This window comes from Allosphingosinicella deserti (assembly GCF_003012735.1).
Taxonomy (GTDB): domain Bacteria; phylum Pseudomonadota; class Alphaproteobacteria; order Sphingomonadales; family Sphingomonadaceae; genus Allosphingosinicella; species Allosphingosinicella deserti.
Genome location: NZ_PXYI01000003.1, coordinates 628193 through 743535 on the forward strand (window position 1 = coordinate 628193; position 115343 = coordinate 743535).

Here is a 115343-nt window from a genome sequence, read left to right on the forward strand (position 1 = left end):
TGGTGTCGGCCCTACCAGCGCGGACCAGGGGAGGAAATATGCGGCAGGTCTTCGAACGGCAGACGATCAAGCGATGGCGATCGATCCCGCTCGCGCTCGCCACGATCGGCGTGCCCGCAGCGGCGCAAGAGGCCGACCCCACCGCCTTCGCCGGTGCCGCGGAGGTGCAGGCGCAGATCGCCGACATGGAGAAGGCGATGAAGCCGGACCAGGGCTTTTCGTGGCGCCCGCTCGTCCGCAACGGCGAAACCGTGGCTGCACTCGAAATCTGGAAGAAGGCGGGCCGTCCCGCTGTCCACCCCACCGAAGCCGAATATGCGATCGTCATCGCAGGGCAGGGAACTCTGGTTTCCGGCGGGACCCTCGTCGATGCAAAGGTGTCCAGACCGGGCCTGACCGAGGGCAGCCGTATCGAAGGCGGCACCACGCGTGGGCTCAAGCCGGGCGACGTCATGCTGATCCCGGCCGGAACGCCGCACTGGTTCGGGATTACGGACGACAGGCTGGTGCTGCTCGGCACGAAGGTCCCGGTGGCGGCCGGCGCTCCGAGATAGAGCTATGAGAGGAGCAATCGTCGTTGAAGCGGGTGTCCGAGCACACTCATCGCAGCAGGTTGGTGCGGGCCAGGTCCACGATCTCGTCGCCGCGGCCGTTCATCACCGCCTTCAGCACATAGAGGCTGAAGCCCTTGAGCTGCTCGGCCGTCACCTTCGGCGGCATCGCCAATTCCTGGCGGGCGACGACCACGTCGAGTAGTGCCGGGCCGGGGCTGGCGAGAATGTTCGCGACTGCCGCCGGCAGCTCTGCCGGCTTCTCCACCCGCACGCCGTGGATCCCGACGGCACGGGCCATGGCGGCGAAATCCGGGTTGCGCAGGGACACACCGGTTTCCAGCAAGCCGGCCGCTTTCATCTCCATTTCGACGAAGCCCAAAGTGCCGTTGTTGAACACGATCACCTTCACCGGCAGATCGTGCTGAACGAGCGTCAGGAAGTCGCCCATCAGCATGGCGAAGCCACCGTCGCCGGACAGTGAGACGACCTGGCGCCCCGCATTCGCTGCCTGCAACCCGATCGCCTGGGTCATCGCGTTCGCCATCGAGCCGTGCACCCACGATCCGATCAGCCGCCGCCGGCCGTTCATCCGCAGATAGCGTGCCGCCCAGATCGTCGGTGTGCCGACGTCGGCGGTGAACAGGCAGTCCTGCGCGGCTGCCTCGTCGATCAACCTGGCAAGATATTGCGGGTGGATGGGGCCCTCGGTGGGCCGGTCGACGGCGAGCGAGTCGAGATCCGCCCGCGCCTTTCGGTAGTGCGCGAGGCTGTCGTCGAGGTGTGCGCGATCGGTTTTCCGGTCGAGCCGCGGCAACAGCTCGCGAAGGCTGTCGCCGACATCGCCGACCAGACCGAGATCGAGCGGGCAGCGGCGGCCGAGATGATCGGGCCGGATGTCGATCTGGGCGATTCGGGCGCGCTCGGGATAGAATTGGCGGTAGGGGAAATCGGTGCCGAGCATCAGCAGCATGTCGCACCTCAACATCGCGCGATAGCCCGACGAGAAGCCGATCAGCCCGGTCATGCCGACATCGAACGGGTTGTCATGCTCGACGAAGTCCTTGCCGCCGAGCGCATGGACGATGGGTGCGCCGAGCGCATCGGCGAGTTGGAGCAACTCGGCATGGGCGTCGCGGCAGCCGCGGCCGCAGAGCAGGGTGACGGAACCGGCCTCGTTCAGCATTGCCGCAAGGCGATCGAGATCGTCGTGCGCCGGAACGGTGCGGGGGCGCGCCGGGACCAGCCCGGGTGCCGGCGCAGCTTTCACCTTGGGCGCGTCCTTCAGCGCAACGTCGCCGGGGATGGTCAACACCGATACGCCGCCTTTGCCGATTGCCGCCCGGAGCGCCAGTTCCAAGGTCCGCGGCATTTGCTCGGGGCTCGAGACCATCTCGCAATAATGGCTGCAATCGGCGAACAGCCGCTCGGGCTTGGTCTCCTGGAAATAGCCGCTGCCGATCTCGGCGCTGGGTATCTGCGCGGCGATCGCCAGCACCGGGGCGCCGCTGCGGTGGCAGTCATAGAGGCCGTTGATGAGGTGCAGGTTGCCGGGGCCACACGATCCGGCGCACACCGCCAGGCGGCCGGTGACCTGCGCCTCCGCACCGGCGGCGAAAGCGGCTGCTTCCTCGTGGCGCATATGCACCCATTCGATCTTGCCGCGGCGGCGGATCGCCTCGGTGAGGCCGTTGAGGCTGTCGCCGACGATCCCGTAGACCCGCTCGACTCCGATCTCCTCGAGCATTTCGACGATCATCTCGGCAACGTTCATCCGCCTGTCTCCCGTTACAGCTGTCCCGGCCGCATGCGGCGCGAGGCCGGCGTGCGCACCGTATGATCGCTTTAGCGAAGCGATCCGGCCGTTGCGACGTCAAGCCTTCGCCTTGACGTGAGGTTCCAAGGCACACCGATGCGGCGCGTCGACTGTCGGTATGGTTTACAAATCTTTAACGGCCGGCGGACGTGAGCCGCGGAAAACCGCCATTGGCCCAGCTCTTGCTACGTTTGCGCCATGCTCAGCAAGTTCGCGCGCCTGTTCGTTATCAAGACCCGCTTCGAAGCCTTCGCGATCATCTATGCGCTCGCGGTCGGCGCCGTGACCCGCGGCTTCGTCTACCTGCAGACCTATCCGGGGATCCCGGGCTATTTGCTGTTCGCCGCCTGCACCGGCGCCGTATTCATGGCCGGCGGCAAGCTGCTCGACGCGACGCGGGGGCCCCGTCATCGGCGATCGAGCTTGCGCCGCGTAGTGCTGCGCGCGCGCACGTTCGGCTGAGCAGAGTCCTTTCTCAAGAGCTTCGCCGAAAGTTGGCGTGAAATCCCAAAATTCGGTAGCGAGATGAGGGCGGGGATTACCTCACTGGCCGCATCTTTGGCGGAAAACCGCCATTCCTGAGACTTGGCACACCCCTTGTAATCATGTCGGCAACCCGCCCCGAGCGGCCCGAAACATGATCAAGGGAGCCACGCCATGTTCGACATCGACAATCTGAAGCAGGGTGCGATCGCCGCTGCCGCCGCCATCGTCTTCACTGCCACCGCCGTCGGCGCGGCCGTCGGTCCGGCCCGGATCGCCGAGACCTCGGTGCCGAACAGCCAGGTGCAGGTTGCCGCGGTCGAGGCGCAGGGTGCCGTCCGTGGGTGAGCCGATCCATGTTCGCCGCGACGAGCTGGTCCCGATGCCGCCGCCGCGGCCCGCGCGTCCCCAGCCGCCGCAGCGGCCCGGAGCGCCTCGCCGGCCGGAGCCGCTCAGCCTCTCGTTCAAGGATATGCCGATGAGCATCTTCACCCGCACCCGTGACATCGTCGCCGCCAATTTCGGCGATCTGCTCGACAAGGCGGAAGACCCGGCGAAGATGATCCGGATGATCATCATGGAGATGGAAGAAACCCTGGTCGAAGTCCGTTCCTCCGCCGCTCGCACCATCGCCGATCAGAAAGAGATGCGCAGCCAGATCGCACGGCTGGAGAAGCTGCAGGACAGCTGGACCGAGAAGGCCGAGCTTGCGCTGTCCAAGGGTCGCGAGGATCTCGCCAAGGGCGCGCTGCAGGAGAAGCGCAAGACCGCCGACCTCGCCGAGAGCCTGGCCCAAGAAATCGAGATGCTCGACGACGGGCTGCGGGCCTCCGAGACCGACATCGCCAAGCTGCAGCAGAAGCTCCGGGATGCGCGGGTTCGCCAGAACGCCATCCAGAGCCGCTTCGAGAGCGCCCAGAACCGGGCTCGGCTGCGGGAAATGTATGCCGGGCCGAAGGTCGACGAGGCCTTTTCGCGCTTCGACATGCTCGAGCGCCGCGCCGATCTCGCCGAAGGCAGGGCCGACGCGCTGGCGCTTGCCGCCCCGCAGCAAACCCTGGAAGAAGAAATCGCCGAGCTGCGCAACGCCGAGAAGGTCGATGCCGAGCTCGCCGCAATGAAGCAGCGGCTCGCCGCCGGCCGGGAAGGCTGAGCGATGGGCTCGGAGATCATCGTCATCCCGGCGATCTTCATCGGCCTGCCCTGGGTGGTCCTCCACTACATCACCCGGTGGAAGACGGCGGCGACGCTCACCACCGACGACGAGAAGCTGATCGAGGATCTCTACGATCTCGCCCGGCGCCTCGACGACCGCGTCGACACGATCGAACGGATCGTCGCCGCCGAGAACCCGAACTGGCGGTCCCTGGCCGCCGACCCCCTTCAGTCCGGCATCGAAGACCGGGCTCATGAAAGCCTCAGGAGGATCAAGTGAAAAGAACCTTCCGTCTCGACCGTCGCAACGGCAAACTCCTCGGCGTCTGCGCCGGCATCGCCAGCGCGACCGGCTGGGATCCGACGCTGATCCGCGTCGCCGCCGTCGTCGCCACCTTCTTCGCCTTCCCGTGGACCTTGATCCTCTACGGCGTTGCCGCGATGGTCGCCGAAAAGGGGCACAAGTCGCTCACCGAGCACGATCGGCCTCCGCTGCCGCGGATGTCGGCCGCCGATTACAACGAACGGATGCGCGACATCGATCGCCGGATGATCGAGGTCGACTCCTATGTCGCAAGCTCGAACCGCCGTCTCGCCGAAGAGATCGAGAGCCTGCGCTGACCTTCAATCAGGGAGAAGAGACATGTCCAGCATGATGACCCTCGCTGCCCTTGCCGGCTTTGCGCTGATCGGCCTCAGCCTGACCCTGCTCACCAGTCTCAAGGCCTGGAACGGGTGGCTCGATCTCAAAAGACTCGAGCTTAGTGGCGCGCACCGTGCGCCTGCCGTTGGCGGCATGGCCGAACTGATCGAGATGGCGGATTTGAAGGAGCGGATCCGCAAGCTCGAATCGATCGCGGCGTGCGTCGACCTTTGACTGGTAGGCGGTGAATCCTTCAATCTGCGCCGGCGGGGATTATTCCTGAGCCGGCGCTTTTCCCGGCGCGATGCGGACCCAGGCATTGCGCCGCTCGCCATACACCTCGACGCCGGGTTCCGGGAAGGCGAGGGTGGCGAAGCCTCCCGCCGGCACCGACACCATATCGGGCCGTGACTCGATCTCGTAATAGACGGTGGAGCCGCAAGTGGGGCAGAAATGCATCCGGGACCAACGCCCCTCGCTTGAAAGCGTCTCGAACACGCGGCTTTCGCCAGCGATCGCCACCTGATCCCGCGCGAATGTCGCGTTCCAGGCGAATGCGCTGCCGGTCCGCTGCTTGCAGGTGAAGCAATGGCAGACCGAGTTCCGCTTTGGCGCGCCGGTGCAGGTGGCCTTGAGCCGGCCGCAACGGCAGGCCGCGACTCGTTCCGTCACGGCGCTACCCGCAAGCGCTCCGTATGGCGCTCGGCGCCGGAAATGTGCCAGACATCGCCGAAATCGCTCTCGGTGAGTGGCGCCGGGCGCGCGCCGCCGAGCTGCTCGATGATATCGGCCACGGTGTTGCTGTGACCGATGACCAGCACCGGCCCTGGTTCGCGTCTCACCTCCGCGACGAGGCGCGGGGTATCGGCCGGATCATAGGTTTTGAGCGGCAGGCCCAAGGTCGACGCCAGGGGGATCGCCGTCTCGCGTGCCCGCCGGGTGGTGCTGACGTAGATCGACTTCGGCGGATCCTCGGCAAAGACGGTGAACAGGGCGTCGGCATGGCGGCGGCCTTCTTCCGAGAGGCCGGGGTCGGTGCCTTCCGTGCGTTCGAAATGGCGCATGACATAGACGTCGGGCGCCGCCGGCGTCGGATCCACCGCCTGGGCGGCGGCGCGATCGTAAGTGGATCCGCCCTCCGGGCCCGAGGCGCAGGCGGCGAGCTGAAGAATCGACACGATCGGAACGAGGTTTCGCAAGCGCATTCATGGTCCCCATGGCTGAGCGCAATCTCTAGCCGAGTCCGCCGCGGAAATCTCGGGCGATCGAGGGGTCGCGGCTGCGCTGGCAAGGCGCCCGATTATGGTCTAGAGGCGCGCCACGATCAAAGGCCGGCATGCCCATCCAGCGTGCCGGTAAAGGAGAGAGGATGACCAGCGATATCGAGCGCCCCAATCGGCCGGCGCTCTCCCTGCACGTGCCCGAGCCGAATGCGCGCCCCGGCGACGAGATCGATTTCAGCCACATCGTGATTCCCGCCGCCGGCAGTGTCCGCAAGCCCGACGTCTCGGCCTCTCCCGCGGAAACCCACGAGCTCGTCTATTCGCTCGTCCGGGTGCTCGACGACGATGGCAATGCGGTCGGCATGTGGGATCCACGGCTCGATCCGGACCAGCTGCGGCGCATCTACCGCGACATGGTCGTGGTGCGGATCTTCGACGATCGCATGTACCGCGCCCAGCGCCAGGGCAAGACCAGCTTCTACATGAAGTCCACCGGCGAGGAGGCGGTCGCCGTCGCGGCCGCGCACGCGCTCGATCGCGAGGACATGACCTTCCCGACCTATCGGCAGCAGGGCATCCTCGTCGCCCGCGGCTACCCGCTGCGCGACATGATGTGCCAGGTTTATTCGAACCGCGCCGATCCGCTGAAGGGGCGGCAGCTGCCGATCATGTATTCGTCGCGCGATTACGGCTTCTTCACGATCTCGGGCAATCTCGCGACCCAATATCCGCAGGCGGTGGGCTGGGCGATGGCCTCGGCGATCCGCGGGGACAGCCGTATCGCCTCGGCCTATATCGGCGACGGCTCGACTGCGGAGGGTGATTTCCACGCCGCAGTGACCTTTGCCGGCGTGTACCGGGCGCCGGTGATCCTCAACATCGTCAACAACCAGTGGGCGATCTCGTCCTTCTCCGGCATCGCCGGCGGCGATCTTACCACCTTCGCAGCGCGTGCCGTCGGCTACGGCATTGCCGGCTTGCGCGTCGACGGCAACGATCCGCTGGCGGTGTTCGCCGCCACCCGCTGGGCCGCCGATCGTGCCCGGCTCAATCTCGGGCCGACGCTGATCGAGATGTTCACCTACCGGGTCGAGGGCCATTCGACCTCCGACGATCCGTCCGCTTACCGGCCCAAGAATGCAGGCGCGGCCTGGCCGCTCGGCGATCCGATCGCACGGCTCAAGCAGCATCTTGTCGTGCTCGGCGAATGGGACGATGCGCGCGAGGCCGATTTGCTCGAAACGGTCGAAGCCGAAGTCCGCGCCGCGCAGCGGGAGGCGGAGAAGCAGGGGACGCTCGTCACTTCCTCGATCGAATTCCCGCAGGACGTGACGACGATGTTCGAGGACGTGTTCGAGCAGATGCCCTGGCACCTCAGGGAACAGCAGGCGCAGATGGTCGCCGAGCTGGAGGCAAAGCGCAAATGACCGTCATGAACATGATCCAGGCGATCAACAGCGCCCACGACGTCATGATGGCCCGCGACGATACCGTCATCGCGATGGGCGAGGATGTCGGCTTCTTCGGCGGCGTCTTCCGCGCCACCGAGCATCTCCAGAAGAAATATGGCAGTAACCGCTGTTTCGACACGCCGATCTCGGAGAACGGGATCATCGGAACCGCGATCGGCATGGCCGCTTATGGTCTCAAGCCCGTCGCCGAAATCCAGTTCGCCGACTATATCTATCCGGCCTTCGATCAACTCGTCTCCGAGGCCGCGCGGATGCGCTACCGCACCGCCGGCGAGTGGAACCTGTCGCTCACCGTGCGTTCGCCCTACGGCGGTGGCATCTTCGGCGGTCAGACCCACAGCCAGTCGCCGGAAAGCCTGTTCGCGCATGTCGCCGGGCTGAAGACGGTCATTCCGTCCAATCCCTATGATGCCAAGGGGCTGCTGATCGCTGCGATCGAGGATCCGGATCCGGTGCTCTTCTTCGAGCCGAAGCGGATCTATAACGGCCCGTTCGACGGCTTCTTCGATCGTCCGGTGACGCCTTGGGCCAAGCACCCCAAGGCCGAGGTGCCCGAAGGTCATTATACCGTTCCACTCGGCAAGGCGGCGGTGGTCCGCGAAGGCGAGGCGGTGACCGTGATCGCCTACGGCACGATGGTCCATGTCGTGCTTGCGACGATCGAGGCGGAGGGGATCGATGCCGAAGTCATCGATCTGCGCACCATCCTACCGATCGACATGGATACGATCGAGGAATCGGTGAAGAAGACAGGGCGCTGCGTCGTCGTCCATGAAGCGACCCGCACCGGCGGCTTCGGCGGCGAGCTTTCCGCGCTCGTCCAGGAACGCTGCTTCTACCATCTCGAAGCCCCCGTCGAACGCGCGACCGGCTTCGACACGCCTTATCCGCATTCGCTGGAATGGGCCTATTTTCCGGGGCCGATCCGCATCGGCACTGCGATCAAGAAAGCATTGGAGGTCTGATCGGTCATGGCGCTGTATTCGTTCAAGCTGCCCGACATCGGTGAAGGCATCGCAGAAGCCGAGATCGTGGCCTGGCACGTCAAGGTCGGCGATATGGTCAAGGAAGACCAGCAGATCGCGGACATGATGACCGACAAGGCAACGGTGGAAATGGAATCCCCGGTCGCCGGGCGCGTCGTCAAGGTGGCCGGCGAGGTCGGCGACCAGATCGCGATCGGCTCGGTTCTGGTCGTGTTCGAGACCGAGGCCGATGCGGAGCAGGGTGGGGCCGACCAGGACGGCACCGAGACGGAGGCCGGCGAGCGCACCGACACGGTTGCCCTCGGCGACGGGCTGATCACGCCGACGCAGGCGCAGGAGGCAGCGGTGCCGAGTACGGCAGAGGAGCCGACATCTTCATCAGCGCCGCGCCCGACCCCGATCGCCCCAACCGAAGTCGAGGAGCCTGTGCAACGCGCTTCATCGTCTTCCGGAGAACGCGCCTCGACGTCGCTCCGGACGAACGAGGGTGAGGGAGACACCCATAGCCGGAAGCCGCAAATCCTTGCGTCCCCCGCCGTCCGCCAGCGGGCGCGCGATCTCGGTATTGATCTTGCCGAGGTGAAGTCCACCGGCGACCGGCTCCGCCATTCCGATCTCGACGCCTATCTCCTCTACAATAATGGCGCAGTGGCGCGCAGCGGTGCGCCGCGACGGCAGGACGAGGCGGTGCGCGTCGTCGGCCTTCGCCGCAAGATCGCGGAGAATATGGCGGAGGCGAAGCGCCGCATTCCGCATTTCACCCTGGTCGAGGAATTCGACGTCACCGCGCTCGAGCAGACGCGGGCGATGATGAATGCCGATCGGGGATCGAACCCCAAGCTTACCATGCTCCCCTTCCTGATCGTCGCGATGGCGAAGACGCTTGCCGACTATCCGCAGATCAACGCCCGCTATGACGATGACGAGAATGTCGTCTATCGGTCCGGCGCGGTGAACATGGGCATGGCGACCCAGACCCCGAACGGACTGATGGTGCCGGTGATCCGCAGCGCCGAGACGATGAGCGTGTGGGAGATCGCGAGCGAGATCCTTCGCCTCGCCGACGCCGCCCGCACCGGCAAGGCCAGCCGCGACGAGCTTTCCGGCTCGACGATCACCATCTCCAGCCTGGGGCCAATGGGCGGGATCACCTCCACGCCCGTGATCAACCGTCCGGAAGTCGCGATCATCGCGGTCAACAAGCTGGAGGAGAAGCCGGTCGTGATCGACGGCGATCTCCAGATCCGCAAGCGCATGAACCTGTCGCTCTCCTGCGATCACCGCGTTGTCGACGGCTGGGACGCGGCGAGCTTCCTTCAGGACATGAAGAAACTGATCGAGAACCCGCTGAAGCTTCTCTCGCTTTAGGAGCATCAGTCCGCAGATCGCCGCCGCGTTCGCCCCTCCTGAAAGGGAGGGGAGGGCTCGCCGCCCGCGCTTCGACTGATCGAGTGGCGCTGTTCGGCCTGAACCTTCCTCGCTAGAGCCCCCCCCATGCCCGACACTGTCACCCCGCCAACTTCTACCACTCCCGACCTCGAAGCCCTCCGCCTGCTCGACGATCGGCTTCGCTGGCTCTCGGCCTGGACGATCCACAATGCCAACCACGTCCGACCCTCGCCCGACGGGCTGAAAGTCGGCGGCCACCAGGCGTCGTGCGCGTCGATCACCGCGATCATGGCGGCGCTCTATTTCCATGCGCTCGGACCCAATGACCGGGTGGCGGTGAAGCCGCATGCCGGGCCGGTGCTGCACGCCATCCATTACCTGCTCGGCAATCAGAGCCTCGAGCAGCTCGAAGCCTTCCGCGGCCTTGGCGGGGCGCAATCCTATCCGAGCCGGACCAAGGATCGGATCCCGGTCGATTTCTCGACCGGTTCGGTCGGCCTGGGCGTCGCGATCACCGCGTTCGAAAGTCTCGTCCAGGATTATATGATCGCCCACGGCATGGTGCAGCCCTCGGACACCGGCCGAATGGTCGCCTTGCTCGGCGACGCCGAGCTCGACGAAGGCAATATCTACGAGTGCCTGATCGAGGCATCGAAGCACGACATCCGCAATTGCTGGTGGATCGTCGACTATAACCGCCAGTCGCTCGACGCGACCACCGCCGACCGGATGTTCAGCCGCTTCGACGAGATCTTCGCAAGCTGCGGCTGGAGGGTGGTCACGCTGAAGCACGGCAAGCTGATGGAGGCCGCTTTCTCCGAGTCCGGCGGTGCGCAGCTGCGAGACTGGATCGATGCCTGCGGCAATGCGGATTATGCCGCGCTCACCTATCTCGGCGGCGGCGCCTGGCGAGAGCGGCTCGCCCGTGATCTCGGTGAGCCGGTGGCGCCTTTGCTCGCCGCGCGCGATGACGATGCGCTGCAGGCGCTGATGACCAATCTCGCCGGCCACGACATGGAGAGCCTGGTCGAGGCATTCGACGCCGCGAACGACGAAGTCCCGACCCTGTTCATCGCCTACACGGTCAAGGGCTACGGATTGCCGTTCGCCGGCCACAAGGACAATCATGCCGGGCTGATGAACCCCGGCCAGATCGCCGCCCTCCGCGAGCGGCTGGGCATCGCCGAAGGGTCGGAGTGGGAGCCCTGGGCCGGGCTCGGCGACAATGCCGCGGCGGCCGCCAGGGCCGCGGTCGAAGGCAGCCGCATCGTGCGCGCCAAGCGCGAGCGGGTGTGGAACGTCGCCGAGGTGCCCGCCATCCCGGTGCCCTCGGGTGACGAACAATCGACCCAGGCCGCCTTCGGCCGGATCCTGCTCGATCTGTCGCGGATCGGCGGCGCGCTCGCCGATCGGATCGTCACCACCTCACCGGACGTGACCGTCTCGACCAATCTCGGCGCCTGGGTGAACCAGCGCGGGCTGTTCCGGCGGCAGGAACTGGCCGACGTGTTCGCCGCGGCCAAGATCCCGTCGGCGCAGAAATGGAGCGGCGGCGTCGCCGGCCAGCATGTCGAGCTCGGCATTGCCGAGAACAATCTGTTCCTGATGCTCGCGGCTCTCGGGCTTGCCGGCGATCTGTTCGGCGACCGGCTGTTCCCGATTGGCACGGTCTACGATCCGTTCATCGCGCGCGGCCTCGATGCCCTCAATTACGCCTGCTACCAGGATGCCCGCTTCCTGCTCGTCGCAACTCCGTCCGGCCTGACGCTCGGGCCCGAGGGCGGCGCCCACCAGTCGATCAATCCGCCGCTTATCGCGCTCGGACAGCCTGGCTTGCGCCACTACGAACCCGCCTTCGCCGACGAGCTTTCTCTCCTGATGGAGGAAGCGTTCCGGCTGATGCAGCGCGAGGATGGCGAAAGCGTCTATCTTCGCCTCACGACGCGGACCATCCGCCAGGTCGAGCGCGCCGACGAGACTTGGAAGGCAGGCGCGATCGCCGGCGGCTATTGGCTGCGTCCGCCTGCCGACGGCGTCGAGGCGGCGCTGGTCTATTCGGGCGCGCTCGCCCCCGAAGCGCTCGCGGCCTGGGAAGCTTTGCGCGACGATGTGCCTGGACTGGGTCTGCTTGCCGTCACCTCGCCCGATCTCCTCCACCGCGGCTGGAGCGCGCGCACCGCAGGCCGCTGGCGCGGGCAGGGAGCGGCGCAGTCGCATGTCGAAACTCTGTTGGCGCCGCTCGCGCCGGGCGCGGGCCTCGTCACCTTGCTCGATGGCGCGCCGGCCGCTTTGTCCTGGCTTGGCGGCGTTCGCGGCCACCGCGTGAGCCCGCTCGGCGTCGACCGCTTCGGCCAGACCGGCACGCTCGACGATCTCTACCGCACCTACCGGCTCGACGTCGACGCGATCGTCGAGGCGGCCGCCGAACTGTTTCTGGGATAGGATCGGGATACGGAACAAAGGCCGCTTAGCCTCGCTCTTGCAGTAATTCATTTCGGCACGGAGACAGATATGATCGGCAAGATTTTCGGCGGCTATGTGGGCTCCCGCATTGGCGAGCGTTACGGCAATGAAGGCCTCAAGGGTGCGCTGCTCGGCGCCGGCGCAGCCGCGGTCGCCCGTCGCGGTGCCGGCCCGCTGGCCCTGCTCGTCGGCGGCGCCTGGATCGCCAAGAAGGTGCTCGACAAACGCCGGGGCCGCACCGCCACCGCGCGCTGACGCAAACTCAAAGTAAGTTCCCGAGCCCTCTCCGCCATCAGCGGGGAGGGCTTTCCTTTTTCGCCTCTCGCTGAACGGAGGGCAAGGAGGTGGAGCCACGGAGGCACTCGGCGGCTGCGACCTTGGAGCCGAACCGCCTCTCGTGGTGAGGCATCAGCGAGGGAGGCGCTTCGCGCACCCGCCCTGGCTTTCAGCAAGGGGAATCAGAAAGGGGATGCGCCCCTATTGCTCCCCACCGTCGTCATTTTCGTCCGTCGGCCCGGAACGTGGCGGCAAGGGGCGAACGCGAACGTTGGATGGTGGCGGGGGCACGTCCACCACAGGTGTGTCCTCCTCCGACGGCGCGTCGCCGCCATCTGTCGGAAAGCCGCCGGTGGCGGACGGATCGATGGTCACGGTCAGTCCGTTGCCGTCCACGCCGACGCCGAGATCGATGCCCAGGCCCTCGACCGGCACGCTGAAATTCCCGTCGATCATGTTGCCGTCGTCGATTTCCGGCGGCGCGGCGATCGCCGGCGCGGCGGGTCTGGCAGGCCGGCTGCCGGTCGCCTGGGCGGCGAAATCACGGAAGATCCGGGCGGGGAGGCCGCCGCCGGCGACGTTGCCGAGCGGGCTGTTGTCGTCATTGCCGACCCACACGCCGACGACGAGATCGTCGGTGAAGCCGATGAACAGAGCATCGCGATTGGCCTGGCTGGTCCCTGTCTTTCCATAGACCGGAACGTCCAGGGCGGCGGCGCGGCCGGTGCCTTGCTGGACGACCGCACCGAGCATCTCCTTCATCTCGTCGAAGCTGGAATCGCCCGAGGCGCCCGCCACGGAGCTGTCCCACATGCGCTGCCACCAGGGCTTGTCGGGGTCGTCGAGGCCGCGCGGCCGCACGGGGTAGGCACCGGCGGCGACCGCAGCATAAGCCGAGGTCATCTCGAGCAGGGTTACGCCCGACGTGCCGAGCGCCAGGCTGGGATTGGGGTCGAGCGGGCTCCTTACGCCGAGATCGCGCGCGGCGCGCACCACCTTGTCCATGCCGACGCGCTGCGCCAGCCGGACCGCGGCAACGTTGCTCGACACCGCTAGCGCGTCCTTGACGGTGAGGGTGCCGCGATAGGCATTACCGTAATTCTTAGGCTGCCATTCGCCGATTCGCAGCGGCGTGTCCTCGATCGGATCGTCGGGATCCATGCCGGCCCGCAGGGCGGCGAGATATACGAACAGTTTGAACGTCGATCCGGGCTGGCGGCGCGCCTGGGTGGCGCGGTTGAACGGACTCTTGCGATAATCCTTGCCGCCGACCATCGCGACCACGCGGCCATCCGGTCGCATCGCCACGAGCGCGACCTGCGCCTTGCCGAGCCCGGCACGGCGCACCGTTTGCAGCGCCGCTTTCTGCAGCCGCGCCTCGAGCGTCGTCTGCACCTCCTGCGCGCCATAGCCTTCTTCCTCGGCCTGGCCGCGGGCGCGCGCCGCGGGCAGCACCCAATCGGCGAAATAGGTGCCGGTCGGCACCTCGCGCTGGGCCTCGACCTTGAGCCGCGCGGGCTTGAGACTGCGGCGTTGCGCGGGCGTCAGCAGATTCTGCTCGATCATCGCCGCGATGACGAGCCGCCCGCGCTGCCGCGCCAGATTGTAATTGTGGGTGGGCGCGAGCCGCGAGGGCGCCTTGACCATTCCGGCCAGCATCGCCGCCTGGGCGACCGTTAATTTCTCCGGCGGCACGCTGAAATAATGTTCGGAGGCGGCGCGCAGGCCATAGGTGTTGTCGCCGAAGTAGACGTTCGACAAATAGCGCTCGAGAATCTCGTCCTTGGTCAGCCACGCCTCGAGCCAGAAGGCGATCAGCACTTCCTGAGCCTTGCGCCCGGCGGTCCGTTCGGAACTGAGGAACGAAATCTTGGCGAGCTGCTGCGTGATCGTGCTGCCGCCCTCCCGGACTCCGCCGGCACCGACGTTGCGCCAGGCGGCGCGGGCGATCCCCCGCACCGAGATGCCGAGATGGTCCTTGAAGCGGCGATCCTCGATCGCAATGAACGCGTTCGGCACGTGCTTGGGGAGATCGGCGATTCGCACCGGCGCGCGGATGTCGGCGCCGCGCCGGGCAATCGGCTCGCCTTCGGCCGAGAGCAAGGTCAGGCTCGGCGCCGCAATCGGCTGGAGCGACTTGGAGAGCGGCGCCGTCACCGCCAGCCACGCCACCATCAGCATGAACAAGGCGACGAGCGCGAGCACGAGATGCTTCACCCGCCACCGCCGCCACCATGCTCGTTTCGGCGGCTGCGGCGGTCCGCCCGGCGCGAAGTTCGGGCCATAGCCCATGTCATCCGCCGGCAGCTCCTGCCATCTGCCCGAAGTGTCTATGCGCATTCGCGCTCCCTAACGCATTTTGCCGGCCGGTCGAACCATGGACGACTCGGATCGGCCGCGCTTACGCGAAACCGCCAGGACGGTGCCTGAACGGATAGGCCGTGTGAGGCGCAAAACGAGCCGCCGTCCATCACGGTGCCGAGGATTGCGCTGCGCCGTTGCGGAGCCGTCCAGGCGTGACCAAGGCGGCCGTGATGCCGGCGGCATCGAGCCCCTCAGGCCAGTCCCCGCCGCCGATCAGCGTCTCGACGATCGCGGCCATCGCCGGCGCGGTCTGCAAGCCGTAACCGCCCTGTCCGACCAGCCAGAAGAAGCCTGGCGCATCCGCATCGAAACCGGCGGTCGGCACCCGATCGGCGACGAACGAGCGCAGCCCGGCCCAGCGGTGCGCGATCCGGCTGACCGACAAACTGGTATAGTGCTCGAGCTGATGCGCCGCGAGCGCGACATCATAGTCCTCCGGCCGCGCATCGCAGGGTTCGTCGTCGATCTCGTCGACTGGTGACACCAGCAATTGCCCGGCTTCCGGCAGCATGTAGAAATCGCTCGCGGCGGTGTGGACGAACGGCCAGGGGGCGACGTCGAGGCCGGCGGGCGGATCGATGACGATGATCGTGCGGCGCTTGGGCGCGAGCCCGATCGGGCGGACGCCGGCCATTTCGGCGAGGCGATCGCCCCAGGCCCCGGCGGCATTGATCAGGATCGGCGCCGACCAGCGCTCGCCGGCGTCGCTGGCGACGTGCCAGCGGCCGCCGCGATGCTCGACGGAGACGATTCTGCGTCCAATCAGGATCTCGCTGCCGGCGCTGCGCACGACACGGGCATAGCCCTGGAGCAGGGCGTCAGCGTCGAGCTTCAGGCCAGTCGGATCGAGGATGCCGCGCACGACGCCCTCGACGCCGGCGCGGATCACGGGACAGAGATCGAGGATCTGGCCTTCATCCACCCAGAGCATCGCGTCGGTGAAGCGGTCCATCTCGCGGCGCAAGGCTTCGAGCGCGGGCAACTGCTCCTCGCGCGCCAGGTAGAGGGACGGGGCCGTCCTTGCGATTTTCGTTTCGGCAAAGCCCTCTGGCTGATGCTCGTAGAAAGCGCGGCTCCAGGCAGTGAGGCCGCGCACCGCCGAATTGCCGATTCCGTAATGGCTGAATGACACGCTGCGGCCGGACGAATGATAGCCGAGCGCCTCTTCGCCTTCGATCACGGTGACTTTGGCATGGCGGGCGAGGCGGGCTGCGGCAGACAGGCCGGCAATGCCGCCGCCGATGACGAGGATCTCGCTCACGCCGGACGCGCCACCATGTCACGGATGACGGTGAGGATCAGGTCGGGATGCGTGTGATGGATCATATGGCCGGCACCTTCTATCCGGTCGATCCGCGCGTTCGGCAAGAGGGCGGCGACGCCGCTGGCCTGGCGTCCCTCGTCGATGATCTTGTCGGCGGTGCCGATCAGGACCCGGGCGGGGATGTCGATCGTGCCGATCGCGAGCGTACCGGAAGGCGATAGCGGCAGGGTCGCCGCCGCGTCCTCGCCCTCGAAGACCAGTGCCTGCGGATCGAGAATGTCCGCGAAGGGATAGCTCTCTTTCCATCCCGCAGGGACCTCCTGCGGGTGGAACATCATCTTGTGGAGCACGGGCAGCAAGGTTCGGTCCAGCTGGCTGACCTGTCCGAATCGGGAGAGGATCGGCCCGGCGAGCGGCAAGGCACGCGGCGCAAGAAGCGTCTGTTCGAGCAGCCGCGGCTCCGGAAAGGCGATCGGTGCGAGCAGAATCATCGCCGCGAGCAGTTCCGAATGCCGTTCCGCCAAAGCCAGCGTCACCATCCCCCCGAAGCTGTGACCGGCGACGATCGTCGGCCCGATGCCGAGCCGTTCGAGCCCCTCGGCGATCTGATCGGCCTGGTCGCGCGGCGTGCCCTCGAACCGCAGTCGTTGGCTGCTGCCGTGGCCCGGGCGGTCGATCGCCGTAACCCGGTGGGTGTTCGCCAGCGCCGCCGCGACCGGGCTCGTCCGCCAGTCGTGACCGGTGGTCAGCGCGCCGTGGATCAGGACGATGTCGGGGCCGGCGCCGGCCTGCGCGACGTGGAGGCTGCGGTCGCTGCCGAGATCGAGCGTCTGTTCATGCCACATGACGCCCCAATGCGCGGTGCGGCAGAGGGTTCATCCGCGCCAGATATTCTCCACATGGCGCGGCCATCGGCCCGGGACGATGAAGATCGCGTCGATGCGAAGCGTGTCGCCCGGCCGGGCATAGCGTGGCGCCAGCGCCTCCGCGGCGGCGGCGACCCGGCGCAGGCGATAGTCGTCGAGCGAGAGATCCGCGTCCGCGGCCGAGGCGCGTGCCTTGACCTCGACGAAGGCGAGCACCGTTCCGCGGCGGGCGATCAGATCGATCTCGCCCCGCGGCGTGCGGACGCGCTGGGCGAGGATCGTCCACATCTTGAGCCGGAGCCACCAGGCGGCGAGAGCCTCGGCCCTGCGGCCGCCGCGCTCCGCCTCCCGCCGACTCATTTGAGCTTCAGCGCCCGTTCGTAGGCGAGCCTTCTGGGCACGCCGAGCTGCTCGGCGACCTCGGCGGCGGCACGCGACGGAGAAAGCCGAGCCATCGCCGCGCGCAGCGCCGCGTCGATCTCCTCTTCTCCCGCCGCCGCGGGGACTCCGGGCGGTGCGACGACGATCACGATCTCTCCCTTGGGCCGCGAATCCGCATAGCGGGCGGCGAGCTCGGAGAGGGTGCCGGTCACCGTCTCCTCGAACTTCTTGCTGATCTCGCGCGCCACCGCCGCCTCGCGGTCGCCAAGGCCCGCGTGCAGCGCTTCCAGCGCCGCTGCCAGACGCGGGCCGCTCTCGTAGAGGACGAGGGTCGCACGAACGCCCGCAATTTCGGAGATCGCGGTGGCGCGGGGGCCGCCTTTCGGGGGCAGGAAGCCGAGGAACAGGAAGCGGTCGGTCGGAAGGCCGGCGAGGGTCAGCGCCGAAATGACAGCGGATGGCCCCGGTATGGTGGTGACCGCGATCCCGGCGGCGCGGGCGTCGCGGACGAGCTTGTAGCCGGGATCGGAGATGAGCGGGGTCCCCGCGTCGGAGACGAGGGCAACGGCGCCGTCGCGCATGCGGGCGAGCAGTTCCGGCCTGACCCGGTCGGCATTGTGATCGTGATAGGGGACCATCGGCCGCTTGACGCCGATATGGCCGAGCAACTTGGCTGTGACTCGGCTGTCCTCGACGGCGATGACGTCGGCGGCGGACAAAGTGGCGGCGGCGCGCGGGCTCAGATCGGAAAGATTGCCGATCGGGGTCGCAACGATATAGAGGCCGGGGGGCAGGGGCGTGTGCATGAGAATGGAGTTCATGGCAGAGCAGATATACCGGCCGCAAGCGCGGCGCTCGTTCCTGGCGCTCGGCGTCGGCCTCGCCGTGCTGTCGCTCTCCGCCTGTCAGCTCGTTCCCAAGGCCGGTCCGCAGCGCCCGCCCGAGCCGACCGGCCCTGAGACCGAGGCGCCGGAAACCGGCCCCGACCGCACCGAGGGCCTGCCGCAGGATTTGGATCGCCACCGCATCGCCGTGCTGGTGCCGCTGACCGGCGCCAACGCCGGCGTCGGCCAGTCCATCGCCAATGCCGCCAACCTCGCTTTGCTGGACAGCGGCGGCGACCGAATCCGGATCACCGTTTACGACACCGCCAAGGGCGTAGATACCGCGGCCAATGCAGCTCTGGCCGACGGCAACCGCTTGTTCCTCGGCCCGCTCTTGTCGGAAGACGTCCGTGCTGCCGCGCCGATCGCCGCCCGATCCGGTGTTCCGGTGATCGCCTTCTCCAATGATGCCAGTGTCGCCGGGGGCGGCACCTATCTGATGGGCTTCACCCCCGCTCAGTCGATCTCGCGGGTGGTCCGCTATGCGCGCACCCAGGGCGTGGAGCGCTTCGCTGCTTTGACCCCCGAAGGCGTCTACGGCCGCCGCGCCGGCCAGGCGATGATCGACGCGGTCAATCGCGGCGGTGGGCGGCTGATCGGCATGCAGAGCTTCGACCGCGGCATCCCGGGCCTTCGCAGCGCCATCGTCAAGCTCAACACGCAGGGGACCTGGGACGCGATCGTCATCGCCGACAGCGGCCGCACCGCGGTGACCGCGGCGCCGACCCTGCGCAACGGCCCCTCGTCCGGCGCGCGGATCCTCGGCACCGAACTGTGGTCGACCGAAACCGGCCTCGGCAAGACTCCGGGCCTTCGCGGCGCCTGGTATGCCGCACCGTCGGACACGATGTTCGATCAGCTCCGTACCCGTTATCGCGCCCGCTACGGCGGCAACCCGTACCGGCTCGCCAGCCTCGGCTATGACGCCGTTTTGCTCACCGTCCGCGTCGGCAAGACCTGGCGGTTCGGCCGGCCTTTCCCCGAGGGCGAACTGCGCGATCGCATCGGCTTTACCGGCATCGACGGCGCCTTCCGGTTCGGCGCCAGCGGCATCGCGGAACGCGCCCTCGAAGTCCGCGAAGTGACCGCCGCGGGGACGAAAGTGGTGTCGCCCGCGGCGCGGGAATTCGACTGAGGGATCGCCTCCGGCCGGCAGAGCTTCGCCTTTCTAACGCCCCTCCCGGGAAGGGAGGGGACGGGGGTGGGTCCGCCAAGGCACTTGGCGGCTACGGCGTCATCGACGGGCAATGGGCGATAGAAAAGAGGCGCTGCGCGCACCCACCCCGAACCCCTCCCTTCCAGGGAGGGGAATGAAGAGCGGGGGAGTGCGCTAAGCCGCGATCTCGGCGAGGATGCCGTCGAGCAGCAGCATGCCCTCCGGCTGAGCGAACAGGCGGCCGTTGCGCTGCTCGACGAGGCCCTGCCGCTCCATCCGTGCCAGCCCCGCCGCATCCAGCGCGGGCGCGATCCGCGCAAGCGGCACGCCTTCCCGCAGGCGCAGCCCCATCAGCAGGCTTTCCAGCGCGGCGTCGTCGGCGCTGAGCGGCGCTTCCTCGACGATGCCGTGACGGTTGCGCTCCAGGCCTTTCAGCCAGTTCTCGGGTTTCTTGTGGCGCTGGGTCGAGACTCCGAGGCGGCGGCCGTGCGCGCCCGGGCCGACCCCGAGATAGGGCTGGTAGCGCCAGTAAGCGAGATTGTGGCGGCTTTCTTCGCCGGGCCGTGCATGGTTCGAGACTTCGTAGGCGGGAAGGCCGGCCGCTTCGGTCAGCGCCTGGGTCAGCTCGTACAGTGATGCGGCCTCGTCCGGTTCGATCGTCGGCAATTCGCCCTTGGCGGCAAGCGCGGCGAAGCGGGTGCCCGGCTCGATGGTGAGTTGGTAGAGCGAGAGGTGCCCGGTACCGAACGACAATGCGCGCGCAAGCTCGGCCTCCCACGCGTGGGGGCTTTGGCCCGGCCGGGCGTAGATGAGGTCGAAGCTGACCCGGGAAAAGGCGGCTTGGGCGGTGGCGAGCGCGGCGAGACCTTCCTCGACTCCGTGGGCGCGGCCGAGGAAATGCAGCACCTCGTCGTCGAGCGCCTGCAGACCGAGCGACACCCGGTTGACTCCGGCTGCCGCGAGATCGGCGAACCGGGCCGCTTCCACGGACGACGGATTGGCCTCGAGCGTGATTTCGATATCGGCGGCAAAGCCCCAGTGGCGCTCGGCCGAGGCGATCAGCGCCGCGACCGTTTCCGGCGGCATCAGCGACGGCGTGCCGCCGCCGAAGAAGATGGAGCCGAGCGGCGCGCCGGAATAGGTTTCCGCCTCATAAGCGAGATCCCGCAACAGCGCCGCACGCCAGGCGGCCTGATCGACGGCCTCGCGCACATGGCTGTTGAAGTCGCAATAGGGGCATTTGGAGACGCAGAACGGCCAATGGATGTAGAGCGCCAGCGGCTCCTGTTCCTCTCCTTCAGGGGAGGAGCCAGGGGCAGGATAGGCGGATAAGCGAGGCTCTGTCGCGCTGAGGCCCCCCGCAGCCAAGTGCTCCGTCCCCAGAACGAAGCCTGAGTTCGGCCGCGTCCGCGAGGGGACGGCCTCGCTCACAGCAGGGCCGCGACCAGTTTCTTGAAGGCGTCGGCGCGGTGGCTGATCTTGTGCTTCTCGTCGGGATCCATCTCTCCGAACGTGATGTCGTAGCCGGCCGGCTGGAACATCGCGTCATAGCCGAAGCCCTTGTCGCCCCGCGGCGGCCACACGAGGATCCCGTCGACCCGGCCTTCGAACCACTCGCTCCGACCATCTGGCCACACCACGGCCAATGCGCACACGAAATGCGCATTGCGGTTGGCGTCGGGTCCGAGCGCCTCGAGCTCGTCATGGACGCGGCGCATCGCGCGATTGAAGTCTCGCTCGCCGGTGACTTCGCCCGGGCCGGCCTCCGGCGCGACCGAGGGATCGCCGCCGATCGCCCAGCGCGCCGAGAAGATGCCCGGCCGGTTGCCCAGCGCCTCGACGCAGAGGCCGCTGTCGTCGGAGAGCGCGGGCAGGCCGGACAGGTCGGCGGCCTGCCGGGCCTTGAGATCGGCATTGTCGATGAAGGTCGTGCCGATTTCCTCGGGCTCCGGCAGATCGAGCTCGGCGGCCGAGACCGGCTCGATCCCGTAAGCACCGAGCAGATCGCGGATCTCGCGCACCTTGCCCTGATTGTGGCTGGCGATGACCAGCTTGCCGGCCTCCAGCTTCCTCATCGGCCAGTCGCCCGATCCTGCGCGGCGAAGATCTCGGTGCAACCGATGCGGGCGAGGCGGAGCAGGCGGAGCAGCCCTTCCTCGTCATAGGTCTCGCCTTCGGCCGTCACCTGCGCCTCGACGATGTTGCCGGTGCCGGTAAGCACGAAATTGCCATCGGCGCCGGCGTTCGAATCCTCGACGTAATCGAGATCGAGCACGGCCTGGCCATTGTGGATGCCGCAGCTCACCGCCGCGACCCGGTCGCGGATCGGATCGACGGTGAGCTGTCCCTGCTTGAGGATCGCGTCCACCGCGATGCGCAAGGCGACCCAGGCGCCGGAGATGGCTGCGGTGCGGGTGCCGCCGTCGGCCTGGATCACGTCGCAATCGAGCGTGATCTGGCGCTCGCCCAATTTGTCGAGGTCGACCACCGCGCGAAGTGAGCGGCCGATCAGGCGCTGGATTTCCTGGGTGCGGCCGGATTGTTTGCCCGACGCTGCCTCGCGGCGGCCACGGGTGTGGGTGGCGCGCGGCAGCATTCCATATTCGGCGGTGACCCAGCCCTTGCCCTTGCCGCGCAGCCAGGGCGGCAAATTGGTTTCGACCGAGGCGGTGCAGAGCACGCGCGTGTCGCCGAAGGAGACGAGGCAGCTTCCCTCGGCGTGACGGGTGAATCCCGCCTCCATGACGATCTCGCGCATCTGGTCGGGCGCGCGTCCGGATGGGCGCATGATGTTCCTTTCTCGAATGGTCGCCGCGCCTTACCGGTGGGGAAGGGGATAATCCAGCCCGGGCGGCACGTTCGGGCGTTCAGGGACGAGGGATCTGAGTCGGTCGATCCGCTGTTGTCTGCCTCTCAACGGGAGACGATCATGCGTGCAATGCCTCTCATCGTGCTCGCCTCTGCCTTCGCGCTCGCGGGCTGCGGCGGCAATGGCGGCTCCGATGCTTCGGCCGCCGACGCCAACAGCATCTCGGAAGACCCGTTCGGCGCCACCGGCGCGCCTGGCGCCGATCTCACCGACAATGGTGTGACCGACGGCGCAAACGGGCTTGCCGACGTGAACGCAGCGGAGGCGGCCAACATTCACTAGCCACCAGCGCGAGCATCGAGGGTCCTCAGGTCCTTCCCGCAAGCGGGGAAGGACCTGGGTTACCAATAGGTGCCGTAGAGGGCGATCAGGATGACGACGACGCCGATGCTGGCGATGTTGAACGACGCGGTGGTCGCGTAGCTTACGTCCCTGGTGACGATGATGTTCTTGTCGGCGCGATGCGGCGTCAGCAGCGATACGACGACCGCCAGCGCCAGCGAGGCGAGGAAGACGAGGCCCATGCGGTCCATGAAGGGCAGGTCCGGCAGCAGGGTCTTGCCGAGGAAGGACAGGAGCACCGAGGCCACCGCAGCCGCAATCGCGCCGCCCTCTGTCGCGCGCTTCCAGAACAGGCCGAGCATGAACATCACGACGATGCCCGGCGTGAAGAAGCCCGTGAATTCCTGAATGAACTGGAACGCCTGGTCCGACTTTCCGAGCAGCGGACGGGCGACCAGGATCGCGATCACCACCGAAACGGCTGCGGCGATGCGACCGACGAGGACGAGCTCGCGCTCGCGTTCCGCCTGCGCCGGGTCCTTGGTGCTGACGGTTCCGTCGGCGACGTCGCCTTCGGGCACCGGCGCACCGGGTGCGCGCTTGAACTTAGCGTAGAGATCGAGGGTGAAGATGGTCGCGATCGAATTGATCTTCGACGCGGTCGAGGCGATGATCGCCGCCACCAGCGCCGAGAAGACCAGGCCGAGGATGCCCGCGGGAAGATAGCTCAGCATCGTCGGATAGGCCTGGTCCGGCTTTTCGAGGCCGGGCGCGAGAATCACCGCGGCGATTCCGGGCACGACGACGATCAGCGGCATCAGCAGCTTGAGGTAGGCCGCGAAGACGACGCCCTTCTGCGCCTCGGCGATATTCTTGGCCGCGAGCGCGCGCTGGATGATGTACTGGTTGAAGCCCCAGTAGCTGAGGTTGGCGATCCACATGCCGCCGATCAGCACCGAGATACCCGGCAATTCCTTGTAGTGCGGGCTTTCGGGCGAAAGGATCATGTCGAAATGCTCTGGCAGGCGCTGGAGCAGGGTGGAGAAGCCGCCGATGATACCGGCCTCGCCGCCAATCTCGTTCAGGGTGATGCCGGAGACGAGCAGGCCGCCCATCACCAGCAGCGTGACCTGGACGATGTCGGTCAGCGCGACCGCCTTGAGACCGCCCTTGAGCTGATAGAGCAAGGCGAACGCGCCGAGACCGACGATGGCGACGTCCTGGTTGACCCCGGCGACCCGGTTGACCGCGATCGAGCCGAGCCAGATGATCGAGGTCAGGTTCACGAACACGTAGAGAGCGAGCCAGAAGATCGCCATCAAGGTTCGGATGTTGCGCCCGAACCGCTGCTCGAGAAATTGCGGCATCGTATAGATGCCGTTGCGCAGGAAGATAGGCAGGAAGAACTTGCCGACGATCAGCAGGGTCAGCGCCGCCATCCATTCGTAGGAGGCAATCGCGAGGCCGATGACATAGCCCGAGCCGGACATGCCGACGATCTGCTCGGCCGAGATGTTCGCTGCGATCAGCGACGCGCCGATCGCCCACCATGGCAGCGACTTGGACGCCAGGAAGTAATCGGACGTGTCCTTCTGGTGCCCCGCTTTTTCGCGGCTGACATATTGCGCCAGGGCGAAGATGCCGATCGCGTAGGCGATCAGGACGACGATATCGATGGTGGCAAGCTGCACGTCCGGTCCTCCCGCGGCGCCCGCACGGATTGCCTCCGCGTCAGGTTTTCCCGATTGCCCGCGGGGCTGAAAGTCCGCACGGGAATCGCAATGTCGAAACTGTGTGCGGCGATGTTGCCGTCACGGCGCTCGGAATTATAGTATTAATTGGCCGTGTCCAGCCGGAGCGCGTCTTTCCTGGCGGCGGCGATGCGACGGGGAACGCGCGTGCGGGACCCGATCGCGTGTGTAGGGAGGGGAAATGGCCGCAGAGTTGCCGCGTAATCTGACGTTCGGAATGCTCGACGCGCTCGGCAAGGCGATCGTCGTCGGCCATTATGATGATGTTCGCTTCCCGACCGAAGCCGAGCTTGCCGAGGAGCATCAGGTCAGCCGCTCGGTCACTCGCGAGGCGGTGAAGATGCTGACGGCCAAGGGTCTGCTCACCGCCAAGCCGCGCAAGGGCACCTCGGTCCAGCCGGCCTCGGCCTGGAATCTGTTCGACGCGGACGTGCTGCGCTGGCTGCTCGAGCGGAAATTTTCGCTCGAACTGCTGCGCCAATTCAGCGAGCTGCGGATTGCGATCGAACCGGCCGCCGCCGCGCTTGCGGCGCGTTGGGCCCATGAAGAGGCGCTCGAGGCCTTGCGGGCGGGGTATCGCCGCATGGAAGCGGCGGAAGCCGGCGCAGACGATCCGCTCGACGCCGACATCGCCTTTCATATTGCGGTGCTGCAGGCCTCCGCCAATCCTTTTTATACTCAGTTTCGAGATGTCGTAGAAACCGCGCTGCGCACCTCGATCCACTTCACCAACCGCTTCAAGGGTCGCACCGCGAGCCTTCCGGCGCACCATGCGGTGCTCGCGGCGATCGAGGCTGGGGACGTCGAGCGTGCGCAGAGCGCGATGCGCGAGATCATCGCCGACGTGATGGTACTCGTCGACGAGGCCGAACACCGCGGCTGAGCCGGGCACCGGCGACGCTACGACAGGACTTGACGACTCATAACTCACTGGTTATCGATCCGACTCATAACCAGCGAGCTATCGGTCCATGTCCTTGTCCCACGATCTTCTCTTCAAGACGCTTGCCGACCCGACCCGGCGGGCGATCTTCGAGCGGCTGTGCCGTGGAGGGGAGCAGACGGTGGGCGCGCTGACGGCGTGCGCCGGCGTTTCGCAGCCGGCGGTCTCCAAGCATCTTGGATTGCTGCGGGAGGCGGGACTGGTGCGCGATCGCCAGCAGGGACGCCAGACTCACTACAGCGCTCAGCTAAGCGCGCTGGCGCCGCTGATCGACTGGACGAGCGAAATGACCGGCTTCTGGGAAAGCCGCTTCGACGATCTGGAAAATTTGCTGAAGAGGATGGACCAATGACCGACCCTGCTACCGAGACCCGATCCGTCGTCGTCGAGCGGGAGTTTGCTCATCCTCCGGAGAAGATATGGCGGGCGCTGACCCAACCGCATCTGATCCAGGAATGGCTGATGAAGACCGATTTCGCACCGGTCGTCGATCAGCGTTTCACCTTGAGCGGCGATTGGGGCTCGGTCGACTGCCGGGTGCTGGAAATACAGCCAGGCAGCAGCCTCGCATACACCTGGGACGCGATGGGACTCGAGAGCGTCGTCACCTGGACTTTGACGCCCACGTCCACGGGCACGCGCCTGCGGATGGAGCAGGCCGGGTTCCGTCCCGATCAGCAGCAGGCCTTCATGGGCGCGAAGTTTGGCTGGAACAAATTTTTCGGCAATCTCGAGCAGATGCTCGAGCGCGCGGAGTGATTTGGTGAGCGTCCGAGGCATCAGATCTGAAAGGAGGTTGCAATGAGTTGGAACAGGTCAGTGCGTCAGCTTCATCGCTGGCTTTCGATCGCATTCACGCTGGCGGTCATCGCCAACCTGTCGTTCCTTCCCTGGGGACAGCCGCCTGTCTGGATTGGACTGCTGGCGCTGTTCCCGCTCATCCTGCTCATGCTGAGCGGCCTTTACATGTTCCTGCTGCCCTATGCCGAGGCATGGCGACGCACGCGGCGCGCCGGCGTGGAGCGATAGACTATGGCGCGCGAGACGCATGCGCCGTCGCCGAACCCGTCCGCGGCCACGCCGGGAACCGGACCCACCCTTCTTTCCGGCGGCAATCCGCAGATCCCCAAGGGCGACGGCGACGCCCCCGTTCAGGCCTATCTGGACGCGATGCCCGGTTGGAAACAGGGTGTCGGCCGGCATCTCGATGCCCTGATCGTGGCGACCGTTCCGGACGTCCGCAAGGCGGTGAAATGGAACACGCCGCTCTACGGGGTCGACGGGAAGACCTGGTTCCTCGGCTTTCATTGTTTCACCCGCTACGTAAAGGTCACCTTCTTCCGCGGCACGTCGCTCGATCCCGTGCCGCCGGGCGCCTCCAAGACGCCGGACACGCGGTATCTCGACATCTACGAGGACGTGCCGACCGATGACGAGCTGCTGGCACGCTGGATCAGTCAGGCCGCATCGCTGCCCGGCTGGATCCCCTGAACCGCGTCTCGAACGAACTCCACGCAGCATGGAAAGGAGCCGATGATCATGACGGACACAGAGGCACAGGCCGGCCCGACCCCATCCGAGCAAATCGACGCGCGTATCCGAGAGCTTGGTGACTGGCGCGGCGAGATGCTCGCGCGGCTGCGGGGGCTGATCCACGAGGCTGATCCCGAGATCGTGGAGGAGTGGAAATGGCGCGGGGTCCCGGTGTGGAGCCACGGCGGAATCGTCTGCACCGGCGAGACCTACAAGCAGGTGGTCAAGCTCACCTTCATGAAGGGTGCTTCGATCGACGATCCTGCGAACCTGTTCAATTCCAGCCTGGACGGCAATGCGCGCCGGGCGATCGACATCCGCGAGGGCGAGGCGATCGACGAAGATGCGTACCGGGATCTGTTCCGGGCGGCCGTGGCATTGAACGTCGGTGCGCGGACGAAGACGCGCTGACCAACTTTGCAAGGCAAGGCGAAGCGGCTCGCCCACCTGCAGCGTTGATCGCAGGTACGCCCAAGACCGGTGCGATCCCGTGGTGATCGTCGATTCAGATCGCCGCTGACGGCGTTCGCCGCGCGCGCCTGTTGATCGTCCCGCCACGGTTCGCGTAGACGCTGGCCCGGGGTTCCGGGAGGGGTGGAGAAAATGAGCTTTCACACGCGCCGGTCGCTGCGCGAGGATCTGATCACACTCGGCCTTGTGGCCGGCGACGCCGTCATGGTGCATGCAGCGATGGGCCGCACCGGCCCGCTGCTCGGCGGCCCGGACACGATGATCGCAGCGCTTCTCGACGCGGTCGCGCCCTCCGGCACGATCCTGGCATACACCGATTGGGATGCCGGATACGAGGATCTGCTCGACGCTGACGGTCGGCTGCCGGAAGCATGGCGCGCCGACGTGACGCCGTTCGATCCGGCAACCTCCCGGGCCATTCGCGACAACGGCATTCTTGCCGAGTTCGTGAGGACCACGCCGGGGGCAAGGCGCAGCGGCAATCCGGGCGCGTCGGTGGCGGCGATCGGCGCCCGTGCCGACTGGTTCACTGCCGATCATCCGATCGACTACGGTTACGGCGAAGGGTCCCCGCTGGCGAAACTCATCGACGCGGACGGCAAGGTGCTGATGATCGGCGCTCCGCTCGAGACGATGACGCTCCTCCACCATGCCGAGCATCTGGCGCGCATACCGGGCAAGCGCCTGAAGCGGGTCGAAGTGCCGTTCGCAACGCCGGAAGGAGTGCGCTGGCGGTTCGTCGAGGAATTCGACACTGGCTCCCCGGTCGTCGAAGGCCTCGACGAGGAGTATTTCGCCGACATCGTCGGCGCCTTCGTTGCCTCCGGCCAGGCACGCGAAGGCACGATCGGGGATGCCCCGTCATTGCTGGTCGACGCGGGTGCAATCTGCCGCTTCGGCGTCGAATGGCTCGAGAGCCGGTTCGGGCAGCAAGCGCGCTGATCGGATTGGGTGCGCGCTCCTCCGGAGCGCCTTAGCGGAACTTGTAGGAAGCGCCGGCGAGCACTGCCCTCCTGCTGTTTCGCCTGTCGTTGATGTCCAGTGCCCGCAGGGTGCGGACGACGCTGTGCACCCGCGCGTCTTCGATCAGACCCTGCGCTGTGAGCGCGAGCGTCCATCGCGGCGAGAGCGTGTGGCGCCAGACGAAATTGACCGCTGACGTGCCCGAACGGACCCCTTGGGGAATGAGCGTTGCGCCCTGGATGTTGCCGTCGATGCGCAGCTGGTCTCGCGTCGTCGGAGTCCAGTCGAGCGACGCCTGCCCGGTGTAGGAGAGACGCGACTGCCGGCCTCCGCCGATCTCGAGCGGTGCGGAGAGCGACGCATGGAAGAGATTGCCGGTCATGCTGTATTTCAGCCGTGCGCCGATCTTGCCGGAGAAGGTCAGTTGGCCGCCGAACGATTCCGCTCGGCCGCTATTGACCTTGCTGGTGATCAGCACGCCGTCGGGCCTGACCAGGATGACGTCCGCGATCGTGTCGTCGGTGCGCCGATAATAGAGGGTCGCCGTCCCCTCCCGCGCACCCCGCTTAAAGCCATATTCGGCCTCGGCGCTGGTCACCACCTGCGGGGCGAGCAAGGGATTGCCGGCGTAGAGGTTCTGCGCGTCGATCGCGACCAGCGCTGGGTTAAGGGCGCGCGGGTCGATCCGCTGACTCGAGCGCGACAGCCGGACCACGGCCTGATCGTCGCCGATGTCGCGCACGGCCGAGAGGCTGTGGTTGAGACCCCTGAAACGGCGCGTCCCGCGAACCTCGCCCGTCGCGAGATGCGTGCCGATGCGAAGATCTTCGAAGCGCTCACCCGCCTGAAGCGTCCAGGCACCCGACCGGAGCTGGATGTTGGCATAAGCAGCGATTGTGCGCTGGACCGCCGCGAAGCGCCCCGGGGCAGGGGCCGGTGCCGGCGCGGCCGGAGCGAAGGCGCTGCGGCCGTCGTCGAAGCGGCCGCGCTCGCGTTTCCATTCGGCGCCCACCGCCAGGCGGAGGCTGGCCCCGATCGGCCTTTCGAGGTCGCCCGCGGCACGATCGATGATGGTCTCCGTGCGGGTAAGAACCCGCTCGCCTGTCGGTGCCCCGAACGGAAGGTCGTGGTAGGTCGTGAACAGGCGGTCGGAACGGAGAAACGATCTGCTGTGCTGGGCCACGAGCTTCAGGCTTCCGGTCTGCGGACCAGCGTCTCGGTTGAAATATACGGAGAGGTCGCTGGCGCCGCTGACATAGGTCCCCCCTCGAATGCGTCGATAGTCCGAAACGAGCGTCTCATCGCCGCCACGGTCGAGGTGCCGCTCGTACACCCTGTTCTTAGGACTGGCCTCCGACACGGACAGGTCGGCGCCGATGTCCGCATTCCTCCCCACGGCCAGGACAAGGGAGCCGTTCAGACTGGCCGATTGCGCATGGGTCGGTGTGTAGGTCGAGACGGTGAGGAAGCGTCCGGCTGGCCGTCCAGTCGCGTCGAACGTGCGTCGGTCGACATGGACTTCGGTGAAGCGGACGTCGTCACGCAGGCTCCCATTGAGCGTCGCCGACAGCTTGCCGGCGCCGTAGGAGGTGTTGAGGCTCAGATTTCCGCGTTCATGGTCGCCCGCGTTGACGATCGCGGAGCCGTCAATGCCCTGGCGCTGACCTTTCTTCAGTACGATGTTGACGATCGCACCGCCGTCCGCGCTGAATTTCGCGGATGGATTGGTGATCACCTCGACGCTCGCGATCGCGCTGCCGGACAGGGACTGCAGGGTCGACGCCCGGCTGTCGCCGTTCATCGCTGCCGAAGGCCGGCCGTTCACGTAGACCTGGACGTTCGAATCGCCGCGGACGCTGACGTTGCCGTCCGGCGAGACATACACGGAGGGGAGGGTGTTGAGCACGTCGGCGGCGCTGCCGGCCTGCGCCTGTGCGCTGTCGCGAACGTCGTAGGTGGTGCCCTCGATCGTCCGCTTCACCGTCAGCCTGCGGCCTTCGACAACGATCTCCTCCCCGGAAGGGTCAAGCGTCGGTGCCTTGTCCTTGGCAATCCCGGACGGTGCGTGTGGCGACTGGCTTCGTGCAGTCTCGCTCGCCGTGAGCGCGGCGAGCATCGCACAGGCAAGGACATGAGGGCGCTCGATCATCTCCCAGGAAACCTATGGAAGGCCCCCAGGCTGGGCATCGCCAAATAAACTCGGCACTCCTCCTAGATTTGCTCACGCGACCATCGGCGCGGAGGATCAGGAACCGGAGGGCGCAGCATCAGCCGGAGAACGGGGCCCCCGGGGCGTTACCCTGTCCGGCGCTCAGACCGTCACCATGTCGTAGACGACGACCTTTTCCCACAAGCCCTCGCACTTGGCGACGAACGCGAGGTGAATGGGATGATCCTGATACGCCTTCTGGTCCGCGACGCTGTCGAACAGCATCAACTCGGACACGTCGAAGCTCGAATCCACGACGTCGCGCTTCTCGGTCGACGCCGGGACTCCGATCTGGAGATCGCGGATGACCGGGATGGCGGCGAGCGTGCGCAAGCCTGCGACCAGCTGGTCACGCTCGGTGGCGGAACCTGGCCGCTTCAACCAGAAAAAAACATGGTGGACGATCTTTCCCGCGGCCGGCGGCGCCGCTGCGAAAGCGCCCCCCGATGCCAAGCCTGCTCCGCTCACCGCGAAGGCCTTCACCACATCCCTGCGATTTAATGACATCTGATCCCTCACGTCAACAATTCGGCGCCGGAAGCGTACGTATTCCTGAAGCACGAATGCGGACAAGGCGCATTCAGTCGAAGTCGATGCCCTCGCGGCGCTGCGCTACATGCCAGAGGACACCGGAGGGGTCGACGACATAGGCGATGCGCAGGCCCCATGGTTGCATCGCCGGCGGCTTGGGCTTGGGGACGCCGAACCGGGCCGGCAGGTTCAAGGCTTCAACGTGCAGCCACCATGAGTCGAGATCGTCGACCATCAATTGCATCATCGAATTCGCGGCCCAATCCTCCTGGAAGTAATTCTGAAGAATGAAGCTGCTCGCACCGATGCCGAAGATGGCGACTTCGGAGTCGAGCAATGTCGTGAAACCCAGTGCCTGGTAGAAACGCTTGCTCAGCGCGAAGTCGCGTGCCGGCAGGAAGGGCCGGGCCAGCTCGGTGCCTGTCGGAATATTCGTCATCGCGGGATCCTGCTTCAGGCGGCGAAGATGACCCGCAACCCTCCCGAGAGCAAGCTTCGGCGTCCTGTACCGCGACCCAGCTCTGATGCTTGCAGGCGGACCGTAATCGGCTCTACACAGCCAGGGACCGCTCCTAGCTCAGTTGGATAGAGCATCAGGCTTCGAACCTGAGGGTCGGGGGTTCGAGTCCCTCGGAGCGGGCCACCCTACCGCTGCCCCGGCCGACTGGCCGTCGCCGGGAGCGAAGGGAACTTCGGTTCCGACCCTGCGCTCTCCGGCCGAGCCGAAGGAGATGCACCAGATGAGCCTCGACACGGGCAAGGCGGCAGACGCGGGAGACGATCGAGGTCGCCCGGGGACGGACCGGCCGGGCGCGCCCGGCGCGACTCCGATTCTGATCGGGGCAGGTCTCGGTCTTGCCGCAGGGATACTCCTCGGCCTTCGCGCGGCGGACGGTGTGGGCGGCGGAGCCGGGAAGGCAGAGGAGGCGACCTATCCTCCGCTCGATGTTCCCAAGCCGCTCGCTGCCGATCTCTGGATCGTCGACAGCGGACCGATGCACATTGCCGGGCTGACGCTGCCGATCCGGATGACGATCGTCCGGCTGCAGGGTGGAGACCTCCTGATCCATTCCCCAACGCGGTTCACGCCCGATCTGGGCCGCCAAATCGATGCGCTCGGGACGGTTCGTCACCTGATCGCGCCGAACATCGCCCATTGGACCTTCCTGTCCGAGTGGCAGCAAGCCTATCCGGCAACGACCACCTGGGGTGCCCCGGGGCTTCGTGACAGGCGGCAAGTGCGTGTGTCCGCCGTCACGATCGATCGGGAGCTTGGCGATGAGGCCCCGCCCGCGTGGCGCGACGAAATCGACCAGGGAATCGTTTCCGGCGCCGGCGGTTTCCGCGAAACCTATTTCTTCCACAAGGCCTCGCGCACGCTCATTCTGGTCGATCTGATCGAAAGCGTCGAGCCGGCGCGCTTGCCGCCGCTGACCCGGTTCGCCATGCGTCTGAGCGGCGCGACGCGCGACAGCACCGCCTTTCACGTCCGCAGCCTCCTGCTGCTCGACAGGCAGCAGGCGCGGCAGGCCGTAACCCGGATGCTCGCGCTGCAACCGGCGCGCGTGCTCTTCGCGCACGGCCGCTGGTTCGCCGATCGCGGGGCCGAGCGTCTGAACCGCGCCTTTGCCTGGCTCCTCTAGCGGGGCTCCTTGCTCGGGCGGCGCAGGGCCACGCTCGCGCTCTCGAGACCGGCAGCGGTCGCCGTAAGCCTTGCGTGCCGGTCGCCGCCCAGCCTGACGATCACCTGCGCATGACCGCTGAACAGGCGCCTGTGCCATGTTTCGGCGGGCGTCACGGATTGCAGTGAGGCGACGTTGCGGCCGTTCAGCCCGATATCCTGCAGCCGGGCGAGGGCTGCAGCGCCGGACGAGGGGAGAAGCAGGATGACCTCTTCGGCACGCGCTGCCTCATCGAGCACGACCGAAAGGCCCCGGCCGCTGGGTTTCGCCAGCGCAGTGAGCTCGCGCCCGCCGACGAATATGCGCTGTCCCTCGGCGAGGCTCGGAAGAAACAGCGTGCGGCGTTCCTGCGACCCACCCGCGCTCCCTTGAAGGCGGCCCCGCAAGACGAAGGCGTCCGGCGTCTTTGGACCGCTCCCCGGCGGGTACCAGCGGAACGGATCCCGCCACGCCAGCGCCGCAGTGGCTGGAAGCACCATGCTCCCGGCCGGCACGTCCGCAAGCTCCCAATCTGAGAAACCGGCGATGGCGTATCGATCCCCGAAGCGGTCCGGCTCGTGGCTGCCGGGATCGCCATTGCCGACCCCGATGATCTCGGCCGCGCCGGTGACGGTGAATGCGACATCGTTATCGGCAATGGGCACCGAGCGCCCGTTTGCGTCTCGCGCCGAAACAGCGACAACGGCGATGTCGCCGTCCCCGTCCAAGTCTGACGGCCGCTCAACGGAAAGCGCAAGGCTCTTCTGCGCGCCGGTGGTTTCAACGCGGTCGGTGGCGATCGGCTTGCCTGCCCGAAACGCTGTCGCGGCCAGGACACCGGGCGCATAGGAGACCTGCCATTCGGCGTGTCCGGCCGGATCGAGCACGTGCCGGCCAAGGCTGCGTCCGTCGAGGGTCAGCTCGACTTCCTCGGCATTGGCGTAGACCCAGATCGGAATGGCCCGACCTTCGCGTCCCGGCCAGGTCCAGTGGCCGGCGATATGCGCCAGTGGTTCCGCCGACCACACGCTCTTCAGATAATAAGCGCTGTCCTTGAACAGGCCGGTCGTGTCCAGCATTCCGAATTGCGAGCTGATCGCCGGCCATCCGAACGGCGTGGTCTCGCCGCGATAATCGAACCCCGTCCAGACGAACATCCCGGCCATCCACGGCCGCTCGACGACCGCACGCCACCCCTGTTCGATGCTGCTCGATCCGGTCGGGCGCGGCGGGCGATCGAAGGCGCTCAGATGCACGTTTTCGCGATCGTCGAAATAGATGCCGCGTGTCGTGGTGGTTGCGCCTTCCTCGGTCATCACGATCGGTACGTTCGGAAAAGCCTTGTGATAGGCATCGGCATCGTGCTGGGCACGGTAGTTGAAGCCGGCAACCTGCGTTGTGCTGGAAATCCCGACCTGATCGCCACCGGACGTGGCGGCGGAAACAGGGCGCGTCGGATCGAGCTCGGTGACCCGAGCCTGCATCAGGCGGTTGAGGCGGGCGCCGAGCGCATTGCCTTCGATCGCCCATTCCTCATTGCCGACGGACCACAGGATGACCGAAGGATGATTGCGGTCGCGCAGCACCATGCGATCGAGCTGATCGCGAAGCTCGGGCGCGGTGCCCATCATCCGGTTCTCGTCGATCACCAGCATTCCCAGGCGGTCGGCGGCGTCCAGCATCTCGGGCGTCGGCGGGTGGTGCGAAGCGCGATAAGCGTTCGCTCCCATCGCCTTCAGCCGCTCCAGCCGATAGACCTGCATCTCATCGGGCAGCGCCACGCCGATGCCGGCATGATCCTGGTGGTTGTTGGTGCCCTGCAGCCTGATGTTGCGCCCGTTGAGCCAGAAGCCGCTTTGGGGATCCCAGCGAATGGTCCGAACGCCGAAACTCGTGACGTAGCGGTCCCGGATCCGCTCTTCATCTCGTACGGTGGTCACCAGCTGGTGCAGAACCGGTGTCTCGAGCGACCACAGCGCAGCGTTCGGCACGGCGAGATCGGCGCTCGTCTCGACCTTCTCGCCTTTCGCCACCGTCTGCGGCGGCAGGCTGATCCTCGCGAGCGGCTTTCCGGCTGGCGACAGGATTACCTGTTCCACCGTGAAGACATGGTCGCGCTCGTCCTCGTTCGCGATCGTCGCGCGGGCGGTCACGCTCGCATCCGTGCCGTTCACCGTCGATGTCACGAACGTTCCCGATGGGGCGACGTGCAACGGATCGGTCTTGTTCAGCCAGACGTGCCGGTAAATACCGGCGCCTTCGTAAAACCAGCCTTCGAACGTCGACGTATCCACCCGGACCACCAGGAAATTTGGTCCGCCGTAATTCACGTAGTCGGTAAGATCGTGTCGGAAGCTGCCGTAACCGCTCGGCTGCCGGCCGATATAGTGGCCGTTGAACCACACCACGGAGTCGCGAAAGACGCCATCGAACTCGACGCCGATGCGCCGTCCGCGATCGCTCTCCGGGATGACGAGCGACTTTCGATACCAGCCGATATTGTGTTCCGGGAAACCCGGTCCGATCGCCCGAGAGCCGTGATTGGCTTCGGCTTTCGGATCGAACGGCACCTCGACGCCCCAATCATGCGGGAGATCGAGCAGGCGCCACGCCCGGTCGTCGAACTTGGGGCTTGCCGGGCCATCTCCGTAGCCTGCCTTTGCGAAGAAGAACGGCGCCGTCCCGTATCCGAAGTCCCTGGCGGGATCGTGGGCGTGCCCAAGCGCGAAGCGCCAGCCGGAATCGATGTTGGTCCGTTCACGAACCTGGGAGGGCTGTGCTTCGCGCGTGCCGCAGGCCGCTGGAGTCGCGGCTCCCGCGAGGGCGGAGGTGGAGCCGAGCGCGACGAGCAACGCCAGCAGCGGTGACCAGCGGACGATCATGGCTGCAGCCGGACCATGACGACGCCGTGCGGCGCGACATCGGCGGCGAAGCCGGTCTTCTTCCGACCGAGATCCTTGTGCGCCCAAAGATCGCGGACGCGCAGCGCGAGCCTGCCGGGGAGGCCGAGCTGCTCCCACTTTGCTTCGATCCGCGCTGGCGCTTCGCCGCGATTCCAGAAGAGCAGGGCGCGACCGCCGTCCGCCATCGGCTTCGACCAGATCTCCTGGTCGCCATTGCGGGCGACGCGGTGGCCCTGCTTGCCGAGCCGGTCCTGATCGACGGCGATCACCTCCTTGTTGAGCAGGATGTCGCGCGTGGCTTCATTCATGTTGGCGACGTCGTTGCCGGCGATCAGCGGCGCTGCCATCATCGCCCACAAGGAGAAATGGGCGCGATACTCGACGTCGCTGAGACCGCCATTGCCGACCTCGAGCATGTCGGGATCGTTCCAGTGGCCCGGGCCTGCATAGGGCCAGAGCGGCTCGTTCATGTCGACGATCGACGCCACGCCCCAGGAATAATTGTACTTGCCCTGCCACTTGTCGGTGATGTCGCCGGTGGTGCGCCACATGTTGCCGATGTTGGAGGCCCACAGCCAGGGCTTCGAATTGCCCCATTCGCACAGCGAGAACAGGATCGGCCGCCCGCTTGCCTTCAGCGCATCGGCCATCAGGGCATAGGCTTCCTCGGCATTGCGTACACCGGTCGAGCACCAGTCATATTTGAGATAGTCGACGCCCCAGCGCGCATATTGGAGGGCGTCCTGATATTCGTGGCCCTGGCTGCCCGGGCGGCCGCCGCAGGTCTTGGTGCCGGCGTCGGAATAGATGCCGAACTTCAGCCCTTTGGAATGGACGTAATCGGCGAGCGCCTTGATTCCGGAGGGGAAACGCGTGCGATCCTCGGTGATGAAGCCGTCGGCGTTGCGCGCGCCATGCCAGCAATCGTCGATCACGACATATTCGTAGCCGGCATCCTTCATGCCGTTGGAAGCGATCGCGTCGGCGGTGTCGCGGATCACCTTCTCGTTGACGTTGCAGGCGAACTTGTTCCAGCTGTTCCAGCCCATCGGCGGTGTCTGCGCGAGGCCGTTGGGCTTGCGCTTCGGGTCCTTGGACGGCGCCAGCGTGTTGGGATCGGTATCGAGCACTTCCTGCGCACGAAGCGGCGTCAGCGCCGGCAGCAGACAGGCGGCGGCGGCAAGCGCATGAAGCAGGATCTTGGACGGCATACGATACTCCTCGAGGAAAAAGCGGGTCGGGCCGACGGGCGCATGCTGGGAAGCGACGATCACGAAACCGCCGATCGCGGCGCGGCGCAGCAGCGCGCGATGAAATCCGCGTGCCGCGGCAACGCCTCGACAGCGCGGTGGAGCGCTTGACGAAGGCCGGTCATCTGCGCGCGAAGCTCGGCGGCGGAGAGCGTGTCGGCGACGGCATCGTGACCGGCAGGCATGATCCCCTGTCCGATCAGCACCGCGAGCCAGCTGTCTTCCGAGAAGAGCTCTTCCTGAAAACGGAACAGGCGGCCTTTTGATCGGAACAAGTCGATCTTGTGCCGCAGGCTGTCGGGCAGGGTCATTGCGGCGCACTGCTGCCAGAACTCGGTGTCGCGGCGCTCGGTGGCCTTGTAGTGAAGGATCAAGAAGTCGCGGATCTGCGCATATTCGAGGACGCTCTGACGGTTGAATTCTACCCGCTCCGGTCCGGCGCAGCTCTTGTCGGGGAAGAGCAGCATCAGCCGCGAAATCGCGGTCTGAATGAGGTGGATGCTGGTCGATTCGAGCGGCTCGAGGAAACCGCCGGCCAGGCCAATGCCGATGACGTTCCCGGACCATAGATTGCGGCGATGCCCGGCGCGGAAGCGCAGCTGGCGCGGCTCGCCCTGGGGTGCGCCGTCCAGCGTATCGAACAGGCGGCGATGGGCCTCGTCGTCGCCGAGATGAGCGCTGCTGTAGACATAGCCGTTGCCGGTGCGGTGCTGGAGCGGGATCCGCCAGCGCCAGCCGGCGGCGTCCGCCGTCGAGCGCGTGTAGGGCAGCAGATCGCCGGCGGACGCGCAGGGCAGGGCGATGGCCCGGTCGCAGGGCAGCCAGTGCGACCAGTCGACGAACGGCTCGCCCATCGTCTCGCCGAGCAGCAGCGACCGAAAGCCGCTGCAATCGAGGAAGAGGTCGCCGGAGATCGTGCTGCCGTCCTCCAGTCGCACGCCGCGCACGAATCCGCTCTCGCCGCCGCGGTCGACCGCGACGATCCTTCCTTCGACGCGCCCGACTCCGCGCGCCTCGCTCCAGGTGCGCAGGTACCGGGCGTAAAGCCCGGCGTCGAAGTGGAAAGCGTAGGACAGGGTCGACAGCGGATGGTTCGGATTCGCCTCGGGGCGGCCGAACCGCCCGAGCCGCGCGGCGATCGCCGATGCGCTGTAGGCGCCGAGCGCGTCCTCGGCCGCGTCCGCCTTTTCCTGCACCAGCTTCAGCCACAATTGGGAGAAGCGGATCGTCTGGGTGTCGCGGCCAAGCGTGCCGAAAGGATGAATGTAGCGATGGCCCGGTCGCAGCCAGTCGACGAATTCGATGCCGAGCTTGAAGCTGCCTTGCGTCTTGCCGACGAACGCCTCCTCGTCGATGCCGAGCAGGCGGTTGAAATCACGGATCGTCGGGATCGTCGCCTCGCCGACACCGACGGTGCCGATCGCATCGGATTCGACCAAAGTCACCGCGACGGTGCGCCCGAGCAGACGCGCGATCGCCGCCGCGCTCATCCAGCCGGCGGTACCGCCTCCGACGATGACGACGCGCTCGATCGGGCCGCTCACCGGCTCGCTCACCGCACAGGGAAGTGGAAGCCGGGCCGCGCCACCTGCTGCACCAGGGTGCGATGGCTCGGCAGGCGCTGCAGGGCATTGGCCTGCTGGCTGCGAATGTCGGCGAACGTGCGGCGGGCGTCGTCGTAGAAGCGGAACGCCCCTGCCTGGGCGCTGAGATCGGTCTCGAAGCCCATGCCGTAGAGGACATATTGCCAATTGGCGGCAAGAAAGATGTCGTGATTGAGATCGACGTCCATGAAGTCCGGGGCGCGGTGACGCCAGTTCTCCAGCCGCTCGCGCAAGGCCGGCGACCAGCTCGCAGGGTCGCGATTTTCGATCCAGAAGGTGCTGTCGGTGCGATCGCTCAGGCAATAATGGAGCTTGATGAAATCAAGGACGTGATCGTAGCGCTTGACCATGATTGCGTTGAACTGGCGCGCGCTGACCTCATAGTCTCCGGCCCAAGGGAAGAGGTTGACCACCATCAGCGCAGCGATCTCGGCGAAGCCGATGCCGGTCGCCTCCAGCGGCTCGATGAACCCGCTCGACAATCCGATCGCGACGCAATTCTTGTGCCACTGCACCTGGCGGTAGCCGGCTTCGAACTGCAGGATCCGCGGCTCGAGTGCATCGGCGGCCGGGCCGACATAGTCGCGCAGCGCCCGCAACGCCGTTTCATCGTCGATGTGCGACGATGAATAGACATAGCCGGCACCGCGCCGTTCGTGGAGGCCGATGTCCCAGATCCAGCCCGCATCCTGCGCGGTCGCGAAGGTCTGGGACGCGATCGGGCCATCCGGTTCGGCGTGGGGAACCTGCAGCGCCACCGCACGGTCGACGAACAGTTCGTTCCGCCGCGAGTGGAACGGAATGCCGAGCGCGTCGCCGATCAGCTGGGCGCGGAAGCCGGTGCAATCTATGTAGAGATCGGCGCGGACCCGCCCCGTGTCGCGGCAGTGCAAGGCGGCGATGCTGCCGTCCTCCGCCAGTTCGACGCGCGTGACGGTGTCGGCAATGTGCCTGGCGCCGAGCGCGACCGCGCGCTTGCGCAGCAGCCGGCCGAGCAAAACCGCGTCGAAATGATAGGCGTAGGTCAGCGGTCCGGCGAAGGGTGGATGGGCGGGAAGTTTCGGCGCCAGGCATGCATCGGCGGCCGCCTGCTGGACGGTGTTGACCGCGGCCCAGGGCGCATCGCCCGCCACGCCCATCAGCCAATAAGGCAGGAGATCGAGCCCGTCATGGTCGTCGCTGACCTGGAACGGGTGGAAATATCGGTGCTGACTGCCTGAAGGGTCCGGAGCCCGCCAGTTGCTGAAGCGGATGCCCTGCTTGAACGTCGCATTCGCCTCGCGGACGAGATCGGCCTCGTCGACGCCGATCACGTTCAGGGTCTTGCGCAGGCTCGGGAAGCTGCCTTCGCCTACTCCGATCACCGGGATGTCCGGCGATTCGATCACGGTAAGATTGATTCCGCCCGGCGACCCTGCGTTGAGCCGCTTCGCCAAATAGGCTGCGGCGATCCACCCGGCGGTTCCGCCGCCGACGACGATCACCTCCCTGGTCACGCCGTACCTTCCCCGGAAAAGGAGGGGAGCCCGGTCGGATGTGGTGTCGTCATCCGCGAAGGCTCCCCGTTGGTCAGCGCCGCAGCATCGCCGAATTCCGCTGCGATCAGAAGCTGAAGTTGATGCCGCCCTCGACCCGGCGATCCGAAAGGAACCAGCTGCGCACCTGGGTCGAATTACCCGGATATCCTGCCATCAGCGTCTTGGTGACAGCGTTGGTTAGGTTGGTCCCCTGCACGAACACCCGGAGCTTGGGGGTGATCGAGAAGGTGATTCCGGCGTCGAGCTGCCCGTAGGCGTCGGCATAGACGGGAAGCGAGGCGCGCACCGAGGTGCCGACCCCGTTCGCATCGAACGCCGTGTAGGTCGGCGTGGTGCCGTTGCCGTTGGTCGTCTGCAGATATTTGCTGCGCCAGGAGTAAGCGACGCGGATCGACAGCGGTTCGCGCTCGTACAGCAGCTGCGCGTTCAAATTGTGCTTGGACAGTCCGACGATCGGAATGCCCGTCATTTCCGCGCCGTTGATGTCGCGGGCGAGCGCGCTTGGCGACTTGCTGTCGATATAGGTGTAGTTCGCCTCGATGCCGAGACCGTTGAACGGCTCGGGCAGCATGTCGAAGAATTTGCGTCCGCCGATCTCGACGCCGGTGACGAACGATTTCTTGTCGGCATTGTACACCTCCTCCGCGCTGACCACGCTGTTGGCGGTGAAGGTGGTACCGTCCGGCCTCGTGATCGTCTGCGAGAACGGGCGCAGCGTGGTACCGTAGAGGATCTGATCGGTGAGGATCTTGCGGAATAGCGCAACGTGCGCGTTGAAGCTGTTCCCCTGATAATATTCGGCGCTCAGATCAAGGTTTAGCGACATGGTCGGCTTCAAAGCCGGATTGCCGGCGCTGGCAGTGAAACCGTTGAAGATCGGCGTGTAGTTCGTGGTTCCAGTGTTGTTCGCGTTCGGCGACGTCTGGACGGTGAGAATCTGGGTCGCGCGGAGCGAGTAGAAGTCTGGCAGTGACATGGTCTTGGTCACACCAAGGCGCACGACTATGTCGCTGGTCGGTCGCAAGCTGAGGTTGAAGGACGGCAGGAAGCGCGTGAACGAATTGCTCGCCGAGCGTGTGGACTCGCTTACGCCCGCTGCCACTGCGTTGTTGGGAACTCCGTCAGCCAGGTCCTGGTTGGCATCCGCTTGGCTGAAGTAGAAGGCCGGAAAGGTCACGACGTTGCGGCCGCTGCCATCGATATCGATGTCAACGACCCGGAGGCCGACATTGCCGTCGAACCGGATCGGACCTTCGCCGCCGAACCGGGCCTGGATATAGGCAGCCTTGTTGCGGAGGCGCGTCTGGATCAGCCCCGCACGATCCTGCTTCCCGATCGGATTCGGTCCGTTCGGATTGTCGGCGATGGTGTAGCCGTAAGCAGTCTGGATGTAGATCGGATCGAAGCTCTGCAGCATCGCCTGGCTGGGCACGAAGAAGCCGGTCGGAACCGTCACGTCGCCCTTGAAGAAGTTGCTGAAGCCGTCGAATTCGGCGTCCGACGCGGTGCCGTCGGCAAGCGTGCGCTGCGGCGAGCCGTTCCAGTCGCGCCCGAGCGGCGCCCAATAGGTGCCGATCTGATTGTCGCGCTCGCGCCGGTTGGCGTAACGCGCACCGACCTCGATCCGCCGCAGGAACTGGCTCTCGTCGCCGACCGACCAGGCGAGATCGAGATTGGCCGCGGTTTCCTTGGCGCGGTTGCGATCGGGATTGAAGGCGAAGCTCTGCCAGATGTAACGGGCGCGATCCTCAAAAGAGGTCGCCGGCGTCACCGTGAAGTCCGGCAATCCTCCGGAAGCGTCGAATGCGAAGGCCGATGCGGTCGAACCGACCGACGAGCTGAATGCGTTGGAATTGGAATAGGAGTCGACGAATTGCAGCGCGCCGCTGAGGCGGAGGTTGGGGGTCGCGTCCCAGGAGAATCCCTGGCTGAAATCGCGCGTCTCGTTCTCTTGGTTGGATGCGGTCGCTGAGCCGGTGATCGATCCCTGGGTGAAATTTGCCTGTCCCGACGGGACCAGCGTCGAGGCGCTGATCAGAACGCCGTTGCTGTCGTACCGCGCATCGCTTCCCGGCGTTGGGATCAGGCTCGCATCAGTGTTGCTCGGCACCACGAACACGCCGGTCTCCGTGCGATCGCTGCGATAATTGCTGATGAAGGTGGTGTGGAAGAAGCGCAGATTGTCGGCCGGCTCCCACTGAACGGCGCCGTAGAAGCCCTTGCGGCGGCGCTCGAAATTCTCCTGGCCGAAGTCGAAGCCGCCGGGGATGTAGCGCAGCTGGCCGCCGATATAACGGGGATAATAAGGCTCTGCACGCACGAACGAGCTTTGCGAACGCAGTTTGTTGAACGCGACGTCGATCAGCACGCCGATGCGGCCGATGCCCGTGTCCCAATTGTTGGCGATCAGCAGCGAGCCGCCGTACGAGGCCCTCTCCGACGCATCGCCGTAGCCGCCCTGCGCGGTGCCCGAAACGGTGAATTCCTTGAAGTCGAACGGCATCTTGGTGCGCAGGTCGACCGCGCCGCCGATTCCGCCCTCGATCCTGTCGGCGGTGCTCGCCTTGTAAACGTCGACTGCGGCCATCAGCTCCGGTGTGACCTCGCCCCAGCTGATGCCGCCGCCGCCGTTCGCACCGAATATCTCGCGGCCGTTCAGCGTGGCGAGGACGTTGGAGAGGCCGCGGACCTGGATGCCGGAACCTTCGACCGAGAAGCGGTCGGGATCGCCGAGCGAGGCGAAGCGGACGATCGAGACACCGGGGACGCGCTGCAGCACTTCGGTGATCGAATTGTCCGGCAGCTTGCCGGCATCGTCGGCGACGACCGAGTCGATGATCGTGTCGGAATTGCGCTTGCGGTCGGTGGCGTTCTGCAGCGCCTGGCGGCGGGCGGTGACGACGATCTCGTCCGTCGCGTCGGACACCGCCTGGTCGGCAGCCGTCTGATCCGCGGCGCTCTGGTCGGTGGCTGCTTGCCCGGCAACAAGCGGATCGCCAGCGGCCGCTTCCGACGTGTTCGCGGGCGTCCCGGCGGGTCCGACGGGGGCGGGGCCTTGCTGCGCCAGCGCCGGCGCGGCGACGCCCAGCGAGACCAAAGCCGCGGCCGACGTGCCTCCCATCAGGAGCTTGCGAATGTGCACAAAACCTCTCCGTACTTAAAATAATTATCTTATTTAATTCGATATGTCAGACATAAGCGGCATGTCAACGGTGTCATTCACGCGACTTGGAACCGGTTACACTGACGCCGCGGTAACTCGTCCGGGAGGCCGCCGCGGGTAAAAACATCCGCTGCCGGAACGTCGTAGAAGCCGTTCTCGGTGTGGGATACCTGTTCAGGTGGTTCGCCCGCGGTGGCGCGCTCCGGGCAGCCGCACGAAGATGTTCGAAACGTCTTCCTTGGCTGCTAAGATGATCGGATGATCGACAGACGAACTTTTCTGATGGGCGCCGGTGCTGGCTTCACCCTCTTCGGTTGCGATTTCAGGGCCGATACCGCGCTGGCCGCGCCACGCGCCCTGCCGGCCTCCCCAAGGGCCGCGTTGCTGATCGCCGCAGCGCGTCGGCAGGTCGGCACGACGATCCGCTACGATTCCGGTTATGCGCGGATTCCGTTCCCGAACGGAGACGTGCCGCGAGAGCGGGGTGTCTGCACCGACGTGTTGATCCGCGCCTATCGCGACGCGTTCGGCGCCGATCTCCAGGCTCTGGTCAATGCCGACATGCGGGCCGCCTTTGGCGCCTATCCGCGAAACTGGGGCCTGTCCGCGCCGGACCGCAACATCGACCATCGCCGAGTGCCAAACCTCGCCACCTGGTTCCGGCGCAGGCACGCCGCGTTGCCGGTGCCGTCCGAGGGTGCCGGCTGGCAGCCCGGCGACATCTTCACCTCGCGGGTCGGCGGCAACGCGCCCCATATCGGCATCGTCTCCGACCGTGCCGGCGCGCGCGGCCCGCTGATCATCCACAATGTGGGCGCCGGCGCCCGCGAGGAGGATGCGCTGCTTCAGTGGCCGATCACCGGCCGCTTTCGCTGGTCCGTCTGATCGCCGTTCCGGAGACACGGTGTCTCCGGAACGGCGCTACCTCGTCAGCGCGCTCTGGCGCGCGACTTGCGCTGTTCGCGAAAGATCTCCGCTTCACGCGGACGGTAGGGCGTGCCGTCAGGCTTCAGGAGGTCGTGGAACCAGGCGACCGGCTGCTGCAGCGTGTAGGGCCGCTCCCAGCTGTCCCACGGCAGATGGGTCTGGGATTCGCCCTGGACGAAGCCCCAGTTGATCATGCCGACATTTTCGCGCCGCGCGATCGGAAGGATCGTGTCGACCGTCGAGCCGGCGCTCCGCGCCATCCACTCGGTGCAGATGAGCGGGCGGCCATAAGGGCGAAGCTGGGCGATCCGCGCCTCGAAACTCTCCGGCCATTCGTAATTGTGGAAGGTGACGACGTCCGACTCCGCCAGCTGGATGCGCTGGATGGCCGTCAGCTGCGGCGCGCCCGGCGACCAGTCCGGCCCGATCCACACGCCGCTGGTCAATGGCTGGACGGGCTTCTGCGCCCGCGCCCAGGCGAAGACCTGCGGCAGCAATTGCTCGATGCGGGCATTTTCCTGCGCCAGCTGGTCGTCATTGTACATGCCGCCGCCGGGATTGTCGGGCTCGTTCCAGACATCCCAGGCGAGCACGCGCTTGTCCCTGGCGAAGGTGCCGACGATGTCCTCGACATAGCGGCGGAAGCCGGCATCCTGGGTGGGATCGATGAGGTCGCGCCGACCGGGGCTTTGTACCCAGCCGGAATTGTGAACCCCCGGGATCGGCTTGTGCTGCGGGCCGATCACCGGATCCGGATCCCAGCAGCTGTCGAACAGCACGAAGATGGGACGGATGCCATGCCGATCGGCGATGGTCAGGAATTCGCCGATCCGGCGCTTCAAGCCTTCCGGATCCTGCTCGTAGGCGAGATCGTGGAGGTAGACGCGCATGCTGTTCATGCCGAACTGCCTGGCCCAGCCGAGCTCCTTGTCGATCTCGGCGGGGTTCCAGGTCGCGGCCTGCCACATGTCGAGCTGGTTGATCGAACTCGCATTGGTGTAATTGGCGCCGGTAATCCACGGCTGGTCGGCATACCAGCGCCGCGCCTCGTCCTGGCTCCAGCGTGCCGGATTGCCGCGCACCGCATCGGCGGCGCTCACATAAAGCGCACTCGGCGCGGTCCGAGCCGGTGCAGCGGTCTGGGCGAAGGCGGGGAGGGAGGCGGCAAGCAGGCTGGCCGCGAGAAGGATCGGAAGACGAAGCGTCATCGGGAGAATTCCTTGCAGCGGGAAGGGCGGCGCTCAGCGCCCGCCGACGGTCGAGAAGCGGAACTGGATGGAGTTGCGGTAGGTCTGGCCTGGGTTCAGGCGCACCGATCCGAAGGCGGGCTGGTTGGGCGCGTCGGGGAACATCTGCGGCTCAAGCACGATCGCATCGCCCTGGCGGTAGAGGCGGCCGGATTTGCCGACGATGGTGCCGTCGAGGAAATTGCCCGAATAGAATTGGATGCCGGGCTGGTTCGAATAGACGTGCATGACCCGGCCGGAATTCGGCTCCTCGACCCGGGCGAGCAGGCGCGGTTCGCGGGAAAGGTCGCGGGCGACCACCCAATTGTGATCATAGCCCTTGCCGAACAGGATCTGCTCCTCGTTGGTGCGGACCCGTTCGCCGATCGGCTTGGGCCGGCGGAAGTCGAAGATCGTGCCTGCCACCGGGCGGACCTCGCCGGTCGGGATGAGGGTGGCGTTGACCGGCGTGAAATGGTCGGCGGGGATGGTGAGCAAATGGCCCATTGCGCCTTCCGGCGCACCTTCGCCGGCAAGGTTCCAGTAAGCGTGGTTGGAGAGGTTGACCACGGTCGGGCGATCGGTGGTCGCGCGATAGTCGACTCCGAGCATGTTGTTCTCGTCGAGCGTGTAGGTGGCGGTGACGGTGAGCGTGCCGGGATAGCCCTGGTCCATGTGCGGGCTGACATAGCGCAGGGTGACGCTGGCGGCGGCGCCGTCCTTGACCTCGACGACCTTCCAATTGACCTTGTCGAAGCCCTTGGTGCCGCCATGGAGCGCGTTGGGCCCGTCGTTGAGCGGCGTCTGGTAGCTCTTGCCGTCGAGCGTGAACTTGCCGCCCGCGATGCGGTTGGCGACCCGGCCGACAGTGGCGCCGAAGAATTCGCCCTTGGCGAGATAGCCTTCCATCGTCGGATAGCCGAGCGTCACGTCGGCCAGTTCCTCGTGCCGATCCGGCACCAGCAGCGACTGCAGCGCCGCGCCGTAGGTGATGATCCGCGCCTGCATGCCGGACCCGTTGGTCAGCGTGATCGCCTCCACCGCAGCCCCGTCCGGCATCTGACCGAACGGCGCCCGCGCGACGTTCGCCGCGTCAGCTGCCGCCGCCATGCCGACGGAAGCTCCAAGCAATCCTGTTGCCAGCAGCATCTTGTGCATGTCTTCCTCTCCCCTGTCCGGTAGTCCGGCTTTTCGTTGCGTGAATACGTATGATATATTGCACGGGTCAACCATCAGAAGCGCTGGTCCGGGGCTCCGGTTCCGGCGCCGCGCAGGAGAATTTGATGACGCGTCCTTTTCGGCTGCGCCTGCTCGCCGCCGCGGGCGCGATCGGCCTCGCCGCCCTCGGTTCAGGAATGGCCGCGGCCCCTGGTACGCCTCTGTTCGCACCGGTCTTCACTCGCGATTTCGCCGACCCGTTCATCCTCGCCGAGTCCGGCCAGTTCGTCGCCTACGCGACCAATGACGCAGAGGCGGGGATCAACGTCCAGGTCGCACTCTCCCCCGATCTGCGCAACTGGACGCTCGCGCCCAACCCGGCGAAGCCGTCGCGACCGCGCGACGCGCTCCCTGCGCTGCCTGCCTGGGCGAAGGAGGGCGCCACCTGGGCGCCCGAAGTGGCCAAGACCGATGCCGGCTACGTCCTCTATTTCACCGCGCGGCATCGCAAGAGCGGCCTGCAATGCGTCGGCGCCGCGGCGGCCGCCGATCCGCTCGGTCCGTTCGTCTCGTCGGCTTCGGATCCTTTGGTCTGCCAGTTCGCGCTCGGCGGGACGATCGACGCAAGCCCGTTCCGCGACGCGGACGGTGCTCTCTATCTCTACTTCAAGAATGACGGCAACAATCCCGCCGCCGACAAGCCCTCCGTGATCTGGGGGCAAAAGCTCGCACCGGACGGGCTGCGACTGGAAGGCGACGCGGTACCGCTGCTCAGGAACGACGCCGCGTGGGAGGGACGCGTGGTCGAAGCACCGACCATGGTGCGCCGTGCCGACGGTTACACAATGCTGTTTTCCGCGAGCGATTTCGGCTGGAACGAGCGACAGCGCCTGTCGTCCTACGCGATCGGCTATGCCGGCTGCGACGGGCCGCTCGGGCCCTGCCGCGACGCGGCCGACAATCCTCTGCTGTACAGCTTCAACAGTCGTGACGCGGGGTGTCTGAGCGGTCCTGGCCATCAGGCCGTGTTCGAGGCTGCCGGTCGCATGTTCACCGCCTTCCACGCCTGGGCGGCGACGCCCGGCTGCCGAAAGCTCGACGACAAGCGGCAGATGTATATCGCCCCGCTCGGCTGGAAGGCCGGCAAGCCGTTGATCGGCGGGAGCCTGAAGCCGGGCTCTGCGGGATAAGCACGACGTCCGGTCACTTCGGCCTCCCTGATGGAGGCCGGCGCCAAGGCGCGGACCTCCAAGAAGCGCTTGGCGAAATCGGTCAGAAGCGGAAGCGCACGCCTCCGGATACGACCGACTCTTCGAAGCGGTACACGAGGGGGAAGACTTCGTTTTCGCCGTTCATCACGCCGGCGCGGTAATTGACCCGGACGATGTCAGACCTGAACGGGTTCCTGAGGATGTTCGTCCAGTCGAGGAAGACGGTGAGATTGTCGTTGAAGGCGTAGCTGCTCGACCAGTCGAGGCGTGAGGTCGGCCGCACGCTGCCCTGGAGCGTGTACGGATCGCCGCTGTTATTGTCTCGCTGATCAAGATCACCCTCGGGATACCGGCTGCGCAGATTGTAGGAGAGCCGCGCCGAGAAGCCGCCGCCTTCGTACATTCCGACGAGATTGTAGGTCCATTTGGAAACGTCGGGGATGCGCAGGCGCTGCGTGACCTCGTTGGTCGGGTTCGCAGCCGTCGGCGCATCCTGGAAGAGGGTGAAATCGGCCTTGGCATCGATATAGGTGACATTTGCCTGCGCGCCGAAGCCATGCGCCCATTGCGGAACGAAATCGAAGTCGAAGAAGGTGCTGACCTGCGCCTCGAAGCCGTCGATCCGAGCCTTGCGGGTGTTTACCGGGCCCGTGATCAGCAAAGGCTGGCCGGTTACCGGATCCGGATCGGGATATTCGAACGTCGTGTCGGTGATGAAGCCACGCATGTCACGCCGGAACACGGCAAGCGAGGCGAAGCCGGCGCGGGCGAAATAATATTCTAGGCTGGCATCATAATTGTTGGAGGTGAGCGGCTTCAGGAAAGGATTGCCGCCGGTGCCCCGCCGGACGCAATCCGATGCCCCCGGCGAGCAGGGGGTGGGCGAGGCGAGGTTCAAGGCCGGGTTCAATTGCTCGAACGTCGGCCGCGTGCGCGTCTGCGTGGCGGCGAACCGAAGCTGGAACTCGGGCGTGAACTGCGCGCGGAAGCTGATGTTCGGCAGCCAGTCGGTGTAATTGTTGTCGAACTCGACAGGCGTGGGCGCTGTGCCCGGAGCGGTCACCGTTCCCCGGATGCGCTCCTTGGTCTTGACCGCACGGACCCCGAGGTTGCCGTCGACCGGGAAGCCCACGTCGAAGCGGAACCCGAGTTGCGCATAGGCCGCATAGGATTTCTCGTTGATGTCAAAGCCGCGTGTTGGATCGCGTTCGGGATCGTCCACGGTATTTGACCTGGACGCAGTGCCCTGGCTGATGTTGAACTGGCGCAGTTCGACCAGATTTTTGCGGATGCTGTTATAAGTCGGCGCGAGCCATGTGCGGGGGAATGGCTTGTCGTTATCCCCCCGGAAAGCAGACTGGAACAGCCGGTAATCCAGCGGTACGGCCGAGAGCGGTATCGGTGCGTGACCACCGCAGCATGCACGCGCGGTAAAGTTCCAGTAACGGTCACCGCGCTCAGACGTGGCGTTGCGATCGACGTAGCGCACGCCCCATTCGATCTTGGGAAGGAATTCGAAGCCAGGCTCATATTCGAAGTCGAGACGGGCCTGCCAGTCCTTGCCCTTGGCGGTGAGGTAATCCTCATAGAAGCCGCGATAATTGTAGATCGCCGGATTGGCGGGATCAATGCCGCTGACCTGCAGGGTCGGCCCCGGACCGCCGGGAGAACCGATGACGTAATCGACCGTGTAATTGTTGGTGTTGATTTCGTAGTCGACGCTCTCGGTCTCAAGATTAAATGTGCTGTCGGTGCGCGCGAGATCGCCGCTGATGCGCAGCGGTCCGGCATCGTAGCTGCCGCCGACCGCGAACTGGTAGGTGTCGGTCTTGCGATAGGTGCCGCCCTGGAAACCCCAGGTCTCGCCCGGCGCGCCCGGGTTGACGACGGTGCCGCTTTCGACCGCATTGGTGCCGTCGCGGAACACGACATTGCTGTGGGTGCCTCCCCACAAAGGCTGCGCCCACATCCGGTCTTCGGCCTCTTCGCGATAGCCCTGCCAAAGTCCTTCAGCGTAAAATTCGAGCCCCGGCGAGGGCCGCCACTGAAGCGCGCCATTAATCGACGGCCGCCGGCGGGTCGCTTCGTTGTAGCGGATCTCCGGCCAATCGGGCGCGCGTCCGCCGGCGAGATTGGCGATGAAGAAGCCGTGGCGCCGGATCGAATCCTGATAATGAAGCTGGGTATAGGAAAGGTTGATCAGGGCGCCGATCTCACCAATTCCGGTATCCCAGCGGTTGGCGATCAACAGATTGGCGTTTGGGCTGAAATCCCGCGACTGATTAGGATAGACGCCCCACACGGAGCCGGCGATTTCCAGGCCCTTGAAGTCGAACGGACGCCGAGAGCGGACGTTGATCAGCCCGGCAAGTCCCGGCTCGACGAGATTGGCCGAGGACGTCTTGAACGCTTCCACCGCGGCGATCGCGCCGGCCGGGAAGTCCTGGAGCGCAACCGAGCGAGTCTCCGCGGTGAAGATCTCGCGGCCATTATAAGTCGTGGTGTAATAATCGCGGTCGAGGCCCCGGACGAGCACCCGGGTGGCTTCGCCGCCGGACCGTTCCACCTGGATACCGGGAATGCGCGCGGCGGTGTCCGACACGGCGATGTCCGGGAGCTTGCCGATATCCTCGGCCACGATCGCATCGATCTGCTGTTCCGAATTCCGCTTGAGATTCTGCGCCGACTGCAGGCTGCGGCGCAGACCCGTCACGACGATGCCCTGTTCCGCGTCTTGTCCTCCCGTCTCGACGGCGCCGTCGGTCTGGACCGATCCCGCTTCCGCATCAGCGGGGCTCTCCTGTGCCTGCACCGCCGGATCGGGCGGCGTCGCGCTTTGGCCCTGCGCGAAGGACGGCGCGGCGGCCAAGGTCAGGATTGCGAGCGACGTCGAGCAAAGGGCGCATGTCTTCAAGCGCATCTTCAGGCCTCCCCAGGCTGTTCTTTTTTTCAGTCCATCTACCGGGACCGTTACGCCATCGCAGGAAACTGCACCTTGGTTCCATGCCGGACAATACATTTATCAGATTTATGGTGAGTGTGGCAGGGATGCCGCACTCGAGATTAGCCTAAGAGACGTTGACGAAGCCTGCGGATCAGGTGAGCCGCACCGGATCTCGGAGGCCTGAGATCATCTTACGCAGACGCGGATCGTCCGCTTGGCAGCCGTAAACGCCATCGTACATCTCGCGCAGCCACGTCTCGAACTGCGCGCGCTCGACGTGATCGTCCGGAACCTGGTCGACGAGCAGGTCGAGGCGGGGCGGGGCTCCGGACCCGGGCAGCGGCAGGATGAAATCCAGGTCGGCCACCCGTCGGCATCCCAGCCGCCGGTAGAACAAGATGCGGCGCGCCCGCAGCGGCCGGTCAGCACAGTCTTCGCGATCGGACTCAACCTCGACGATCAGCGGCCGGTCGCCGGCGGCGCGCCGCGCTTGCGCATAGAGATGTGCGCCAAGTCCGCGCCCGCGAAGGCGGGCTTCGGTCGCGAGATATTCGAGCAGGGCGATCCGCGCGCCGACATAAAGCAGAAAGAAGCCCTCGACGCTCCCGCCGCGGCAGGCGATCACGACACGATGCTTGGGGGATGCGATCATCGCGCGCACCGCCGCAATGCTCTTGCGCTCCCGTTCGGGGATGGCGGCTTCGTAGAGCGCGATCATCGCGTCGAACCGGGAGTCCCCGGGGTCGCGAATTTCGACGAAGGAGGGAGCTTCGAGGATTGCGTCCATGCGGGCCTCCATCGGCACTCGCCCGACTCTGCGCAAGAGCCACGCGGTGTCGCGCGCTTGCCGCCGCACGCGCCGGCGGCCTACAGGTCCTTTGTCTCCAGATCAGGGTGCACGATGCTCAAACCGTCCGTTCTTCTCCTTGCCGGCTTTGCCTTCCTTCCCGCCGCTGCGGCGGCCGCCAACGTCGCCAAGGTGGTGCAGCACGCCGCCTACAAGACGTCGGTCGCGACCCTCGACCGCGAGCATGATCGAATCGTCCAGGACATCGTCACCCTGACCGAGATCCCGGCGCCGCCCTTCGAGGAAAAAGCGCGGGCGGCGGCCTATCTCGACATGCTGCGCGCCGCCGGTCTGGCCGACGTCGAAATGGACGAGGAGGGCAATGTCATGGGCCTTTGGCGCGGCAGCGCACCGGCGGGCGGACCGGTGGTCGCGATCGCCGCCCATCTCGACACGGTGTTTCCAGCCGGCACCCCGATCAAGGTGAAGCGCGAGGGCAATCGCCTAAGCGCCCCCGGCATCGGGGACGACACGCGCAGCCTCGCCGTCCTGCTCGGCTATGTCCGCGCGATGCGCGCGGCGGGGGTGCGGACCGGCCGGGACATTCTGTTCGTCGGCAATGTCGGCGAGGAGGGCCCCGGCGATCTCCGCGGCGTGCGCTACCTGTTCGGCAAAGGCCGCTACAAGGATCGGATCAAGACCTTCCTGTCGATGGACGGCACCGACGGTAAGCGCATCGTCAATGCCGGCGTGGGCTCGCGCCGCTACCGCGTGACCTTCAAGGGCCCGGGCGGCCACAGCTACGGCACGTTCGGCCTCGTCAATCCGATGACTGCGATGAGCCAGACAGTCGTCGATCTCTACAAGATCGATCCTCCCAAATCGCCCAAGACCACTTATGCGGCGAGCGTCACCGGCGGCGGAACCTCGGTCAATTCGATCCCCGACCAGGCCTTCATGGAATTCGATATGCGCTCGGTCAGCGCCGAGGCGCTTGCGACGCTCGAGAAGAGCTTCCTCGGCATCGTCGCCGCGGCGGTCGCCGGCGAGAACAAGGCACGCTCGACTCGCGAGGGTCCGGTCGTCGCCGACCCCAAGCTGATCGGCGATCGTCCCGCCGGCGGCACGGCCGAGAGCTCCGATCTCGTCAAGATCGCGCGCCAGGCGGTTGCGGCGCACGGCCTGACGCCGGAGCTCACCGCCTCGTCGACCGATTCCAATCTGCCGATGAGCCTCGGCATTCCCGCGATCACCATCGGCTCCGGCGGCAGCGGCGGCCGCGCCCATTCGCTCGACGAGTGGATCGACGTGGAGAAGGGTGCGAGCCTCAAGGGAATGTTGCCGGGGCTGACGATGCTGCTGGCCTTGGCCGACCTGCGGTAAAGGCGCGGCCGGGCCGCTCCGTCCAGCCCCGCCACCTCGGCCCGGCGGCATAGCCGACCGCCAGCGCGGTGCCGAGACAGGCGGCCATGATGCCAACCCACAGGCTGTCGAACAGCATCAGCCCCCAGACGATCGGCGCAGGCTGGCCAAAGGCGGCAACGTGATTGCCGGTGTGCAGGGCCTGGGCGGGCACGAACACGAGCGCAGCGAGGAAGGTCATCAGCAGGGCGGTCGGCCAGCGCACGGTAAACGCGCCGCGCAGGCTGTTGGTGCGATCGTCGAGCAGCGCGCCGACGATGTAGACGAGCAGGCCGGCCTGGATCAGCCCGGACACTAGGGCGAGCGCAATGTCGATCTCCGGAGGCTCGATCATTGACTTCAAACGATCGAACGGAAGTTCTGCAACGAGGGTGAGGCCGATTGCGAAACCAAGGCGGAGGAGATTGCCGCCGCCGATCAGCAAGGCCTCGCGAACCGATCCAAGCGCCTGGAAGCGGGCGACGAGCAGGATTGCGAGCACGAAGCCGGCGATCTTCGGATAGGCGAAGGCCCAACGGAGCGGGTCGTCGCCTGCGGCGCGGAACGCTGCCCGAGAGTCGTACATGCCGAGATGCACTTCGGCCGCATGCTGGGCGAATTCCGGCAAGATCGCGATCGCCATCAGCGCGGGGGCCGCCGGCACGGTCCGGAGGCCGAGCCTCAGCGTGGCGACCGCCGACCAGAAAGTGCCGGTGAGTGCGCTTCCCAGCCGCGACTGTGATCGTGGCCTGGGTCGGCCGATCACGGTCTCCATCATTCTTCCCCTCCCTCTACCCAGTTCAGAACGTCGCCGGGCTGGCAATCGAGCACACGGCAGATCGCATCCAGCGTCGAGAAGCGAATCGCCTTTGCCTTTCCGGTCTTGAGGATCGACAGATTGGCCGGCGTGATTTCGACTCGCTCCGAAAGCTCGGTCAGAGTCATGCGGCGGGCGTGAAGCAGATCGTCGAGCTTGACCACGATCGCCATCAGACGGTCCCCGCCAGCTCTTCGCGCATCCGCGTGCCGTGATCGAACACGCGGGCGAGCACGAACAGCAGGATCACGGCGAGCCAGCCGGTCAGCGAGAAGGTCCAGCCAAAGGGCTCCTCCGCGATCGCGCTCGCAAATCCGAACCCGACATCGAGCAGCTGCAGGGCAAGCAGAGTCCAGGCGATGGTCTTCAGATGGCCGGCATTGTCGGCGACGAACGGATCGCCGGCCTGAACCGTCCCGACGATCGCCTTCAGCCGGATGAGGAGCACATGCGCAAAGGGCACGCTCAGCAGGCCGATGGTCATCACCAGTCGCACGCTCGCGAGCAGCGCGGCGGGAGAGACATCTGCGCCGCTTTGCTGAATCTTCGTCTGAACGATGTCCGCATAGCTGCCCACCAGCAGCAGCAGGAAGAACCCTGCTGCAACCAGGTTGAGGATGATCAGCACGCGCAAGAGGGTGATGACGGCTTTCATCGCACGCGATTCCGAAACGACCACTACTCTAGCTCCTTACCGAATATCGATGCCTTCTATATCGAAAATCAATATCGAACAAGCTGTTTATCAATATTGTCATGCGTCGACCTCATATCCACAGCCGGAGCTTGCCACGAATTGTACTGTGTGACATACACTATGCGGCACATATGATGTGGAGCACGGCATTTGCCGAACGACGACGATCTGTTCGAGAAATTGCGGATCGAGCTTCGGCGCGGGTCGCTGATCCTCGCAGTGCTCGGTGCGCTGCGGGTCGAGCGCTATGGCTACACATTGCGCGCGTCACTCGAGGAAGCCGGCCTCCCGATCGAGGAAGGGGCACTCTACCCGCTGCTGCGGCGGCTTGAGGCCCAAGGCCTGCTGACCAGCGAATGGCGCGAGGAGGGCAAGCGCAACAAGCGGTTCTACCGGCTCTCCGCCGACGGGACGCGAGTGCTCGGCCAGCTTCTCGAAGAATGGAATTCTATTTCCGACTCGATCCTTCGTCTTACCGAAAGGAAGCAGTGATGGACCTCCTGGAGCGCTATCTCGCGGCCATTCGCCGCAATCTCCCGCAGGGGAAGGCCGACGACATCGTCGCCGAGCTCGCCGACGATCTTCACAGCCGGCGGGAGGAACGCGAGGACCGGCTCGGCCGCGGGCTGACGGAGGACGAAACCAGCGTCATGCTGCGTGATTTCGGGCATCCCCTCGTGATCGCCGCGCGCTATCGTCCGCATCAATACCTGATCGGCCCGCAGACTTACCCCTTCTACATGTTCACGATGAAAATCGTGCTCGCGGTCGGCGCGTCATTGCTAACCGGGCTGAGCCTGATCGGCCTGGTGTTAGGCGATCGCACCGCCTTCCAAACGCTGGCGCGGGCCAGCGACGATCTCTGGTCGTTCTTCTTTCTTGCCGTAACACTGGTGACGATCGTGTTCGCGGTGCTGGAACGCAATCACTTCCCCGCGGACCATCTGCGCCGCTGGACTCCGAAGCAGCTGCCCGACGTGTTCGACCGGCCGAAAAGCCAATGGGAGGCGGCCCTGGAAGTCGGGTTCGGCATTGCCTTCCTGCTGTGGTGGACCGGCTTCGTCGGCTTTCCTGATTTCGGGATGCACGATCAGGTGCGCATCGTTTCTGCGCCGATCTGGACGGATTTCCATCTGCCGATCCTGCTCCTTGCCGTCGCGCAGCTCGCGCTCGCGCTCCTCACTTTGGTCCGGCCGCGCTGGAAGACCGCCCGCGCGATCCTCACGATCGCACTCTCGATCGCCGCGCTCGCAATCATCGCCGGGCTCTACCGCGCTGGAAGCTGGGTGATTGTGACGCCCGCCAGCGTCGATGCCCGAGAGGCGACGGCGATCGCCGACTCCCTCGATCTCGCCGTCCGCATCGCGCTGATCGTCGTCGCAGTGATGATGGTGCTGCAGGCGCTTGGCGAGCTGTGGAAGCTGCTCCGACCCAAGCTGGCCGCAGCCGGCATCTGATCGTTCAGGAACGGGGTCGCAACGGTCGCGCTGCGACCCCGGTCTTGGTCATCACGACTGGGCGGATCGTTCCGTCCACCTCGAAGGTCAGCGGCTCGATCGCGAGTTCGCGGTGATTGCCGTCGTTCGTGTCGAGCGGCCTGCGATGGTAGGCGATGTACCAAAGGTCGCTGCCGGGGATGTTGATCACGCTGTGATGGCCGGCGCCGCGGGCGACCTTCTCGTCCTGCTGGAGGATCTTGCCGATGCGCTTGAACGGCCCGAACGGCGACGGACCCATCGCATAGGCGACCGAATAGTCCGGGCCCGTCCATTCACCCTCTGACCACATCAGATAATAGACCCCGTTCCGCTTCACCATGAACGAGCCTTCGACATAGTTCGGATCCGGGGTGATCTCCTTGTAGGTTTCGCCGTCGGGGAAGGGCACGATACTCAGCAGGTCCGGTGCGAGCTTGACCACGTTGCAATGCTTCCAGCCGCCGTAATAAAGATAGTGGCTGCCGTCGTCGTCGCGGAAGACCATCTGGTCGATCGGCTGGGCGCCGTTGCGGATCTTGCCGATCAGCGGCCGCCCGAGGGCATCCTCGAACGGACCTTCCGGGCGATCGCTCACCGCCACGCCGATGCCGCCGAGCTGCGCGTCGGACTTGATGTCGTTGGCGCCGAAGAACAGATAGTAGCGGCCGTTGTGGCGGATCGCCGACGGCGCCCACAGCGCGTAAGCCGCCCATGTCACCCGCTCGACGTCGAGTGCCCGGGGATGCTTGGTCCAGTGAACGAGATCGGGCGACGAGAAGACGTCGAAGAAGGTCTGCTTGAGGAACGGCGCCCAGATGTGCGGCGCCTGCCTTTGTTTCTTCTGGGCCGGGCTGAGCCGCGAGGGCTTTGCCGGCACGGCCGCGTCGGCGGAGTAGGTCGGATAGATCCAGTAGCGCCCGTCGAAGATATGGATCTCGGGATCGGCATACCAGCCGGGCACGATCGGATTCTCGGCCCGCGCGCCGCCGCAAACGAGCGCCGCCGCGATCACCGCTCCGCCGAACCCGCCCCGCTTCGATCCCATGGCCCTTGCATCTCCCAGCCTTTGCCGTCGCAGCGCAGCGTCTGCTGATATCCGCGCTCCGGTCAAGACCTGACCAGTCTGCTTGTACGCGCGGCGGAGCTCGTTTAGCGGCCGTTACGACCTTTGCTGGAGGATGAAATTTCAATGCGTTCGCTGACGATCCTCGCACTTCTGCTCGGGGCCGCCCCGGCCGCTGCCGCACCGCTCGACCCGACGATGATCAATCGCATCGCCGATCAGGCGATGAACCATGGCGAGGTGGTCGACACGGCTGCCTATCTCACCGATCGGATCGGTCCGCGGCTCACCAATTCGCCGGCCATGCGCGCCGCCGAAAGCTGGACCCAGCAGCGCTTCCGCGACTGGGGCCTGTCGAACGTTCGCACCGAAGGTTTCGAATTCGGCCGCGGCTGGTCGATCGACTCGTCGAGCGTGCGGATGATCGCGCCGCGTCCGCTCGCCCTGCGTGCGATCCCGATCGCGTGGACTCCCGCGACCGACGGCGTTCTCAGCGCCCCCATCGTCGTCGCCCCGATCAAGCGCGAAGCCGATTTCGCCGACTGGCGTGGCAAGCTCGCCGGCAAGATCGTTCTGGTCAGCTATCCGGCGCCGCCCAAGGATGCCACAGATCCGGCTTTCACCCGCCTGTCCGACGCGGACATCGCCAGGCTCGATGTCTATCGCCAGCCGGTCACCGATGATGAAGCCGGAGACGGCTGGTTTCGGGCGCTGAGTTTCGCCAAGAAACTGGACGCATTCCTGAAGAGCGAGGGCGCGCTCGCCTGGGCGCGGATGTCGTCGCGGAATGGCGGCCTGCTCCACGGCAACGGATATCTTCACCGCGCCGCCGACACACCGGCGCTGCCTGCTGTCGAAATCGCCGCCGAGGATTATCGCCGGCTGGCGCGGCTGGCCAAGGCCGGCGAGGTCCGGCTCGAGATCGACAGCCGCGTCCGCTTCGACGACTCCGACAGCAAGGGCTACAACATCCTCGCCGATTTGCCCGGCAGCGACGCCAAGGCCGGCTATGTCATGGCCGGCGCACATCTCGATTCCTGGGTCGCCGGGGATGGCGCCGCCGACAATGCCGCAGGCTCGGCGGTGGTGATGGAAGCCGCGCGCATCCTCTCTGCGCTGAAGGTCAAGCCGAAGCGGACGATCCGTTTCGCCCTGTGGTCGGGCGAGGAGCAGGGGCTTTACGGTTCGGCCAATTACCTCGAGCGCCATCTGGCAAGTCGCCCGGCCAATCCCGATCCGGCGAAGGCGGCGTTGAGCTACGATTTCAAACTCGATCAATATCCGCTGACCAGATTGCCCGGCTATGGCGAGCTCGCCGGTTACTTCAATATCGACAACGGCTCTGGCAAGCTGCGCGGCCTCTACGCCGAGAACAATCTCGCAGCCGTGCCGATGCTGCGCGAGTGGCTATCGCCTTTCGCCAGCATGGGTGCTTCCACCGTGGTGGCGCGCCCCACCGGCGGCACCGATCATCAATTCCTCTCCGCGATCGGGCTGCCCGCCTTTCAGTTCATCCAGGATCCGCTGGATTACGGATCGATGGTCCACCACACCAACGTCGACACGTTCGATCATTTGCGCACGGAGGATCTGCGCCAGGCGGCGGTGGTCCTCGCGTCGGTGCTGCTCTCCGCCGCCAACAGCGACAAGCCGCTGCCGACGATGCCGCTGCCGACCAAGCCCAAGCTCACCGATCCCTTCTCCTACGAGGATCCCGACCGTCTCGATTGAGCCTGGGCGGCCAAGCGACGGGTTCGTGTTCCAGATCCTCCCCGAGCTCCGCTCGGGGAGGGGGACCGCCGCCGCAGGCGGTGGTGAAGCGGCAGCCACTGCCACCGGCCTTAACTGCGTTGCAGCTCGACTGCCGACTGAGACCACCCGATCCCGCGCTTCGGGGATGGCGGCGGGCCCGCTTGCCTGTATGGTCCGACTCGGCCGAAGGGGGCCGTGTCGGGGTAAAATCTTCCATGCTTACAGGCGCGACGGCCGATTTCCTGGCAGGTGGCGGCGAAATGGGCCGCCGCATCAGGGACTATGACTGGGCGGCACATCCGCTGGGCATTCCGAGCGGTTGGCCGCAGGCGCTGCGCACCGTGGTCGGCCTGATGCTGAGCACCCAGCACCCGGCGCTGATCTTCTGGGGGCCCGACCTTCATTGCCTGTACAATGACGCTTTTGCGCTGGCGCTCGGACCTGAGAAGCATCCGGCCATGCTCGGTGGCGAGGCTCGAACCTTCTGGGCCGAGGTCTGGCCGCTCGTCGGCAAGAATATCGAGGATGCGGCGAGCGGGCGGCAGGCGACATATAGCGAGAACCAGAAGGTCCCGATCTATCGCCACGGACGCCTCGACGACGTCTATTGGACCTACAGCTACAGCCCGATCGATGATGACGGCAGGGTCGGCGGAGTCCTCGTTCTGTGCACCGAAACGACCGCGCAGGTGCTCCACGAGCGCCGCCGTGACGCGGAGCATGCGCGCCAACGGCGCCTGTTCGAGCAGGCGCCCGGCTTCATCATCATCATGCGGGGGCCCGATCACGTCGTCGAGTTCGTCAACGACGCCCATCGCATCGTGTTCAACAGCGGCGACTGGGTCGGCCGGACAATCCGCGAGGCGTTTCCGAGCATCGAGGGGCAGGGCTATTTCGAGATCCTCGACCGGGTCCATGCCACCGGCGAGACCTACGAGGCCAACGCCGCGCGGGTGAGCTTCCGTCGCAGTCCGCACGCGCCGGTCGAGACCCGCGCCCTGACCTTCATCTACGCACCCCTGTACGAGGAGGACGGCACCATCGGCGGCGTCTTCTGCGAAGGATTCGACGTTACCGTCGGGCGCCATTCCGAACTCCGGCACGCCGCGCTGTCGGAGCTTGCCGACCGCTTCCGCGACATCGAGGAGCCCGACGCGATCGCCTATGCCGCCGCCGAGATCCTCGGCCGTACTCTGGAGGTCAGCCGCGCCGGCTATGGCACGATCGACCCGGTCGCCGAGACGATCAGCATCGAGCGCGACTGGAACGCGCCGGGGATCGGCAGCATCGCGGGCCTGCTCCATTTCCGCGACTACGGATCCTACATCGAGGATCTCAAGGCCGGCGAAACGGTGGTCGTGTCCGATGCAGATCAGGATCCCCGCACCGCCGGGACCGCCGCCTCGTTGAAGGCGATCAGCGCTCAGGCCTTCGTCAACATGCCGGTCACCGAGCAGGGCGGCGTCGTCGCCTTGCTGTTCCTCAACCACGCGGCGCCGCGGCGGTGGAGCTCCGACGAACTGGCGCTGATCCGCGAATTCGCCGAGCGCACCCGGATCGCGGTGGAGCGGCGGCGCGCCGAGGTCGAGTTGCGCGCCAATGCGGAACGGCTCGCCTTTCTCGATGTCCTCGGGCGCGAGACGGCGCGGGCCACCGACGCCGACGCGATCATGGCGATCACCACGCATCTGCTCGGCGAGCATCTCGGTGTCTCCAATTGCGCGTATGCCGACATGGACGAGGACGAGGACGGTTTCACTATTCGCGGCGACTGGAGCGCGCCCGGATCGCCGAGCATCGTCGGCCATTACAGCCTCGCCGACTTCGGTGTGCTCGCGGTTCGAAATCTCGGTGCCGGCGCGCCTCTGATCGTCAACGACAATCTCGCCGAACTGGCGCCTGAGGAAGCGGCGACCTTCCAGGGAATCGGGATTGCCGCCACGATCTGCATGCCGCTGATCAAGGACGGCCGGCTGACTGCCCTGATGGCGATCCACGATCGGGTTCCGCGGAAGTGGAGCCCGCGCGAACTGGCCATGCTGCGCGAAGTCACCGAGCGCTCCTGGGCGCATATCGAACGGGTCCGCGCCGAAGCCGAATTGCGGGCGCTGAACGAGACGCTCGAACAGCGCGTCCGGGAACGCACCGAGCAGTTGCTCGAAGCCGAAGATGCGCTCCGCCAATCGCACAAGATGGAGGCGGTGGGGCAGCTGACGGGAGGGCTCGCCCACGATTTCAACAATCTGCTGACCGGCATCGGCGGCAGCCTGGAGATGATGCGGATGCGCATCGCGCAGGGGCGGCTGACGGATGTCGAGCGTTATTCGGTTGCCGCGCAGGGCGCGGTCCAGCGCGCCGCCGCGCTCACCCATCGCCTGCTCGCTTTCTCGCGCCGCCAGACGCTCGATCCCAAGGCGACGAACGTCGATCGCTTGGTCGGCGAAATGGAGGAGCTGATCCGCCGCACCGTCGGCCCGCAGATCGACGTCGAGGTCGTCGGAACGCGCGGCCTGTGGTCTACCCTGGTCGATCCCAACCAGCTCGAGAACGCCTTGCTCAATCTTTGCATCAACGCCCGCGATGCCATGCCGGACGGCGGCCGCCTGACCATCGCGACCGCCAATTGCGCGCTCGACGAGCGCAGCGCGCGCGAGCAGGATCTCCCGGCCGGCGATTATGTCTCGCTTGCCGTCACCGACACCGGCACCGGCATGGCGCCGGAGGTGATCGCCAAGGCGTTCGATCCCTTCTTCACCACCAAGCCGCTCGGCGAAGGCACCGGGCTCGGCCTGTCGATGATCTACGGCTTCGCGCGACAGTCCGGCGGGCAGGTGCGGATCCAATCGGATGTGGGGCAGGGCACCACCATGTGCCTCTATCTGCCGCGCCACGATGCCCAGGCCCCGGCCGAGAGCGAGGAAACCGCCGACCCGGCACCCGGCCTGGCCGCCGACGGCGAGGTCGTTCTGGTCATCGACGACGAGCCGACGGTGCGGATGCTGGTCGGAGAGGTGCTCGCCGATGCCGGCTTCTCGGCAATCGAAGCGTCCGATGGTCCCTCCGGCCTCAGGGTTCTTCAGTCGAACGCCCGCATCGATCTGCTGATCACCGATGTCGGCCTGCCCGGCGGCCTCAACGGTCGTCAGGTCGCCGATGCCGCCCGCGCCGCCCGGCCCGGACTCAAGATCCTGTTCATCACCGGCTATGCGGAAAATGCGGTGATCGGCAACGGCCACCTCGATCCCGGCATGTCGATCGTCACCAAGCCGTTCCAGATGGACGTTCTGGCGCGCAAGATCCGTGAGGCGATCGAGGGATAGGACGCGCGGTGGCGGCCGGGTGCGGCTTCAGTCCGGTGAGAACGCGCAGCCAGCCGACCCGTCGGGCCAGTTCGTAGAAAAGCACGCAGCCGCCCACCGTCGCCGTCAGGATCAAAGCGGCCTCGACTGCGATCGGCAAGGTGAAGCGCCTCAGCGCCACCGCGGCCATGATGATCAGTGTCTGGTGAACCAGATACCAGGGGAAGATCGCCTGGGTCAGATAGGCGCGCGCCGGATGCTCGGCGCGGGCGAGGTACTGATGCGCATAGCCCAGGATCGTCGCCGTCCAGCCATATTGATCAAGTCCGTACACGCTGTGCATCACCGCTTTGGCAAGAGCGGCGTCGGCGGTGCCCGTCATCCACAGGATCAGCGAGCCGGCATAGATCGCGTAGGCGAAGATCGCGAGGCCCAGCAGGCGGCGGCGCCATGCCGCCAGCGCACGCCAGACCCGCGCGCTGCGCGCGGTCCCGAACCCGAACAGGAATGCCGCCAGCGACTCCGCATGCACCGTCCAGTCGCCGAACAAGGCATGTGTCTCCGGGTAGACCGGCGCAAGCACGAGCCGCACCCCGGTCAAATAGAGGATCGGAATGAGCACGAGGCCCAGCCACAAGGGCAGGCGGGCGAGCGGTTCGCCGGCACGCCGCCACGCTGCAGGCAGCCGGCGCCCGATTGCGACTGTGCCGGCGAGCAGCATCGTGTAGACGAGTATGTAGACGACGAACCAAAGATGATTCCAGGTCGGCGTGGTCAGCGGCGCGCCGTGCCAGCGCCAATCGCCGCCCGCGGTGAGATAGGCGGCGTAGAATTGGTCGTAGGGCAAGGAGGTGCCGGCATCGGCGAGCTGTAGCCAGGTTTGCGGCGGGACGATCACCAGCATCCCGAACAGCAGTGGCGGCGTCAGCCGGATCAGACGCGCCTTGAGAAAAGGCGTGGCGGCAGCGCGATCGAGCATGAAACGCGTCGCCGCGCCCGACACGATGAACAGCAAGGTCAACCGCCAGGGGTTGGTCAGCACCATCACGGGTTGCAGCCAGTCGAGAAGGCGCGGGCTCTTCACGTGCCAGTCCCACGGCACATAGACCATGCCGACATGGTAGAGGATCAGCAGCGCGAGCGCGCCGATCCGAATCCAATCGAGGTCGAGCCGCCTGTCCATGTTCTTCGAGGTCGCCGTCATTCTCACCTCCCGTGAGCGAGCATCTCTCGAAGATCCACGCCGTTTCCGCTATCGCCGGGACATGAGCGGCGACGTGGCAGGGACGAACGGGGGAGACGGTGGGGCAGTCGGACGCGCATGCGTGACGGGCGGCGTACCACCCTTGGCCTTCGCCTTGTGCATAGCCGGGCCGGTCGCTTTCGCCGCCATCAACATCTGGACTCGCCTGCACGATCAGCCGGGCCTTGCCGGCCGCGCCTGGGAGGTGGTGACCTGGGAAGCCTCGAGCGCCGCCGCGACCATCGTTCTGCTGCCCGTCGTTGCGCGGATCGTCCGCAAGGCCACTGGCGCGCTGCCGGCGATCGGCGCAGCCCTTGCGTGGCACGTCGCCGGCTTGCTCGCCTTTTTCGGGCTGCACGTCGGCAGCTTCGTGCTGCTTCGCGTTGCGGTGTACGCATCGATGGGAAGCCGGTACCGCTTCGGCGGGCTCGGTGCCTGGATCTACGAATTCCCCAAGGACGGCGTGAGCTATCTGATTCTGGCGGCGATCATGAGCGCGGCACTGCTGCGCCCACGTGCCGCGACGCCGGCAGCGACCCGGGCACGGCAACCGCCGGTGATTTCGATCCGCGAGGGCACCCGGACGCATTATGCCCGGCCCGACGAGATCCTCGCCGTGTCATCCGCGGGCAATTACGTCGAATGGCACCTCGAAGACGGCCGCAAGCCGCTGACCCGGGCGAGTCTCGCCGCCGTCCACACCCAGCTCGCGCCGCTCGGCTTCGTCCGCACCCACCGCTCCTGGCTGGTTAATCGCCGCCGCATCACCGCAATTGCCGCAACTCGCAGCGGCGATCATCAGCTGACCCTGGCAGGCGGCATCACAGTTCCCGGCTCGCGCCGCTACGCCGCGGCTTTCGAGGTGCCCCAGAGGGAACCGGCCGGCGCCTGAACCAATGCCCGCACGGACGGACTCCCATCCCGACGACTTCGTAAAGGTTGGGACCATGGACCGCACCCCGCGCGGTCCAGCGCCTACGGCTGGTACCTTCTTCTGCCGTCAACCCGCAGCGCAGTCGCCGGCCTACGCGCCTCCGGCGCTCGCGCCAAGACTGGCGAGAAGCGCGTCCAGCTGCTCGAACTGCTCGGGCATGCCGTCCTCCATCCCGAGCAGGGACTCGTCGAGCGCCTCCTTGGTGGGATAAAGTTCGTGCAACACCAGCAAGGTCTTTCCGCCTTGTTCTTCGAAGGTGACCGTGGTCACGGCACCTCCTGCGTCTTCCTCGTTGGTCCAGACGAGGCGCGAGGGCGGGACGACTTCGAGATATTTGCCGAAGAAGGTCATCGAATTGGCTTCATCCTGGCCGAAGGTGACGCGGTAGCCGCCGCCGACACGGACATCCATGTCGCAGGACAGCAAGGGCACGCCCGACGATTTCGGCGCCCACCACAGCTTGAACAAGTCCGATTTTGTCCAGGCCTCGAACACGATGCGGGGCGGCGCGTCGAACAGGCGCGTCACCACCAGCTCGCGATCCGATCTCCGGGCCACCTTCGTGCGGTTCCTCACGGCCATGGGCTCACTCGCTCTTGCATCCATCGTCTTTCTCCTGTGCCTTGAGGTTTTCGATCACCCTGTCCAGTGCGTCGAAGCGGGCGCCCCACAGCTCGCGATGCCGCTCGATCCACGCCGCCTCTTCCTTGAGGGCGCTGAGAACGAGCCTGCAGGTGCGGACGCGTCCGACCTTCTCCGTCGTAACGAGCCCGGCTTGCTCCAGAATTCCGACATGCTTCTTCATGCCTGTGAGGGTCATCTGGAAACGGTCGGCAAGGGCGCTGATCGAAGCGTCCGCGCGTCCGAGTTGCTCGAGAACGCCGCGCCGAGTGCGATCCGAGAGCGCTGCGAACGAGGCGTCGAGGCGAGCATCCGAAAACTGAACCATATGGTTCAGTGTCTATCGTGCCCTCTTGGTCGCTGCAAGCCCCTCGTCCCGGAAGCGGGCGGCGCTCGGTCGGTGCCGCCACGGGAATGAGCGAAGGAGCAGGCCCCTTGTTTTGTGATCTGCTCTGGATGGGATAGGATCACGGACGCATGCTGGAATTCAGGCGGGCAGGCGGCTTGCGCCACTGGCGCGTGAAGGTGCTTCGACAGGAGAATGCGCGCAACCATGGCGTCGGACGAGGTAGATGGCGTGGAGGCGTGCGGGCCGGCCGGCGAGCCGTCCCCGGCCTATGTTCGCTTGTCCACCCGAGAGCTTGCGCAGGACGAAGGACAGGGCGCCCTCCGGGAATATTATGGCCGGATCGGGATGGGCATCGACATGGCCCCGCTCAGTGACGACGAACTCGCGTTCGACGCCTCGACGTTGATCCTGCCGGGCGTGCGGGTGTCGATGGCGACGACCACGCCGGCGGCATGGGACCGTCGCCGCGATCTGACCGCTGACGGCAATACGGAGTTCGTGATTGCCTGGGGTGCGCACGGTTTCGCGTGCGATCGGCCGGGACGAACGACGCTCGAACTGGCCGGGTCGACCGCCTTCGCGTCGTCTTTCGACCGCCCGTGGACCGTCAGTTGCCGCGGACCGTGGGCGACCAGCATTCAGATCAGTCGCGATCTTCTGGCCGAACGCGTTCCCGAGCTCGACGACGTTCCACTCGATCGGGTGGACCGACGACGGCCCGAAGCCGCCTTGTTGTTCGATTATCAATGGCTGGTTGCGCGCAACCCGCTCACCGCAGCAATGACGGCTCGGGTCGCGACCCACATCGTCGATCTCGCGGCCTTGTGTCTCGGGCCGGCAAGCCAGGCGGGCAGGGAGCGGCCGAACGGCGGAGTTCGGGCCGCGCGGCTGCTGGCGCTGAAGCGCCACATCGATCAGAACCTGCATCGCTCCTCGCTCTCGGCGCGGACGGCAGCCCGCGCGCTCGGGATCAGCGAGCGCTACGTTCGAGACCTTTTCGCGGAGCAGGAGACCAGCTTCGCCGATTATGTCGCCGATTGCCGCCTCGACGAGATTCGCCATCGGCTCCAGAATGCACAGGATTGCGGCCGGTCACTGGCAGAGATTGCTGCCGATGCCGGCTTCGCCCAACCCTCGACTTTCTATCGCAGGTTCAAAGCCCGGTTCGGAATTGCTCCATCGGATCTGCGGCGCGGCGAGCAAGAGCACGTTAGAAGTTGAAGCGGAGCCCGCCGTTCACCGTGAAGCCACGCCGGCTCGATCCATCTTCGAGGTTCCCGACGACGAACGCCGACACCCGTCCGCCCCGGGCATGGCCCATGATCCCCGCCGAGTAGCGCATCGTCCGGTTCCAATTGACGCTTTCCAGCGAGAAGGTCTCGGCCGGCTGACCGAAGCTGAAGCGTCCCTGCGCGCGCCGCGACCAGTTCTTTACCAGCGACGCGCTGGCGAAAGGCTCGATCACGTAGCTCTCGGCGATGTCCCGCCGGTAGGAAAGTCGAAGGCCTGCCTCCCCTATGCGGGTCTTGTCGCTTTCGGCGAAGTAGCGGCTGTCGGCATCGATCGCCAGGTCGTCGATATCGCTGCTGGCGTAAAGGAAGCCGACGAACGGCGTTGCAGCGAAGCCGTTGGCGGCTCCGATGCGATAGGATGCGTGGAAGGAGGCGGCCGTCGCCGATCCATCCACTTCCTCCGAACCGGCGCTGAACATCGTGGGCATCGCCAGGTCGTAGTTGCGCCATTCCTTTCGGATGGTCGCCTCCAGCGACAACGCACCGTTGCCGGCTGCGACATAGGCGCCGACGAAAGGCGTCTCCACCGACACGCGGTCCGCGGCCGAAAGCCGGGCGTCGCCGTCATACCAGCCGCCGACCACACCGAGATGCAGGTTCCACCCGCCGTCGCCCAGATTGAGGACGTTGACGTCGGCGCCGATCTGCATCGCCTCGTGGACGACACGTATCCGGTCCGAAGTGTCGATGGATACGCCGCCGCCGGCGAGCGATGCGGCGATGACCTGGTCGGTATGGCCGCCGCTCGCCCGCATCCACAGGCTGACTCGTTTGTCGTTAGCCGGTCGGCCGGTTCGCGCCGTGACGTAGGGGCTGATGGGTGCATCGAGGAGAGACGAGGCGGCCTCGGCGACGAAGGAGAGGCTTCCCAACGACAACGATGACGGGTTGATCGCCTGAACAAGACCGAACTGTGTGGGATTGGCCGGGTTCCGCCCGAAGCCTTCCAGGACGAAACCGGTCTGCGCGAACGGGCTGCTCGAGGTAAAGGCATCGGCGGCGGCGCCCTGCGCAACCGAGACCACCGGCAGAAAGCCGCCCGCGACGAAGCTGCGCGCGCCGACCCGGTTCAGCGTGACGTTGGTGGTGCCCGCCGCGGTGCCTCCAATGTTCAGCCGGTCGGCGGCGGACGACGTCGTGCTGTAGTCCGCGAAGAACTGCCCCCCGCCGGTATAGTTGCCGCCGACGGTCACGACGTTGCTCGTCAGGTTGTTGTGGGCGTTGATGATCCCGCTATTGGACATTGCGCCATCGGTGGTGAAGCTCCCGGCTCCGGTGAATGTGATGCGTCCGCTGTTGCTGCTGTTGCGGAGAAAGGACATTGTGCCGCCGGGGCCGATATTGACCGCGCCCGAATTGACCAGGCTGCCCGAAAAGCTTGAAGAGCCGGAGCCGACATTCGCGAGCGCAGCCGGCGCGTTGGTCATCGTCGAGGTGGCGAGGTTCGATCCGGCGACGTTGATCGCCCCGTTCAGCATGCCGGTGTTGTTCAGCGTGAAGATCCCGCCGCTCAGGCTTCCGGCAATCGCGTTGGCGCCCGAGATCGTGCCGTTGTTGTTGACCATCGCCGTTCCGCTCCCGGTTGCGACGAGCCTGACGCCGGCGACGGTGCCGCTGATCAGCCCGGCATTGTTGACGGCAAGCGCTCCATTCACCGTCGCCAGGTCGACTCCGAAATCCGGATCGAGGCTGCCTGCGGAGCCGATGTTCACGGTGATCGCGCCAGCTGAGGAGGACCCTCGCACCCCGGCATTGCCTGCACCCGTCGCCATGATCTTGCCGGCAACGTCGATCGTCGTGGCACCGGTGGAGAGGCCGCTCTCGGTGACGACCCCGCTGCCGCCTGCGGCCGTGACCCGGGTTCCCGCGCCGATGGTGATGCCGATCGAACCTGCATTGGCAGCCGCGCCGACGTTCCGGGCGACGATCGCGGGGCCGTTGGACGCGGTCACGTTGCCGCCGGTCCTCACGGTGATATCGCCTGTCCCGTTGGTCTGCGCGAGGACGCCGACTTCGCCGCTGATGCTGCCGCTACGATCGACGATGAGGTCGCCTGCGCTGGCGGCATTGTCGATCCGGAGGAGGACGCCGATGCCGGACGTCGTCGCGATCGTGCCCGCACCGGTAACGGCGATCCCGTTGTTGACCCCGGTGCTCTGCGCCGCGATGCCGCCTGTCCGGCCAAAAATGCTGTTGCCGGCGATGGCGATCGCGCCGGTTCCGGAGTTCACGGCCTGAACGGCGATGGTGCCGCCGCTGATGCTGCTATTCGCGCCGTTTCCGGTAATCGTGATCGCGGCGTCGTTCCCGGTCAGCAGCAGGCCCTGCTCGGCGATCCCGTTGATCCTGCCGGTGCCGATCTGGTTGACCGTGATCGGCCCCACCGCACCGGCACCCGTTGAACCGAGCCGGACGCCGATAAGGTCACCTTCCACCGAACCCGCATTGTTGACGTTGATCGCACCCGAAATGCTGGTCTGATCGATGCCGATCAGCGGGTCGATGACCCCGCTTGCGCCGATGTTGGTGATGATCGCGCCGCTGATCGAATTGCTGCTGATGCCGACCGCGCCGGCATTGATCGTGCCGTCCAGGTTGATCGTCGTCGTACCCGATGAACCACCGATCGTCGTCCGGATACCCGCGGCGTCCGCCGAATCCGCCGTGATCGTGCTGCCGGCGTTGACGGCAACGTTGATCGTGCCGACGTTGGGCGCGACAAGGCTGTTCTGCGCGATGATCGCCGACGCGCCGGTCGAGCGCACGTCATCGGCCGCGGTGACCGCAATGTTGCCTCCGTTCGCCACCGCCAGGATGCCGAGGTCGGTCGCGGTGATCGCGCGGTTCGCCACCACCGCAACCGAGCCGGACCCGGCATTCCCGGCGACGATCCCGAATTCTCCCGCGATAAGCCCCTGTCCGGTCACCGCAATGTCACCCGTCGCTGCGTCGGGGGCGATCCTGGCGACAACACCCGCAAGGCCCGCCTGCAGATCTCCATGCGCCGCAATGGTGATATCGGCGGCCGTTGACTGACTCTGCACGTCGATCGCGTTCGCGGAAGCGGCCAGTGCGGTGATTGCGCCGGTTCTGACGCCGATGTCGCCGCCGGTCGCGGAGTTGCGAACGACGATGCCATTCGCACCCGCCGAGCCGCCCGCGCCGGATATGTCGACGGTGACGGTGCCGGCACCTTCGTTGAGGATGTTCGCGCCGTCACCGGAGCCGCCGACGAAGCCGCCGGTTCCGGTGACGGAGATGTCGCCTGCACCGCCGCTGCCTCCGACGAGCAGCAGGCCGCTGCTGGCGCCGGTCACCGTTTGCGCGGCGGCGATTGTTACGGCGTCGTTGCCGGTCGCGCGAATGCCTTCGAGGCTGGTGCCGGTGACCGTCCCGCTGGCCCTGACCGTGACACCGCTCGCACCATTGTTGTCGGCCAGGATGCCTTGCGTACCCAGAACGTTGCGCACGGTGACGTCGACCATGCCCGCGGCGCCGGCCGAGACCTGCCGCGCGACCACTGCTAGGTTGGTCGAGGTGACGTCGCCTGTGCTGACGATGACGTTGCCTGCATTGGTGCGTGCGGAAACTCCGTAGGCGCCGTCGGCCGAGACCGGGCCGATGGCGGTTACCGTCACCGAGCCGGAGCCGAGATTGTACGCCTCGATCCCGTAGCGGCCGGACACCGCGCCGTTCGTGGTCACATCGATATGGCCGCCCGCGGCGTCCGCGCTGAGCCCGGCGACCACGCCCGCATTGCCGCCCTGAACATCGCCGTTCGAAACGATGGCGATATCGGCTGAGATCGAATCGAGCCGGACGTCGACGGCGATGCCGTCTGCATCGAGCGCGGTGACGGCACCGGTGGTGACGCCGACGTCGCCGCCGCTTGCCGTGTCGGCCACGGTGATACCGTGTCCGCCCACGGAGCTGCTCGCCCCGGATATATCGACGGTGACAGTGCCGGCACCTTCGTTGAGGATATTCGCGCCGTCACCGGTGCCGCCGACGAAGCCGCCGGTTCCGGTGACGGAGATGTCGCCTGCACCGCCGCTGCCTCCGACCAGCAGCAGGCCGCTGGTGGCGCCGGTCACGGTCTGCGCGGCGGCGATGGTCACCGCGTCGTTGCCGGTCGCGCGAATGCCTTCGAGGCTGGTGCCGGTTACCGTTCCGCTGGCCCGGACCGTGACACCGCTCGCACCATTGTTGTCGGCCAGGATGCCTTGCGTACCCAAAACGTTGCGCACGGTCACGTCGACCACGCCCGCGGCGCCGGCCGAGACCTGCCGCGCGACCACTGCTAGGTCGGTCGAGGTGACGTCGCCTGTGCTGACGATGACGTTGCCTGCATTGGTGCGCGCAGAGACTCCGTAGGCGCCGTCGGCCGAGACCGGGCCGATGGCGGTTACCGTTGTCGATCCTGAGCCGAGATTGTACGCCTCGATCCCGTAGCGGCCGGAGATTGCGGCCTGGGTTGTCACGTCGATGTCGCCGGTGGCGGCATTCGACTGGAGCCCCGCGGCGACCCCGGCATTGCCGCCATGGATGTCGGCTTCCGCGACGATCGTCAGGTCCGCACTGGTCGAATCGAGCTGGACATCAATGCCGACCCCGTCCGCATCGGGCGCGTTGACCGCACCCGTCGTGACGCTGACGTCCCCGCCGAGCACGGTATCGCGCACGACGATGCCGCTGCCGCCGAGCGCGCTGCTTGCCCCCGAAATATCCACCGTGACATCGCCCACGCCGCCGTTGAGGATGCTTGCCGCATGTCCGTTCAGCGCCACGAACTCTCCGGTGCCGACCACCGCGATATTGCCTCCGCCTTCCGCTCCGCCGCTCAACGTCATCCCGTTGGTGGCGCCCGTCACCCGATCCGCGACGAACACCGTCATTGCGCCCCCGGCACTCGCCCTGATGCCTTCGGTCAGCGTTCCCGTGGTCCTCCCGTTGGAGTAGATTCTGACTTCCCCCGAACCGGCATTGGACGCGAGGAACCCCGTCGTGCCCGACACGTCGTTCGCACTGAGCTCGACAGTGGCCGTGGAGCCGCCCTGGATCTGCTGCCCTGCGACGCCGGTGTTCCCGGTCGAGATGACGTCCGCGGCATAGACGGCAATGTTACCGCCGCTGCTCTGCGCGTAAACTCCCTCACCGGTCGTCGCGGAGACGGGGCCGGCCGCGCTCACGAAGATCGTTCCCGTGCCGAAGTTCAGCGCGCTGATGCCCTCCGTCCCGGACACGGACTGGTTGGCGACGATATCCATGTTGCCGGTGCCGCCGGCGCCGATCACCGCCAGCATCCCGACGCCGCCCGCCTGCACGTCGTCCTCCGCGGTCAGCGACAGATTGGCGGTCGTGGACAGCGTCTGCACGTCGATTGCGTTGCTGCCTGCCGACAGTGCCGATACTGCACCGGTCTCGACTCGTATATCTCCGCCGAGGACCGTGTCGCGGATGTAGATGCCGTGGCCGCCGACGGCGCTGCTCGCGCCCGATATGTCGAGCGTCACGGTCCCGGCTCCGTTGTTGAGGAGGTAGGCCGCATCCCCATTCTGGCCCACGAACGCCCCGGTACCGATCACCGCGATGTCGCCGGTGCCGCCGTCTCCTCCCTTCAACCGCATGCCGCTGCTGCCGCCGGTCACGCGATCGGCGACGAACACCGATACGGCCCCGCCGCCGCTAGCCAGAATCCCCTCGTCCACGGTTCCGGTGGTCGTTCCGTTGGCATAGACCCGGACGTCGCCCGTTCCGGCGGTGCTCGCAAGCAGCCCCAGGGTGCCCGAAACGTCGTTGGCACTCACCTCGACGGTGCCGGTTGCGCCGCCCTGGAGCTGCCAGGCGGACACCGCCTGGTTCCCGGTCGACACGACAGTCCCGGCGTAGACCGCGATGCTCCCGCCGCTCGTCTGGGCGTAAATGCCTGCGCCCTCCGTTGTCGTAATCGGCCCGATCGCGTTCACGAAAATGGTCCCGGTGCCGAAGTTCCGCGCGCTGATGCCCGTCAGGCCGGAGACGGCGCCGTTCGCCAAGATCTCGATTGCGCCCGTCGCCGTGTTGTCAGCGGTTGTCGCGCGTATTCCGGTGCCGCTCGACTGAATGTCGCCGTTCGCCGTAATCGCGATGTCTGCCGCCGTTGAGGCGGTGCGAACATCGATCGCCTCGCGGCCGATCGTGGATGTGGTCACCGCGCCGGTGGTGACGCCGATGTCGCCACCGATCGCCGTGTCTCGAACGTAGATGCCGTTGCCGCCGAGCGAACTGCTGGGGCCGCCGATCGCGAAGCGGACGCTGCCCGCACCGAGATTGTTGATGTTTGCCGCGTCGCCGGTTCCGCCACGGAACCCGCCAGGGCCGCTCACCGCGATTTCGCCGGCGCCGTCGATCCCGCCCGTGAGCGCAAGGCCGGCGGTCGCGCCGCGCACCTCGTTTGCAATCGTCACGATCACGTCGCTGTGACCGAATGCACGGATACCTTCCAATGTGCCGGCGGTGACCGTTCCGTTGGCGGTGACGCTGACCACGCCGGATCCGTCATTCTCGGCGATGATGCCCGTCGAGGCCGCCGAGACATCGCCAGTGATCACTCTCACCGCGCCAGCGCCGGCTGCCGACGTTTGTTGGGCAATGACGCCTTCGGTCGTCGTCGACGTCACATCGCCCGTGTGGATCGTGATGTCGCCGCCATTGGAGAACACGCCGACCCCGTAATTGACCGTATCAATCGGGCCATTTGCCGTCACCGTCACGGAACCCGAACCCTGGTTGTTCGCGAAAATGCCCTGATGAGCCGACACGGAGCCGTTGGTATGTATGTCGATGTCGCCCGCGGCCGTGGCCTGTAGAAGCAGCGCAGAAATGCCGGCACCGCCGGCCTGGATGCTTCCGTTTGCCGTGACGCTCACGTCGCCCGTGAACGAATCGCTTCGGACGCTGATGCCCTCCCGACCGTCTTGGGATGCGTCGACATCATTGGTGACGATGGTGATGCCTGTGCTGCTCGTCACGTCCTCTACGGCGACGCCGTCGCCGTTGCCCGCATAAACGCTCCCGCCGATGTCGATCGCGATCGAGCCGACGCCCCCCGTCTGCGCCGCCGTGAAAGCGGGGCCGGACATGAGGTTTTCATTATGAGCGATGTTGCCGTCGCCCACATAGCTGATCGCTCCGCCGTTTGCGGAGATCGAGAGCGCTCCCGTGCCGCCCGCACTCGCGACATTGCCGCTATCGATGCCGATCACGCCATCGTTGATAACGGAGACGCCGCCGGAGCCGCTATTCGTGATCGCAAGGCCATGCCCGCTCACCTCTGCGCCAGCGTTGACGGTGAGCGTCAGCGGCGCTGCCGAGGCGCCGCCATAAGCGCGGTCGTTCGGTGAGTTCGCCGGATAAATCGTGTCGGTCGTGGCCGTCGTGCCGCAGACCACAGCGTTTCCGGCGACGCCGCAATTGGCCCAGGCCGCTTCCGGGGCGAGCAGAGTGGCGCCTGCGGCCACGGCAACGCCAAGGCCCGATCGCAATGCGAGCCGGCTCGCCTGCGACTTCAGAATGACCAATCGACCGGATCTGGCGGAGAGCGGGGCAGGACACGTGGCCGCGCCGGCGATATTCTGGAATCGTAGCATGGATGTGCCCCTTTTCATTTCGATTTTCGAAGTGGACGCGCAGCGATCCGCGCGCTTGGGCACGGCGATGCAGGTGGCCCGCTGGCAGATCGCCAGTCAGTCGCCGTCCTCTGTGATTCAGATTGTCTGGCGCACGCCGCGGCATCCACGATCGACGCAGCATATGGCCCCGCGCTCGCCCGGCGGTTCAGGGTGAATGCAAGATTGCCTTGCTGTCGTTGATCATGATTCCTGGCCCGCCAAGTTGCCCATTCTTCTTCGAACCATTCCGGAATTGCCGATTGACCGGCCGGGAGGGGAGGTCAGCAACTTAGAGGAGTCTGAAAGGATCTCAACAGTATCGCTGTTGCGCCAGCGGCAATAGCACTCGCGCTAGCGGAACTATCGCTGGTGAAAGTTGGCGCTCTTGCCGCTTATTGCCGAGAGACGCTAACAATTATCTGGGATTATGATCACTGTCCGGGGTTCGCCGGTTCGGGCCGGCACAGGCCAGCGCCATTTCGATATCGTCAGCCTGGATTGCGCAGGGCAGCCGCACGCTCCGTATAGGGCAGGGTCGCGGGCAACGCGCGAAGGAAGTCGGCCGCGCGCGTCTTGTCGGCAACATCGATGTAAAGCTGCCCGTTTGATCGGCTGCTGATCTCCAGACGCGTAATGAACGGCAGTGAAGAGATGTCCACCTTCGAGATCTCGGAAAACGGCCAATGGTCCGGCTTGAACACCCTGAAGTGAAGCGCGTCCGACGTAATCTCCAATTTCGGATTGATGCCGTTCTTGGAATAGCCGAACAGACCGAAGCTGCGCTTCAGCTGGCGCACCGGCACGGCGACGGCGCCCGAAACGCCGTGCGACAGCGGCAGGTCCGACTTTGCGCGCAATCGACCGATGACCACGATCGCGAGTCCGGTGGTCAGCGCTAGGGTCAGGGTGGCCGAAACGATCACCAGTGAAAATGTCTGGGTGTCCATGGCCGCCCCCGATTATGATCCGACAGGATTCTATGGTTCGGTCCCTTGGTCAACCGAGGGTCGTGCGATGCTCGATTTGCGCAACGATCATGCGGCTCGTTTCCGCGCCGGGCGCGCGACGCATCGCAAGATTATAGGGGAAGGGGATGTTGAACGAAGAACAGCATCGCGCCGCCGGCAAATCCGGCCAGGCCCAGTGAGAGCGGATGTCCGGCCAATCTTTCCAAAATACGCATATCGTCTGTCCTGAAACGTGCTTCCTATGCCAGCGTATCGCCCGTTTCGCCGAGCGAGGCCGCGATGCCCGAAAGCAATGTCAACGAACGTAGACATAGTGGTTCGGCGGTCAATGTCAACACCTGTTGATGCACTTTGCGAGCGCCCGTCGACGCGCTGATCGTATGTCCGAGGCCGCACTTCGATGCTCTACGATTGAGCCGGGTCGGAGTTGGGAGGGCGTACTTCCGGTGACGGGAGGAACGGGAACCCGGCGCTTCACCAGCATCGCCTCCGGCGGCCGGCGCGCCAACGCCACGCTTCACCGAGTCCTTGTTAGCATGGCGCAGACATCTCGCACCGCGCGCGGCAGACATCGCGAACTTGCGCAAAGGGGATTGCAGGTGAAGGCGACGATTGCCGCGATTGCTTCACTGTTTCTGGCGAGCGTTCCGGCAGGGGCGCAGGAATGGTTCTCGCCAGGCTATTTCGACAATTGGGCCTTCAGCAACCAGGCCGCCGACATGCTGCGGCGCTCGCAGAAACAGATCTTCCGCGGCAATGCCGGCGAGGCTCTACGCCGCCCACAAGCGCCGTCGCGCACAGCCGCTCCGGCCGTGCCTCCGATCACGCGCGATCAGGTGCAACGGATCGCCGGCCGGCTCGCCGGCGGCTTCCCGGCCAACGAACGGGACAAGGCCAGTCGGATCTTCGTCGAACTCTACGGCAAATACGGCCAGCTCGAGCGGCAATTGGGTTTGCGTCCGGGCGACCCTGCCGGGGCCGCCGCGGCCCTCATCGCGGCGAGCTACATGGCCCATGCCGATGCCGACCTCGGCGAGGCCGAGTTCGGCACCCTTTACAGCCAGCTCCGAGTGCCAGTCGCGGCAGCGCAGGATGCTGGGTTCCAGGCTGTCGAGGCTCAGGTGACGATGGCGATCCTCGCAGCCTATCTCGCGGCGACGCGCGAGGCGCTCAAGGAGCGACCCGATCCGGCCCGCTCAGCCGAGCTGCGGCGCGCCGGCGGCTCCTATCTTCGCGAATTGCTGGGGGTCGAACCGTCGAAGGTCCGGATCGGATCGGCGGGGTTGGAGCTGCTCTGATCGGCCCAGGCCGCCGGCGCGCTGGGCGTTGCTTGCTGCTGGCGCTTTCGCCATCTTCAGGGACGGTTCTTAGAAATCGTCTGCGCTTGCGTGTGGGGTCGGGAATTCTCCTCCACGCTTCTACACCCGCTCCAATCAGGCCAGCCGCTGCGGATGCGGCGTCTCGCCGCGGTTCAGCATGTCGACGAAGCGGGCGATCGCCCGCTTCCGGCCGGCTTCGGTCTTGATGGCGTGCATGCGGAAGGCAAGGGCGAAACGGTTCTGTGCGCTGAGCTTTGCCAGCATCGCCCTGGCCTGCGGATCGGCGTCGATCGCGGCCTGAAGGTCGTCCGGGATCGCCATGTCCTTGCCGCTGCCATAAGCGCGGTCCCAGCGGCCGTCCGCCTTGGCTGCCTCGACTTCGCGGAGGCCGTGCTCGGTCATCCGCCTTTCCGTAATCAGCCGGGCGACATTGTCGACGTTCAGCTTGCTCCAGATGCTCTTCGGCCGTCGCTTCGTGTAGCGTTGCAAATAGCTGTGCTCGTCGAACGATTTGCGGATCGCGTCGATCCACCCCCAGCACAGCACCACGTCGATTGCCTCTTTGGGGGTGATCGACGGGCGGCCGGAGGCGACTTTGTGGATCTTGATCCAGACTTCGTCCTCGATCTCGTGGTGGCGCGACAGCCACGCCTCGAATTGCTCGGCGGTCTCGAATTCGTGTACCTTGTCGGGATCGACTTTGACGGGCGCCACTTCACTCTCCTGTGCTGCCGCCTTCCTGCCGCCGCGCCGAAGAGAAAGCAGCCCCTTTGCGTCTTCGGCCTCACATGCGCTCACTTCCCCCGCGGTCAGGTGAGCGCGAGCGCACAGGCGGCGACGATCGACAGGCCCATGCCGACGTTCATCCGCCGCTCGGCCTTTGGAGCGAGGGTGATCCGGCCAAGCCAGGCGCCGGCGAGCAACCAGGCGAAATCGACGACCGCCATCACCGCCACGCACAGCAACCATTTGGCCATGGCGTCGGCGATGCCGCCCGCTGGCGGGACGACGACGAACGATCCGAAGAGGGAAGCGAACGCCAGATAGGCTTTCGGGTTGGCGATCCCGAGCGTGAACGCGCCCCAGAGCGGGAAACGGGCCTGCTCGCCGGCACCGCCGATCTCGCCGCCGAGCGGCGCGGTCGCGACCTGCCAGGCAAGCCAGAGCAGATAGAGTGCCGAGACGATGGTGAGCAGATGGCGCAACCAGGGCAGGGCCCGCAGAATCCCCACCAGCCCGGCCGCGCTGAGCCCCGCGGCGATGGCGAGGCCGATCTGCATCGTCGCAAGATAGCCGATGCCGCCGAAGAGCCCGCGCGCCCGGCCAACCGCGAGCAGAGCCGCAATGCCGGGCCCTGGCGAACCCAGCAAGGCGGCCGCGGCCACAGCGAACACCAAGGCAGCTTCCATCACTCACCGTCTCGGAATCACATATAAAGACATCTTTATATCCTTATATGTGGTTTGGCAAAGCGATGTGCCTTTGCCAGCCGCTGCTTTGCCCCCCGGCGGGATTATCCCTATGTTCGCGTGTCGTGGATGCGCGTGCCGGAGGAGGCGGAGGTGTTGAGCGAACGACGATTGGCTCCGCAGCATCTTCCCGCCGCCTCCGCTCTGGCTTGGCACGCACACGACGAGGCTTATGCGGCCGTCCTTCTCGACGGCTGCTATCTCGAGGCGGGTGATGGCGGCCGCTTCAAGGCTGAGCCTGGGCAGGTGCTGATCCACCCGCCCTTTTCGGGTCACGCCAATTGGATCGATCGGGGCGGCGTGGCGTTGGTCAACGTCCCGCTGTCGGTGGTGGACGGCCTCAGATTGGAGAGCGGCCTCGTCGGCGATCCCGAGCAATTGCTCGACGAGATAGGCCGCCGCCCGGGGCAGGCGGGGGCGCTGCTCGCCGCCGCGGTGCGGCCGTCCGCGAAGCTGGAGAGCGACTTGCCGGACCTGCTGGCGACGGCGATGCTCGATCCGGAAGCGCCGTCGCTTACCGAATGGGCCGATCGTCACCAGGTTTCGGCGCGCACGATCACCCGTCATTTCCGTCAGGCATTCGGGATTTCGCCGGCACGACACCGTCTGCGGGTGCGAACCCTCGCCGCCTGGCGCGAGATCGTCGATGGGGTCCGCTCGCTCGCCGACATCGCCGCAGCGGCCGGCTTCGCTGACCAGGCGCACATGACGCGCTCCATCGTCACCCTGACCGGGCGGCCCCCGCGGGCCTGGCGCGATGTCCATTTGGTTCAAGACGCGGTCTGAACGCCCCTCCTAGGCTGGGCGCATGAGATCCAGCCTTTCCCTCTCCGCCGCCCTCCTGGTCTTCGTCGCGCCCGCGGCTTCGGCCGTTCCGGTTACCCTTGCCGAAAGCCCGCCGAGCCTCGTCGAGCAGGCGGCCGCGGCCTACGGCGTCTACGACATCAATCGCGCCGAGGCGCTCTATCGCCGCGCCTCGAACGATCCGCAGGCAAGCCCCCCGGATCGCGGCATTGCCCGCCGCGAATGGGCCCGCATCATTTGGCTGGTCGACGGGGACGCGGCCGCGGCTCGCAAGATCCTCGAGGCGGGCATCGCCGAGGATCCGGATCCTTGCCCTGCGGCCTTGCTCTATGCCCGAATGCCCGGTGGCGGCGGCAAGAGCGGATCGGCGCGGATCGATGCGCTCGCCGTGCAATGCCTCGCGATCGAACCGGGCATCTCGGTTGAGCGCGTGCGCGCCCGCATGCTGGAGGCGGCGGCGGCGCCGTCTCCGGATCCGTTGCTGCGGGAAGCCAACGGCCGCTGGGATGCGCTTCCACTCGATGCGCAATCCGGCCCGGCAGGATCGCGTCTGCTGCTTGCGCTTGGCCTGCTGTCGCACGATGCCGAGCGCGCTCTCGCAGGCTGGCGCAGCTATTTTGGGCTCGATGCTGGCGAGGGTGCGCCCCAAGGCCTGCGCAGCCTGACGCCGGATGCCGTCGGCACGTTCGAACGCGGCCTTGCGCCCGATGCACCCTCCAGCGACCGGCTTGCTCTGGCGATACTGCTGATGCGCGCCGGCTTCGCGGAAGAGCTTCGCCGCTTCACCGCCGGGGCCCTCGAGGGGATCGCTACCGACGATGCGGAGCGCCGCACGATCGACGCCTATCTTGCCCTGCGCACTGCGATCGACGCGGAGGTTCTCGCCCATGATCGCCGCTACGCACGCCACGGCGCCGTCGACGAGGACGCGTATGAGGAGCGCCTGCGCCGAATCCTTGCCGAGGCCGTGGCGTCGCTCGGCAGGGCCGGAAAGGTCGACGGAGCGGGAGAGGATCCGTGGCCTGCGCTGCGCCGGCACTTCAATCTGTTCGGCACGATCGGCAAGAGCAATGGCGTCTCCAGCCTCCATCTCGGGCATGTCGTCGTCGACGAGCAGATGTCGGTCACACAGGATGGTCGCAGCGGCACGCTCCGCTTTCTCGCCATCGATCTGATGGCGCAGAACGGATTTTCGGGGTGGCTCGCCGACGGCGCCGGCGGTCCGGGCGGCTGGGCGGTCGACGGCACAACCATCATCCAGGTGCGGCCGCGCTTCATGGCGACGGTCGAGACCTCGCTCGCCGTGGCGCGGCCCGGCGCGGCCCGCGACCGTGCCTTGCGCGAGATCGAGACAAAGCGCCGGAGCGATCGCGCGATCGCGCGCAACGAACCGATCTCCTACCTTCCCGGCGTGCGCGACCGATTGCGGCTGCAGGGGATTGACGACATCGTCGCGTCCGTCCGCACCGCCGGCATCTCGGAGGCCGGCTTCGCACCGGCCTTTCGCAAGGCTTATGCCGAGGCGACCTTCGGCAGCGCCATCGTCGCCCATGAAGGCCGCCACGCCCTCGATCAGATCGAATTCCCCGGCGGCCGGGCACTTCCGAACGAGGAGCTCGAATATCGCGCGAAGCTTTCCGAAATAGCGTTCTCCGTCAGCCCGCGCCTTGCCCTGTCGTCCATCTATTCGCCGTTGTTCGGGGGGAGCACCGGCCACGGCGTCGCGAACCGGCGCCTCGCCGCCGACCTCGCCCGCTGGATCGCGGCGAACGGCGATCAGGTCGCCGGCTATGATCCGCAGCGCACCCCGCTCGAGCAGCTCGACCGGCTGACCAACGATCAGTTGCGGGCGATCGTACGCGCGCTGGACAGCGCTGTTAGGGCAGGCGCACCGGTCTCCTGATCGCTCTCGCCTCGGCAGCAAAGGCTTGGTATCTCGCCGGTGGGGACGCTGGCCGATCGCGCCGTCAATGCGGGAGAATGTGCATGCCCGGTCTTCGATGGGGAGCGCTGCTCCTGTCTTCCTTACTTGTGTCGCCGCTCGGCGCCGCCCAACCCTCCAATCCGCTTCGCCAGAGTTTCTCGATCGAAGCCCGCGGCGCCCCTGCGCCGGTGCGTATCGGCGGCGCGCGGACATTGCGCTACGAGCTCCACCTCACCAATTTTGCTGCCCGTGTGCTCGTGCTCGACGCGCTGACGATGCGAGACTCTGCGTCCGGCCGAATCCTCGGCGCCCTCGAGGGAGACGCGCTCGCACGCGCGGCCGCTTCGGTCGGTGCGGGCGAGGGCGCCGATCCGCGCCTGGTCGAGCCTGGTCGGCGCGCCATCGTCTATGTCGATCTGACGCTGCCCGCCGACACGCCCGCCCGGATCGAGCATCTCCTCGCCTTCGGCGATCCCGCCTCGAAGAGTGCGCCGCATGGCACGGTCGCTGGCGGCGCAGTGGCGGTCGATGCACGCGCGCTTCCGGAACTCGGGCCGCCTCTACGGGGCGGGCCCTGGGCCGCAGTGTACGAGCCCGATATGGCAAGGGGTCACCGCCGCGTTCCCTACGCTGTCGCGGGGCGGGTCACCATTCCCGGACGCCACGCGATCGACTGGATGCGTGTCGGCGAGAATGGCGCGGCCGCGGGGAAGGACGACGGGCTCGGCGCCGAGGTGCTCGCGGTCGCCGACGCAGTGGTCGCGGCGGCACGAGACGGAGTCGCCGAACCGACCGGGGAGCGCCCGGCGGTGACGCTTGCCGAAGCGTCGGGAAACTATGTCGCGCTCGGTCTCGGCGGCGGGCGCTTCGCCTTTTACGAGCATCTGATGCCCGGCCTCAAGGTCAGGCCGGGCGATCGGGTGCGGCGTGGGCAGGTGATCGGCAGGCTCGGCTCGACGGGCCAGGCCAGCCGCCCGCACCTTCATTTCCATGTCGCGGATGCCGCCGCCACGCTCGATGCCGAAGGCATGCCTTACCGCCTGCGCGGCGGCACGATCGTCGGGGTATTCGCCTCAATCGAGGCGTTCGGCGATGGTTCGCCGTGGACGCAATCGGAGCCGACCCCGTCCGACTTCCCAATGCCGAATGCGGTCGTGCGATTCCCCTGATCGGGCGCTATGGCCCATGGCTCAGCCTGCGGGGAGGCGGCCAAGGAAGTCGCGGATCAGCCCGGCGGCTTCGTCGAGGTTGGTCTCGAGCAGCCAATGGCCGCCGTCGAGCAGGTGGAGTTCGGCATTGGGAAGATCGCGCAGATACGCGCGGGCCGATGCCTCGGGCATGTAGCCGTCCTGCGGTCCCCACACGATCAGGGTGGGCGGCTGGTGCGCGCGCAGATAGGCCTGGTAGCGCGCGAACCAGTCGAGATTGTCCTTCAGCCCCGCGATGATGCCGACGATGATCTCGCGGCGGCGGGGGGTGGTCAGCGCCCAATGAAGCGTCCAAAGGTCGGGCGGGATTAGCTCGGCGCGCTCCGGACGCACGTCGTTCAGGAATTCCTCTCGATATCCGTCTTCCGACACCGCATCGCCGAGTGCGTCCCGCCGCTCCGGCGTCGGATCGCGAAAATAGGCTTTCAGCCCCTCATATTTCGGGCCGAGGACATCCTCGTAAATGTCCCCGTTCTGGATGATCAGGCCGGTGATCCGCTCCGGGCCTTGAATGGCGAGGCGCAGCCCGATCTGCGACCCGAAATCGTGCAGGTAGAGCGCGAAGCGGTGCACGCCCAGTGCGTCGAGGAAACGCGCGAGGAAATCGGCATAGCCATCGAAATCGTAGCGGAAATCGTCGGGCGTATCACTGTAGCCGCAACCCGGAAAGTCGGGTGCCAGCTGCCGCCAGCCATTCCCCAATCGAGGCATCAGATTGCGGAATTCGTAGGACGAGCAGGGATAACCGTGCGGTAGCAGCAGGACGGGACCGTCGGGCGGGCCTGCCTCCCGGTAGAAGACGCGATAACCGTCGAGCTCGATCCAACGATGGCGCACAACTGCTTGATCGACCATGGGAACGCTCCTTCGTCCGGTCTGGCCGTGCGGCATGGCGCCGCGCCGTTGGCCACGACCTGTTACGTCCCCGGCGGGGATTTTGGAAACGCGGGCGGCGGTTGCAAGCCGCCGCGCCGAGTTCGCGGCGAGCCGATGGCAGGCTGCGGCTAAGCGATGTCCAGGGCTTGAAGTACGGTTCGCGCGACATCGTTCCGGCAGCCCGCTGAGGAGGCGCTGGCTAGCCGCGCACCAGGGCGGCAGCCGCATGCGACAATAGCCCGCCGAGGCACTTCGTGACGGCGTCGGCGACACTGCCGATCACTGGACGAAATCGTTGCTGCCAACCCCTTCGTCGTGCCGATGCGCTCCGGATGGCGTAGACTAAGCCGCCGGAACGATCAGGGCTTTCCCGTATCACGGCCGGGCGCCGGCGACCTTAGCGTCCGTGGCAAAGGAGGAGCATGACATGAAATCCATCCTGCTGTTCGCCAATGACGACCCGGGCTTCGACATCAGGCTGAAGGCCGCGCTGGCGCTTGCGCGCGCCGGAGGCGGGCATATCACCTGTCTTCAGGCGCGGCCGTTCAACACCTTCGTCGTCGCCGATCCGTTCGGCGGGGTCTATGCGCCGGCCGCCCTCATGGCGACGATCGAGGCCGCGGACAGCGCCCACCAGGACAGGATCGAGACGCAGCTTGGCGTGGAGGGGATATCCTGGTCGTGGCAGCGCGAGGACGGCGAGCCCGGGCCCGCCCTCGTGACCCACTCCTCCCTCGCCGATGCGATCGTGATCAGCGTCCCCGGTACCGATCCGGGGGCGATGGCGGTCGCTTCCGACGTCGCGCTCCATGCCCGCTCGGCGGTCGTCGCCGTGCCGAGCGCCGGTTCTGCATTCGATCCCGCCGGCAAGGCGATGATCGCATGGAACGGATCGGCGGAGAGCGCGCATGCGCTACGGCTCGCACTGCCGCTGCTGCGTATGGCCTCGGCGGTGGAGATCGTCACCATCGGGGCCGCGGGCGGGCGGTTCCTCGCTGCCGAAGCTTCGGTCTATCTCGCGCGGCAGGGGATCGCCGCGGGCTTGGTCGAGCGACGGGCTGCGGGGCGAAGGCCGGCCGAGGCGCTGGCCGATGCCGCCGCGCAGACCGGTGCCGGTGCGATCGTGATGGGCGCCTACGGCCATACGCGCATGCGCGAGGCCGTGCTCGGCGGCACCACAAGGGACATGCTGCGGAGCGCTGCAGTGCCATTGGTGCTCGCCCATTGAGCGACCCGCCGCCCGAAGGGTTCGATCACAGCAATCAACCGACGGTATGATGGCAGAGGCGCAATCCGTTCGCCATCGCTTTCGGCGCGCCGATGGCGGGGCACCTCGGAGAATCCCTTAGTGCGTTCCGGATCGGCCTTGGGGTAAAGCGCGGCCATGGATTATTCGAAGATCTTCGCCCAGGCGATCGACCGGCTTCATGCCGAGGGCCGCTACCGTGTGTTCATCGACATCTTGCGCAACAAGGGATCGTTCCCGAATGCGCGCTGCTTTGCCGGGCATAACGGCCCCAAGCCGATCACCGTCTGGTGCTCGAACGATTATCTGGCGATGGGCCAGCATTCGTCGGTGATCGCGGCGATGGAGGAAGCGCTCCACGATGTCGGCGCCGGTTCGGGCGGCACCCGCAACATCGGCGGCAACACCCATTATCATGTCGATCTCGAGGCCGAGCTTGCCGATCTCCACGGCAAGGAAGCGGCTTTGCTGTTCACCTCGGGCTACATTTCGAACGAGGCGACGCTCTCCACCCTGGGCAAATTGCTGCCGGGCTGCGTGATCTTCTCCGACGAATTGAACCACGCCTCGATGATCGCCGGCATCCGCACCTCGGGCTGCGAGAAGCGGGTGTTCCGCCACAACGATCTTGCTCATCTCGAGGAATTGCTTGCCCAAGCCGATCCGGACGCGCCCAAGCTGATCGCGTTCGAGAGCGTCTATTCGATGGACGGCGATGTCGCGCCGATCGCCGCCATCTGCGATCTTGCCGACCGCTACAATGCGATCACCTATCTCGACGAAGTCCATGCCGTCGGCATGTACGGCGCGCGCGGCGGCGGCATTTCGGAGCGCGACGACGTCGCCCACCGCCTGACCATCATCGAGGGCACGCTCGGCAAGGCGTTCGGCGTGATGGGCGGCTACATCGCCGCCGACCGCAACATCGTCGACGTCATCCGCAGCTACGCGCCGGGCTTCATCTTCACCACCTCACTGTCGCCTGTGCTGGTCGCCGGCGCGCTCGCCAGCGTCCGCCACCTCAAGGCGTCCAGCGCCGAGCGCGAAGGCCAGCAAGCCGCCGCGGCGACGCTCAAGGCGATCTTCGCCGAAGCCGGGCTGCCGGTGATGGCCTCGACCACCCACATCGTGCCGCTGATGGTCGGCGATCCGGTCAAGGCCAAGAAGATCAGCGACATCCTGCTCGCCGAATACGGCGTCTACGTCCAGCCGATCAATTACCCCACCGTCCCGCGCGGTACCGAGCGCCTGCGCTTCACCCCGGGACCGAGCCACACGCATGCAATGATGCGCGAACTCGCCGGTGCGCTGGTCGAGATCTGGGACCGGCTCGAGCTGCGTGTCGCCGCCTGAGGGCGATCAGTCGAATTCGACCACGAGTCGGTCCGAAAACAGGCCGTTCTTGCGCAGATGTCCGGCGGACCCGCGTGCCCGCCGCAGATTTTGCCGGGCCAGCAGCGGCTTCAGCATGCGCGGCATCGTCGCCTTGTTGATCTGCAGGCCGAAGCAGATGTGCAGCCCGTGGCCGAAATGCACATATTCGTGCGGCTGACGATCGGGATCGAACCGCTTCGGATCCGGGATACGGCGCGCGTCCATCATCGCGGAGGAGAAAGCCGCGACCACGTTCGAGCCCTTTGTGATCGTTCGTGCCGACGACGTGCCGCGGGCCAGCGTCCAATCCTGTAGCGCTATTCGCTTGAGGCCCGGACCGAGCGGATCGAAGCGCATCGCTTCCTGGATGATCGCCCACAGCCGGCCATCGTCTCCGGCCCGTGCCGCCTGCTGGGCAACGGCTAGCCAGGCCGGGCGGCGCAACAATTGCTCAAGCGCCTGGGGCAATACCATCGGCGGCTGCGGCGGCCCGCCGACGATCATGCAGAGCAGCGCGGTGCGGATCTCGACGTCCGAGTAACCGGCCGCGCCCTGCGCCTGCAGCGTCAGGCAGCGGGACAGGACGTCGTCCGGCCGATCGACCTTCGCCTTTCGCGCGGCGATGACGCCGTCGATATGCACCCGGAACGCCGCTGCGATCTGTTCGACGTCGGCGAGCCAGACCTTGTCGGCGGGAGAGCCGGTGAACTGGAATTCGAACAGGCGCGAACCCCACACGGACAGGCTGCCGACAGCCGGCTCCGGCACTCCGAAATAGCGGGCGATGGTGTCGAACGCGGCGGGCCGCACCAGGCCGACGACCTCGATCCGGCCGTCCGTAGCGTCGACCATCGCTTGCGCGCGCGCTTCTGCATCGTCGGCGAGGCGGTGCAGATCGGCGGCGGTGCACACGGTCCGCATGCCCGCGAGCTGCCGGCGATAATCGGCCGTGTCGCGCATCCCGAGAAAGAAAGGCTGCTTGTCGGTGATGACGTCGAGATTCTCGGCATAGGTGACGCCGAACGCGGCGTCCGTTTCGAAGATCTCGACGACGTCGTCATAGCGCGTCACGACCCAGGTCGAGAACAGATGCAGGATCGGCTTCCAGCGGCGCAGCAGCCCGAGCAGCGCGGGCGCCCAGGCGATGAACCGTCCCCCGATCCAGCCTCTGACACCGCGCTGCGGCCGGTAGCAATCCTGGGTCTCGAGGATGCTCACAGCAGCGCCAGATAGCGGAGCGCCGCCATGCTCGGCAGGAAGAAATAGTCGCCGCCGGCAAGCTGCACATAGGTTCTGACGTCCACCGTTCGCCGTAGCGGCTTTTCGCGGATGGTCATCGGACCTGCGGGACCGAGCAGTGGGTCGACCTCGCCGAACAACGTGGCGAAGGCAGGGTTGAGCAGCCACGTCTGCTGCACGAACTCGAACTGCCGGGCGATGTCGGTATTGAGGCACATGAACAGCAAGCCGCGGTCGCGTTCGTCGTCCACCTTGGGATCCGCAATCTTCGGTCCGAATTTTCGGCCACGCCGCAGGATGCGATGGTTGTTCGCGGCCTGCAGCAATGTCTCCCGCGATTCCTGGTCATCCTTGGGCGCCAGCGCGTCGCGCGGATTGGCGCGCCGGACGTGGCTTCCGGGCGGGCAGCCGACCCCGTGCGGATCGTCGCTCCTGAACAGGAAACCGTTGTCGGGCAGCCCGTATCGATCCGGCTTTCGGTACCCGGCCGGGCAGAGCAGATGGCCGTCGCGTCCGCGCCCGATCACCCGCTCGGCGATCCACTCGGCGTTGACGTGGTTGGCGGTGGGGTCCTGGGCGCGGATGCGGGCGGCATTCTCCTCGAGCGAGGTCCAGAATTTGGCGACGTCCTGCTTGAGCTCGCGAACCACCAGATAGCTGCCGTTGAGGCCGAGATCGGCGAAGCCTTCGGCAAGCGAGTGCGGCGGCAGCTTCGCCTGCTCCGGGCGAGGATCGATCTTGCTCGGATCGCCCCCGACCCAGGTCGGGACCACGGGCCCCGGCGCCGGTTCGCTATGCCCGTTCTGGTAGCCGATCAGCACCTCGCCGAGCGGCACGCCCTGGACGGGGTCCCGCGCGGCCGGTCGGCCCTCGAGGGTCACCAGTCCCGATTCATCCTTGGGAACTGTAAGCCCGTAGGGCGCCGGCTGAGAGAGGCCGTCGGCAAAGCCGAGATGTTCCCGGCTGATGCCCTGATGCTCGACGTCGAGAAGCAGTTCCAGCTGGCGGACCACGTCGACATGGTGGCGCGCCAGGAGTGCGACGACGTCGTCCCGCCAGAGACGCGAATCCTCCTCCGTTCGCGTGTACAGCATCAGTAGGGCGTGCACGGTGAGAGGCGTTCGAATGTCCTCTTCCGGGGCTCCGTCGTGGGGAACCTGATAGGGCAGCATCCAGTCGAGCTTGCCCTCGGCAGGATCTCTCGGCGGCGTGTTGGCGCTCCACACCGGCCCGCCGTCGATCACCGACTCCTGCCAGGCGCCCTTCCGCCGGTCGCCGAGCCGTCGCATCCGGTCTTCCTGGTACATGCCTTCGCGAAACGGGCGTGCGAACGAGGCGAGCGCCTGTTCGCCGAGTCCCATATAGCCGAGCCCGGTTCCGGTGAAGGCGATCGCCGCGGCGCGATCCTGCTGCGCGGCCGGCACACCGTGGGTAATCGTCACGCTCTCCTGAAGCGCTTCGAGCCAGGCGCCGCCGGGGACGCTCGCCGGCCAGGTGAATTCGAGGAACAGCGCGCGCCCTGTCTCGAGCTTGCCGAAGCCGCTGGCGACGATCCCCTGCGTGTCGATCGCCAGCGAGGGTGCGAGCTTCCAGTTCGGCGGAGAACCCGGAATGGAGTTCACAGAAGCCAGTGCCACGCGGTCGCCTCCTCCTCGGTCATGCTCCGCTTGCGCAGGCCGTTTGCGATCTGATGGTTGCGCTCGATCTGGTCGACCGTGAGATCGGGATAGGCGCTGTACCAGAGCCGGCTCACCGTCCGCGACGCCAAGGCCCAATTCTTGAACTGCCGGCCGTGACTGGCGCCGTCGTAGACGAGGAGACGGGTCGGCGGGAACCCGATTCCGGATCCCCAGGCGAGGGTCAGGCCCGCATGCGCCTTCTCGATGAAGTCATCGAGATAGCTGTCCCAGCTATGATCGAAATTGCTGAAGAAGAGCAGCCTGCTGTGATTGTTGAGGAAGGCCCAATGCGCGAAATGCACGGTGCGCATGCTTCCGAGATAACCGTCCGTGGCCGTGACCCGCAGGAACAGCCCAAGCCCGTAATGGCCGGCACGGATGATGATCGAGCGCAGGATACCGGGCTTGATGAGCACGATCGAGCCCATGTGGTTCTGTGCGATCCAATCCTCGCGACGGATCATCTCGCGAAGCATCCGCTCGTCCTGCGGCGGGCGATCCTGCGCGCTGTCACGCATTTCGTTGTAGCGGAGGATGAGGACGATCAACGGCAGGGTGACGAAGACGCTGACCACGCCGAGCGCCGCGACGTATGCGGCCTCGCGTGCGGCGATCGGGATCGCCGCAGTGTCGAACGGGGTTGCAAACCGACCGATCGCATCGATTGCGAGGATGATCGGGGTGACCACCAATGTGGCGAGGAAGATGGTGAGCGCGGCGCCGACCAGCAACAGGAGTAGTTTGACCGGGCTGAGCAGATGGACCTTGCCGCGGTTGATGACTTCGGTGCCCGCGATCGCCGCCCGATGTTTGAAGAGCAACGCGAAGATGATGATCGCAGTGATCCCGAGCATTGAAAGATAGACCTGCCAGCGCAGCGCCGCTGCCAGCAGCAATCCCGGCAGCGTGAGTGCGACCAGCGCGACGACGATGAAGCGCAGCAACCGGAAGATGTCGGAGATTCGCTCGCTGAGGCTGATCCGCTTCGGCGCGGGGTCGTCCAGCCAGGGGAAGACGGGAAGCATCGCCGCGCGAAGCAGCGTCTGCGCCTGCGCCGCGGTACCGGTGCGATACGGGGAGGGCCTTCCCCCGGTCGGCCGGTCGATTTCGGCGCGGACGGCGAGGAAGAGCTGGTGGTCCTCCAGGATCCGGTCGCGGCTCAGACCGCGATTGCCGTGGTGAAAGACGCTGGGCTGCTCCGTCCGGGCTTCCAGATAGCGGGCGACCGCCACCTTCGATCCCGGTTCGGTTACCGCATCGTAGAGCGCGCCCGTGTCATCGCGCGGGCGTTTGCAGCACCGGATCATGGCGCGGATTCTCTCACCCGCCACGGCATCGATCTGTCGCCAGAAAGGACCCGGTGGACCATCAAAGTTCGCCTCGATGATGAACATCGGGTCGAATTCCGCCGCCGGAAACACGCTCATCGAGAGAAAATGAAGGGTGGGTATCTGGTTGTGCAAACGGAAGAAGTTCGCCGTGCGGGGATCACTGCCCTTGTCTTCCGCACGCTTCAGGTCCTCGATCAGCGCAACCAGGCGACTGCAGCTCTCCGGCTTTACTTCCAATGGAACACAGAGCGTCGTTTGCCGCATACCGCCCCCCAATGCCCTCAACCCCGGTTCACATCTCGCACGTTTGACGGCGCTCGTCACTTCCCTCGTCGCGGCGGGCGCCGAGCGTTCCCGCCGGTTTCCGGATCAGCCGGAGCCGATCCGCCGTCTCACGGCTTGAGCTCGCTCTTGATGATGTTCTTGACCAGAGCATCGTAGCGCGTCTGCGCCTTGGCTTTCTCCTCGGCCGCCATAGCCTCCATCTTGCCCTTGAGCGCGACCGCTTCCTCGCGGAACTTCACGTCGGAGATGATCGTCATCAGGTCGAGCAGATCGTCGACGATCGGAGTCTGGCCGCTCTCGCCCATGTGGAAGCGCTTCATCACCTCGGCCGAGGTGACCATCGCCGTGAAATTCTCGAGTTCGGTCTGCGGTGCCCCGTCAACCGCGACGACCACATAGGGTTGATCGCCATCATAGGCAGTGCCGTTCGCGTCGATGAGCCCGGTGCCCGGCCGGAATCGCAGCCCCTCCAGCCCCGAATTGCCGGACGCGATGACCCGGTAGCCGGCATCGGCGTCGGGCAGGCCGGCAACGCCGAAATTCAATTCCTCTGTCGCATCCCACTGCGATCTGCCGCCGCTGATTGACTTCAGCAATTTGCCGGTGGCGGGGACGATCTGTCCTGCGGCGAGCAAGGCGCCCGAATAGGGCAGGAACAGCGGGATCTGGGCGGCGGCGGTGAAGGCCTGGCCGAGTACGTCCAGGATCGAGTCCTCGCGCGACGCGGCCGCGAGCTCCACCGAGATGACCAGTTGCTTGGTTGCGATCGCCTTCTGATAGGCAATGATCGGCGTACCGTCCTTGAGCGCGCCCGGGCGAGGAAGATTGGTCCGCTTGCCTTTCTTGGTAGCGATCCAGTTGAGCGCTCGCGCACTCGCTTTGAACGCGCTCCATTCCTTGACGCCGGAGACGACGGCAATGTCGCCGGTGCCGCCGCCGAGAAACCCGCCGCTGCTGCCGACCTTGCCGCTATAGACGTGGCGGATATCGATGGTGACGGGACTGCCGAACCGGATGGGCGTGAATGCCGTGGGTGCAGCGCCGGCGCTCGGCTCCCCCGAAACGGGGGCGAAGCTGAAGAGTTCGCCGGATTCGAGCGCGATGCTCGGACCGGGATCGAGGCTTTCGAGCGTGCTGTGCATCGCCCGCACCAGTTCGGGTGCCTTGGCCGCATATTCGGTTTCGGAGACGAGCTGATCGCCCAGTACACGAAAGACGGCCATGATGATCCTTTCGATATCTTAGCAGCCGGGCGCCGAAGCGCTCGCTGAACGGCGCTCGATCAGGGATGCGTCCAGAATGCGTGTTCGGCGAAGCGTTCGCTCTTCCACCAATCGAGCGTGCTGCGTCCGCGCCGGAAGTTAACGCTGCCGGCCTGGCTCTGCAGCGCCATGGTCACGGCGCCGGATTCGTTGCGCTTGGCGGTTTCGTCTCCGGTCTCCGGGACCACAGCGACGATGTGTCCCGATCGCCCATCCTGCTTGCGCCGGGCCACGATCAGGCTGATGCCACCCAGATTGGCGTGATCCTGAAGCTCACTGAGGCTGGCCGCACGACGCCAGCCGAAGGTCTGGCCGAAATCGCGCAGCCAGCGATAGATGTCATTGGCCCGGGCCTCGTCCACACTGCTTCCGAGCCGCGGCTCGAGCGTCTCGCCGAGCGCGATCTTCAGCAAGGCGGGCTGCGACCACCAGACTCGCGGAAGATAGGCCCCTGCAAGGGTGCAATAATCGTGGGCGTAGATGTTGCAGAAGGTGAAGCCGTCATGCGGCTGGTAGCGTTTGTGGCGCGGATCGTCGTTGGCCAGATAGTCGATGATCGCGTTGAGCTCGGTGCGCAGGCCATCGGGGTTGTCGGCCGCGCGCCGCGGCATGTTCGGTTCGCTGAGCGACCGTGCTCCGGCGGGCGCCGTGCGCTTGGTGATATTGGTCGGCGATCCCGCCAGATGCGCCTCGGGAAGGGCGGCATCGGCGGACGAGGGTGTCGCTTCCAATGCCGCGGCCGCTGGCGGCCGACCAAGCGGGGACAGGAGATGCTTCGCCGCGAAGCCCTGGAAGATCTTGCCGCCGAGCAAAGCCTGCACTTCGATGAAGTCGTTGACCGGCGTTCCATTAAGGGCGCGCACGATGTGCCCGTCGGGGAGATCCGCCTTCACGTTCGCCGTCTTGGGGTTGCTGATCCGCGGTTCGCTGCGCAGCCTGACGGTGTTTGCATTTGTGTCCACCCGAAAAGATGGACCCGTCGCGGTGATCGTCTCCGGAGGTGAAAGTGGAACAGCGCCCGCCGATGACGTGCGGGCCGGCGCCGCATTGCCCGTGGGGACGGTACGGGCCATCGCCAGGAAATCGCGGATGGACTCACCGTAGAATTTCTTGCCGTCGAAATGGCCTTGCTTCAGCTCCTTCGCCGGATTGAAGCCGCCGGTATTGTAGGCAATGGCGACATGGCAGAATTCGCGATCGGTGATCGTGCTGCGGTCCTGGAGCCTGAGCTTGCGCAAGCCCCGGTTGAGCTCGCCGATTGCGCGCTGAAGTGCGTTGTCGAAGCTTTCGTATTTCTTTTCAATGAAGTAGTCGGGATCGGTGAGAAAGAACTGCAGATCGTATTGGAACACCCCGAAACCATGGCTGAACTTCTTAGGATTGGTGCGGGCGAAGCGATAATCGGGGATGTGCTCGGCCATGTCCAGCAAGGCGGAGCGGGCAATGTCGAACATCTGCTGACCCCGTGGAACCGCGAGCAGATCCGCCTTGGTGCGAGGGAAAGCTCTGCGTCCCTTGTCGGCATCCAGCGTGTCACCGCAGCACAGTGCCACCACCCGATCCGGTGACAGCGAGGGGACCTGCCGCATCGGTGCCCATAGGGATCCGGTCTCCTGGCAGGCTATCGCCGTCAACATATCGACGTCGAAGACACTTCCCTCCAGAGCCTGCGCCATCTTTCCGGCGAAGTTACTCTTGAACCACGCGATATCACTAGTCTTGACCATGATGCTCCCCGCTGAGCGAATCAAAATTAAGATCGTAGCCACGGTCTCACGAATCGAAGACTTGTCAAATCGGTATCTTCGTCGCTCGATAACTCTTATTGTTTGTTCATTTTCAAGGTACCGTTGGCGCCGTTTCGGATCAGTCTCAACGGCTCAGTGGAACACGTTTCGACCTTCTATCGCTCTTGGCCGCTGCACGGAGTCCGTCTATCCGGGCCGCCGAGCCGTTCAGCGGGCGAACTTCCACCGGGGAGCGAGCAGTTGGACGGGCCGTCGGGCGCAAATCACCGCACGCTCGCCGGACAATCCCGTCAAAAGCCGTAAAACACTTCATCGCTGAATAATAACGGTTCATCGCTGGACCTGGGTTTGCGTCTCATGCATGGTCGAGCCTGTTCAGGAGGTGGTGCATGCGCAGCTGGCTGGTGCGAGTCGGGTTCTTGCTGGCGCTGGTGCCGATCATGGCTTCGGCCGATACGCCGCCTTCCGTTGTGTTCGCCGAACCGGGAACGGACGGCAGTGCGATCACCCGCTTCACGTTGCGCTTCTCGGAGCCCATGGTGCCGCTGGGGCAAGGGCTATCGGGGCGCCCGCCGATCCGCATGGAGTGTAAGGTCGAGGGCAAGGGCCGGTGGGTCGACCCTGCGACCTATGTGTGGGACTTCGACAAGGCTCTGCCGGGCGACACCACCTGCACGGCATCGCTGCGCGACGGGCTCGAGACCCTGGACGGCAACAGGGTCGGCGGCACGCAGCGCTTCGAGATCGACAGCGGCGGGCCGTCTCCGAGCGCGATCATGACGGGGTCTTATGGCGACAATGTCGAGGAGGACCAGGCGTTCATCGTCGCGGTCAACGGCCCGGTCGATCGCCGGTCAATCGTGCAGCACGTCTATTGCACGGTAGATGGGATCGGCGAGCGCATCCCGGTCGATCTGCTTCCGGCCGACACGCCGCGCCGGATCCTCAGCGAAATGGGCTCGCGCTGGCGCGCCGAAAGCTTCCTGGAGAATGCGGGGCTGCCGAGCCCGCTGCCGGCCAACGCCAAAGAGCGGGACGCTGCGCTTGCCAATGTCGTAGCGCTGAAATGCCGGCGGCCACTGCCCCCGGGCCGTGACATGGCGCTGGTCTGGGGCAAGGATGTCCGGTCTCCAAGTGGCCGCATCGTCGGCAAGGAGAGCCGTCACGATTATGTGGTGCGGGATGCCTTCAGCGCACGCCTGACCTGCTCGCGAGTCAACGCCCAGGCCGGCTGCAATCCGCTCGAGCCGATCCGGGTTCGCTTCACCGCCGAGGTGCCGCGCGCCAAGGCGCTGTCGCTGCGCCTCGATCTCGGCAACGGCAAGCTTCTCGCCCCGATCGACTCGGGCCGCGAGGCCACCCTCTCGGACGTCTCGTTCAAGCCGCTGCTGACGCCGGCGGTCACTGCGAAACTGGTGATCCCGGAAGACGTTCGCGACGAAAGCGGGCGGGCGCTGGCCAACGCCCGCCGCTTCCCGCTGGCGTTCCAGATCTCCGCGACGCCGCCGCTAGTCAAGTTCGCCTCGCCCTTCGGCATTCTCGAGGCGAAGGAAGGCGGCGTTCTTCCGGTGACCGTTCGCGGTGTGGAAGCCGATCTGCAGCCCAAAATGGTTGGGATCGGCGGCGCCAGCGCGCGGATCGACGCCGACGATCGCACGATCGCCGATTGGCTCCGCAAGGTCGCGAAGGCGCAGGAAGACGATATCCGCGATGAAGGGACCGAGGAGAAGCCGAAGGAGGTCAACTACACCGGCACCGCGTCGATTCTGAACGGCGCCGCCGGGGCCAGCGCGATGAATGTTCCGCTGCCCGGCAAGGGCAAGGAATTCGAGGTCGTCGGGGTGCCGCTGGGCAAGCCGGGTTTCTATGTCGTCGAGCTCGCCAGCCCGGAACTCGGCCGAGTCCTGCTCGGGCGTCCCGCCACCCGCTATGTCAGCGCTGCGGCGCTGGTCACCGACATGGTCGTGCATTTCAAATGGGGCAGGGCGGGCTCGCTCGCCTGGGTGACTTCGCTGAGCGAAGGCAAGCCCGTCTCCGGCGCTGCCATCCGGGTGACCGACAGCTGCAGCGGAGACCAACTCGCCGCCGGGGTCACCGACAAGAAGGGCCGGCTCGCCATTGCCGGCGGTCTGCCGTCGCCGACGAGCCGCTCCGGCTGCGAGGATATTGGCGACAGCGCGCCGCCGCTGATGATCTCGGCGCGCAAGAATGATGATTTCTCCTTCACGCTCACCCATTGGGGCGACGGGATTTCTCCGGACGATTTCGAACTGCCTTATGGCTGGTCGGAGCCGGAGCCGATCCTCCATTCGATTCTCGATCGCACGCTGCTTCGCGCGGGCGAGACGGTGCACATGAAGCACGTCTACCGAATGCCGACGCCGACAGGTTTCCGCTCCGGCGGCAGCTTGAGCGGAACGCTCGAGCTTACCCACTCCGGCTCCGACACCACCTATTCGATGCCCCTGTCGCTCGACGAAGGCGGGCTCGGCGAAAGCGAATGGGCACCGCCCAAGGGTGCGCCCTCCGGCGATTACCAGGTGCGCGTTCGGGTCGGACCGCCTCCGGCCGCGTCCGCGGACGGTGACGAGGAGACGCGGGACGATCGCCGGACGATCTATACGGGGCAATCGATCCGGGTGGAGGATTACCGACTTCCAACGATGCGGGCGAGCGTCAGCGGTCCCGGAACGCCCTCCGTCCGGCCAAGACAGCTGCCGCTCGATCTCTATGTCGGCTATCTCTCCGGCGGCGGGGCGCGCAGCGCCGCGGTCAAGCTGCGCACCGCCTGGTCGATGTTCACCGACGCGCCCGACGGCTGGGAGGATTGGACGTTCGGCGGCCGCAAGGTCGTGGAAGGCACGGTGCCGCTCGATGAGGACGGCAGCGACGGCGGCGAAACCCGGCTGCCCGACGCCGCCACCATCCCGCTCACCCTCGACACGGCGGGCGCGCTCCGCACGCCGCTCGAAATGCCCGGGCTGGAAGAGGATGCGAGCCTCACCGTCGAGATGGACTATCAGGATGCCAATGGCGAGACGCTGACGGCGTCGACGCGGGTGCCGATCTACGCCTCGGCCGTGCGGCTCGGCATCAAGTCGGACAGCTGGGTCCAGCGCGCCGGCGACATGCGCCTCAAGGTGGCGGCGCTGACGATCGGGGGCCGCCCGATCCGCGGCCAGAAGGTGGCGATTGCGCTGTACACGCGCGAGATCCTTTCGGCACGACGGCGGCTGATCGGCGGCTTCTACGCCTATGACAATGTCGTCGAGACCAAGCGAATCGCCGCGGACTGCTCGGGGATCACCGACGATCATGGCCTGGTGCGCTGCCGCCTCGATCCGGGTGTGTCGGGCGAGGTGATCGCCGTTGCGACGACCAGCGACACGCTCGGCAACGAGGCGCGGGCGGTCACGTCCATGTATCTCGCCGGCGAGGACGAATGGTGGTTCGGGGGCGACAATGGCGACCGCATGGACATCATCGCCGATGCCAAAAGCTATCGCAGCGGCGACACCGCACGAATCCAGGTGCGGATGCCGTTCCGCAAGGCGACGGCGCTCGTCACCGTCGAACGCGAAGGTGTGCTGTCCTCGTTCGTTACCGAGATCTCGGGCAAGGATCCGACGATCTCCGTGCCGCTCGCCGGCTCCTACGCGCCCGACGTCTATGTGTCCGTGATGGCGGTGCGCGGCCGCGTGTCGAGCTGGCGGGTGTGGCTCGCCGAGCTCGCCAGGGAGTGGAACATCCCGTTCCTCAAGCAAGTCGCCAACCCGACCGCTTTGGTCGATCTTGCCAAGCCGAGTTACCGGATCGGGATGACCAAGCTCAAGGTCGGCTGGGAGGCGCACACGCTCAAGGTCGCGGTGCGTGCCGACAAGGAGCGCTACCATGTCCGCGACACCGCCCGGGCGGTCGTGCAGGTGCTCGGGCCGAACGGCAAGCCGCCCGCGGCCGATGCCGAGATCGCCTTCGCGGCGGTCGACGAGGCGCTGATGGTGCTCTCGCCCAACGACACCTGGAATCTGCTCGACGCGATGATGGGGGAACGGCCGCTGTCCGTCCTGACCTCGACCGCACAGATGCAGGTGGTCGGCAAGCGCCATTACGGCCGCAAGGCGGTGGCCGCCGGCGGCGGCGGCGGCGGCAGCGACATGTCCGATTTCACCCGGACCGAGTTCAAGCCGGTGCTGCTGTGGCGCGGCCGGGTGAAGCTCGACGACAAGGGACGCGCGGCGATCGACGTGCCGCTGGTGGATTCGCTTTCGGCCTACCGGCTGGTTGCGATCGCGACATCCGGCGGCGATCTGTTCGGCACCGGCGTCGCCCGGATCCGCACCGTTCAGGATCTCACCCTCTATTCGGGGCTGCCGCCGCTGGTGCGCTCCGGCGACGAATATGGCGCGACCTTCACGTTGCGGAACGGCACCGACAAGCCGATGGAAGTCACCGCGAGTGCGGCCGTCGATGGCAAGATCTCGGTTGGCGGACCCCAGACGGTCATTGTCCCGGCCGGCGGGGCGACGCCGGTGACCTGGCGGCTCACGGCGCCGGAGAATGTCGACACGCTGCGCTGGACGGTCTCCGCACGAACCACGGATGGCCGCTCCGCCGATCGCATCCAGGTCGACGAGCAGGTGATCCCGGCGGTTCCGGTCGAGACCTGGGCGGCGACCTATCTGCGGGTCGGCGGCGTGCCGTTCAGCGTGATGCCGCCGGCGGGCGCTCTGCCCGGGCGCGGCAGCATCGAGGTGGCGCTCAGCGACTCCCCGTCGCCGTCTCTTGCCGGCGTGCGCGCTTACATGCAGGTCTATCCGTTCACCTGCTTCGAACAGCGTCTGTCGAAGGCGGTGGTGCTGGACGACAAGGCGGCCTGGGCGCGGCAGATGGACGAGCTTCCCGGATACATGACCCAGGAAGGCCTGCTCCGTTACTGGCCGAGCCAGCAGCTGTCGGGGTCGATTGCGCTGACGGCCTATGCGCTGTCGATCACCGCCGATGCCGGCTACGAATGGCCCATCGAGCGTCGGATGCGCCTGCTGGAGGCGATGAAGGCCGTGGTGAACGGGCGTCTCTCGGACGACAATGAAGGCCCGTCCGATATGCGGCTGCTGCGCATGCAGGCGCTCGCCGCCCTTGCCCGCAACGGCGAGGCGACGGCGGAAATGATCGGCCAGGTCGCCATTCCGGTGGCGGACATGCCGACGGCGATGCTCGCCGACTGGCTGATCACGCTCGATCGGGTGAAGGGCGCGCCGCCGCAGCGGCGCGCCGCCGCCGAATCCGCCCTGCGCAGCCGCATCGTCTATGAAGGAACCCGCCTCGATATCGTCGACAAGGCACGCTCGCCCTGGTGGATGATGGTCAGCGACGACGAGATGGCGATGAAAGCCCTGCTCGCAGCGATCGGCCGTCGCGGCTGGGAAGCGGATGCGCCGCGGATGATGATCGGCGTCGCGCTTCGCCAGCATCGCGGCCACTGGGACACGACTCCGGCCAATGCCTGGGGGACGGTCGCGGCACGGCGATTCGACGCCGTCTATCCACGCGCCGCGTCCGGCACCACCAGCGGGCGCCTCGGCAGCCAGACCTTCACGCGGGCCTGGGTCCCGAGCCTGCCCGGCAAGGCCCCAGCACGGCCGGATCCGATGGTGTTCGCGCTGCCGGCACGGCCCTCGTCACTGCTGCTCTCGCACAGCGCCGCGCCGAACCCATGGGCCACGATCTCGGTAAAGGCGGCGGTGCCGCTCACCGCCCCGGCGTTCGAGGGCTATCGCGTTAGCCGCCAGGTCAGCTTCCTCGAGCGGAAGCAGCCCGGCAAGCTCAGCGCCGGCGACGTGCTCAGGGTCCGGATCGAGGTCGACGCGCCGGTCGATCGCACCTGGGTGGTAGTCGAGGATCCGATCCCCTCCGGCGCTTCGGTGATCAGCGGCGGCGGCGGCCAGTCGGCGCTGCTCGCGTCGCAAGGCCGCGGCGAAGGATGGTGGCCGAGCTATATCGAGCGAACCCACGAAGCCTGGCGCGCCTATTTCGGCTGGCTGCCCAAGGGCCGGACCAGTGTCGAATATGTCGTGCGCGTGAATAACAGCGGCCGCTTCCAGCTGCCGCCGACCCGGGTCGAGGCGATGTACTCGCCGGAAATCCACGCGGCACTGCCGAACCGGCTGCTGGTGGTCGAGCCGTGAGGGCAGGCGATCTCCGGCTTCCCAGCCCGATCGTCTTCGGCGGGGGGGAGAAGGCGATATCCGGCTGGCTTCGACGCAGGCCTCTCGCCTGCATCGCCACCGCCTTGCTCGCGCTCGGCGGGGTCGATGCTTGGACCCGCCCGCCGCCTTTGCCCTCTTATGCCGAGGCCAGAGGCGATTGGCGGGCCAGCGAGGCATGGCTGCGCGGGCGTGACGGGCGGGTGCTGCAGACGGTGCGGATCGATTTCGCGGTGCGCCGGCTTGCCTGGGTGCCGATCGATCGCATCGCCTTGCCCCTGCGCGAGGCGGTGATCGCATCCGAGGACCGAGATTTCGGGCGTCATGGCGGTGTCGACTGGAGCGCCTTCGGCGGCTCGGCCTGGGCGGCAATGCACGGCCGTCCGGCACGCGGCGCGAGCACGATCAGCATGCAGGTCGCGGGCTTCCTTGCGCCGGAGCTCGGCGGGCCGGGCGTACGCTCGTTCCGCGGCAAGCTGCGCCAGGCCCGCGCCGCGCGTGCACTGGAGACGGCCTGGAGCAAGGACGAAATCCTCGAAGCCTATCTCAACCTCGCCAGCTTCCGGGGCGAGACCCAGGGCATCGGTGCTGCCGCCCGGGCCTTGCTCGGCCGCGCACCGGACGCACTTGGGCGGGAGGATGGCCTGCTGCTCGCCGCTTTGCTGCCCGCACCGCAGGCGAGCCCGGCCGCCGTCGGCCGCCGCGCCTGTCGGGCCGGCGGCATCGCCGATTGCAGCGCGATGATTGCGCGCGCCGAAGCGATGACCGGGCCGGGCCGCCGCCTCGCCGACGATCCCGGCCTTGCGCCGCATCTCGCCTATCGGCTGCTCAAGACACCGGGACAGTCGATCACGACGACGATCGACCGCCACGTCCAGACGTTGGCCGCAGCGGCCTTGCGGCGGCAGCTGATCGGCCTCGGCAGCGCACGGGCGCGTGACGGCGCGGTGATCGTCGTCGACAATCGCACTGCGGAAGTGCTCGCTTATGTCGGCGGGGTCGGGGAGGGCTCGACGGCCCCCGCGGTCGACAATGCCGATGCGCGTCGTCAGGCCGGCTCGACGCTCAAGCCCTTCCTCTACGGCCAGGCGATCGAGCACGGCTATCTCACTGCGGCCTCGCTGCTCGACGACAGCCCGGTCCAGCTCGACACGGCATCGGGCCTCTACGTCCCGCGCGATTACGATCGCAGCTTCAAGGGGCCGGTCAGCGTCCGCACCGCACTGGCGGCATCGTTGAACGTGCCGGCCGTCCGCGCGCTGCTGCTCACCGGTGTCGAGGAGTTTCGCGATCGCCTGTGGGACATGGGCTATCGCGGGCTCACCGAGGACGGCGATTTTTACGGCTACAGCCTCGCGCTCGGTTCCGCCGAAGTCACCCTGCTCCAGCAGGCCGCCGCCTATCGCGCGCTCGCCGACCGCGGCCGCTATCGCGCGCTGGTGCTGAAGCGCGGGGAGGCCGTCGACGCTCCTAAGCAGGTCACCGATCCAGCCGCCGCCTGGATCGTCGCCAACATGCTTGCCGACGCGGATGCGCGGGCAATCACCTTCGGGCTCGACTCCGCTTTGCGTCTGCCGTTCTGGGCGGCTGCCAAGACCGGGACGTCCAAGGCGATGCGCGACAATTGGTGTGTCGGCTTCTCCGACCGTTTCACGGTCGCGGTGTGGATCGGCAATTCCGAAGGGGATTCGATGAGCCGCGTTTCAGGCACCAGCGGCGCGGCGCCGATCTGGCGCGATGTCATGCTCGCACTGCACGGCAACGCGCCCGGCAGAGCGCCGGATGCGCCCGCCGCGGTCGAGCGTCGCGGCATCGTCTATGCCGATGGGACGGAGGCGCCGCGCTCCGAATATTTCCTGTCCGGAACCGCGCAGGCGAGCTTCGGCGCGGCGCCGGCCGCGGGCCGGCGGCCGCGCATCACCAATCCCGCCGCCGGTGCGGTCTACGCGCTCGATCCCGATATTCCGCTGCCCCGCCAGCGCATCCGTTTCCGCGCGTCCGGCGCTACGGCAGGGGAGCGTCTCACCCTCGACGATCGTGACATCGGCGCCGCGGCCGACGCACCGATGGTGCTGCCGGCCCCGGGCTATCACCGGCTTGCCTTGATCGACGCCAACGGCAAGGTTCTGGACCGCAGCGTGTTCACCGTGCGCTGAGCGCGCAGCGGAACCTCCGCGGCGCCTGCCATTTTCCCTTCATCAGGAGGATTGACGATGAGCGACACCCGACGTGGGCCCCTTGAGGCTGGCACGAGCGCCGAATGGGCGGACGAAGCGGCGCGCGACGCGCCCGGCGAGGCGACGCCCGGCGAGGACAAGGCGCGCCGGCAGGAGCAGTTGATCGACGAGGCCGTGGAGGAAACCTTCCCGGCGTCCGATCCGATCTCGCCGGCATCGGCGTTTCCGCCGGACTGAACATCCGGGACAGGAGGCGGCGGCGCCCTTTCTGCGCCGGTATCTCAGGCCGTGGAACCGCAGGCGCCGAGGGCGTGCTCCTAACCGCTGCGGGCTCCAGACGGACATCCACCCGGCCCCACACGCAAAAACCGCCGGCGTGGGGGGACATCCACGCCGGCGGCTGGTGCGCGGCCAGACCAGGATCGTTTGAGGCTGAACCAGCCTCAAGCGTGAAGCTTGGTCTCTACTCCCGGCTAGCGCGTCGCCGGTCAGGCGGCGAGAGTCTCCTGGGCCGCGGGGAGGCGAATGAGGTAATCGAAGGCGGAGAGGGCAGCCTTCGAACCTTCGCCCATCGCGATGACGATCTGCTTGTAGGGGACGGTGGTGCAGTCGCCGGCCGCGAAGATCCCGCGCTGCGAGGTCTCGCCGCGATGATCGACCTCGATCTCGCCGCGATTGGTGAGCGCGATCGAGTCCCTCAGCCATTCGGTGTTCGGTACCAGGCCGATCTGGACGAAGATGCCTTCCAGCGCGACCTCGTGGACGGTGTCGTGGTTGCGGTCCTTGTAGACCAGCCCGCTCAGCTTCTCGCCGTCACCGATCACTTCGGTGGTCAGCGCCGAGGTGATCACCTTGACGTTGGGCAGGCTGGCGAGCTTGCGCTGCAGCACCGCATCGGCGCGAAGATCGGAGTCGAACTCGATCAGGGTGACGTGGGCGACGATGCCGGCGAGATCGATCGCCGCCTCGACGCCGCTGTTGCCGCCGCCGATCACGGCGACGCGCTTGCCCTTGAACAGCGGGCCGTCGCAATGCGGGCAATAGGTGACGCCCTTGTTGCGATATTCGTTCTCACCGGGAACGTTCATCTGCCGCCAGCGCGCGCCGGTGGACAGGATGACCGTCCGGGCCTTCAGCGACGCGCCGCCGGCCAGCTTGACCTCGTGCAGGCCGCCTTCGCTCCGCGCCGGGATCAATTTCTCCGCACGCTGGAGGTTCATGATGTCGACGTCGTAATCCTTCACGTGCTGCTCGAGCTGCGCGACGAGCCGCGGCCCTTCGGTGTGCGAGATCGAGATGAAATTCTCGATCGCCATCGTGTCGAGCACCTGGCCGCCGAAGCGCTCGGCGGCGATTCCGGTGCGGATGCCCTTGCGGGCGGCATAGATGGCCGAGGCCGCGCCGGCCGGGCCGCCGCCGATGACGAGCACGTCGAACGGATCCTTGGCGGCGATCTTCTGCGCGGTCCGCGCTTCCGCGGCGGTGTCGATCCTGGCGACGATCTGCTCGAGCTCCATGCGGCCCTGGCCGAACGTCTCGCCGTTGAGGAACACGGTCGGCACCGCCATGACCTTGCGCTCGTTGACCTCGTCCTGGAACAGGGCGCCGTCGATCGCGACATGGCTGATCCGCGGGTTGAGCACCGCCATCAGGTTCAGCGCCTGGACGACGTCCGGGCAGTTCTGGCAGGACAGGGAGAAATAGGTCTCGAACGCGTAATCGCCTTCGAGATTGCGGATCTGCTCGATCAGTTCCTGCGCGGCCTTGGACGGGTGGCCGCCGACCTGCAGCAGGGCGAGAACGAGCGAGGTGAATTCGTGCCCCATCGGCAAGCCGGCGAAGCGGACTCCGATGTCGGTCCCGGCGCGGCGGATCATGAAGCTCGGCTTGCGCGCGTCGTCATCGGCGCGGACGAGGGCGACCTTGTCCGAAAGCGACGCGATCTCTTCGAGCAAGCTCTTGAGCTCGGCCGATTTCGGGCTCTCGTCGATCGACATGACCAGCTCGATCGGCTCCCGGATATTGGCCATGTAGCCCTGAAGCTGCTGCCTGAGATTGGCGTCCAGCATGATGAAATGCTCCGATTATCTTTGATGTGTGTCTTGCTTGCCCGGGGGCGGCCAATGCCGCCCCCGAACCGTAGGTCTGCCGCTTAGATCTTGCCGACCAGGTCGAGCGAGGGGGCGAGGGTCTCTTCGCCTTCTTCCCACTTGGCCGGGCAGACTTCGCCCGGATGGGCGCGGACATATTGCGCGGCCTTGACCTTGCGGAGAAGCTCGGACGCATTGCGGCCGATGCCTTCGGCGGTGATTTCCATGAACTGGATCACGCCGTCCGGATCGATCAGGAAGGTGCCACGGTCGGCGAGGCCCTGGCCTTCACGCATCACACCGAAATTGTTGGTGATGACGCCGCTGGGGTCGCCGAGCATCGTGTAGGTAATCTTGCCGATTGCCGGCGAAGTGTCGTGCCAGGCCTTGTGCGAGAAGTGCGTGTCGGTCGAGACGCTGTAAACTTCAACGCCAAGCCGCTGGAATTCGGCATAATTGTCGGCGAGATCTTCGAGCTCGGTCGGGCAGACGAAGGTGAAGTCGGCCGGATAGAAAACGAAGACGGCCCACTTTCCGAGAACGTCCTGGTCGCTGACCTCAACGAACTTGCCTTCCTTGTACGCCTGCGTGGTGAACGGCTTCAACGTGCTGCCGATAATGCCCATGAATTTCCTCCTGCGGGGTTGTTGTCGCCACCGCTATGTGGCGATTTTTCCGCAGAGCACAAATGGGGAGTCCCGATGTTTGTGATCGAAAAAAGCGATCGATCTTGATTGGCGGGGGCGATTTGACCCAAGCAATGCCCGTTGGGGCAGAGGGAGGGGGCGCGCGGGAGGCCCGAGCCTTGCACCGGTTGTCGCTCCGGTAGGCGGAGTCAGTCATGATGCCGGAACGCGGAAATGCTGCAAGGCAGAAGAAAATGCTGCCAAGCAGCGAAAGCAACTACACGGCGGCGATCAGCGCTCTCAGCCGCGCGAATCGTTCCGGCGGCAGCAAATCGGCCGGATTGTATCCGCCCTCGAAGCTCGGCACTCCCCCCGGCAGAGGCGCCCATACGGGGCGATCGGCGACGAAGATCGCAGCGTCGGGCCGCAAGGCGGATCGATCGTCGAGCGTGCCGACCCGAACGGCCGCACCTGCGCGGCCGAGGCGCGGGTAATAGCTCCACAGCGGGGTGCCGCAGTCCTCGCAACGAATGATCGTCTGAATGCCGTCGCTTCCGGTGCGAAGCGCATGCTCGGTGAGCGCGCCGGAGAGATGTTCGAGCCGGTCGCTTTCGATGAAGGCGTTGACCGCGGATCCGGTGCCGGTCTGTCGCTGGCAGATGCTGCAATGGCAATTGTTGACGAAGATCGGTCGGTCGAGGAGCCGATAACGGACGGCGCCGCAGCTGCAGCCGCCCTCGAGGGGAAGGTTCGTTTCGCTCATGCAACAGTGCTATAGCCAGGCCACGCCGGATCGCCAGAGCCGATCGCGAACTCGACCCGGCCTCAGGCCCAGCCGCTTCGCTGTGGCGGCGAGGGCGGTGGCGTCGTCGGCGCCACGTAATCGGCATCATGGGTGAACGGCAGGGGATCGCCGGAGCGCAGGGCGTCGAGGATTGCCGCGAAGTCGGTGGCGCAGCGAAAGCCGAGTTCCCGCTCGATGCGGGCGGAATCATAGACTCGGCCGATGCTGTTCGGCAGCTGCCAGCCCCGATCGGCATACAGGGCGGCAGCGTCGGGAAACAGCCGGGCGATTACCGCGGCCGCATCGCGCTTCAGCTCGGCGGCGTCGCAGCGCGCGAAGGGCGTCGGCGCCGAGACCAGGAAGGTGTCGAAGCCGATGCTCGGCGCCTGGTCCAGCGCGACGAGATGCGCATGGGCGGCATCCTCGGCACTGAGCCGGCGGTGGAGGAATTCGTTGGCTTTGAGATTGGGGCCGCACAGGCCGCGATCGCTGTCATCCTCTTCCGGGAAGAAACGGCTGGTGCGCAGGATCACGCAGTTGAGACCGTGCTCGAGATGGTGGAGCCGGCACAGATGCTCGGCCGCGAGCTTCGTCGCGCCATAGATGTTGCGCGGCTCGAGTGGTCCCGAGGTCTCGTCGAGCCAGACGGCCGCATCGCCATGCTCGTTCCGGATCGCCGTGTTGATCATCAGCGACGTCGTCGACGTCAGCACGAAACGCTCAACCCCGGCGGCGACCGCCGCCTCCAGGAGGTTCAGCGTCCCGGTGACGTTGACGTCGACGAACGCCTGTGCCGGCCGCCGCGCGACGTCCGGCTTGTGGAGCGCGCCGGCGTGGATCACCGCGTCGATCCCGTTTTCCGCGATGCTGCGGTGGACGAGCCAGTCGTCGCAGATACTGCCGACGATCGCGGTGTCCGGCCCGGGTGCGACATCGAGCCCGAACACATCGTGGCCGGCTGCGCGCAGCATCGGCGCCAGATGGCGGCCGAGCCAGCCCGAAGAGCCGGTCAGAAGGATCCGAAGAGGAACGGAAGCGGCCTGAACATCGAACATAGCAGGTCTCTACACTAGAGCTGTTGCCACCCTGTGTCAGCAGTGAAACGAATGGGCGGTTCCACTCCGATCATCGCGGAGCTTCAAAGCTGGCGGGCAGTCGGCTCGGCACTGACCGGCAGCGGCGGCTAAGTCGTTGTTCTGCTTCGGCTCGGCTTCCGGCCGAGTTGCGCCGCTACTGTTCATGTCCGTTCCTTCAGGGGTTGCTGCCAGGCCGAGCGCTTCGGGGCCGGTGTCAGAATAGCCGCGAAGTCCGCCGCGCCGCGATTACCCGCCAGGTAATCGTTTCGACGTCCCGAAATCTGCATCCTTCCGATCCCAGCAACGGAGATCGAGATGGGCATCAATCAGGGACGACAATCGAATGGTCGGCCATTCGTGGACATTGCCGGCGGCCACCGCCTCTTCGTACGCGATTGGGGCGACGGCCGGCCGATCCTGTTCCTTGCCGGTTGGGCGATGCATTCAGGCCTGTGGGCCGCAACCATGGGCCTGCTCGGCAACGGTGGCACTCGAACGATCGCCTATGATCGCCGCGGCCACGGCCGTTCGACCGATCCCGGTAGCATCGATTACGACCTGCTCGCCGACGATCTCGCGGCCGTGATCGATGCTCTCGATCTGCGCGACGTCGTCATCGTCGCGCATTCCGGCGCCGGCGGCGAGGCGATCCGCTACGTCAGCCGCTATGGGACCGCGCGCATTCAGCGGCTCATCCTCGTCGGCGCCACCGGCCCCTGCATGATCGCCGGCGGCGACAATGACTTCGGGCTCCCGTCAGGCGCGGTGGACGCAGTGCTCGATCAGATCAGGACCGATCTTCCGGCCTGGATCGACGCCAATGCGGAGCCGTTCGCGCCGGGCGCATCGCGGCGCACGCTCGATTGGCTCGCCGGCATGGTGCTCGAAACGTCGCGGCGGATCGTCATCGATTTCCAGCGAGTCATCGCGGCAGCGGATTTGCGCGCCGAAGCGGTGGCGCTCCGGTTGCCTGTGACGATCATCCACGGCACGCAGGATGCCTCGGCACCGATCGGCCTGACGGCGGAACGCTATCACGCGCTGGTCCCAGAGTCCGAACTGATCGTCTATGACGGCGCCGCGCACGGGATCATGGTGACGCACGCCGAACGACTTGCCGAGGATATCGCCGCGCGCGTTACACTCGATGCCAACGAGACCATGGAGGTGTGAATGCCGGAGCAACCACATGAGGGCGCTTGCCGCTGCGGGGAGGTGCGCTTCCGGGCGAGCGCCGATCCGTTGGTCACGATGGCGTGCCACTGCACCGGCTGCCAGCGGATGACGGCGAGCGCCTTTTCCCTGAGCGCGCTCTATGCGAGCGACGCGTTCGAGGTCACGTCCGGCACGCCGGTGCTGGGCGGACTGCGCGGCGCCACCCGCCATTTCTTCTGCCCGGAGTGCATGAGCTGGCTGTTCACGCGTCCCGAGGGCCTCGATGCCTTCGTCAACGTGCGCGCGACCCTGTTCGACGATGCGCAGGGTTTCCGGCCCTTCGTGGAGACGTGGACTCGCGAGAAGCTGCCTTGGGCGGTGACCTCGGCCGAGCACAGTTTCGAAGAATTCCCGCCGGAGGAACGCTTCCCCGCATTGCTCGCCGAGTTCGCCGCGACGCGGAGCGTTGCGGGGGTCTAGCGCAGCCGATCGAGCGACGGCGCGATCGCGCGCAGAAGCTGGCCACGCGTGCCGATCTGGCCGGCCGTGCGCACGCCGGGCTTGCCGTCCGCGACGACGATGGCAGCAGCTTCGGCGACTAGCGGCGCGGTGATCGCGTAGATGTCGCCGCCGATGGCCTGTCGCCGGCGCTCCTCGCCGTCGCGCCGGACGATAATCTCCAAGGCGAAGATCTGGGCGGAGTCCGCGGGCGCGGCGCCATCCGCGGGCCGAGTCTCGTCCGCGGCGTGTCCGGCGAGTGCCCGCGCGGCCATGTAGGACCGGATCTCCGGAACGGCGAGGTGACTGGCGATCGTCACCGTGTCGGCCATGGTGAGTTCGGCGACGGCCGGCGCGCGGCCGATCGGGGGTGGGAAAACCCAATCCTCAGGCGCGGGGAGCGGGCCGTCGCGATAGGCCAGTGCGCCGCCGGTGAAGACCGGGCGCTTGCCGCCGCGCCGCTCGCGCGACACCGCGCCGGCAGCGCGGGTTCCGGCGGTCGGCACCCATTCGTTGAGGCCATAGGCAAGGATGATCTCGTCGGCGCTTTTCCAATCGCCCATCGCGTCGGTCGCAAGGAGATCGCCGAGCCCGCCGTAAAAGGCCATGGCCGGGACGATCGCGATTCCGGCAGCGCGCGCCTGATCATTGCACTTGAGCGTGTCGAGCACCGCCTCGATCTCCGCCGCCACATCGAGATAGGGGATCCGTGCCCGCAGCGCCGCGGCGATCAGCGGCGGTGCGGTGTCGCGGAAGGGCCCAGCGCAATTGATCACGGCTGCGGCGCCGTCCAGCGCCCGATCGAGGGCGGATGCGTCATCGATCGACGCCGTGCGCGGCTCGGCATCGTGCAGCCGTGCTGCGAGCGCCGCGAGCCGCGCGGGGTCGCGCCCGACCAGGATGACGCTCCAGCCACGCTGGACGAGGGCATCGGCAACCTGGCGGCCGGTGTGCCCGGTCGCGCCGTAAACAGCGATGCGTCGGCTCATTGGCCGAGCGCCCGGCCGGCCACCTCGGTCAGCGCCCCCATCGCGGCAAGATAAGGCGCCGGACCGAAGCTGATCCGGGCGACGCCGGCTGCGGCAAGCGGCGCGAGATCGGCGTCGATGTCGAGCACCATGATGTTGACCGGCAAATGGCTCGCCGAGCAGATCCGCTCGATCAGGGCGGGATCGGCAAGGCCGGGCACGAACAGTCCCGCCGCACCCGCTCGCGCATAGGCTTCGGCTCTCGCGAGGGCTCCGGGGCGCACTCCGCGTGGCTCTCGGGCGGGTTGAGCAGGAACAGGTCTGTCCGGGCATTGATGAACACCGGCCGTCCGAGACTTTCCGCGGCCTCGGATATGGCGCGAATGCGCGCTGCCTGATCCTCGACGGCATGAAGGCCGGTGCCCCTGACCACCCGATCCTCGAAATTGCAGCCGACGACTCCCGTCTCGAGCAGGGTCCGTGCGTTTGCGGCCACTTCAGCAGGCGCCTCCGAATAACCGCCTTCGAAATCGGCGGTTACCGGCAGGTCGACGGCGCGGACGATCGATCGTGCGGTCTCGATCGCATCGGCCAAGGGCAGGATTTCCGCATCCTCGAGGCCGGCAGCCGCGGCCACCGCCCAGCTGCTCGTCGCCACTGCGGCGGCGCCCGCCTCGGCGACGGCACGGGCACTGCCGGCGTCCCAGGCGTTGACGAGGCGCAGTGGCGTGCCCCGGCGGTGCGCTGCCGTGAAGCTGGAGACTTTCTCCTCGATCGTCATGTCGCTGATCCCTTCGGTCGTGATCGTTGGTGGCGGCGCTCAGGCTGCAAGGCTCGCTCGAGCCGACGTCTAGGATCCGCCACAGCCTCGAATCTACTACCTCCGAGGTCATGGCCGCCGCGCGGCCGCGCTGTTACGCAGGCGAGATGAGCACAGTCGACACCCTGCTTCCGACCACGCCGCTGGGCGATCTGCTCCGCGAATTCCGCGCTGCCCAGGGCGTCAGCCAGCTCGATCTGGCGCTGCGCTGCGAAATCTCGCCGCGCCATCTGAGCTTCGTCGAAACCGGCAAGGCGCAGCCGAGCCGGGACGTAATCGAGCGGATCGGCGAGGAGTTGGCGCTGCCGCTGCGGGAACGCAACACGCTCTATCTCGCCGCCGGCTATGCCCCGCTCTATCGCCGCACCCCGCTGGAAGCGCCCGAGCTCGGGGTCGTCCGCCAGGCGATCGAGGCGACCCTCGCCCAGCAGGAGCCGTTTCCCGCCTTCGTCTTCGATCGCCACTGGACCATCGTCATGGCCAATCGCGGCATGACCGCCCTGATGGAGGGGCTCCGGGCCGGCGGGCCGCGCCATGCCAACATCCTCCACCAGATCTTCGATCCCGAGGATCTGCGGCCGTTCATCGTCAATTGGGACGAGGTCGCCGGCGATCTGCTCCGCCATCTGCGCCACGAGGTCCAGCGCTCACCGTTCGACCGCGACGGACGCGATTTGCTCGATGCCTTGCTCGCTTATCCCGACATTCCCCAGGAGTGGCACCGGGCTCGCTTCGCCGACGCGCCGCTGCCGATGGTGCGTACCATCTTCAAGGGCCCGGACGGGCCGCTCTCGTTCCTGTCGACGATGACGCAGTTCGGAACGGCGTGGGACCTGACGATCGAGGAGATACGGGTCGAGGCGATGCATCCTACGGACGAGGCGACGAAGGCATGGTGCCGGACGCGGGCATAGCCCTTCCGACCTAATACTGGCCGTAGCGTCCCTGCACAGAGGCGCGGAGCGCGGCGCTGTCGTAGCCGATGCCGTCCTTGAACACGGTTTCGACATTCTCGATGTCGGCGATGCGCTGCGAAGGATCGCCGCGGACGACGATCAGATCGGCGATCTTGCCGGTCGCGATCGAGCCGATGCGATCGGCGAGGCCAAGATAGTTTGCGCCGTTCAACGTGCCGATCCGGATCGCTTCCAGCGGCGTGAAGCCGCCCTCTACCAGCAGCATGATCGCCCGCTGATCGCCATAGCCGGGCAGGACGTTCCCGGCGCCGGTCGGATCGGGGCCGGCGACCAGCAAACCTCCGGCGGCGACGAAGGCGCGTTCCAGCTTCAGTTCGTTGCCCCACAGCCTGGCCCGTGCCGCCGCGCGTTCGGCCGGTGCCTTGGCGGCGAGACTGCGCAGGATGAGGTAATCGGCGCGCGCTTGCGGGCTCAACGCGGCGAGCGCTTCCTCGCTCAGTGGCCGGTAATTAGGCGAACTCGGCTCGAAGACGGGCAGCGTGGAGGTGATCGCCACCTTCGCATCCACAAGCAGCTTGATCAGCGCCTTTGCCTCCGGGCTCCCGGCCCCCATGCCGGCGAGGGTCGGCGCGCCGACCGTCGGAGGGCAGAGATCCGGCACCTTTCCAGGATCGTTCTGGGTGTTGACCCAGAAACCGTGCTCGAGATCGTCGATGCCGAGCGCTGCCGCCTCGGGATAGGTGACCGAGCAGAGATGGCCCGTCACCTTGAGCCCGCGGCGATGCGCCTCGTCGATCGCCGCTTTGAGCTGCGCGCGCGTGATGTTCATATAGGCCTTGAACGAGGTCACGCCCTGATCCGCCCAGAAGGCCACCATCTTGCGGGCCTCGTCCGCGTCCCTGAGTTGGTGCATCTGGATGAAGGGGCTGTTCGGTCCCTCCAGATAAGGGCCGGTCACGTCCATGTGCGGCCCCGGCATCGCGCCCGCGTCGATCTGCGCCTTGACGTTCAGGTCGGTGTAGGGCTCGACGCTGCCGGTGGTGCGCATCGTCGTCACGCCGGCGGCGAGATAAAGACGCGGCGCGCTGAACGTCATCTGCGGAACGAGCGGGCTCGGGACGTCGGCATGGCCGTCGGCATCGAGATCGGGGCGCGCGATATAATACATGTGGTCGTGCATGCCGACGATGCCGGGCAGCACGCTGCGACCCGTCATGTCGACGATCGTCGCGCCCGCGGGCACGCGCGCCCCGGCCGGCTGGATCGCGGCAATGCGGCCGTTCTCGATGATCACAGTGCGGTCCTCGAGCGGCTTCGCACCGGTGCCGTCGATGACGCGGACATGGGTGAGGGCGATGGTCTTCCCCGAAATCTTCACGAATGGCGTCACTGCCTTGCCCGGCGCGGCCGCCGGCGGAAGGATCCGCGCGCCGACGTCGACCCGCACAGGCGACGCGGCAGCCACCAGCATGGTCGCACCCAGCAGCAAGCCGATCAATTTCCGCATGCTTTGCGCTCCGCAAATGAGTCGCATCTCGCCTAAGCGGTCAACGTCGTCATTGCCAGACAGGCAGACTCGGCGCAGCGGTCAGCGCTTGCCTTTTGACTCCCCGGAGTCGGTGGGCTGAGGATTGTGGGGGACGAGGACCAGCGTGCGTCCCTCGACCCGCCAGGAGGCGAGTTTCGAGAGGAAGTTCATGCCGATGACGTCGAGAGTACCGAGGCCGGGCGAGACCACGACCTTGAGGTCGCGGGCCACGACGTTGCCGAGACGCAGCTCGTCGATCGTCCCGGTGCGCGCCGGCACGACTCCGTTGGCGGTGCGCATCATCACCGGCACGAGCCCGCTCTCTCCATCGATGCCGGCGGCGACCGCCGTCTCTTCGGAGATGGCGGTGATCGTCGCGCCGCTGTCGATCAGCATCCGTCGTCTGACGCCATTCAGCGTCGCATTGGCCCAGAAATGGCCGTCCGGCGCCATTCGCAGACGCACTTCGCGCCCGACCACCTCCTGGCGGTCGAGCCCGATCTTGTCGGCGATCCCCGCAAGGAACGGCTGATAGGGCGCCTGCTGGATCAGCAGATAGAGGCAGAAAGCGAGCAGGGCGAAGGACAGGGCGAAGCGGATCAGCCGGCCTATGATCGGGATGCGCTGGATGAGGATCAGCGCCACCGCCGCGATCACGGCGTAGAGCGCGATATGCTGCCATTCCGGCGTGATCGTGGTGGGCATGATGTCCGTATAGCCGCCTGTTCGGGTTCAACCGCGCGGGGGTGTTTTCGATCCCGCGACCGCGTCCGCCGCCGAGAGGCTCAGAGCTGCGCCTCGCCGGTGAGCACCGGCACGCATCCGCCGCCGACGCTTGCGCGAATTCCCTCGGCCGTGCGCCGGGCGGTGACGTGCAAAATGCTCGGTCGGCCCATTTCGGCGCCCTGGCTGACGACGAACGCGGCGCTGTCCTCGTCGGTGAACGAGAGCAGAAGGGCGCCGAGGGTCGCGTTGGCGCTGCCCGTCGCCGGATCCTCCCACGTGCCCGAAAGCGGCGCGAACATGCGTGCGTGGATGCGATTGCCGTTGCGGCTGTAGAGAAGGATCGACAGGCGCTCGGCGGCGGTGAGATCGGTTCCCGCCAGCCGGCGATAGGCCGTGAGATCCGGCGCGGCCCGGGCGATCGCGTCCTCGACGATCTCGACCAGCACGAAATCGACCCCGACGCTGGCGCGAACCGGACCATGGGTGGTCGTCACCACGTGGGCGGGCGAGAGGCCGAGGCACGCGGCGATGGCAGCGCTCGGCAACGTCTCCAGGATCTCGAGCGGCTGCGGCGCATCGATTTCCGCGCCGGTCGGATGCCCGTCCGCGTCGCGCGCGATCCGCACCTCGACCAGCCCGGCTATCTCCTCGAAGCGGAGCGCATTCGCGCCGTTCGCCGCCTGCGCGGCGAGCACATAGCCGGTGCCGACATTGGGATGGCCGGCGAACGGCATCTCGGCGGTGCGGTGGAAGATCCGCACCCGGGCCGTGTTCGCGGGATCGTCGGGCGGGAGCACGAAGGTGGTCTCGCTATAATTCATCTCAGCCGCCAGCGACTGCATCTCGGCGTCGCTGAGCCCGCGTGCATCCGGGAACACGGCGAGCTGGTTGCCGCCGAAACGGCTGGCGGTGAACACGTCGACGGTCACGAACGGGAAGCGGCGCATCGGGAACTCCACGACAAGAGAATGCGAGATAGGCATTCGTGACGCATGTGCAACGGCTTGCGGCCCGTACAAGTCGGGCTGCCAATTCGGAGGTTTCAAGCCAGGATCGTAGATACTCCCCAAGCACGCTTGCCGAGGATTTGGCACCTCAGTCTCGGCCCGGTGTCAGTGCATCCAGATAGAGGCGGATCTGCGCGGCTTCGGCGGCGGTGTTGGCGAGCCCGATCGCCAGGTTGAACGCCGCACGCGCCTCGTCGTCGCGGCCGAGCCGCTGCAGCAGATGACCCTTGAGGCCGTGAAAATAGAAATAGGAGGAAAGCGCACGCTCCAGCGGCAGCATCATGTCGAGAGCGGGCGCAGGACCCTGTGCCATCGAGACTGCGGCAGCACGGTTGAGCAGGACGACGGGCGAGGGCGCGTAGAGCTCCAGCTTCTCGTAAAGCGCGGCGATCTGCGGCCAGTCGGTCTCATCGAAGCTTGGTGCCCGGCTGTGCAGCGCGGCGATCGCCGCCTCGATCTGGTAGCGGCCCGCGCGGCCGAGGCGAAAGGCACGGGCGAGGAGGACGAGACCTTCGCTGATCATCGTCTCGTCCCAGCGGCTTCGATCCTGCCGTTCGAGCAGGACGACCGCACCCTCGGCGTCGAAGCGGGCGGCGCGGCGCGCATGCTGGAGCAGCATCAAGGCGGCGAGGCCGATCAGTTCCGGCTCGTCGGGGAACATCGTTTGGAGCAAGCGTGCCAGGCGGATCGCCTCGTCGCAAAAGGGTTCCCGTGCGGAAACCTGCTCGCTTGCCGTATAGCCCTCGTTGAAGAGCAAATAGAGCATCGCCGCGACCGACGCGATTCGCTCCGCGCGAGCGAGCGGCGCCGGTGCCTCGAACGCGACATCCGCATTGGCGATGACGCGTTTGGCGCGGGTGATCCGTTGCTCCATTGCGGCGTCGCCGACCAGAAAGGCGCGGGCGATCTGGCGGACCGACAGCCCTGACACGATGCGCAGGGCGAGCGCGATCTGTTGTGCGGGCGGGAGATCGCGGTGGCAGCAGATGAACAGCAGGCGAAGCAGATCGTCGGCATATGCGGCGCCGTCGAGCTGCTCGGCGAGTTCTTCCTCGACGTCGGCCGTGTCGGAGATCGCAATCTCGTCCGGCAGCGCACCGAAGCGCGACGCCCGCCGTGCCGCGTCGATGCCGCTGTTGCGCCCGACCAGGATCAGCCAGGCGGTGGGATCGCGCGGCAATCCCGTATCCGGCCAGCTCCGCAGCGCCCGCAGGCACGCATTCTGGAACGCCTCCTCGGCCGCATCGAGATCGCGGAAATAGCGCAGCAGGGCTGCGAGAGCGCGGGGACGCGCGCCGGACAGGATCGTGTCCAGCGATCGTGGATCGATCGTCATGCCGATCTCCGGCGGAAAAGGCGGCCCGGGATCTGCCCGGGCCGCCTGCGGGGGCAGGGGATCAGGCGTCGGCCGAGCCTGCGACTTGCTGGCGCAGGCGCTCTTCCTGCTCGCGAAGCTCGGGGGTGAATTCGGCGCCGAAATCCTCGGCCTCGAAGATCGGCCGGATTTCGAGGTCCGACGGGCCGGGCATCGGGTTCGGGCATTTCTTCGCCCATTCGATCGCCTCTTCCATCGAGGCGACGTTCCAGATCCAGAATCCGGCGACCAGTTCCTTGGTCTCGGCGAACGGACCATCGGTGACCGTTCGCGACGCGCCGTCGAAGTGGATCCGAGCGCCTCGGGAAGAGGGGTGGAGGCCTTCGCCGGCGAGCATGATCCCGGCTTTCACCAGCTCCTCATTGTAGTTCATCATCGCCGCCAGCATTTCCTCCTTCGGCATCTCGCCGGCTTCGCTGTTCCGGGTCGCCTTCACAAACACTATCACACGCATCTTCCGTCTCCTCATGTTGGCGCCTCAAGGACGTCGCCGTGGGCGCCCAGCCGACATCGAAGCTGAAATAAATTGTGCCTGCCGTCGAGCGGCCCTGTCCAGCCGGCGCGTGACTCGGGACGGACGGCCGCGAGCACCTCGTGAACCTACGGCTTGGCGGGACCGATCCGCCCGCTTAGGCTCGGCGCCAACGATCCAGAACAAGGGGTTTTTAATGCTTCGCTCGATCCTGCTCGCGTCCACGTTCCTGATTGCCGCCTGCGCGGCGACTCCCCCTGCCGAGACGATCGAGACGCCGCCGCCTGGGACCGACCCG

The 115343-nt window shown here is 66.4% G+C and carries 97 protein-coding genes and 1 tRNA gene (1 of these 98 cut by a window edge); 45 read left to right on the plus strand and 53 right to left on the minus strand.

The window, feature by feature from the left end:
* The first annotated feature begins 38 nt into the window (after positions 1–38).
* Positions 39–554, plus strand: a complete 516-nt coding sequence (locus C7I55_RS11220; RefSeq protein ID WP_109043772.1) for a cupin domain-containing protein — start codon at positions 39–41, stop codon at positions 552–554.
* Between the two features lie 46 nt (positions 555–600).
* Here C7I55_RS11220 and poxB read toward each other — a convergent pair whose 3' ends face one another.
* Positions 601–2325, minus strand: a complete 1725-nt coding sequence (poxB, locus tag C7I55_RS11225) for a ubiquinone-dependent pyruvate dehydrogenase (RefSeq protein WP_106512995.1) — start codon at positions 2323–2325, stop codon at positions 601–603.
* Between the two features lie 240 nt (positions 2326–2565).
* On the opposite strand from poxB, the gene C7I55_RS11230 reads away from it, so the two are divergent.
* The 6 genes from C7I55_RS11230 (at position 2566) to C7I55_RS11250 (ending at position 4882) form a co-directional block, all read left to right on the plus strand.
* A complete protein-coding gene (locus C7I55_RS11230; RefSeq protein ID WP_233222159.1) occupies positions 2566–2829 on the plus strand; it encodes a hypothetical protein in 264 nt (87 codons plus the stop codon).
* Between the two features lie 195 nt (positions 2830–3024).
* Positions 3025–3198 carry a hypothetical protein gene (locus C7I55_RS28120; RefSeq protein ID WP_158266386.1) on the plus strand — a complete coding sequence of 58 codons (174 nt, stop codon included), beginning with the start codon at positions 3025–3027 and terminating at the stop codon, positions 3196–3198.
* Between the two features lie 130 nt (positions 3199–3328).
* On the plus strand, positions 3329–4003 hold the full coding sequence (gene pspA, locus C7I55_RS11235; RefSeq protein ID WP_106513222.1) for a phage shock protein PspA: 675 nt from the start codon (positions 3329–3331) through the stop codon (positions 4001–4003).
* 3 nt (positions 4004–4006) lie between these two features.
* A complete protein-coding gene (gene pspB, locus C7I55_RS11240) occupies positions 4007–4285 on the plus strand; it encodes an envelope stress response membrane protein PspB (RefSeq protein ID WP_106512996.1) in 279 nt (92 codons plus the stop codon).
* Positions 4282–4626 (plus strand): PspC domain-containing protein, encoded by a 345-nt coding sequence (locus C7I55_RS11245; protein WP_106512997.1) that lies wholly within the window; start codon positions 4282–4284, stop codon positions 4624–4626. Before pspB ends, C7I55_RS11245 begins: the two co-directional genes overlap by 4 nt.
* A 22-nt stretch (positions 4627–4648) precedes the next feature.
* Positions 4649–4882 carry a hypothetical protein gene (locus C7I55_RS11250; protein WP_106512998.1) on the plus strand — a complete coding sequence of 78 codons (234 nt, stop codon included), beginning with the start codon at positions 4649–4651 and terminating at the stop codon, positions 4880–4882.
* A 39-nt stretch (positions 4883–4921) separates the two neighbouring features.
* Here C7I55_RS11250 and C7I55_RS11255 read toward each other — a convergent pair whose 3' ends face one another.
* Positions 4922–5320: a GFA family protein gene (locus C7I55_RS11255; RefSeq protein ID WP_106512999.1), complete on the minus strand. Its 399-nt coding sequence runs from the start codon at positions 5318–5320 to the stop codon at positions 4922–4924.
* Entirely contained in the window at positions 5317–5853 is a 537-nt protein-coding gene (locus C7I55_RS11260; protein WP_106513000.1) for a SixA phosphatase family protein, read from the minus strand. The genes C7I55_RS11255 and C7I55_RS11260 overlap by 4 nt, the downstream gene beginning before the upstream one ends.
* 164 nt (positions 5854–6017) lie before the next feature.
* Between C7I55_RS11260 and C7I55_RS11265 the strand changes: the two genes are divergently transcribed.
* The 5 genes from C7I55_RS11265 (at position 6018) to C7I55_RS11285 (ending at position 12436) form a co-directional block, all read left to right on the plus strand.
* Positions 6018–7298 (plus strand): 3-methyl-2-oxobutanoate dehydrogenase (2-methylpropanoyl-transferring) subunit alpha, encoded by a 1281-nt coding sequence (locus tag C7I55_RS11265; protein ID WP_106513001.1) that lies wholly within the window; start codon positions 6018–6020, stop codon positions 7296–7298.
* A 5-nt stretch (positions 7299–7303) separates the two neighbouring features.
* Positions 7304–8308, plus strand: a complete 1005-nt coding sequence (locus tag C7I55_RS11270) for an alpha-ketoacid dehydrogenase subunit beta (protein WP_106513223.1) — start codon at positions 7304–7306, stop codon at positions 8306–8308.
* A 6-nt stretch (positions 8309–8314) separates the two neighbouring features.
* Positions 8315–9697, plus strand: a complete 1383-nt coding sequence (locus C7I55_RS11275; protein ID WP_106513002.1) for a dihydrolipoamide acetyltransferase family protein — start codon at positions 8315–8317, stop codon at positions 9695–9697.
* A 126-nt stretch (positions 9698–9823) separates the two neighbouring features.
* Positions 9824–12160: a transketolase gene (locus C7I55_RS11280; protein ID WP_106513003.1), complete on the plus strand. Its 2337-nt coding sequence runs from the start codon at positions 9824–9826 to the stop codon at positions 12158–12160.
* 69 nt (positions 12161–12229) lie between these two features.
* Positions 12230–12436 (plus strand): hypothetical protein, encoded by a 207-nt coding sequence (locus C7I55_RS11285; protein WP_106513004.1) that lies wholly within the window; start codon positions 12230–12232, stop codon positions 12434–12436.
* A gap of 222 nt (positions 12437–12658) precedes the next feature.
* On the opposite strand, the gene C7I55_RS11290 is transcribed toward C7I55_RS11285, so the two are convergent.
* From C7I55_RS11290 to rsmI, 5 genes are all read right to left on the minus strand, one after another.
* Complete coding sequence (locus C7I55_RS11290; RefSeq protein WP_106513005.1) at positions 12659–14797, minus strand: transglycosylase domain-containing protein; 2139 nt, start codon at positions 14795–14797, stop codon at positions 12659–12661.
* A gap of 130 nt (positions 14798–14927) precedes the next feature.
* On the minus strand, positions 14928–16082 hold the full coding sequence (locus C7I55_RS11295; protein ID WP_106513006.1) for an NAD(P)/FAD-dependent oxidoreductase: 1155 nt from the start codon (positions 16080–16082) through the stop codon (positions 14928–14930).
* Positions 16079–16930: an alpha/beta fold hydrolase gene (locus tag C7I55_RS11300; RefSeq protein ID WP_106513007.1), complete on the minus strand. Its 852-nt coding sequence runs from the start codon at positions 16928–16930 to the stop codon at positions 16079–16081. The genes C7I55_RS11295 and C7I55_RS11300 overlap by 4 nt, the downstream gene beginning before the upstream one ends.
* 30 nt (positions 16931–16960) lie before the next feature.
* A complete protein-coding gene (locus tag C7I55_RS11305; RefSeq protein ID WP_106513008.1) occupies positions 16961–17311 on the minus strand; it encodes a YraN family protein in 351 nt (116 codons plus the stop codon).
* Positions 17308–18138 (minus strand): 16S rRNA (cytidine(1402)-2'-O)-methyltransferase, encoded by an 831-nt coding sequence (gene rsmI / locus C7I55_RS11310; protein ID WP_106513224.1) that lies wholly within the window; start codon positions 18136–18138, stop codon positions 17308–17310. Before rsmI ends, C7I55_RS11305 begins: the two co-directional genes overlap by 4 nt.
* Positions 18139–18151: 13 nt before the next feature.
* On the opposite strand from rsmI, the gene C7I55_RS11315 reads away from it, so the two are divergent.
* A complete protein-coding gene (locus C7I55_RS11315) occupies positions 18152–19351 on the plus strand; it encodes a penicillin-binding protein activator (RefSeq protein ID WP_106513009.1) in 1200 nt (399 codons plus the stop codon).
* 195 nt (positions 19352–19546) lie between these two features.
* Here the strand turns inward: C7I55_RS11315 and hemW are convergent, their stop codons facing one another.
* The 3 genes from hemW to rph all read right to left on the minus strand — a co-directional run bounded on the left by hemW (position 19547) and on the right by rph (position 22160).
* A complete protein-coding gene (gene hemW, locus C7I55_RS11320) occupies positions 19547–20650 on the minus strand; it encodes a radical SAM family heme chaperone HemW (RefSeq protein ID WP_233222182.1) in 1104 nt (367 codons plus the stop codon).
* Positions 20651–20799: 149 nt separating this feature from the next.
* Positions 20800–21447: an RdgB/HAM1 family non-canonical purine NTP pyrophosphatase gene (rdgB, locus tag C7I55_RS11325; RefSeq protein WP_106513011.1), complete on the minus strand. Its 648-nt coding sequence runs from the start codon at positions 21445–21447 to the stop codon at positions 20800–20802.
* The gene (rph, locus tag C7I55_RS11330) at positions 21444–22160 is read right to left on the minus strand and encodes a ribonuclease PH (RefSeq protein ID WP_106513012.1); all 717 of its coding nucleotides are present in this window, start codon (positions 22158–22160) and stop codon (positions 21444–21446) included. Before rph ends, rdgB begins: the two co-directional genes overlap by 4 nt.
* A gap of 141 nt (positions 22161–22301) precedes the next feature.
* On the opposite strand from rph, the gene C7I55_RS11335 reads away from it, so the two are divergent.
* Entirely contained in the window at positions 22302–22523 is a 222-nt protein-coding gene (locus C7I55_RS11335) for a hypothetical protein (protein ID WP_106513013.1), read from the plus strand.
* A 59-nt stretch (positions 22524–22582) separates the two neighbouring features.
* Here the strand turns inward: C7I55_RS11335 and C7I55_RS11340 are convergent, their stop codons facing one another.
* Positions 22583–24214 carry a sodium/sugar symporter gene (locus C7I55_RS11340; protein ID WP_106513014.1) on the minus strand — a complete coding sequence of 544 codons (1632 nt, stop codon included), beginning with the start codon at positions 24212–24214 and terminating at the stop codon, positions 22583–22585.
* Positions 24215–24455: 241 nt separating this feature from the next.
* On the opposite strand from C7I55_RS11340, the gene C7I55_RS11345 reads away from it, so the two are divergent.
* The 7 genes from C7I55_RS11345 to aac(3) all read left to right on the plus strand — a co-directional run bounded on the left by C7I55_RS11345 (position 24456) and on the right by aac(3) (position 28163).
* Complete coding sequence (locus C7I55_RS11345; RefSeq protein ID WP_106513015.1) at positions 24456–25157, plus strand: FadR/GntR family transcriptional regulator; 702 nt, start codon at positions 24456–24458, stop codon at positions 25155–25157.
* Positions 25158–25245: 88 nt separating this feature from the next.
* Positions 25246–25569, plus strand: a complete 324-nt coding sequence (locus C7I55_RS11350; RefSeq protein ID WP_106513016.1) for an ArsR/SmtB family transcription factor — start codon at positions 25246–25248, stop codon at positions 25567–25569.
* Positions 25566–25976, plus strand: coding sequence for an SRPBCC family protein (locus tag C7I55_RS11355; protein ID WP_106513017.1), 411 nt, complete (start codon positions 25566–25568; stop codon positions 25974–25976). Before C7I55_RS11350 ends, C7I55_RS11355 begins: the two co-directional genes overlap by 4 nt.
* 42 nt (positions 25977–26018) lie before the next feature.
* Positions 26019–26246, plus strand: a complete 228-nt coding sequence (locus C7I55_RS11360; RefSeq protein WP_106513018.1) for a hypothetical protein — start codon at positions 26019–26021, stop codon at positions 26244–26246.
* Between the two features lie 3 nt (positions 26247–26249).
* On the plus strand, positions 26250–26708 hold the full coding sequence (locus tag C7I55_RS11365; protein ID WP_106513019.1) for a DUF1801 domain-containing protein: 459 nt from the start codon (positions 26250–26252) through the stop codon (positions 26706–26708).
* A gap of 48 nt (positions 26709–26756) precedes the next feature.
* A complete protein-coding gene (locus C7I55_RS11370) occupies positions 26757–27161 on the plus strand; it encodes a DUF1801 domain-containing protein (RefSeq protein WP_106513225.1) in 405 nt (134 codons plus the stop codon).
* A gap of 192 nt (positions 27162–27353) precedes the next feature.
* Positions 27354–28163 carry an aminoglycoside 3-N-acetyltransferase gene (gene aac(3), locus C7I55_RS11375; protein WP_106513020.1) on the plus strand — a complete coding sequence of 270 codons (810 nt, stop codon included), beginning with the start codon at positions 27354–27356 and terminating at the stop codon, positions 28161–28163.
* A gap of 31 nt (positions 28164–28194) precedes the next feature.
* Here aac(3) and C7I55_RS11380 read toward each other — a convergent pair whose 3' ends face one another.
* From C7I55_RS11380 to C7I55_RS11390, 3 genes are all read right to left on the minus strand, one after another.
* Positions 28195–30333 carry a TonB-dependent receptor gene (locus tag C7I55_RS11380; protein ID WP_106513021.1) on the minus strand — a complete coding sequence of 713 codons (2139 nt, stop codon included), beginning with the start codon at positions 30331–30333 and terminating at the stop codon, positions 28195–28197.
* A gap of 162 nt (positions 30334–30495) precedes the next feature.
* Positions 30496–30846 (minus strand): Dabb family protein, encoded by a 351-nt coding sequence (locus C7I55_RS11385; protein ID WP_233222160.1) that lies wholly within the window; start codon positions 30844–30846, stop codon positions 30496–30498.
* Between the two features lie 127 nt (positions 30847–30973).
* On the minus strand, positions 30974–31363 hold the full coding sequence (locus C7I55_RS11390) for a VOC family protein (protein WP_106513023.1): 390 nt from the start codon (positions 31361–31363) through the stop codon (positions 30974–30976).
* A gap of 127 nt (positions 31364–31490) precedes the next feature.
* Between C7I55_RS11390 and C7I55_RS11395 the strand changes: the two genes are divergently transcribed.
* A tRNA-Arg gene (locus C7I55_RS11395) sits at positions 31491–31567 on the plus strand.
* Between the two features lie 97 nt (positions 31568–31664).
* Positions 31665–32567: a DUF4336 domain-containing protein gene (locus C7I55_RS11400; RefSeq protein WP_158266387.1), complete on the plus strand. Its 903-nt coding sequence runs from the start codon at positions 31665–31667 to the stop codon at positions 32565–32567.
* Here the strand turns inward: C7I55_RS11400 and galA are convergent.
* The 5 genes from galA to C7I55_RS11425 form a co-directional block, all read right to left on the minus strand.
* Positions 32564–35467 (minus strand): beta-galactosidase GalA, encoded by a 2904-nt coding sequence (gene galA, locus C7I55_RS11405; RefSeq protein WP_199192788.1) that lies wholly within the window; start codon positions 35465–35467, stop codon positions 32564–32566. The genes C7I55_RS11400 and galA overlap by 4 nt on opposite strands.
* Positions 35464–36699 carry a glycoside hydrolase family 27 protein gene (locus C7I55_RS11410; RefSeq protein ID WP_106513227.1) on the minus strand — a complete coding sequence of 412 codons (1236 nt, stop codon included), beginning with the start codon at positions 36697–36699 and terminating at the stop codon, positions 35464–35466. The genes galA and C7I55_RS11410 overlap by 4 nt, the downstream gene beginning before the upstream one ends.
* 59 nt (positions 36700–36758) lie before the next feature.
* Positions 36759–38282 carry a tryptophan halogenase family protein gene (locus C7I55_RS11415; RefSeq protein ID WP_269845204.1) on the minus strand — a complete coding sequence of 508 codons (1524 nt, stop codon included), beginning with the start codon at positions 38280–38282 and terminating at the stop codon, positions 36759–36761.
* 8 nt (positions 38283–38290) lie between these two features.
* A complete protein-coding gene (locus C7I55_RS11420) occupies positions 38291–39838 on the minus strand; it encodes a tryptophan halogenase family protein (RefSeq protein ID WP_106513025.1) in 1548 nt (515 codons plus the stop codon).
* Positions 39839–39944: 106 nt separating this feature from the next.
* Positions 39945–43022 carry a TonB-dependent receptor gene (locus tag C7I55_RS11425; protein ID WP_106513026.1) on the minus strand — a complete coding sequence of 1026 codons (3078 nt, stop codon included), beginning with the start codon at positions 43020–43022 and terminating at the stop codon, positions 39945–39947.
* A gap of 279 nt (positions 43023–43301) precedes the next feature.
* Here C7I55_RS11425 and C7I55_RS11430 point away from each other — a divergent pair, with 279 nt between their 5' ends.
* Complete coding sequence (locus tag C7I55_RS11430; RefSeq protein WP_106513027.1) at positions 43302–43928, plus strand: DUF1287 domain-containing protein; 627 nt, start codon at positions 43302–43304, stop codon at positions 43926–43928.
* 44 nt (positions 43929–43972) lie between these two features.
* Here C7I55_RS11430 and C7I55_RS11435 read toward each other — a convergent pair whose 3' ends face one another.
* Positions 43973–45178 (minus strand): glycoside hydrolase 5 family protein, encoded by a 1206-nt coding sequence (locus tag C7I55_RS11435; protein ID WP_233222161.1) that lies wholly within the window; start codon positions 45176–45178, stop codon positions 43973–43975.
* A gap of 33 nt (positions 45179–45211) precedes the next feature.
* A complete protein-coding gene (locus tag C7I55_RS11440) occupies positions 45212–46354 on the minus strand; it encodes an aldose epimerase family protein (protein ID WP_408640599.1) in 1143 nt (380 codons plus the stop codon).
* A gap of 125 nt (positions 46355–46479) precedes the next feature.
* Here C7I55_RS11440 and C7I55_RS11445 point away from each other — a divergent pair, with 125 nt between their 5' ends.
* Positions 46480–47544 carry a glycoside hydrolase family 43 protein gene (locus tag C7I55_RS11445; protein ID WP_106513028.1) on the plus strand — a complete coding sequence of 355 codons (1065 nt, stop codon included), beginning with the start codon at positions 46480–46482 and terminating at the stop codon, positions 47542–47544.
* An 82-nt stretch (positions 47545–47626) separates the two neighbouring features.
* On the opposite strand, the gene C7I55_RS11450 is transcribed toward C7I55_RS11445, so the two are convergent.
* Together C7I55_RS11450 and C7I55_RS11455 are read right to left on the minus strand one after the other, a co-directional pair.
* Positions 47627–50485 (minus strand): TonB-dependent receptor, encoded by a 2859-nt coding sequence (locus C7I55_RS11450; protein WP_158266388.1) that lies wholly within the window; start codon positions 50483–50485, stop codon positions 47627–47629.
* Between the two features lie 175 nt (positions 50486–50660).
* Entirely contained in the window at positions 50661–51296 is a 636-nt protein-coding gene (locus C7I55_RS11455; protein WP_106513030.1) for a GNAT family N-acetyltransferase, read from the minus strand.
* A gap of 114 nt (positions 51297–51410) precedes the next feature.
* On the opposite strand from C7I55_RS11455, the gene C7I55_RS11460 reads away from it, so the two are divergent.
* On the plus strand, positions 51411–52679 hold the full coding sequence (locus tag C7I55_RS11460) for a M20/M25/M40 family metallo-hydrolase (protein WP_106513031.1): 1269 nt from the start codon (positions 51411–51413) through the stop codon (positions 52677–52679).
* On the opposite strand, the gene C7I55_RS11465 is transcribed toward C7I55_RS11460, so the two are convergent.
* The 3 genes from C7I55_RS11465 to C7I55_RS11475 are packed head-to-tail and all read right to left on the minus strand — an operon-like array spanning position 52624 to position 54193.
* Positions 52624–53475, minus strand: a complete 852-nt coding sequence (locus tag C7I55_RS11465) for a hypothetical protein (protein ID WP_106513032.1) — start codon at positions 53473–53475, stop codon at positions 52624–52626. The genes C7I55_RS11460 and C7I55_RS11465 overlap by 56 nt on opposite strands.
* Positions 53472–53687 carry a helix-turn-helix domain-containing protein gene (locus C7I55_RS11470; RefSeq protein WP_106513033.1) on the minus strand — a complete coding sequence of 72 codons (216 nt, stop codon included), beginning with the start codon at positions 53685–53687 and terminating at the stop codon, positions 53472–53474. The genes C7I55_RS11465 and C7I55_RS11470 overlap by 4 nt, the downstream gene beginning before the upstream one ends.
* The gene (locus tag C7I55_RS11475; RefSeq protein ID WP_106513034.1) at positions 53687–54193 is read right to left on the minus strand and encodes a DUF2975 domain-containing protein; all 507 of its coding nucleotides are present in this window, start codon (positions 54191–54193) and stop codon (positions 53687–53689) included. Before C7I55_RS11475 ends, C7I55_RS11470 begins: the two co-directional genes overlap by 1 nt.
* A 168-nt stretch (positions 54194–54361) precedes the next feature.
* Between C7I55_RS11475 and C7I55_RS11480 the strand changes: the two genes are divergently transcribed.
* Both C7I55_RS11480 and C7I55_RS11485 read left to right on the plus strand, forming a co-directional pair.
* Positions 54362–54703, plus strand: a complete 342-nt coding sequence (locus tag C7I55_RS11480) for a PadR family transcriptional regulator (RefSeq protein ID WP_106513035.1) — start codon at positions 54362–54364, stop codon at positions 54701–54703.
* Positions 54703–55668, plus strand: a complete 966-nt coding sequence (locus C7I55_RS11485; RefSeq protein ID WP_106513036.1) for a hypothetical protein — start codon at positions 54703–54705, stop codon at positions 55666–55668. Before C7I55_RS11480 ends, C7I55_RS11485 begins: the two co-directional genes overlap by 1 nt.
* A gap of 4 nt (positions 55669–55672) precedes the next feature.
* Here C7I55_RS11485 and C7I55_RS11490 read toward each other — a convergent pair whose 3' ends face one another.
* Positions 55673–56734 carry a glycoside hydrolase family 43 protein gene (locus C7I55_RS11490; RefSeq protein WP_106513037.1) on the minus strand — a complete coding sequence of 354 codons (1062 nt, stop codon included), beginning with the start codon at positions 56732–56734 and terminating at the stop codon, positions 55673–55675.
* 144 nt (positions 56735–56878) lie between these two features.
* Between C7I55_RS11490 and C7I55_RS11495 the strand changes: the two genes are divergently transcribed.
* Together C7I55_RS11495 and C7I55_RS11500 are read left to right on the plus strand one after the other, a co-directional pair.
* Positions 56879–58483: a M20/M25/M40 family metallo-hydrolase gene (locus C7I55_RS11495; RefSeq protein ID WP_106513038.1), complete on the plus strand. Its 1605-nt coding sequence runs from the start codon at positions 56879–56881 to the stop codon at positions 58481–58483.
* A gap of 236 nt (positions 58484–58719) precedes the next feature.
* Positions 58720–61824 (plus strand): GAF domain-containing protein, encoded by a 3105-nt coding sequence (locus C7I55_RS11500; protein ID WP_106513039.1) that lies wholly within the window; start codon positions 58720–58722, stop codon positions 61822–61824.
* On the opposite strand, the gene C7I55_RS11505 is transcribed toward C7I55_RS11500, so the two are convergent.
* On the minus strand, positions 61763–63007 hold the full coding sequence (locus C7I55_RS11505) for an acyltransferase family protein (RefSeq protein WP_106513040.1): 1245 nt from the start codon (positions 63005–63007) through the stop codon (positions 61763–61765). The genes C7I55_RS11500 and C7I55_RS11505 overlap by 62 nt on opposite strands.
* A 73-nt stretch (positions 63008–63080) precedes the next feature.
* On the opposite strand from C7I55_RS11505, the gene C7I55_RS11510 reads away from it, so the two are divergent.
* A complete protein-coding gene (locus tag C7I55_RS11510; protein ID WP_158266389.1) occupies positions 63081–63938 on the plus strand; it encodes a LytTR family DNA-binding domain-containing protein in 858 nt (285 codons plus the stop codon).
* 132 nt (positions 63939–64070) lie between these two features.
* Here the strand turns inward: C7I55_RS11510 and C7I55_RS11515 are convergent, their stop codons facing one another.
* Both C7I55_RS11515 and C7I55_RS11520 read right to left on the minus strand, forming a co-directional pair.
* Positions 64071–64538, minus strand: a complete 468-nt coding sequence (locus C7I55_RS11515) for an SRPBCC family protein (protein WP_233222162.1) — start codon at positions 64536–64538, stop codon at positions 64071–64073.
* 28 nt (positions 64539–64566) lie between these two features.
* Entirely contained in the window at positions 64567–64929 is a 363-nt protein-coding gene (locus tag C7I55_RS11520) for an ArsR/SmtB family transcription factor (RefSeq protein WP_106513042.1), read from the minus strand.
* A gap of 213 nt (positions 64930–65142) precedes the next feature.
* On the opposite strand from C7I55_RS11520, the gene C7I55_RS11525 reads away from it, so the two are divergent.
* Positions 65143–66171 carry an AraC family transcriptional regulator gene (locus C7I55_RS11525; protein WP_106513043.1) on the plus strand — a complete coding sequence of 343 codons (1029 nt, stop codon included), beginning with the start codon at positions 65143–65145 and terminating at the stop codon, positions 66169–66171.
* On the opposite strand, the gene C7I55_RS11530 is transcribed toward C7I55_RS11525, so the two are convergent.
* Positions 66161–73870: a hypothetical protein gene (locus tag C7I55_RS11530; protein ID WP_158266390.1), complete on the minus strand. Its 7710-nt coding sequence runs from the start codon at positions 73868–73870 to the stop codon at positions 66161–66163. The genes C7I55_RS11525 and C7I55_RS11530 overlap by 11 nt on opposite strands.
* A 509-nt stretch (positions 73871–74379) precedes the next feature.
* The gene (locus C7I55_RS11540) at positions 74380–74838 is read right to left on the minus strand and encodes a hypothetical protein (protein ID WP_106513046.1); all 459 of its coding nucleotides are present in this window, start codon (positions 74836–74838) and stop codon (positions 74380–74382) included.
* 620 nt (positions 74839–75458) lie between these two features.
* Here C7I55_RS11540 and C7I55_RS11545 point away from each other — a divergent pair.
* A complete protein-coding gene (locus C7I55_RS11545; RefSeq protein WP_106513047.1) occupies positions 75459–76157 on the plus strand; it encodes a DUF6683 family protein in 699 nt (232 codons plus the stop codon).
* 135 nt (positions 76158–76292) lie between these two features.
* Here C7I55_RS11545 and C7I55_RS28835 read toward each other — a convergent pair whose 3' ends face one another.
* Positions 76293–76892: a YdeI/OmpD-associated family protein gene (locus tag C7I55_RS28835; RefSeq protein ID WP_106513048.1), complete on the minus strand. Its 600-nt coding sequence runs from the start codon at positions 76890–76892 to the stop codon at positions 76293–76295.
* A gap of 95 nt (positions 76893–76987) precedes the next feature.
* Positions 76988–77572: a LysE family translocator gene (locus tag C7I55_RS11555; RefSeq protein ID WP_233222183.1), complete on the minus strand. Its 585-nt coding sequence runs from the start codon at positions 77570–77572 to the stop codon at positions 76988–76990.
* 171 nt (positions 77573–77743) lie between these two features.
* On the opposite strand from C7I55_RS11555, the gene C7I55_RS11560 reads away from it, so the two are divergent.
* The 3 genes from C7I55_RS11560 (at position 77744) to C7I55_RS11570 (ending at position 81544) form a co-directional block, all read left to right on the plus strand.
* A complete protein-coding gene (locus C7I55_RS11560; RefSeq protein WP_199192790.1) occupies positions 77744–78433 on the plus strand; it encodes a helix-turn-helix domain-containing protein in 690 nt (229 codons plus the stop codon).
* Between the two features lie 22 nt (positions 78434–78455).
* Positions 78456–80354 (plus strand): hypothetical protein, encoded by a 1899-nt coding sequence (locus tag C7I55_RS11565; protein WP_106513051.1) that lies wholly within the window; start codon positions 78456–78458, stop codon positions 80352–80354.
* 83 nt (positions 80355–80437) lie between these two features.
* Positions 80438–81544: a M23 family metallopeptidase gene (locus tag C7I55_RS11570; RefSeq protein ID WP_158266391.1), complete on the plus strand. Its 1107-nt coding sequence runs from the start codon at positions 80438–80440 to the stop codon at positions 81542–81544.
* A 21-nt stretch (positions 81545–81565) separates the two neighbouring features.
* Here the strand turns inward: C7I55_RS11570 and C7I55_RS11575 are convergent, their stop codons facing one another.
* Positions 81566–82438: an alpha/beta fold hydrolase gene (locus C7I55_RS11575; RefSeq protein WP_106513053.1), complete on the minus strand. Its 873-nt coding sequence runs from the start codon at positions 82436–82438 to the stop codon at positions 81566–81568.
* A gap of 448 nt (positions 82439–82886) precedes the next feature.
* Between C7I55_RS11575 and C7I55_RS11580 the strand changes: the two genes are divergently transcribed.
* Positions 82887–83687, plus strand: coding sequence for a universal stress protein (locus C7I55_RS11580; protein ID WP_106513054.1), 801 nt, complete (start codon positions 82887–82889; stop codon positions 83685–83687).
* Between the two features lie 156 nt (positions 83688–83843).
* Positions 83844–85058, plus strand: a complete 1215-nt coding sequence (gene hemA / locus C7I55_RS11585) for a 5-aminolevulinate synthase (RefSeq protein ID WP_106513055.1) — start codon at positions 83844–83846, stop codon at positions 85056–85058.
* A 6-nt stretch (positions 85059–85064) separates the two neighbouring features.
* On the opposite strand, the gene C7I55_RS11590 is transcribed toward hemA, so the two are convergent.
* The 5 genes from C7I55_RS11590 to C7I55_RS11610 form a co-directional block, all read right to left on the minus strand.
* Positions 85065–86297 carry a cytochrome P450 gene (locus C7I55_RS11590; protein WP_106513056.1) on the minus strand — a complete coding sequence of 411 codons (1233 nt, stop codon included), beginning with the start codon at positions 86295–86297 and terminating at the stop codon, positions 85065–85067.
* Positions 86294–87955 carry a Dyp-type peroxidase gene (locus C7I55_RS11595; protein WP_146151000.1) on the minus strand — a complete coding sequence of 554 codons (1662 nt, stop codon included), beginning with the start codon at positions 87953–87955 and terminating at the stop codon, positions 86294–86296. Before C7I55_RS11595 ends, C7I55_RS11590 begins: the two co-directional genes overlap by 4 nt.
* The gene (locus C7I55_RS11600) at positions 87937–89592 is read right to left on the minus strand and encodes a hypothetical protein (protein WP_158266392.1); all 1656 of its coding nucleotides are present in this window, start codon (positions 89590–89592) and stop codon (positions 87937–87939) included. Before C7I55_RS11600 ends, C7I55_RS11595 begins: the two co-directional genes overlap by 19 nt.
* A gap of 128 nt (positions 89593–89720) precedes the next feature.
* Entirely contained in the window at positions 89721–90836 is a 1116-nt protein-coding gene (locus C7I55_RS11605) for a hypothetical protein (RefSeq protein ID WP_106513059.1), read from the minus strand.
* Positions 90837–90895: 59 nt separating this feature from the next.
* Positions 90896–92602: a hypothetical protein gene (locus tag C7I55_RS11610; protein WP_106513060.1), complete on the minus strand. Its 1707-nt coding sequence runs from the start codon at positions 92600–92602 to the stop codon at positions 90896–90898.
* A 410-nt stretch (positions 92603–93012) separates the two neighbouring features.
* On the opposite strand from C7I55_RS11610, the gene C7I55_RS11615 reads away from it, so the two are divergent.
* The 3 genes from C7I55_RS11615 to C7I55_RS11625 are packed head-to-tail and all read left to right on the plus strand — an operon-like array spanning position 93013 to position 101240.
* Complete coding sequence (locus C7I55_RS11615; RefSeq protein ID WP_106513061.1) at positions 93013–98808, plus strand: alpha-2-macroglobulin family protein; 5796 nt, start codon at positions 93013–93015, stop codon at positions 98806–98808.
* Positions 98805–100982: a penicillin-binding protein 1C gene (pbpC, locus tag C7I55_RS11620; protein ID WP_408640600.1), complete on the plus strand. Its 2178-nt coding sequence runs from the start codon at positions 98805–98807 to the stop codon at positions 100980–100982. Before C7I55_RS11615 ends, pbpC begins: the two co-directional genes overlap by 4 nt.
* 57 nt (positions 100983–101039) lie before the next feature.
* A complete protein-coding gene (locus tag C7I55_RS11625) occupies positions 101040–101240 on the plus strand; it encodes a hypothetical protein (protein WP_106513062.1) in 201 nt (66 codons plus the stop codon).
* A 251-nt stretch (positions 101241–101491) separates the two neighbouring features.
* On the opposite strand, the gene ahpF is transcribed toward C7I55_RS11625, so the two are convergent.
* The 4 genes from ahpF to C7I55_RS11645 form a co-directional block, all read right to left on the minus strand.
* Positions 101492–103072 carry an alkyl hydroperoxide reductase subunit F gene (ahpF, locus tag C7I55_RS11630; protein WP_106513063.1) on the minus strand — a complete coding sequence of 527 codons (1581 nt, stop codon included), beginning with the start codon at positions 103070–103072 and terminating at the stop codon, positions 101492–101494.
* Between the two features lie 83 nt (positions 103073–103155).
* Complete coding sequence (ahpC, locus tag C7I55_RS11635) at positions 103156–103719, minus strand: alkyl hydroperoxide reductase subunit C (RefSeq protein ID WP_106513064.1); 564 nt, start codon at positions 103717–103719, stop codon at positions 103156–103158.
* A 277-nt stretch (positions 103720–103996) separates the two neighbouring features.
* The gene (locus C7I55_RS11640; RefSeq protein ID WP_106513065.1) at positions 103997–104482 is read right to left on the minus strand and encodes a GFA family protein; all 486 of its coding nucleotides are present in this window, start codon (positions 104480–104482) and stop codon (positions 103997–103999) included.
* A gap of 62 nt (positions 104483–104544) precedes the next feature.
* On the minus strand, positions 104545–105558 hold the full coding sequence (locus tag C7I55_RS11645; RefSeq protein WP_106513066.1) for an NAD-dependent epimerase/dehydratase family protein: 1014 nt from the start codon (positions 105556–105558) through the stop codon (positions 104545–104547).
* 336 nt (positions 105559–105894) lie between these two features.
* On the opposite strand from C7I55_RS11645, the gene C7I55_RS11650 reads away from it, so the two are divergent.
* Positions 105895–106752 carry an alpha/beta fold hydrolase gene (locus tag C7I55_RS11650; protein WP_106513067.1) on the plus strand — a complete coding sequence of 286 codons (858 nt, stop codon included), beginning with the start codon at positions 105895–105897 and terminating at the stop codon, positions 106750–106752.
* Positions 106753–107214: a GFA family protein gene (locus C7I55_RS11655; protein ID WP_106513068.1), complete on the plus strand. Its 462-nt coding sequence runs from the start codon at positions 106753–106755 to the stop codon at positions 107212–107214.
* On the opposite strand, the gene C7I55_RS11660 is transcribed toward C7I55_RS11655, so the two are convergent.
* From C7I55_RS11660 to C7I55_RS11665, 3 genes are read right to left on the minus strand one after another with little or no spacing between them, the layout of a single operon-like run.
* A complete protein-coding gene (locus C7I55_RS11660) occupies positions 107211–108221 on the minus strand; it encodes a saccharopine dehydrogenase NADP-binding domain-containing protein (protein WP_106513069.1) in 1011 nt (336 codons plus the stop codon). The genes C7I55_RS11655 and C7I55_RS11660 overlap by 4 nt on opposite strands.
* Positions 108218–108421: an isocitrate lyase/phosphoenolpyruvate mutase family protein gene (locus C7I55_RS29210; protein WP_269845205.1), complete on the minus strand. Its 204-nt coding sequence runs from the start codon at positions 108419–108421 to the stop codon at positions 108218–108220. The genes C7I55_RS11660 and C7I55_RS29210 overlap by 4 nt, the downstream gene beginning before the upstream one ends.
* On the minus strand, positions 108394–108981 hold the full coding sequence (locus tag C7I55_RS11665) for an isocitrate lyase/PEP mutase family protein (protein ID WP_269845206.1): 588 nt from the start codon (positions 108979–108981) through the stop codon (positions 108394–108396). The genes C7I55_RS29210 and C7I55_RS11665 overlap by 28 nt, the downstream gene beginning before the upstream one ends.
* A gap of 146 nt (positions 108982–109127) precedes the next feature.
* Here C7I55_RS11665 and C7I55_RS11670 point away from each other — a divergent pair, with 146 nt between their 5' ends.
* A complete protein-coding gene (locus tag C7I55_RS11670; protein WP_106513233.1) occupies positions 109128–109934 on the plus strand; it encodes a helix-turn-helix domain-containing protein in 807 nt (268 codons plus the stop codon).
* Positions 109935–109944: 10 nt separating this feature from the next.
* Here C7I55_RS11670 and C7I55_RS11675 read toward each other — a convergent pair whose 3' ends face one another.
* The 5 genes from C7I55_RS11675 to C7I55_RS11695 form a co-directional block, all read right to left on the minus strand.
* On the minus strand, positions 109945–111444 hold the full coding sequence (locus C7I55_RS11675) for an amidohydrolase family protein (protein ID WP_233222163.1): 1500 nt from the start codon (positions 111442–111444) through the stop codon (positions 109945–109947).
* An 81-nt stretch (positions 111445–111525) separates the two neighbouring features.
* Complete coding sequence (locus tag C7I55_RS11680; protein WP_106513070.1) at positions 111526–112170, minus strand: retropepsin-like aspartic protease family protein; 645 nt, start codon at positions 112168–112170, stop codon at positions 111526–111528.
* Between the two features lie 80 nt (positions 112171–112250).
* Positions 112251–113138, minus strand: coding sequence for a PhzF family phenazine biosynthesis protein (locus C7I55_RS11685; protein WP_106513071.1), 888 nt, complete (start codon positions 113136–113138; stop codon positions 112251–112253).
* A gap of 148 nt (positions 113139–113286) precedes the next feature.
* Positions 113287–114534, minus strand: a complete 1248-nt coding sequence (locus C7I55_RS11690; RefSeq protein WP_106513072.1) for an RNA polymerase sigma factor — start codon at positions 114532–114534, stop codon at positions 113287–113289.
* A 61-nt stretch (positions 114535–114595) separates the two neighbouring features.
* Entirely contained in the window at positions 114596–115027 is a 432-nt protein-coding gene (locus tag C7I55_RS11695; RefSeq protein WP_106513073.1) for a YciI family protein, read from the minus strand.
* Positions 115028–115241: 214 nt separating this feature from the next.
* Between C7I55_RS11695 and C7I55_RS11700 the strand changes: the two genes are divergently transcribed.
* Positions 115242–115343: the 5' portion of a DUF885 domain-containing protein gene (locus C7I55_RS11700; protein ID WP_106513074.1), read on the plus strand. It continues 1755 nt past the right edge of the window; the window shows 102 of its 1857 coding nt (coding positions 1–102); it begins with the start codon at positions 115242–115244; its stop codon lies off the right edge, out of view.

What these genes read in the sequence shown, in the direction of transcription:
- C7I55_RS11665 (WP_269845206.1), bottom strand. Translation starts at nt 108,981, where the DNA reads ATGACGATCGAGGAGAAAGTCTCCAGCTTCACGGCAGCGCACCGCCGG.
- C7I55_RS11390 (WP_106513023.1), bottom strand. Translation starts at nt 31,363, where the DNA reads ATGACGAATATTCCGACAGGCACCGAGCTGGCCCGGCCCTTCCTGCCG.
- C7I55_RS11230 (WP_233222159.1), top strand. Translation starts at nt 2,566, where the DNA reads ATGCTCAGCAAGTTCGCGCGCCTGTTCGTTATCAAGACCCGCTTCGAA.
- C7I55_RS11500 (WP_106513039.1), top strand. Translation starts at nt 58,720, where the DNA reads ATGCTTACAGGCGCGACGGCCGATTTCCTGGCAGGTGGCGGCGAAATG.
- C7I55_RS11305 (WP_106513008.1), bottom strand. Translation starts at nt 17,311, where the DNA reads ATGAGTCGGCGGGAGGCGGAGCGCGGCGGCCGCAGGGCCGAGGCTCTC.
- C7I55_RS11440 (WP_408640599.1), bottom strand. Translation starts at nt 46,354, where the DNA reads ATGCACAAGATGCTGCTGGCAACAGGATTGCTTGGAGCTTCCGTCGGC.
- C7I55_RS11335 (WP_106513013.1), top strand. Translation starts at nt 22,302, where the DNA reads ATGCGTGCAATGCCTCTCATCGTGCTCGCCTCTGCCTTCGCGCTCGCG.
- C7I55_RS11470 (WP_106513033.1), bottom strand. Translation starts at nt 53,687, where the DNA reads ATGGCGATCGTGGTCAAGCTCGACGATCTGCTTCACGCCCGCCGCATG.
- C7I55_RS11490 (WP_106513037.1), bottom strand. Translation starts at nt 56,734, where the DNA reads ATGGGATCGAAGCGGGGCGGGTTCGGCGGAGCGGTGATCGCGGCGGCG.
- C7I55_RS11445 (WP_106513028.1), top strand. Translation starts at nt 46,480, where the DNA reads ATGACGCGTCCTTTTCGGCTGCGCCTGCTCGCCGCCGCGGGCGCGATC.
- pspB (WP_106512996.1), top strand. Translation starts at nt 4,007, where the DNA reads ATGGGCTCGGAGATCATCGTCATCCCGGCGATCTTCATCGGCCTGCCC.
- C7I55_RS11690 (WP_106513072.1), bottom strand. Translation starts at nt 114,534, where the DNA reads ATGACGATCGATCCACGATCGCTGGACACGATCCTGTCCGGCGCGCGT.
- C7I55_RS11505 (WP_106513040.1), bottom strand. Translation starts at nt 63,007, where the DNA reads ATGACGGCGACCTCGAAGAACATGGACAGGCGGCTCGACCTCGATTGG.
- C7I55_RS11685 (WP_106513071.1), bottom strand. Translation starts at nt 113,138, where the DNA reads ATGCGCCGCTTCCCGTTCGTGACCGTCGACGTGTTCACCGCCAGCCGT.
- C7I55_RS11680 (WP_106513070.1), bottom strand. Translation starts at nt 112,170, where the DNA reads ATGCCCACCACGATCACGCCGGAATGGCAGCATATCGCGCTCTACGCC.
- C7I55_RS11430 (WP_106513027.1), top strand. Translation starts at nt 43,302, where the DNA reads ATGATCGACAGACGAACTTTTCTGATGGGCGCCGGTGCTGGCTTCACC.
- C7I55_RS11315 (WP_106513009.1), top strand. Translation starts at nt 18,152, where the DNA reads ATGGCAGAGCAGATATACCGGCCGCAAGCGCGGCGCTCGTTCCTGGCG.
- C7I55_RS11625 (WP_106513062.1), top strand. Translation starts at nt 101,040, where the DNA reads ATGAGCGACACCCGACGTGGGCCCCTTGAGGCTGGCACGAGCGCCGAA.
- rph (WP_106513012.1), bottom strand. Translation starts at nt 22,160, where the DNA reads ATGCGCCCATCCGGACGCGCGCCCGACCAGATGCGCGAGATCGTCATG.
- C7I55_RS11520 (WP_106513042.1), bottom strand. Translation starts at nt 64,929, where the DNA reads ATGGTTCAGTTTTCGGATGCTCGCCTCGACGCCTCGTTCGCAGCGCTC.
- C7I55_RS11355 (WP_106513017.1), top strand. Translation starts at nt 25,566, where the DNA reads ATGACCGACCCTGCTACCGAGACCCGATCCGTCGTCGTCGAGCGGGAG.
- C7I55_RS11410 (WP_106513227.1), bottom strand. Translation starts at nt 36,699, where the DNA reads ATGCCGTCCAAGATCCTGCTTCATGCGCTTGCCGCCGCCGCCTGTCTG.
- ahpC (WP_106513064.1), bottom strand. Translation starts at nt 103,719, where the DNA reads ATGGGCATTATCGGCAGCACGTTGAAGCCGTTCACCACGCAGGCGTAC.
- C7I55_RS11260 (WP_106513000.1), bottom strand. Translation starts at nt 5,853, where the DNA reads ATGCGCTTGCGAAACCTCGTTCCGATCGTGTCGATTCTTCAGCTCGCC.
- C7I55_RS11565 (WP_106513051.1), top strand. Translation starts at nt 78,456, where the DNA reads ATGAGATCCAGCCTTTCCCTCTCCGCCGCCCTCCTGGTCTTCGTCGCG.
- ahpF (WP_106513063.1), bottom strand. Translation starts at nt 103,072, where the DNA reads ATGCTGGACGCCAATCTCAGGCAGCAGCTTCAGGGCTACATGGCCAAT.
- C7I55_RS11485 (WP_106513036.1), top strand. Translation starts at nt 54,703, where the DNA reads ATGGACCTCCTGGAGCGCTATCTCGCGGCCATTCGCCGCAATCTCCCG.
- C7I55_RS11600 (WP_158266392.1), bottom strand. Translation starts at nt 89,592, where the DNA reads ATGCGGCAAACGACGCTCTGTGTTCCATTGGAAGTAAAGCCGGAGAGC.
- C7I55_RS11580 (WP_106513054.1), top strand. Translation starts at nt 82,887, where the DNA reads ATGAAATCCATCCTGCTGTTCGCCAATGACGACCCGGGCTTCGACATC.
- C7I55_RS11645 (WP_106513066.1), bottom strand. Translation starts at nt 105,558, where the DNA reads ATGTTCGATGTTCAGGCCGCTTCCGTTCCTCTTCGGATCCTTCTGACC.
- C7I55_RS11660 (WP_106513069.1), bottom strand. Translation starts at nt 108,221, where the DNA reads ATGAGCCGACGCATCGCTGTTTACGGCGCGACCGGGCACACCGGCCGC.
- C7I55_RS11300 (WP_106513007.1), bottom strand. Translation starts at nt 16,930, where the DNA reads ATGTGGCATGAACAGACGCTCGATCTCGGCAGCGACCGCAGCCTCCAC.
- C7I55_RS11370 (WP_106513225.1), top strand. Translation starts at nt 26,757, where the DNA reads ATGACGGACACAGAGGCACAGGCCGGCCCGACCCCATCCGAGCAAATC.
- C7I55_RS11530 (WP_158266390.1), bottom strand. Translation starts at nt 73,870, where the DNA reads ATGCTACGATTCCAGAATATCGCCGGCGCGGCCACGTGTCCTGCCCCG.
- C7I55_RS11400 (WP_158266387.1), top strand. Translation starts at nt 31,665, where the DNA reads ATGAGCCTCGACACGGGCAAGGCGGCAGACGCGGGAGACGATCGAGGT.
- C7I55_RS11265 (WP_106513001.1), top strand. Translation starts at nt 6,018, where the DNA reads ATGACCAGCGATATCGAGCGCCCCAATCGGCCGGCGCTCTCCCTGCAC.
- C7I55_RS11455 (WP_106513030.1), bottom strand. Translation starts at nt 51,296, where the DNA reads ATGGACGCAATCCTCGAAGCTCCCTCCTTCGTCGAAATTCGCGACCCC.
- galA (WP_199192788.1), bottom strand. Translation starts at nt 35,467, where the DNA reads ATGATCGTCCGCTGGTCACCGCTGCTGGCGTTGCTCGTCGCGCTCGGC.
- C7I55_RS11250 (WP_106512998.1), top strand. Translation starts at nt 4,649, where the DNA reads ATGTCCAGCATGATGACCCTCGCTGCCCTTGCCGGCTTTGCGCTGATC.
- poxB (WP_106512995.1), bottom strand. Translation starts at nt 2,325, where the DNA reads ATGAACGTTGCCGAGATGATCGTCGAAATGCTCGAGGAGATCGGAGTC.
- C7I55_RS11670 (WP_106513233.1), top strand. Translation starts at nt 109,128, where the DNA reads ATGAGCACAGTCGACACCCTGCTTCCGACCACGCCGCTGGGCGATCTG.
- C7I55_RS11495 (WP_106513038.1), top strand. Translation starts at nt 56,879, where the DNA reads ATGCGTTCGCTGACGATCCTCGCACTTCTGCTCGGGGCCGCCCCGGCC.
- C7I55_RS11525 (WP_106513043.1), top strand. Translation starts at nt 65,143, where the DNA reads ATGCGCGCAACCATGGCGTCGGACGAGGTAGATGGCGTGGAGGCGTGC.
- C7I55_RS11605 (WP_106513059.1), bottom strand. Translation starts at nt 90,836, where the DNA reads ATGGCCGTCTTTCGTGTACTGGGCGATCAGCTCGTCTCCGAAACCGAA.
- C7I55_RS11360 (WP_106513018.1), top strand. Translation starts at nt 26,019, where the DNA reads ATGAGTTGGAACAGGTCAGTGCGTCAGCTTCATCGCTGGCTTTCGATC.
- C7I55_RS11220 (WP_109043772.1), top strand. Translation starts at nt 39, where the DNA reads ATGCGGCAGGTCTTCGAACGGCAGACGATCAAGCGATGGCGATCGATC.
- C7I55_RS11270 (WP_106513223.1), top strand. Translation starts at nt 7,304, where the DNA reads ATGAACATGATCCAGGCGATCAACAGCGCCCACGACGTCATGATGGCC.
- C7I55_RS11380 (WP_106513021.1), bottom strand. Translation starts at nt 30,333, where the DNA reads ATGATCGAGCGCCCTCATGTCCTTGCCTGTGCGATGCTCGCCGCGCTC.
- C7I55_RS11435 (WP_233222161.1), bottom strand. Translation starts at nt 45,178, where the DNA reads ATGACGCTTCGTCTTCCGATCCTTCTCGCGGCCAGCCTGCTTGCCGCC.
- C7I55_RS11460 (WP_106513031.1), top strand. Translation starts at nt 51,411, where the DNA reads ATGCTCAAACCGTCCGTTCTTCTCCTTGCCGGCTTTGCCTTCCTTCCC.
- C7I55_RS11365 (WP_106513019.1), top strand. Translation starts at nt 26,250, where the DNA reads ATGGCGCGCGAGACGCATGCGCCGTCGCCGAACCCGTCCGCGGCCACG.
- C7I55_RS11640 (WP_106513065.1), bottom strand. Translation starts at nt 104,482, where the DNA reads ATGAGCGAAACGAACCTTCCCCTCGAGGGCGGCTGCAGCTGCGGCGCC.
- C7I55_RS11275 (WP_106513002.1), top strand. Translation starts at nt 8,315, where the DNA reads ATGGCGCTGTATTCGTTCAAGCTGCCCGACATCGGTGAAGGCATCGCA.
- hemA (WP_106513055.1), top strand. Translation starts at nt 83,844, where the DNA reads ATGGATTATTCGAAGATCTTCGCCCAGGCGATCGACCGGCTTCATGCC.
- C7I55_RS11695 (WP_106513073.1), bottom strand. Translation starts at nt 115,027, where the DNA reads ATGCGTGTGATAGTGTTTGTGAAGGCGACCCGGAACAGCGAAGCCGGC.
- C7I55_RS11280 (WP_106513003.1), top strand. Translation starts at nt 9,824, where the DNA reads ATGCCCGACACTGTCACCCCGCCAACTTCTACCACTCCCGACCTCGAA.
- C7I55_RS11345 (WP_106513015.1), top strand. Translation starts at nt 24,456, where the DNA reads ATGGCCGCAGAGTTGCCGCGTAATCTGACGTTCGGAATGCTCGACGCG.
- C7I55_RS11350 (WP_106513016.1), top strand. Translation starts at nt 25,246, where the DNA reads ATGTCCTTGTCCCACGATCTTCTCTTCAAGACGCTTGCCGACCCGACC.
- C7I55_RS11675 (WP_233222163.1), bottom strand. Translation starts at nt 111,444, where the DNA reads ATGCGGAAATTGATCGGCTTGCTGCTGGGTGCGACCATGCTGGTGGCT.
- C7I55_RS28120 (WP_158266386.1), top strand. Translation starts at nt 3,025, where the DNA reads ATGTTCGACATCGACAATCTGAAGCAGGGTGCGATCGCCGCTGCCGCC.
- pspA (WP_106513222.1), top strand. Translation starts at nt 3,329, where the DNA reads ATGAGCATCTTCACCCGCACCCGTGACATCGTCGCCGCCAATTTCGGC.
- rdgB (WP_106513011.1), bottom strand. Translation starts at nt 21,447, where the DNA reads ATGAGGAAGCTGGAGGCCGGCAAGCTGGTCATCGCCAGCCACAATCAG.
- C7I55_RS11655 (WP_106513068.1), top strand. Translation starts at nt 106,753, where the DNA reads ATGCCGGAGCAACCACATGAGGGCGCTTGCCGCTGCGGGGAGGTGCGC.
- C7I55_RS11615 (WP_106513061.1), top strand. Translation starts at nt 93,013, where the DNA reads ATGCGCAGCTGGCTGGTGCGAGTCGGGTTCTTGCTGGCGCTGGTGCCG.
- C7I55_RS11610 (WP_106513060.1), bottom strand. Translation starts at nt 92,602, where the DNA reads ATGGTCAAGACTAGTGATATCGCGTGGTTCAAGAGTAACTTCGCCGGA.
- C7I55_RS11650 (WP_106513067.1), top strand. Translation starts at nt 105,895, where the DNA reads ATGGGCATCAATCAGGGACGACAATCGAATGGTCGGCCATTCGTGGAC.
- C7I55_RS11540 (WP_106513046.1), bottom strand. Translation starts at nt 74,838, where the DNA reads ATGGACACCCAGACATTTTCACTGGTGATCGTTTCGGCCACCCTGACC.
- C7I55_RS11575 (WP_106513053.1), bottom strand. Translation starts at nt 82,438, where the DNA reads ATGGTCGATCAAGCAGTTGTGCGCCATCGTTGGATCGAGCTCGACGGT.
- C7I55_RS11450 (WP_158266388.1), bottom strand. Translation starts at nt 50,485, where the DNA reads ATGCGCTTGAAGACATGCGCCCTTTGCTCGACGTCGCTCGCAATCCTG.
- C7I55_RS11285 (WP_106513004.1), top strand. Translation starts at nt 12,230, where the DNA reads ATGATCGGCAAGATTTTCGGCGGCTATGTGGGCTCCCGCATTGGCGAG.
- C7I55_RS11570 (WP_158266391.1), top strand. Translation starts at nt 80,438, where the DNA reads ATGCCCGGTCTTCGATGGGGAGCGCTGCTCCTGTCTTCCTTACTTGTG.
- C7I55_RS11290 (WP_106513005.1), bottom strand. Translation starts at nt 14,797, where the DNA reads ATGCGCATAGACACTTCGGGCAGATGGCAGGAGCTGCCGGCGGATGAC.
- rsmI (WP_106513224.1), bottom strand. Translation starts at nt 18,138, where the DNA reads ATGCACACGCCCCTGCCCCCCGGCCTCTATATCGTTGCGACCCCGATC.
- C7I55_RS11465 (WP_106513032.1), bottom strand. Translation starts at nt 53,475, where the DNA reads ATGATGGAGACCGTGATCGGCCGACCCAGGCCACGATCACAGTCGCGG.